Below are 94,286 nucleotides of genomic sequence, written 5' to 3' on the forward strand. Positions count from 1 at the left end.
GGAGAACACCAGCCGAGAAACTCAACGAACTACTCTCAAACCCACCAGCTGTTGCATCCACCGCTTGAAACCGCCGCGCGAAAAGGCGATCTGTGAGCAGTCTCAGCGTAGCCGAGGCTGTGCAGGCACTCCTCGACCCGCTTCCAGCCGCTACTCGACCTCGCTTCTGGCGTCGCGGTGTTCACCATCTCGAGCAGCAGGTCTCTGAGGGCCCGGTCGCGCTCCGACAGACCACTCGCGTAACGCTTGTCGAGCAGGTACTCGGTCGCAAGTTCGCTCTGTGTCGACGCCGCCCACACCAGGCGGTCGAGGAAGATCTCGAGGATTCGCGCGCCCTTCTCGGACGACTCCGCTCCCATGGAGAGCATGTCGAGGTCCTTGTACTGGGCCCGTTCCAAGCCTTTCGCCGTGAGTGCGAGCGCGGTGCCGGGCTTCGACGACTCCCGATCTCGCGCTCTGGCACGCACTTTCGAGACGGCTTCGGCCATCGCAAGGAAGTTCTTGTCCGTCAGGCTGAACCCGACGAACAACAGGTGGCTCGTCAACAGCAGGGTCTGCACGACGCCTTCGAGCGCCTTTCGTTCGTCGGGGTATCGCTTCAGGTCACCCTCGGTCAGCACGATGGAATCGGGTTGGTCGACGTCACCGTTGATCTTGAGCAGCCAGCGTGATCCGCCGGCCGCGAGTTGACGGGTGAGCACCCGGAATCCCTCACCCGCAGGCGCTTTGAGCGCCGTCTCCATGCATGAGTCGAAGTTGGTGGTCACCATGCGACGCACGTCGATACTCGCGAGCAGTGCATGGCCGACCCCATGGAGCTGCTTGTCCAGGAGTCGTCGGATGGCTTGGTGACGGCCGTCGCCGAGCTTCTCGATGATCGGTTCCGCGGCCCGATAAGGGTCGTCGCCGGCCGGTGCGTCGGCTCCCGCCTCTTTGGCGAGAGTCTTCAACAGCTCCCACCAGTCGGGCAGGCCGACGGGTTTGGACACCCCTGCGCCGAGGAACAGCGAGAGTTCGCCGTGTGCAGCGAGCCGGCCCAATCGGTCTGCGTGACTGCGGAGTTCGTCGGACAGGTCTCGCCAGTCGTCGTCTCTCCTGCGCTCCTGCACGGCAGCGAAGTCACGGCGGTCGGAGCAGACGAGCGCGACGTCGACGTCCAGAGTCGTCGCGCGATGACGCTCCAAAAGAGCGTTGATGACCTCGGCGCGGCGGGTGCGCAACCCACCGTGGCCGGTGCCGGGCAGCGGCAGGCCGATCAACGACGCGGCCCGGCCCTCGCGTGCGGTGATCTGCCCGGCAACGTGCTCGACTGCCGCCCACGTGCGGTCGACCACTTCGTCCGGGGTCGCGTCGCGGTCGATGTCCACGGTGACGAACGCCCACACAGGTCGGCCGTCGACGGAGTGCAGGTCGATGACGCCCTCATTCGGTTTGTCCGGGAGAACCAGCCACCCCGGATCAAGCCGCGAAGCCGGCAGCCCGGCGGGCAGCACGTCACGCCATGCCGCGTTGACGTTGCCGGCCGAATCGCAGGGAACCAAGATGGCATCGCACGCCAATTTCGTGAGGTCACCGTGGGCGACGAAGAGATGGCCCATTCACGTGACTGTAGCGCCGGCCGATTGCCCGCTGAGTGGCTTTCACCAGGTGCGGGTGCATTCGGTGCAGGTCCAGATGTCGTCGGTGACGCAGCAGCCGCGGGGGTCCAACCACGGTGCGATGTCCCGGGTCATCAACATCCCGAACAGCGCACGTTGGGTGCGCCCGGCACCGCAGGCGAGGCACTTCGGGTGCTGGGAGAACCGGAAGTCGAGCAGGTTGGTGTAGCCGCCCTCGCGCATCCGGTCCTGACAGCGGCGGCACAGCACACCGGGCCAGTCCTCGGGCAGCTCCGGGCGCCAGCAGCTGGCGGGGATGGGGCCCTCCAGGTAGCTGCAGGCGTGGCGGTCGTCCATGATCAGCACCTCGGGCGCCTCGCGGGCGGGTTCGTCGACGGTGTGGAAGCGGAAATTGGCGCCGGCGTCGTGGGACACCAGGTCGATGGTGTTATCGCAGCCGGTGCATCGCCCGCGTGAGTGCAGCAGAAGGCGGGCGCGGACCACCGAGGTGTGGCCGAACCGCAATGACGGGTCGTCGCGGTCATGGCACTCCGACAACGCGAGCTCCATGCGGACCGCGTCGTCGCCCTCGAGCCGCCATGCTCGGCGCGGATCCCGCCCGAAGTTGACGACGTGCACCAGCGTGGCGAAGTCGAGGACGTGGGGCTCCACGAAGGTCCAGTCCACGACCGCACGACCGGTGCCCTCGTCGGCGCCGATGCTGCCAAGGGTGGTCAGGATGGACGCCGGTTCGGTGTTCAGGACGATCGCGACGGGGTCGCCGCGCCGAGCCTCACCGAAGCCGTAGCGCCACGGCCGGACCCTTGACCGGGATTCCAGCAGCGCGATCACGCCGAGCAGCCAGTCAGTCGATTCGACGATGTGCAGACGGTCGATGGAAGTTTGCGTCACCTACCCATTATTCCAGCCGGGTACGACAATTCGAGCGGTTGAGCGTTCGCTGTGAGTGGGTGTGGGCCGACGTGCTTACGGCTTCTTGAGCTCGAACCGGACGCGGTACAGCTGCCACTCGCATTTGACGCCGACCTGCTCGGCGTGCAGCAGACGTGCACCCTCGAGGCCTTTCTCCTCGGCCGCCGACTTGAGCGCGCGCATGTACCTCGCGGCTTGCGCGACGATGCGCTCGTCCGGCGCCACCGCTTTCTCGTAATCGGTGAGCCTCAGGTGTTTCGTCGCGTGGTTCAAGAAAGTGCGGCGCATGGAAGTGACCGCTTCGAGAATCGATATCGCCGGCGATATCGCATTCGAAAAGGGACTACGCGGCCGACGCGCTGCGAGACGTGAGCCCTCCCGTGCCTGCAGGGAGAGCACCCAGCTACCGCCTCGGGCTTCGGGGGCTGCCCTGAGGCGCCCTACTCCTCAGCCATCGCGTAGACCCGGCTCCCTCGAGACGGCAGTTCTATGTCGTTCTCGTCGTAGGCGCGCAGGATCTCCCGCCGCAACCGTCGCTGCACCGACCACTGCGCATTCGGGCGCGTCTTGAGGGTCATCCGCAACGTCAGCAGGTCCGGCGACAGCTCCTGCACCCCGAGCATCTCCGGCTTGCCCAGCACCTTCGCGGCCAGCGTGGGGTCTTCGAGGGCCTCCTCGGCGGCCTCGACCGCCACCTTCTCGGCCTGCGCAACATCGGCGGTCAACGCAACAGGCATCTCGATGCGCGCGACGGCGTAGTCCTGGCTCATGTTGCCGACCCGCGCGATCTCTCCGTTGCGGACATACCAGAGCGTGCCGTCGATGTCGCGCACCGTGGTGACCCGCAGACCGACGCTTTCCACCTCACCGACCGCTTCACCGAGGTCGACGGTGTCCCCGACGCCGTACTGGTCTTCGAGCAGCATGAACACGCCGGTCACGAAGTCACGCACCAGATTCTGCGCCCCGAAACCGATCGCGAGGCCGACGACGCCGGCCGAGGCGATGAACGGCGCGATGTTCACACCGAGCACGTTCAGACCGGACAGCACGACCCAGATCAACAGCACAATCGACACCGTCGACTTCAGCACCGAACCGATGGTCTGCGCCCTCTGCTGGCGCCGTTCAGCGCTTTTCGCACCCGTGACCGTCGACGGGGCGCGGTCGCGCAGGTGACGCAGGAGCGGCGGCTTCTTGGACTGCGCCTCCACGGTGCCGCCCCGAGCCTTGCTCCGGCCAGTGGCGGCGCGATCAATCATGCGGTGCAGCACGAACCGGGCAATCAGAGCGACGATGACGTAAGCGACAACCCGGATGGGAACCTCGATGAGCCAGTGCTTGTTTGTGTCCGTCCATTCGAAGGCGAGGTTGTACACATCCATGCCTGGGACCGTACCCAGAACGCCCAACGAGACACACATTGCGACATCGGTCACTGCCTCGGACCGAGCCACTAACACAGATGTCAAATCGATGGATACGCAGCGCTTTTCACCGAAACCACCCGGTGGCGACCAGCGCCCCTCTCTAGACGGTGAAACCGCCGTCGATGTTCAGGTTCGCGCCGGTGATGTATCCGGACTCCGGGCCCGCCAGGAAGCTGACGAAGGCGGCGACGTCGGTCGTGTGCCCGTAGCGACCCTGCGCGGTGACGCGCTTGAGACTTTCGGCGAAGTCGCCGCTGTCGGGGTTCGCGTCGGTGTCGATCGGGCCCGGCTGCACGTTGTTGACGGTGATTCCGCGCGGTCCGAGTTCGCGGGCCAGACCGCGGGTGAACGACGACACCGCCCCCTTGGTCATGCCGTAGACCGACAGTCCCGGCCCGGGAATGCGGTCGGCGTTGATGCTACCGATGTTGATGATGCGCGCGCCGTCGCTGAGGTGTTTGATCGCGCTGCGGGTCGTCCAGAACATGCTGCCGATGTTGATGGCCACCTGGCGGTCGAATTCCTCGCCCGGATATCCGTCGATCGGGGCGATGTGCGCGACGGCGACGTTGTTCACCACGACGTCGAGGCCGCCGAGTTCGGCGACGGCCCTGTCGACGGCGCTCGCCGTCTGGGCGGAATCGGCCGCGTCGGCCTGAATCGCCACCGCCGTGGCACCGTCCGCGGTGACCTCGGCGACGAGTTTCTCCGCATTCGTCCCGGAGGCCGCGTAGGTGAAGGCGACCGCGGCGCCGTCGGCGGTCAGCCGCCGCACGATCTCCGCGCCGATGCCGCGTGACCCGCCGGTGACCAGGGCTCGCCGTCCTGTCAGGGGTGCTGTGCTCATGCTCGATGGCCTCCTCGTAATTACGAACCGGTGTGTTACTTAGTACGCTGAGGTCAAGCCGGTTGCCGTGCGACGGCATTCCCACTGTGACCGGCATCACAAGAAGGGTGGTCCGCGATGACCGTCGGACGCCCGCGGGAGTTCGACCCCGATCAGGTCGAGGACGCGGCGATGCGGCTGTTCTGGGAGCGCGGCTTCGACGGCGTGTCGATCTCCGATGTGACGGCCGCAACGGGGGTCAACCGACGCAGCATCTACGCCGAGTTCGGGTCCAAAGAGAACCTGTTCACACGCGCCTTTCGTCGCTACCTCGCCGGCCCCAGCGCCTACACCGCCGAGGCACTGACCCGGCCGACGGCCCGCGAGGTCGCCGAGGCGATGGTGCATGGGGCCGCAGACACGGTCAGCGGCGACGTCCACGGCTGCCTGACCGTCGGCGAGGCGCCCGGCCTGGCCGAGTGGCGCGGCGAGACGGTGCACCGGCTCGCCGAACGCTTCGCCGCCGCGGCGGCTGCCGGCGAATTGCCCGGCGTCGACACCCTGTTGCTGGCGCGCTGGGTGTCGGCCGTGTGCCAAGGCATCGCGATCCAGGCCCGCAGCGGAGCCGGCCGCGCCGATCTGCACGCCGTCGCAGACCAGGCCCTGAGAGGTTGGCCGTCGGCCTGACTTACGCCTGCGTGCGCCGGAACAACTCGGCCGGACGCCCCCGCGACCCGCTCGTCGTCACGCCCGTCGCGTCCAGCTTGGGCTCCATCGCCCGACGAAAGCTGTCCCGCTGCAACGTCTTTCCGGCCACCGCCTCGTGCGCCAACCGCAGCTCGCGCAGCGTGAACTCCTCCCCCAGCAGGCCGTCGGGGTCGGGCTGGTCGGCGTAACGGGAGCGGATGTGCTCGACGGCCCGCACGATGATGTCGGCGTGGTCGTACGGCAGCCGCCCGGGTTTGGCGACCGGAACCAGCCGCGTCGCAGACGGGAAGCGGGCGTCGAGTTGGTCGATCCGCACCACCTGCACGTGCGCGACGGACAGCACCCAGCCGCGGTCGTCGCGCGCGGGGTCGTCGAACACCTGCAGCTGGCGGGGCACCAGACCCCGGACGTTGGCCTTGACCCGCAGTGACCGGTCGACGGCGTCGGCGAGCCGCTCCCCCTCGTGCAGGAACGTGCCGGGCAGCGCCCAGCCCGGCCCGTTCGCCCGGCGCACCTCCAGGACCACCAGCCCCAGCGTGTCGTCGAGCGTGAGGACCGCGGTGTCCACGGCGACCGACGGGCGCGGATAGTCGGTGAGCGCGCGCCCGCTGCCGTCTCGAAAATCTCGGTCCATGTCGGTGCCTCAGCGTACAGTGAGACTCAATTAGCGCAGAAACGCGCAAATTGAGATCCGAGGGGGATGCCATGACGTCTTTGCACGATCGCATCGAAGGGGTGCTGCTGGCCACGGCGGCGGGGGACGCGCTCGGCGCGCCGTACGAGTTCGGCCCGGCGCGCGGGCCGGAACTTCCCGTCGAGATGGTCGGGGGCGGGGTGTGGGAGCCCGGCGAATGGACCGACGACACCTCGATGGCGATCGCCATCGCCGAGGTCGCCGCGACCGGCGCAGATCTGCGTGACCAGGCGGCGCAGGACACGATCGTCGCGCGCTGGCGTGGATGGTCGTTGCACGCCAAGGACGTCGGCATTCAGACTCGGTCGGTGCTCAGCGCCGCTGCGCGGTCGGGCTCCGTCACGGCGGCGCGCACCCGCGCGGAGTCCGCCGGCCTGCACGAGCGCACCGGCCGCACGGCGGGCAACGGGTCGCTGATGCGGACCGCGCCGGTGGCGCTGGCCTACCTCGACGACGAGGACGCGATGGTCGAGGCCGCCCGCGCCGTCAGCGAGCTCACCCACTTCGATCTCGACGCCGGCGACGGATGCGTGCTGTGGTGCTGCGCGATCCGCCATGCGGTGCTGACCGGACAGCTCGATGCGCGAATCGGGTTGCGCCACATCGACTGGAGCCGCCGCAAGGTGTGGCAGGAGCGGCTGGATACTGCGGAGTCGGGACGGCCGTCGTCGTTCGCGCACAATGGCTGGGTGGTGGCCGCGCTGCAGGCGGCGTGGTCGGCGATCGCCACGACGGCCGTGCCGGTCGATGACCCGGCGCGTGGGGTGTTCCGCGCCGATCATCTGCGGTTGGCGCTCGACGCGGCGGCGCGGGCGGGTGACGACACGGACACGGTGGCCGCGATCGCGGGAGGCCTGTTGGGGGCGGCGTACGGCGCGTCGGCGGTGCCGGTGCAGTGGCGGGCGATGCTGCACGGGTGGCCGGGCATGACGGCGCGGGGCCTGGTCGGACTGGCGTCGGGCATTCAACGGCGGGGCGAGCCGGATTCGTTCGACTTCTCCTATCCCGGTTCGTCGGTGGACGTCGTCGCGCGGCATCCGTATGACGACGGTGTGGTGCTGGGCGGGATCGGGGTGTTGCGGCGGCTGCCGCCGGATGTCGATGCGGTGGTGTCGTTGTGCCGGGTGGCCGACGAGGACGTGCCTGCGGGCATGCCGCACGTCGAGGTGCGGTTGATCGACCGGGTGGATGAGAACCCGCATCTTGATTTCGTCCTGCTCGAGGCGGTGCGTGCCGTCGAGGAACTCCGGCGCGAAGGGCGAACGGTGTTGGTGCACTGCGTCGGTGCGTACAGCCGCACGCCAACGATCGGTGCGTTGTACGGCGCACGGCTGAAGGGTGTGAGCGTTGATCGCGCCCTGGCCGATGTCGGCGAGGTGCTGCCGGGTGCGCACCCGAACCGCGCGTTCCGGGCGGCGTTGCGACGGTTGCACGCAGCACCCAGAGGCTGACTGTCACAACCCATCCCGACAGTGAGGGGTGCGCCTGCTGAGCGTCAAAGCCTACAGGCATTCAAATCGAACGGGAGGGACATGTCAGCGTTCCACACAGATGGGTTCGGGGCCTCTCGAGAAAGGATCAAACGGACTCCAGTCTCCGGCGGGAGGCGTACCGATATCGAGCGGCCCAACTATCGACGCGTTATCTTGGCGGCTTCATCGTGGTACCCCACGGTCGGTGCCCGGCTGCATGAAGAGGCGCTCGTCGCGTTCGTGTCGACGACACGAATCCGCGAATTCCCGCGCTTGTTCTGAGTCACCGCGCAGCGCCTCATACTCCTCGTCGCTGAGCCTGTAATACTCCATATAGTCGATCATCTGGTTGCTAACTGGTATTGCCAGATAATGGAGACCTGATTCAGACTCGATGCCCAGCGAGTAGCGGTCTTCTTTTGAGAGGAAAGCCTTCTCGAACTTCACTGTTGTCACCTTCCATCAATGTCTGTGATCGTGAGATCACCGGGAGGTACGTCCGCACCATCGATCACCGCTTCTGGTATCCCGGTCGGCAGGAATCCGCCCGGAATCCACTGCTCATTCGCACCGGCTTCATTACCTGAGGGTATTCGCAAGTCGAAGTTGCTGGGTTCGGGCACGTCTACGCGCACCACCCCATCGGTTTCGAAGTACCCGTCCGGCAGTCCGAGGGCTTGCTCCAACGCGCGACGGTCGCCGCCGGTGGCCTCCATAAGAGTTTCGAGTTCCCGAGTGGGAAAGACGAACGTTGTCCCGTCCCGGTGCCCAATTCCATAGTCTTCGAGCGCTTCTGCAGTCATGAACCGACTGGCACCATCATCGAAGCGCTCCAGGTGATGTTCGATGAACTCCTGCGGAAGATATTCCGACGGATCAGGACGAGTTCCTTTGTCCATCGCCTGTATCTCGTCGCGCGTTTCCTCTGACAGCACATTCTGATCCCACCGTGGTGGGTCGGGAACACCGTCGTCGCGGAGGTGGGGCTCAGCGCTGTCCGGATGATGACCGCTCCCATCAGACGCTCCTGAGCCGCTGACAGTTGAAGAGTCACTCGACGTCGGCGTCGGGTCGTGAGGCACACTCGGATGGGGTTGCGAGGAAGAAGAAGCCGGCGGCGCCAAGTCCACCCAATTCTCGCCAGTCGCCCCCTGTGAGGCCAGAGGGGCTCGGGGTTCTGGCGCCAAAGCGGCGTGAAGGGAGCCCGCACCGGGCCCGACCCGCTCCTGCAATGACGTCCCACTCGGCGACGGCGCCTCGACCGCCCGCGTCGAGGCGGCAGTTGAGGGTGACACCTGCGGCGAGCCCGGCTCGGCCGAACGCGGCGCTGCGGTGTCTGGCACCGCCTGTGGCGGCACCTCTGCGCGGGAGCCACCTCCTTCAGGACTCGGCTGCGAAGACAGGTCCGCCGGATGCGGCCCACCAGAATCCGGCGTCGAATGCGGGAGTCCGTGCGGCATGGCGGATTCGGGAAGCCGAGACCCCTCCGAGATCCGCGGCACACCCGGCTCGGCCAGCGACGGAGGCAGCGCCGGCCCCTTGGCGCCCGACCCTGCGCCGGACGAAAGGTCGTCGGCCAGGGTGGTGAGGTCTTCGAGCTTGCTGGCGATCTCAGATGCATGCCCAGCAATGGGAGCGGTGGCATCGGCCGCGCCCGCCGCAGCGCGTACCACCGGGCCGGCCTCGCCGGCGTCGGCCGCGGCGCCGGCTCCACGGAGCCCCGTCTTGGCCGCGCCGACACCAGTGACGGCCGACCCCGCTTCGAACAGCACCCCGCCGAGGCCCAGGCCCGGGCGGTCCGCTCGCCAGTCCTCGGCGTGCACGATTCCGCCGAGCATGTCCTTGCCGTGGTCGAGTGCGCCGGACGGATCCATGGCCACGCCGGTGGGAGTGGCGTACTTCAAAGTGTCGAGCACTCCGCCCCATGCCGCCCCCGCCGCCTCGGGATCGGAGGCGAACCTGGCCGGATCGAGCTGCTGGACACCGACAACCGTCTCCAACCCACCTTTGATGATCCCCTCGCCCACATTGGAATGGAACTCGAACGCAGTTGCCAGCGCTCCGCCGACGTCGTCTCCGAGATAGTGGGTGAACTCGCGACGAGCACTCTGCTGCATAGAGACCACCGCGTCGTCGAGAGCCGTGATCAGCGACTCCATCAACGAAATGCGGCCGTCGGCCTGCCGCCCGAAGTTTTCCAAGACCTCCTTGACGTCATCGGCGATCTCCTTGATCTCCTCGAGGGCGTCACCGCTGAACACCGCCTTGATGCCGTCGAAGATCCCGGATGGTGACACCCGATCGCAGAGATCGCGGATGGCGTCTTGAGTCGCTTGCACGTCGTCCGCGAACTCACGGATCTGCGTGGCGAGATTTCCCGCCTCGGTCGCCACCTCGGAAAGCGACCGTGACAATTCCGCCATCGCCGACGTCATCGCGCCGCCTTCCGGAATCTTCTGGCCTGCAATCACTCCCGACGGACCGCTCAGCCCGACGGCGATCCCGTTGATCGCTGATGCGAATGTCTGCCACGCCTCTGCCGAATCGCGCAGCCGAGCGGGATCGCCGTCGGGCCACGTATCCGGGATGAAGGTCTGCAGCACCGACCAGAGGAACGGCGGTGGCACTCCACCGCCCAGGGAGGGCGGGGAAGACGGCGTGGCGAACTCAGTCGGCTTCTCCGGCGCCGTCAACGTCGCGGTACCACCACCTATCGTCGACGCCGCGTTCGCCTGCGAGTAGTTCGTCGCGGACATGCCGACGCCGAATCCGACGTTGCGCGACGCATTGACCAATGCCGCGCCGGCGTCCAGGAGCGCCTGCGCAGACTTCTGATACGCCATCCCGAAGGCCAGTCCTGAGGGATCGAGACCACTGGGTGCGCCCCCGCCCAAGCCCGATGACAGCGCTGCGATGGCTGTCGACAGCTCGTCACCGACGGTGGTGACTGCCTCCCCGGCTCCGGCCAGCGCATCGGGGTCGACGACGATGGGCGCCACGCCGCATCAGCCCCACATGCGTTGATTCGTGGCGGCCGCGTTCGAATAGTTTGAGTGCGCCTGCTCGGCGATGTCGCGCAGTTGCCCCAGCGCCTCACGCAGCTGCTGCGCCCCGGTATCCCATTGCTGCTGGGCGGCTTCCTGGGCCGATGCGGCGTCACCGTGCCACGTGAGGCCAAGCGCCGCCACCGATGACCGCACCGCCGCCAGCGCTTGTTCGAGGTCGGAGTAAAACGCCGACATGCGATCCACACCGTCGAGCAACGCCTCCAGGTCCACGGCGAAACCGGCCATCACATCCCTGCCGAGTCGATCGCTGCCTGGCCGTTGGCATCGATGCTGCCGTAGCTCTGTGCGGCCTGCTCCAACGCTGAGGCCATCGTCTCCAAGCCTTTCATCAAGCTCTGCGCACCCTCGTGCCAGCGGTTCCACACATCGCCGAATGCCGATGCCGCCTCGCCGGTCCACCCGGACCCGAGAAGACTTCCGAGTTCGCCATCTAGACCGTTCAGGCCGGACCGTGTGTTGTCGACGACTGTGCGCAACTCCTGCGCAACTCCGCTCACCACGGATTCGGAAACCTGCAGCTCACTCATGACCACCCCCTGGATGGCATCCATCGTGGCATACCCGGGACGACCGTCAGTGCGGCAATTTCGCCACTTCTACGCCCCTACGGTACGTTCAGCCGCCGCGCCAGGTCCGGTCCACCGACCTCGCGGATGAAATCCGGGTCCCCACAGACGACGAGTTGGTCGCGGGCGCGGGAAAGCCCGACGTAGAGGCGTTCGCGGGAGCGTTCGAACATGCCGGTCTCATTGACCACGAGGACGACACACCGGCGTTCGAGACCCTTGAATCCCAAGACATGGCCGTAGAACACCTGGTCGGTGTCCCAGAACGAGTCCCAGTACGCCTTGTGGCCTTCCTTCTGCCGCTCGGCCTGCTCGGGATGACGGCTACCGGTCGTGAGCAGCGCGAGATCCTCAGGCCGCCAACCCTGTTCGAGCAACAAGTCGATCTGGTCGTCCCCCGCATCCAACGCGTCCTCACGCTTGCACGCCACGAACGTGACCGCCGGCCCCTCGCCGCCCAGATAGCGCATCGGATGGTCGACGAGCGGCTGGAAAGCGTTGGCGATCTGGCGGGTGTTGCGCAGATTGTGGTCGAGGATCAACGGCACCAACGGCACCGGCGGTGAGCCGAAACGGTCGAAGACCCGCTGCCCCTCGTCGGTGAACACATACAAGCCACCGTCGACCGGGTCCTTGAGCGCAGCGAGCAGCGGATCCCACCAGGCGTCGGCGAAATCCTGTGCCTCGTCGACGACGATCGAGTCGAAGCGGTGCCCGGGTTCGAGTTGGGTTGCCAGATCGGCCATTTGGAGTGGGAGGTCGTGTTCCCAGAACCGCACGGTCTCCTCGGTGCGGAGCGCTTCATCCGGCCCCTCCGGGGCACCCCACTGCACGCCGAGCGCATGAAACTCACCCACGTACGCGGGTCGTTGGCGGCGCGGCCAGGTCTCGGCGATGCGCTCAAGGTACGACGCGAGGCCATGCGAGTAACAGACCAGCGCCACCCGTTGACCACGCTGCGCCAGCCTCCGCGCCTGCTCCATCGCCAAGAAGGTTTTGCCGCTGCCGGCCCCGCCGCGCACCTCGACACGGTTCAGTAGCCGGATCGCGTCGAGGATGACCGCCTGGTGATCGGTCAACGCATCGGCAGCGTCCTCGTTGGCCAGCGCCCGGGCGACGACGTCACGCTGCGGCAGGCCACGCCCGGACAGCGCGGTGTTGAGCTGGTCGATGCCCTGCGTGGTGAGCAGCGGCCGGTCCAGTTCCTGGCGGACGAGGACATAGCGCAGCTTGTCGACGAGGTTCGGCAGATCTGTGCGGTCCACGACCTTCCAGCGGGGGCAGTCGGGGAGCCCGAAGTCGTCCGGCAGTTCGGTGTTCGGGAGGACGACCACGTGATCCCAGCGGAGCCGGCCCTGGGTCCAGCGGGGATCCTTCTCGATGAAGTCGCGCAGCGCGTAGCAGGCTTCGCGGGCCTGGCGGACGGGTTCGATGGTGAACTGGCGGCCGCCGCGGATCTGGCGCCATCCGTCGCCGTCGTGCCAGACCTCGCCGCCCTTGACCTCGATGCACACGATGCCGGCGCCCGCGATCGCGACGACGAAGTCGACCTCGTGGTCCTTGAGGTGGTCGGTGACGCGTTGGCCCGGCACCACGAGGTCGTTGGGCTCGAGCTGATTGATCAGCGCCTGGTAGGTGCTGCGCTCGGAACTCTTGAGGCGTGGATGCTCGTCGGGAGTGATGGTCACGGCACCGAACTCCCCTGTTCGAACCTGAGCAGCATGCCGACCTCCCCGTGACGCGCAGTTCCGTTGTGGATGCTAGGTGACTGAAAGGCAATAACGTGGCTGGTGGCGCCGGCGAATGCGCTTGGCAATTTGCCGGGCCGGTGGCCACCGCAGCGGTGTTAGTGTGCGGCTAACAGGGGAAAGGGGGGGACGATATCGCATCCGCATGAGCCGCTGAAAACCGATCCGACAGAGCTACGCATGGCCGCAGACCAACTCGACGGGCAAGCCGGCGGATTCCGCGCAGGGCACCAAGCCGTACAGGCCCGAGCGAGCAAAGCCGCTCTCGGGTCGGGCTCCGCGGCCGCTGCGTTGCCGGGAATGTTGGCGGCGTGGGAAGCCGACGGCGCGAAGTTCGAGGAGCATTTCGCCAGGCACGCGCGAGGACACCGCGAGGCGGCGGACGGCTATGTGCGCACAGATGCCGGCAGCGCCGACAAAATCGACAACGCGGGTTCGGCACCCTGAGTTGGCCGCATGGCGCTGAACCTCAAGGAGCTCAAGGAGTGGTCTCCCGAGATCGCCGACCTGGCCCAATCAGCGCGTGACGCGGCCGCGAACCACACCGACTCCGCCGACTTCTATCGCTCGCTGGTGACGGTGTCCACCTGGGAGGGAGAAGGCGCGCAGGCGGCCAGGTCCGCGTTGGTGGCCACGGCAAGTGACCACGACGCGGTGGCCGACAGCCTCGGCACCGCGGCGAGCCGGATGGAACGTGTCCACCAAGACGCCGAGGAGCTCGCCGAGACGATCAAGCGCATCCTCGATGACGCCGCCGCCCAGCCTGCGGTGTCCATCGACGAGACCACCAACCAGGTGATCCCACCCGGCACCAGTCACATGACCGAGGAGTACGCCGCAGAGGTTGCGGCCAAAGTCACCGAGCTACAGGGGCGTATCGCCGCCGCGCTCGCCGACGGAGAGCGATTGGACGCCGAACTGGCAGGGGCGATCACCGCCGCCGGCGAGATAGCCGCGCCGGCGGTGAAGTCGGCAGGGTCACTCGAAGACCTAATGCTCCCCCAGAGCGGCGAGCAGCGCAGACCAGCACCGAACAGTCTCGACGACGCGCTAAATCAGCTCACCGGGAAATCCGGCGACGGGCCCGCGTCATCGGAGCCGGGCGAATCCGCAGACAGCCCGGCCACCGGACCGCTGCCGATCGACCCCGCGAAGGTTCAGCAGTTCAAAGAGCTTGCCCGGCAGACGATGCTGCGCGACGGCGTGCTGCCAGAGCAGATCGAGCAGCAACTCGACGCGATCGTCGCCGCAGCGCAGAAACCACTGCCCACAGCCAAGCCGCCCGAGAGCGGACCGAAACCGCGCCCCAGCTTCGCCGACGGTTTCGCCGACGGCTGGTTCAACACCGAGGAAGGCATCAAGGACCTCGTCGGCGCCAACGGATGGGAGGACCTCAAAGGCGCCTGGACCGACATGGCCAAGGGCTCGTGGGAACGAGTCACCAACCCCATCGACTCCTTGACCGAGGAAGTCGAGCATTTGACGAGCTATCCCGAGCACTACCTGGGTGAGGTTGCCGGCGGAACAGCCCTCACCGCGCCCGCCGCCGTGTTCGGCGGGGAAGCAGCCCTCGCGGCACGAGGCGCCGGAGCCGCGATCCCCGACGAGCTCATCCACACGCCGAGTGCGCCAAGCACGGTCGAGCATTCGACTCCGCTGCCCGAAGCTCCTGGCCACCACGGCACGCACGTGCCGGTCGCCGATGGGCCACCGCCGCTGCCGCTCCCACCAGATTCACCCTTGTTCGACGGCTACGACCCAACACCCCCGGGCCCGGAGTTCACTAACCCTGATGGCGGGTTGATCTACCCCGACGACAGCTTGCCGAGCAAGCCCTATGCGATTCCAGGCACGGTCATCGACAATGCCGAGTTGCCCGCGGGCACCGAGCTCGGGCGCTTCGGCTACCCAGGCGGTACATACCTGGCTCCAGAGGGAACCCCCTTCGCCGAACTATCACTGCCACCCGAGAGCGCCGCAAAACCGTACTTCAGGTACGTCGTCGACGATCCCACCGCGCTTCCGCCGGGATGGCGCATCGAACAATCACAAGCGGCGCCCTGGTTTCACCAACCCGGAGGCGGAACGCAGTACCGCATCATTGCACCGCCAGGTATAGAGCCTTCAGTAGACTCGCTACGTCAATCGGGCTACCTGAAGAGAATAGGTGGATAGGGTGCCAGATTTCTCACGCCTCTCGAATGACTGGACTCGATGGTCACGCAGAATAGGCATGTCGAACGTCTCGGTCTCTCCAATCGAAGACGGCAGCGCAATCGGGTTCGTTTCGGATGATGAATCGTTCTATCTCAGAAGTGATGGCACCTGGTGGGCGATCGACGTCGTTAACGACCGAGGACGGCGATACAATGACATCGCGCGATTCTCTACATTTGATCTCGCCGAGAAGTTCCTCATCTGGCGGTGGGGGTCCACGATGCGTGATGTACTCGGCGCCAAGATATCCGGCCCTGAGCTGTACAAGTTAGGCCGCAGTGCGGATGTCGTTGTCCTGCCCACCGAAAATGAGTGGCTCTTTGAACTTCAGTCCGAGGCCGGAACTGCGCGTCTCTCAGAGCCACAAGCGACGATCTTCAGTCATCTGATGTTGAAACCGGTCGATGAGATTGAGCAGATGGTCAAACATGGCGTCTCATAGTGACCTCTACGCGCAAAGCAGTCTTCAGAAATCTCATGTGGGTCTGCTGCACGGATAGGTGACATCTGAGTTGGCTTGCCCGTGACGGGTGGGCTGGATGTCCTTGTGCCCAGGTCCTATCCCCGAGAGTTCCGCGACGACGTCATGCGGGTCGCTCGCAATCGAGACGACGGGGTGACGATCGAGCAGAACGCCACCGATTTCGGGGTGCACCCGAAGACCCTGCACAAGTGGATGCGCCAGGCCGACATCGACGAAGGCGCCAAACCCGGTAAGAGCACCAGCGAGTCGGCTGAGCTGCGCGAAGCGCGGCGGCGAATCAAGTTCTTGGAGAGAGCACATCGCCTGTAAGGCTTTACATGGCTGGCCCGGTGCTGGCTGACGGGATCGGTGTCGCCGTCCTGGCCGAGTGTGACTCGTGAATCGCCTGGCCTCTGCGAAGGGTGCTCTTCCCAGGATCTGTCCACCTGGCCGAGGGCGGCGGCGCCGGCCCGGTCTTGCTTCGGTGGCTTGATCAAAAGCCTGTCCGACTCGTTGCCGCGAGTCGCGGCCCGTTACGATGCCCGCCGCGCAGCGACGTGGTGTCGGCAAGACCGATGCCATCGACGCGGTCCGATCGCACGCTCGGTCCTGGCCGTCGACATCACCCGGCTGCCTCGGCCGCGAGCTGCCGGGCAACGGGTTGCGTTGCGGGTTCTGACGACCTCGTGAGGTTCATGCGCACGCGCGCACGTTGCCTGTCTTCTATCCGAGGTATCTACGGCGAGTCGCCAAGGAAGCACGGATATAAGCGGAACGCCTTCGGGTGCGTCAGATGAGTCCTGACGCCTGAGCCAGCATGAGGCCGGGCAGGAACAACGCGAGTGCAGCGGGGGCAGCGATCAGCCCGATCAACATCCCCTGCCCGATTTGGCCCGAGGCGCCCACGCGCGACCTGAGAATCAATGCAATCACCAGGTCGACCAGAAGCAACGGTAGGACGTAGATCGCGAGTACAAACCACGGCAGGAATATCCAAACGGCGAACTCGACGACGAGCGTGTTCACGACCGCCGCCACGAACGTGATGGGTCCGTATGTCAGCTTGAACCGTTGTGCAGAAGCATCTTTCACCATGCGAGGATCCAAAACCCGTATACGAGACCACCTGTGAGGACCACTGCGAAGGATCCTGCCACGCTGAGCGCCACACCCCGCGCGCGCGATGACGCAAGCTTGATCAGCAATGTGAATAGCACTGCACACAAGAGGAAGACGGCCCCGGAGCTGACGACGAACAAGACCACTGGAGCGGTGCCAGGGAACCACCTACCGAGCAGCCATGACGTCACGATGACGAGCGCCAGGACAAGTTGGGTAATGAAGGGCGCTGACCAAGTAGCGGTGGACCAGGTGCGGTAGTCCACGTCGTTGAGTCGCGCGAGTGCTGTCATGTCGCCTGCCTGATCAAACCGGAGTCACGCCCGGGGGCAACGGAATTGATGGAACGTGCGGCGCGCTTTCCGTAGGCCCGAATTCAGTCCAAGGTAGCGGGATTGGCACGTCGTAGTCAGGATTCCACCTACCGGCATCGAACGGCGCGAACGCGCTGCCGCCTGCCCCGACGTCGTGGTGCTGCGGCAGGTTCACCATCGGGCCAGTCGAGTTACCGGCGATCGCCGGGTCGACGAGAACCATCCGAGACGAACCGTCGGGGAGATCTTGGTAGACCTCCATGGAGGGATAGTCGGTACGCGTCCCATCGACTCGAACGCCCTCGGCGGTGGGCGTGAAGACGAGGTCGCCATTCACGGTCCATGGATTGCTCTCCAACGGCCAGGGTGGATTCTGGGCGGTACCAGGAGCGAACGGGTTAGCGGCGTCGTATTGGACGCGAACTGCACCGTCAAAGGTCTGCTGCACCACGGCTTCTGGTATTCCGACTTTGACCTGTCCTGGTCCACCGTCGGGATTGAGCTCGACGGAGGGGTTCTGTCGCATCACGACGAGACCGTTCTCGTAGTCGACGTACGTCGTCACTTTGGTATTCGCCGGATCGAAATCGGGGTCTGCTGGTCTGGTGTTCCCGAAGTCCCGCTTCCACGGTCCACTGATCACGTCGCGCTGCTCGATCCACTGGCCGACGCGAACGACCCCTTGACCGGGCACCGGACGGATCTTCACCACCCTGATCTCGGGCGGTACTCCATCGGTGTCGGGATCGTAGCTGTGCGGATCGAGGGCTGCGGCGGTCTGCCAATCCGTCGCTGACGATGGGCCGCGACCGAAGACCTCGCGGAACGCGTCGATCTGGTTCTGACGCCGGTTGGCCAGGTCTTCGGCTTTCCCAGGGGGCGCCTGTTGGAAGTCAACGGACCGAATCGTCCGATCCCGTTCGTCCGTCTCTTTCCCCGGCGTTGCTTCCCGCCGCCTTGGCCGGCACGGACTCGGCGGCGGCCATCACCCAGTTCCTGATCGCGTCGAGATTCTGCCGTCCGTTCGACACCACATTCGCCGACTCGGTGACTGCGAGCCCAGCCGCTTATCCAGGCCCGCCAGTTGTTCGAGCACGCGCGCGTGCGCAGCATTCCTGACGTTATAGGCAGTCGCGGCCCCGCCCGACCAGGTCAGTCCCGGGTGCTGCGGCCTGAGTTGCCGCTTCGAGCTTCTGCAGGTGGCCGCTCTGGTCGAATGGCTCACCGGTCCGGGGCGCACCTGATCCGAACGTGTCGCGCGCCCCGGACCACGTCACCAGAAAGGCGTTCAGCGTGCTCACATTGACCAGCGTATGGGCTGCGCGCTCCTCTCCCGCGCATTGATCGCGCGCGCAGCGGCAGCTCGGAATCCGTCTAGGAATGTTTGCCTGACGGGGAGGACCGGCAACTTAACACTGGAAGCGCGACCGAATGGCGGCGACACAGACTTGGCGAGCCACGCGAGAGGGCACGATGGCAGACGAAGAGGTCAACACACCATCCGACGGGACGGACAACCTACCCGCGACCTCCGAACCCGCCCCTGGCGAGGTGGTGGTGTCTACGCAGCCCGAAGGGCTCCTGGTCGGCGGCGACCCCGAGGCCGTCGAGTCTTACCTGCAGCGGCTCACCGAGAACGCCGGATACGCCATCCAAGTCGTGGGCCTCGACAAAGCATCGCTGGGCAATGCCACCGGCCTCGCCGCCAGTGCGGCGTCGATCCTCGGGCAATCCGCGAAGTTCGTTCAGCTTCACCCCGACAGCGTCAAGGCGATTCATGCCGAGCGGCTGATCCCCGGGACGCACGGTTTCAACCGGATGATGACGCGCGGCAAAGACGGGAAGTTCCTCAGCCAGCTGCAGTGGCGCGAGACCAACGTCAACCCGGCCAAGCTCATGTCGGCACAGATGCTCGCCGTGCAGATCGCCCTCAAGACGGCGATCAGCGAGGTGGAGGACGCCGTCCAGCGCGTCGAGAGCAAGGTCGAAGAAGTCCTTCGCCTCGCGCAGGCCACCCGCTCGGGTGATGTTCTCGGCGATCGCCTGTCGATCGAGCGCATGGTCAACTACTTGGACAAACACGGATCGTTCTCGGACACCGACTGGGATTGGATCTCGAGCGTCGGACCGGGCCTGAACAGGACGGTCGAGCAGTTGCGACAACACGCTCTCGGCACGCTCAAGACCTTCGACCCCTCACGACCGATCCAGGATCGCGCCGAATTCGTCGTCAACGCCGTCGAGAACCAGCAGCTGGGCGAAACACTCAGCTTGCTCGTCGTCGCCGAGGAGTCGCTGTTCCAGTGGCAGCGGCTGCGCATCGCCCGCGTGGAAGCGACCGAGCCGCAACACCTTCAGAAGGTGCTCGACGACGCACGCGAGTTGCTCGCCCACCAGATGGCCGCCGACGGAGAGCTGTACCGGCGGGCGCAGACCGTCCTCGACGCCGTCGCGAGAACCGAGGCGATCGACGGGTTCCGCTTCTGGTCCGTCCAAGGCCTCACACGAGACCTGCCCAAGCTGCGCGAGGATCTCGACCGCTTCGCCCACGCCCGCAGGGCGCAAGCTCTCGAATGGTCCGAGATCAACGCGCCCACCCCGAAGGAGGCCCTCCAGGCCGCCGCCGACAAGGCCTCCGTCGCAGCCACGCAAGCACTCGGAGCTGCCAACGAGGGTTACACGGCGGTCAGCAACTTCCTGTCGAAGACGACGCGTGAAGGGTCAAAGCTGTTCGGCAAGCGACCATCCCGCGAGCAGTCGGACGAGGAGTAGTAGTTTCACGGCACGCTGCCGTGCCGACACTGCACCGCCATCGGCGGCGCGTCGCCGAGCAGCTTTCCCACTGGCGCAAGCCCATCGTCGTCGCGCAGGGCGACGACCGGCGGTAGCGACAGCCGCACCTCGACGATGGTCGCCCCCTCCCCGGGCGCCGTTCGACACCCGAACGCCACCCGCTCCCCCGTCCCCACACCGAACGCCTCGTCGACGTGCGCCCGAACGGCGGCGAGCGTCAACCGGCCGCCGGCCGCATCGCGCAGCACCGGGTCCAGGACTGTGCGCGCCTCATCGGTCAAGGCGGCCGCATCGCCGAAGTACGTGTCCGGCGCGACGCCCGCACAGGTGCCGTGGGTGTACCACTCGTGATGCACCAGCGATGTGGTGTTGACGGTGGTCGACCCCAGTTGGCTACGAACTCCGTTCGACAGCTGCACCGGCGGCAGCGCGGACTCGCGATCGTGGAACTGTTGCGGCACAACGCAATACTGGCGGTCGCGCGGCTGCGGCCACAGACCGTGCAGGAGAAGTGTCTGACCTGTGCTGGTCACCTCCCCGGACTCACACGCCGCGTTCTCCGGTTCGGCGGTGCAGAAGCTGGGCGCCCAGGTGAGCACCAGCCAACTGGAGGGGGTGCCGTCGGACACCAGCGCGGACGGGTTCGGCGCCTTGTCGAGCGCGGTGACGCTGTAGGTGACGGCGGCGACGACGACCGCGGCCAGCGCCGCGGAAATCGACAATACGGCTACGTCGCCTCGCCGCATGGTGCACCCTTTCACCAGGGAGGGCAGCCGTCAGCGCGCTGCACGGCAACAGCGTCTCACAGCAATGCGCCGGCGTTGCGTGATCGCCGACGAAAGGTGCTGCGGACGTGTGGGCGTGGCCGGGTACCTCGCGGTGAACGACATCGACCGCTGGTTCGAGCGCACCGGCCGCCGCCAGCACCGCACGGTGTCCCTGTACGGCTGCCTGCTGACCGGCGGGATGTTCGAGTACTTCCGATACCGCCTGCGCTACGCGCTGCTCGTCGACGGCGCGACCTTCGTCGTCCACGTCGCCGAGTTCCTGATCATCCTCACCAGCCTCGGCGGACTCGCGGCGTTCACGGTGATGATCCTGCGCGTCGGCAGCCTCATTGTCAGCGGTGCCTGGTGGGGACTGCTCGAGGTGATGCGCGAACGCCTGCGCGGACTCTCGCTGACCCGTGACCGCGACGCCGTCGAGCGCGAGATCAGCAGCTGGCTGGTGCTGTCGCTGATCGTGGCGACGGGTGTGGCGGTCGCCGGCGCGGTGGTCGTGCTGTCACTGCTTCCCTCTGATGGCGATCCGCTCGGGCTGCTGTACGCCTTCCTGGTCGTCGTCGAGCTCGCGCTCCGAATGCCGGTGCGGGTGTTGCATTCCGGCATGTTCGCCACCCGACGGATCTACCGACCGCTGTGGACACTGTTCGCCCCGACCGCGGTGCAGATCGTGGTCATCGGCGCCGGGGTGTTCTTCTACCCCGCCGCCGCAGTGGTCATCGCGATCATCGCCTCCAACGCGCTCTCGATCTGGATCACCATCCACTTCACCCTCCGCCTCTACCGCCTCAACGGCGTCTCACCGAGACCTCGGGCCGCGCGGTCGCTGCGGGATCGGCTGCCGCGCTTCGCTGTCCGGCAGGGTTTCGACGCGACCGCGGCCGGACTGGGCCTGCGGCTCGACGCGATCGCCGTCCTCGCGATCGCCGGGATCTACGGCACCAGCACCCGGTCCTTCGACCTGACCGCCGGGTTCGAGGCCTGGCGCGACATCGACGCCTTCCAGTTCTTCTACCTGGTGCTGCCGCTGCTGCGCGGCGCCTACGAGGCGACGGCGGTCTTCTACTTCGATTTCGTTCGGCTGCGGCGTATTCCGGCGCTGCGCGAGTACCGGGTGTGGTTCTTCCACCGGCTGCTGATCGTCACGCCAGTGGTCACCCTGTACTTCTGGGGGCTCGCCGTGGTGTTGGGACTGTTCGTGTTGCCCGGCATACCGTTCACGTTCCTGCTGGCGCTGCTGCCGTTGTTCATCGTGCGCAGCTTCATCGGCACCTACCAGGTCCGGTTGTTCGCCGAGGGGCAGTTCAGCGCGCTCAACCTCACCATCGCGTTCTCGGCGGTGCTGTTCGCGTTGGTGTGGATCGACGCGAACCCGGCCTCGGATCTCGTCGAGCTCACCGCGGCGATGATCACGCTGCTGATCGTGCACATCAACCTGCAGCACCTGCGCGACCGCACCCCACCATCGCCCACCCAGCTGCCGCTCGGCGACTGGATCCGCGCGCTGGCCGCCGAACCGGGGCCGGTGCGTGCCGGGACGATCACCGTTCCGGAGTGGATCCCGGAGCGGCAGCGGGCCGCCGCGATCGATCTCATGCGGACGACGTTAGCGGACAACGGATGTCTGGCGTTCTTTTCGGCGACGACGCTGATGTTCTACACGCGCGGGGACCTCGCGCTCGAGCCGCATCTCGAGGTGCAGACCGCCACCGGCGGCGCCGCCAATCGTGGCCAGTATTGGCGGGAGCCGGCCCCTGACGGATGTTCGGCGCTGGAGCGCATCATGACCGCGCAGTGGCTCAAAGGCATGGCGGGCATGCCGCGGGAGCCGCAGAGCCCGGAATGCCTCGCGCCGGAGTTCCTCAAGATCTTTCCCGACGGGATGGTGGCGGATCTCGACACCCGCGCGGGCGCGCAGGCCATGCGCACGCTCGACGAGGATCTGGTGCCGGCGATCCTGCCGGCGGCCATGAAGAGCCTCGACGACGACGCGTTGGTGGTGTCGGTGGCCGGGCGCTGGCTCTCGCCGATCTTCCACGAGAACAAGGTGCGGATGATCTTCCTGCTCCCAACAGATCCCGAGCCGGCGCAGTTCCAGCGCTGGCTGCGGACGCTGCGGGCGTGGCGGCTCGGCCAGTGGGAGCGGGAGGTCGCCATCCGTGGCGCTTGAACCGGTCGACATCGACGACTGCTTGGTGGACCCGGCGACCTACGAGTCGACCATCCTGCGGATCTACGCTAAGCGCAACGAACGGGGCATGGGGTTCCACGACGTCGCGGACGGCGTCACGTATTTCGACGCGGCCGCCGATCGAAAGGCGTTGTCCCGCGCCATCGCCGCGAGCATCGCCGACGGCACGTACGAGCCGCAGCCGGTCGATCTGTGGTTCCTGGAGACCAACGGCAAGCGCCGCGCCGCGCACATGCCGGGGTTCGTCGACCACATCGTCGGGTCGGCGTTGTTCAAGCTGTTGTCGCACAACGCCCGCTGCTACGGCCTGCCGGGCGTGTACTCGTATCTGCCGGGGGTGACGAACGTGGGTGCCATGCGGGCGTTCGCGGCGTTCATCCGTGCTCACCGGGAGCGGGTCGGGCCGAGAGGCGGGCCGCTGTACGTGCTGCAGTCCGATTTCGAGAAGTACGGCGACAATCTGCCGGTCGGGCCGGATGCCGCGCTGTGGAAGACCCTGCGAGAGGTGGCGTCGCTCGGCGCTTCTGGCGGTGCAATCAGCAGTCGCGCTTGGGATCTGATCACGGCACTGATCCGGCCGGTGGTGCGCGACGAGGACGGCACCGAATTCACCCGTCTCAACGGGGTCGCGATGGGGACGCCGCTGGTGCCGGTGCTCGGGAATCTGGCGGTGGTGCCGATGGACCGGGCGATCACGGACATCGACGGGGTGTTCTACGCCCGGTACAACGACGACTTCATGGTCGCGCATGTGGATCTAGCGGTGCTGCATGAGGTGGACAGCCGGATCGACGAGTTGGTTACGGAACTAGGTGTGAAGCGGAAGCTGAGCAAGGAGTTGCGGACGGCACTGTCGGTGCACGGTCGGCCGTGCGAGGTTGATCCCGCGTACCGCGGGCGGGACAGGATTGACTGCCTGGGCATGTCGGTGACGGCGGCGGGGACGGTGACGTTGGGCCCACATCGGTTGCGCCGCCTCATGGCTCGGATCGCGGCGCGGATCGACGCCGTGGCACCGACGTTGTCGGGGATGACGGTGCGGGAGCGCGCCGGTCACCTCGTCGCGGCGACGAATGTGATGTTGGATGTCACCAGTCCGTTCGCGGTGGCAGGCTTGTCGGCGGTGCTCGACACGGTGACCGATCGGGGGTCGCTCAAGGATCTGGACTACCGGATCGCGCGGAAGATCGCCCAGGCGGCGACGGGGACGCCGCGGGTGCGGGGGTTCCGGCAGCTGCCGCCGGAGGTGCTGTATCGGGAGATGGGGCTGGTGTCGTTGGTGGCGCTGCGGAATGCGCGGTGATCTTGTGTACTTGTCCGTGCGCGGTTAGGTTGAGTCAGGCGCGGAACCCGCACGAGTGCGGTCACTGCGAGAGACCACAGAGGTTGCGGCTTTCGGTCTCTCTTTTTCGGCGTTTTTCCCCGCGCCTCTTACTTTGGTGTGCGGTGGGCTTCGCCGCACCAGTGACGATCGGTCGGGACTGCCTCAAATTCCACCTCGGGATTATGAAGACTGCTTCGGCACACCGCAATACTGCTGTTCGCGGCTTCGGCCACAGACCCCGCGCAAGAAACGTCTGCCTCGTCCCGGGTGACCTCGTCAGACCTGCATTGGGCGGTGAAGAAGATCGGCGCACGGTCTCAACGTGATAGCTCGACGATCTCACCCTTGATCGCCCACTGCGAATCGACCGGTTCGGCGATGATCACCTCGCCGGCAACACAGAGATGATCCGCGGGATCCCATTTGACGCCGCTGCGGTACGGAGACGCGAGCCGTGGTACGACGCCGAGCACGGCTCGGCGTTGATCGAGCAGGCAACGCTCGATCTCGTCCGGCGCTGCTGGTAGATCTTTCACCAGACGAACCACCACCTCCGGCAGCACCGACTCATCGGTGTGGGCCTGGAAGGCGCAGACCACCCCGTCGACAACTCCCTTCACCAATCCGCCCAATACTCGGCGGCGTTCGATGGGCGGCCGAATCTCCACTTTGACGGCGAACGGTGTCCCGGGCGTAGCCGGTGCCTGCACCGCCACTTGGGCGTCAACACCTGCGAGTGCGAACCACACCTCTGCCAAGATCTTTTCACCGACGAAACTGCCTAACTCGGTCCAACCGAAGGACGCCAGCGTCCGCCCCGGCCGCCAATGGTCGAACGGGCCTGACCGCGAGGTGAGCGCGTAGCGGTAGCCGAACGGACGCACGCCAGCGTCGGTGGCACCGTGTTCGAAGCGAATGCCGTTGCGCCCCGCCACCCTGAATGTATCGATGTTGTACAGCAGGAGGTTCTCGATTTCGGCGTTCGCCGGCTTGTCTCCGAAGAACGTCGCGTGCAGAACCTCGTCGGCATTCGGCTTGAGCTGCCCGCAGCGACGGCGGAGCTCATTTCTCAGCTGCTGCTGCCAATCCGGCCGACGCTCGAAGCGAATGTAGTCGTCGGCCCAAGCTTCCACTATGTGGCTACCTTCAGTTGGTCCATGGACCTCGTACCGATCATCTTCCTGCGGAGGCGAACCCGCGGTATCTGGCGATTCGGTCGGCGCAGGAAAACCCGGACCGAGCGGCTCGCCCCCTGGGCGACAGGTACCGCAGGATGGGATTGGCTTACTCAAATGCTCGATCACCCACTGCTCGAGCTCGGACAGGTCGTCTGCGCACACCTTGACGTATGCCCCGGTGCACACATTTTGGCCGCAGTCGGTGGGTAGGGTGCGGCAATCGGCGTGGTGCACGCGCGCATCGCGTGGGCTGTGGCTGCGTGCGATGTTGATGACGTAGCCGTCGGGATGATCGGTCAGCCAGGCCAGATAACCGGCGTCATCGTCGCGGAACTCGCGGGCTCCGTCAGCGGGGGTGGTGTCCGACGGCACGCCCAATCCGAGCCTGCGCAGTTCCTCTTGAATCAGGTGAGCGAAGTGCGCCTGCACCGAGGGCTCCACCTCGGCCGGCGCCTTCCCGAACTGCTTCCCCCAAGCCGCGGCATCCACATCGACAACGGCCTCGATCGATATCTCCATCAGTTCGCCCATCCCCCTGGCGTCGCTCTGAATCGCGCCTGGGTCATCATCTTGCCTTCCGGCACCGACAGAACCTCGGTCAGGGGTTCGGTCTTGCCGTCAGACCTGTGGCGTCATGGACATAACAGCACTGCTCAACGGGATCGCGCGGACGTCGAGCGATACCGGTGTCGGTGGCGGCTGGCAGGATGCGCTTTCCGCGCCGGCGATCGGAGGAGGGGCCGTGATCTGGAAGACGCACTTCATCATGGCGGCCGTCCTCCGCGGGCGCATCGAGGACCATGAGCTCGACGAGGAAGATCGCGAACGAACTGCGGCCATGGCGCGGCGGCTGGCCGATCGGCTCAAGCGACGCCATCCCGGGTTCAGCTACGAGTGGTTCTTCGGCGCGTGTGGGTTGGATCATTGGGGTGAGCTCCCGCCGTCCATCCCATACCTGCGTCAGCGGGTGGAGGCGGAGCCGAACGGTGAGGAGTGAGCCCGACGTCTGAGTCGGTCTCGTCGCTCGTGAACGCGTTGTTTGCTGCTCTTGGCGTTTGGGAACCGGTCATGATGTTGGCCGGGGTGGAGCGGCCTGTTTCCGAAGCCGGGCGCTCAGGAGGGAGAACTCGTGGAGATCAGAGACGCGTTGGCCGCGTACCTTCCGAGGCGCGATGTTTCGCGGGAGAAGCAGGAGCACCAGCGGGCCGGGTTCCTCGAACGGTTCCCGCGCAGCGTATGGCCTGACCTGCCGCTCGACCGTTATGCGCTCAACACGCCGGACTACCGCAACAGCTACTCGTATCTCCTCGAATGGGGCACCCCGGACCTCGGCAGCATTTCCGGTGGCAGCGCCAAGAAGCACGTCATCTTCCGCCGCAACAGCGGCGAGTGGTCATTCCCGCCCGGCTTCGGCAGCGTCGACACGGCATGGGAAGCGCTTCGCTCCGCGTTCATCACAATGTTCGACCTCGCCGATCAGGGCGACTGGACCTCCACATCGGAGATCGACATCCTGAGAGGCGCGAGGGTCGTCCGCCTGAAGTCGCTCCACCTGTACTTCCCGGACGACGTACTCCCGGTGTACAGCCACTCACACTTGACCCACTTCGCCGGCCTCTTCGGACTCGACACGTCGGGCGACGCCATCGACGTCAACCGTCGGCTCCTCCACCATCTGGTCACCCTGTCCGAGCTCAACGGCCAGGACTCGTCGACACTCGCCCGTGTGCTGTACGCGTGGTCACCGCCGCCCGGCGCCCGCGCGAAGAAATACTGGAAGGTCGCACCCGGAGCTCGCGGACGGTTCTGGGACGAATGCCGCGAGGGCAACTACATTTGCGTCGGGTGGGACGAGATCGGCGACCTCTCGTTGTTCGATACTGAAGACGACTTCAAGACGGCTTTCACTGCGGCCTACGCCGACGAGTACAACCGCAACAAGTCCGCGATCACCCAGAAGGCCAAGGAGCTGTGGCGCCTGCGGGAGATGTCCGAGGGCGACAAGATCATTGCCAACCGGGGTACCAAGGAGATCCTCGCGGTGGGCACGGTCACCGCAGCCGGTTATCAATACCGTTCGGAGCGAGACGAATACCACCACACTGTCAATGTCGAGTGGAACCTCGGCGCAGGACGAGTGTTGGACGAGCCAGTCAAGCGGTGGGCCACCACGACGGTGGCGAAGGTACCGGCCACGAATGTCGAACGGCTCCTCAACCCGAATGTCGTCATCACCGAACCAAACGAAGACCCGACGATTACCGCCGAAGACGAACCGCGGTACACCAAGTGGAAGAAGATCCTCGAGCGCAAAGGCCAACTGATCTTCTACGGTCCCCCCGGCACCGGGAAGACACGGGCGGCCAAAGGCTTCGCATCCTGGCTGCTGCGTCAGCACTCGCCGAACGCCACCACGGAGTCACACCTGACCGAGGTGACGTTCCACGCGTCCTACGCCTATGAGGATTTCATCGAAGGCTTCCGTCCGAAAGCCGGCGAAACCGAACTGAAGTTGGAACTGCGCGACGGCATCTTCAAGCGGGTCGCAAGGGAGGCCGCCAGCCATCCTGACGAACTGCGCATCGTCATCATCGACGAGATCAACCGTGCCGACGTGCCTCGCGTCTTCGGCGAGCTGATGACGGTCCTGGAGATCGGCCGCCGTGGTCTGTCGGTGACGCTCCCGACGAGTGGTGAGAGGCTCACCGTCCCCGAGAATGTCGTGGTACTCGGCACGATGAACACTGCTGACCAAAGCATCCGCTCGCTCGATGCCGCGCTGCGTCGACGATTCGGCTTCATCGAACTCATGCCGGATCCTGACCTGTTGGCTGACACCGCCATCGACGAACTACCGCTCGACCAGTTCTTGACCGAGCTGAACCAACGTATTGCCCGAGAGGCTGGGCGCGAGCGACAGATCGGCCACTCGTTCTTCCTCGACAATGGCGCACCCATCGAATCGGCTGAAACCTTCGGTGAGGTGATCCGCAGCGACATCATCCCGCTACTGCAGGAGATCGCCTACGACGACTACAGCCAGCTCAAGAAGCTTCTCGGCAGCGCGGTCATCGACGAAGCCGGCTCACGTCTGACCCCCGTCGTCCTCGACGACGGCCAGCTCATCGCCGCACTGGCCGATGAGTACAACCTCCAGATACAATCGATACCGGAATGATCGAGCTACCGGAGCACCGGGACGTCGACCACCGGACGGCGACCATCTCGCTCGAAGAGCAGCAGATGATGGCCGACCGCTTGGGGAACCGCTTGACGGTCACGTGGCTCTCCGACCACCGGGTCAACATCCGATCGTCGTCGTGGGTGGGCACCATCCGTCTGACCCAGGATCTCGGAGTGCGGGTGGTGCCCAAGCTGGCCGGTGATAGCCTGGGTGTGCTGACAATGCTCGCGATCACCGACGGTAGCCCGCTCGCCGATCTGCCGCAGTACTTTCGGGGGCTGTCCGAAGATCCGAGTGAAGACGCCACCGAGCTGTTGTGCCGGCTGGTGGTCACCCACACCGAGAAGGTCTTAGCGCGCGGTCTCATTCGCAACTATCGCAGCCATAGTGACGATCTGCCGTTCCTGCGCGGACGTCTTGATGCTTACCGTCAGGCCACTGCGCACTTCGGGAAATTCACCGAGTTCGCATGCGACTACAACGAGTTCGATCGCGACACCGCCGACAACCACCTGCTGTTGGCCGGTGCGCGGGCGGCGCGGCGGGCAGCCGCCAACGCGCGGGTCCGTCGACGTGCCGCCGACCTCGAGCGACGCCTAGCCGATGTGGCGCCGACGATTCCAGATCCGCGCGGACTGGTCAGGACCAAATTGGTCTACGGTCGCCGCAACGCGCATTACCAAATCGCACACACATGGTGTCGATCGCTGCTCGACCTCGGCCGGCTCGAAGATCAGGACAGCGCTGCGGATTCGCCGCAAGTCCAGACATTCCTGATCAACATGAACGCCCTGTTCGAGAAGTTCGTCGAATGGTTAATCGAACGTGTTTACCCACGCGGATTCGACGTGCAGACACAGCGGCGCAATCGGTCGCTCATCACCGTGAACGGTCGCCACCGAAAGCCGATCGCGCCGGACATCGTTGTCCTGCAGGGTAGCCGGAGCGCGGCGATCGACGCGAAGTACAAGAAGTACGACGACTGGGATCTGGCACCGCCCGATGTGTATCAGCTGCTGCTGTACGCGCAGTGTTATAGCGGCTTCACTGCCGTGCCGACGTCGTACTTGATCTATCCGTCGTCGCGGCGGCGGTCCTCCCCGATCGCTGTGGAGCTGACGGTGCCGAGCGAACACGGCGCCCGAAAGGTACGGGTGCGTGCGATAGGGATTCCCCTCGCCGAGGTCGTAAACGGGCTTCGAGTCGGCGACGAGGAACCGCTTCGGTGGACCGAAGAGATGCTGCGTGCCGAACTTCCCATGGCAGCTGAAGACGCGGTAGTCGGTTGATCAAGGTGAAGTGGAGTATCGCGCGGAAGAACATGCTGCCGACACGTGACGAATGGGAGATTTGGTGAAAGTCGTTTTCCTGCACGGCATCGGGGACGGTGATCCTGGCCTGGTGTGGCTGGACGGCCTCAATCGCGGACTCGAGCAAGCCGGGCATCCGGCGGTTGACCGGCAGCAGGTGATCGCGCCGGGTTACTCCGACTGCCTGCGAGGTAATGGAGGCGATGGGGCCAAACTGCCGCCAGTGACGTACAGACCGAAAGATGACGGGATCGCTCGCCGCGAGTTCGAACGTCGTCAGGCAAGGGTCCAGCGGTATCTGTCACAGCAGGACGGCGTGCGATCGTTTGGGTTCAAGGCGATGATTCCTGAACCGGTGTGGGCGTTCGCACCTGGTGTGGTCGTGGATCACGTGTCGTTGATGGACCTGGCCCAGGTCAAGCGGTACATCCGTGACGACAAGGTGCGGGCCTGCGTGCTGACGCGGGTGATCGACTACCTGCCGACTCACGGTGACATTGTTCTGATTGCCCACAGCCTCGGATCAGTGGTCGCTATCGACCTGCTCGATCACCTGCCTCCGGATCTTCGCGTGCGCCGATTCATCACCGTGGGTAGTCCTGCCGCTATCAAAGCTCTGCATGAGGGCAGTGAACGGCTACTCAAGAAGTTCCCGTACGGCCGCGTTGACGATTGGTCGAACTTCTTCAGCGGACGGGACATCGTCACAGGTGGGCGGGGCCTGGCGAGCACCTTTCCCGGCGCGCAGGACTTCGAATTGGGCAACGTCAGGGGTCACGGCGCCGATCTGTATCTCAGCGATCCGGCCGTCGTGAAGCTGGTCGCGCACTCGCTGTATCCGACGAAGGACCTCGTTCGCGCCAGCTCAGGTGTCGCGGTGCGGATGAGCGACGGCGAGGCGTCGACGCTGCTGCTCCAGCATTTCGCCAGGGCGGTGGGACGCAATCTCAAGGACGCCGAACGCGCCGAACGCTTCCGCGCGGCTCTGCGGATCTTCCGTGACGACCTCGCCGCTCAGTTGGACCACTACGTCGCCTCGGGGCATCTTCTAGCGCCGGAGATGGAGCAGCTGAGAAACGGTCGGCTCGCTGACCTGCCGCATCGGTGGGAGTTGCACGAGGCGATCGGCGAATTGGTCGTGCTGGCGCTGACCAATTGCGTTGCGCCGTACGAGATCGATCCTGGCGAGGCGCAGATGAAGGCGCTCGAGGACATCGCTGTCGAACTCGGCTTTCGGCGCCGAATCGGAACGGTGGTCGCCGAGTCACTCGAGGAGGTGCGCAGCTGTGTGGCCGGGCGAGGAGGCGTGCCGTGGGGTCGGGTACTGACCGCTGCCGCCGGCGTCGCGTTGCTCGCGGCCGGTCCGGTCGGGCTGGCCGTCGCAGCACCTGCGGGGGTGTTTGGTGCGGCGGCTATCACCGGAGGCCTCGCAGCATTCGGGCCGGGCGGGATGGTAGGTGGCTTGGCGATGCTGAGTGGGCTAGCGGGCGCGGGTGCTGCCACGACGGCAACGGCCGTATCGGGCGGGGGCGGCGCCGGTGCTGCACCGGTCAGCCTGGAGCAGCTCATGATGCAAATCGCCATCGAGTACGCCCGCAAGAAGCTTGACCTGCCCTTTGATTCACAACTGTGGTACCAGGTGACTGACTTCGAAGGTCAACTCTCGGCGGTACTCAATCGGCTTACCGCGTTCAGCGATCCGAAATCGCCGCGGATCGCCCAACTCACCGCGACCCAGGTGGCGGTCAGCGCGCTGCTGCGGTTCATGATCGAGAAGGGCTTGTCACCGAAAGAGCTGACTGATGGTGAGGCGAGGGCTATCGAAGGGTGACACGTTTCCCGCTCGGACGCGGGCACCTAATCAAGGTGACGAAAGCGATCATGAAGACGAGTGGAACTGGGACGCTTTGGAGTCGGCTCGACGGAGGTTGCGGTTCATCGGACATCACCCTGCTTCACCCTCTGACAAAAGCCGAAAAAGACACGTGGCTATAGCGATCGAGTTCGCGCTGCGCGTCTAGAAGCGCGTCTTCAAGCGCTTGCAACTGCGTGACAGCTGCCGCCACTGTCGCGTCGCCAGCGGCCCGCTTACGCCGATAGTCAAGTCTGACCGCTTCCACTTTCGCGGTGATTTCCCGATCCAGCGCGGCGTACTTGGCATTGACGGTTGCCTGAATCTGACGCAGCTGAGGGCCTAAAGCGTCTAGGGCGGCCTGATTCTGCTTCTTTTGGTGCGCGAATTTAGCGTCGAGTGCCTTGAGCTGTTGAGGCGGCAATGCCTGTGGCGCACCGCTCTCGGCAGCGATACGTTGGCGCTGGTGCCAGTAGCTGATGCTTGAGGCTTTGGACGGACCGATACCGTGGATGGTGATCCACTTGTTCGACCCGCTGATCATAAACTGGTTCCCATTCACCGCCGCGATGTCTGCGGCGGAACGTATGCCGTAGACCGAAAGCCTGATCACCATCGTTTCGCCGATGCCGTGGATCATGCCTGGTTCGATTCGACGCGCGGCCATATAGTCACGAATGTGTTGCTCTCGAAGTAGCTTGAGTTGCTGCTGAACTTCCGCCGCCTTAGTAGTGTCCAATCGGTTCAGCGCCGCCTGGAGCGTGGTGGCGCGTTTACTCAACGCCTTGGACTCTCGCTCAATTTCAGCCTTGGATTGCTTCGATAGTTTCGCCCGCTGATTCTCGAGCTCTTGGATCGCACGTCGCTCGTCCGTGTCCAGGCCGTCGCGATCTCTTCGCGCCTTCTCTACCCGCTTCCGCTGCGACGTCAGTTCGCGATTGGCGAGCCTCACGCGCTGACGAGCGTCGGCCTGGCCGACGACGGCGTCGGACCGGCGCCAGAGTGTCCAGGCTCCCGCTGTCACCACGGTTGCCCACGTCACAAGCACCAGTCCGGCGACGAACAGGTTGAACGTTGCACCAACAGCCAGGGCGCCCAACATCGCAAGCGCGGTCAGCGCCATACTCAGCGCCTTCGTCGCCTTGCTCGGGCCGACCACACTGACGGGCGGAAGTGGCGCCTCGTGGCTCCGGAGCCAACTCGCTCCAAGACGCGTTACCGACGCCGCCGCCGCATCACCTGCGTTAATGCCGACCGGATCAGCGTTCGATTGCCGCCACCATTCAGATACCGGGGATGTTTGCGGCTGGTGCTCCACAGGTGTTGGAAGCGAGATTCGTCCATGATCGAATTCAGGGACGCTCGATGGCGAACTCGACGCCTTGAGCATTTCGGCGAGCAGACTTGCCACCTCTGCATGTGGTGATCCGAGCAAACCGAGGCGCTCGATGGCGTCAAGTGGAGGTACGAAGTCTTCCTTTCCGAACAGCAGTTTTTCGTCCCCCTCTTGGCGGAAGGTCCACCAGAGGCCCGGGTGCGCTGCCAGCGAAAGCAGCGACCCGTAGATCAGCCACGCGCTGAAACGGTCCAGGTATGGGCCGAAATCGCTGCTGGTGCGGCCAGGATGCTGGTAGTTGGCGAGGCCGAGCTCGTTTGACCCGAGATGCTGAATGGACGGCACGAACATGCCGTCGTAGTCGATGACGCGCAGCTTGCTATTCGAGTCGATCAGCAGGTTGCCGTGCTGCAGATCTCCGTGGGCAATCCCCTCACCCTGCAAGTCCTCGATACATCGCGCGAACTGCCCTGCAACGTCCAGGATTCGGTCAGGATGGCCGAGATTCGACTCGAGCCAGGGGATCAAAGTCCGGGAGTCCTCAACCCACTCCATGCGGAGAATCGGATACCAACGGCCGTCGACCATAACGCCCTGAGCGATGAACTCGAACCCCACTTGCCACGGCCGTGCCAACGAGGCCAACGCACTGTGGATGGCCTCGTATCGTGCATTCTGGCCCGGAACATCACGAGTGAAACACTTCACGGCATAGCGCTTGCCGGAAGAACATGTGATCGAGAAGACTGATGCGAAATTGCCGGATATAGCTTTCGGCATACCGAGTGAAGTCGTCTGAACAGTACCGGTTTTCAGCTCTTGGTCGTGGAAGCACGCATGAGGGTGTTGCAGGGCTTGAACGTAGTCTCCGTTCGACGGAAGAGAAGTCATCGGCGCTCAGAAACAGGTCACCCGGACCAGGGTGACGTCGTCATTCTTGAGCCGGCCGCTCGAGCGCTCGTCGGTGACCCACTCCTCGAACGAGAGGCAGTCAAGGCTTCCAAAATCTCGCCACACTCGCCATGGCTTATCCGATTCCTCGTGACGTTCCAGGAACCATGCCGCCAGGGCGTCCGTGCATAAGAAGAACAGATCCTCCGGCTCCCAGTCACCGCTTGTCTTACGAAGGCGCCGTTTGAAGCCACTCTCGTGATCGAGGCTGCGAATAAGATGCGGGGAGGTGCTGAAGGCGGCGGAGCGTTTCATCGGGAAGGCGCGCGTACAGCCGTCCCCCCGTACATGGAACAGTGTGGCGTCGCCGACAGCCATAGACCACCAGGATCCCGGCCGACCATCGACTGGGTTGCGAAGCCGCAGGGCCACGAGGGTGGCTTCTGCACCGCGCTCCAGCCCGGGCTCCTCATACCAGGCGATCGGCTTATTTCGGCGCAGTCGCTCCTCCCGATAGGTGCAGAGGTCGGCCGGCCAGTCGTCTATCGCCGACTTGATGGCGTCGTGCCAACGACGGTGTGGAATGTCGTCTGTAGCGACTCGCCGAGACAGAGCTCGCGCCCATCTCCCGGAAAGTAGACTTTCCGTCGCTCCATCCGCCACTGCTACGCGGACGTCGTCGTGCTCTGCGGACAGCCCGACGGTCAGTTCATCGCTCACACTGTTCGCCGAGGCGTCCTCGTACTCCACCTCCGTCGCACCGGCTTTGGGTAGCCAGAACGTGTCGATCTGCCCCCACATTCTTGCTCAGCGCAGATCGCTGGCGCGAGTGCCTATTTCGAGGAATTGCACAATGTCAGCGACGTCAGCGTTGTAGACGAAGCCCTTTGAACCTTCTTCGACACGATGCCCCTGGCTTCCCGCCAACGCCCTCATCTGGGAAGGCAACAAACTCGACATGTCGAAGAGCAGACGCGAAAACTGGTCGGGCAAGGAAGCCTCGGATGACGGGAACGAGATGGGATTCCCACCTCTGTCGCTCACGTGCAGGTTGAATAGGAGAACGTTCCCGTCCGTGGTGAGTTGCGACCGGAGCTTCGCAGCGATCTCGGTCGGATCACCATCGGTACTTTCCCCGTCCGTGAGGTGAAGCACGACTGGTGGGAAGCCGGCCGGGTGCTGGTCCGCCCAGCTCGAGACGAGCCCTTCCGCTCGTGATAGAGCCTGAACCATGGGCGTGCCACCCCCGGCTTGCGCGTCCAGCCAGATAGGGAATTTGACTCGCTGCTCGGCGAGACCTCCAGCGCCATCCGGCACCTTCTTCGTGCGCTCCTCCAGCCGAGCAGGCGACTCGGCGATCTCGCTGATGGGAACAAGATCCCTGCCGCTGAGCGGTCCGGTGAAAGCCGACTTGACCGAGGACCCTCCGTAGCCCAGCACAGCGATGTGGAAGTAGTCGCGAACGCCTTCCTCCTTCGCGCAGCGAAGGGTTAGCTCGAAGAGCAACCGGTTGATCGCGTCGGCGACCACCTGCGATTTCTTCAGCGGCACCTCGCCCCCGATCGCGTCGTCCATGCTCGCGGACTGGTCGACGACGAGCACGAAGCACGTCGGAGTCGCTCGACTGATCTCAGCGGTGTACGCCACGTATGCATCCTTCTCTCTTCGCCGACTTGGTCACGATTGTGCATCAGGGTCCCAGTTTGCGAAGGGCGATTCAGCGGCTTCAGCAGGGTGGTTGCGCCGTCGGTGGTTTCGAGGCGTTGTCGCAACACTTCTCTAGATTCCGGAGGTTGTGTTGACGTCGTCGCGTCGGTTGAAGAAGGGGCCTGGCTGTCGTCCGTTGTCGGCCAAGCGTCAGCGGTTGATGGAGTTGCGGGCTCGAGGGTGGAGCATCCATGCCATGGCGCGTGAAGTCGGCGTCTCACGGTCCTCCGGGACGAGGTGGGCCAGCGGTCATAAGACGTACCGCATCGGTGTCGTGGTGGGGTTCCGCCTTTGGATCCACTTGCAGTGCGTCAGATCGGCACGCGCTACCTGTTTCAGGACGATCGCATCGGGATCGCCGATCTGCGCCGCGCTGGGCTGAGCATGTGCGCCATCGCCGACAGCTCGGGCGCGCGCCTGCTGGCAGTCGACAACGAACTCAACCCACATCCCCGAATGGTCCTCCAGACCGTTGGCTCCACGGATCTATTCGCCAACCTGCTAGCGTCAGGCAGTCCGTCGGCGTGGCGACGTTGACTCGAACCCACCCCGTTGCGACTGGCCGGGTTCTCGACCGTCGTCAGCATTGCCTAATGCGCCCTTCGGTGATGCTGATCTAGACGTCGCCAAACGTATCCCGTATTAGACCGAGCAGCACTTCGGCAGCTCGGCGATCTAGCTGTATTGACTGCGAGACTTTATTCGGGATCTGGCGCTCCGCCGTTCCGTAAGTGTCCAGCTGGAGGATGGGGCTGCCGTCGACGCTAAAGGTTCTCCACCCACAGGTCACCGGGCGGTGCACCACTTCCTTACCAGATGAGATTTCTTCAAATCGATCGATCAACGCCATGACGCCTCCTCGCCCCACAGGCCGCAACTCAACATCAGCCGTACCACACACGCGCAGACGGAAGAAGCAACGCCACGAGAAGCAACGATCGCTATCCGCGGTGACGCCGAAATCAACGTTGCACGCAGCTGACGGCGCCATTGAACCTGATCCACCACCCTCTCGGAGCCCTATTCATTGAAGAAGCGACGAACCCACTCAAAGCACCACACACTATCGGCCTAATCGGGCAAACTATCGGACGAGCGAGGACGCTGCGCCTCCAGCGGGAAGTCCGCGGGCACGGTCCTTGCTACTAGGGGAAGCGCGCCGTACTCGCGGCCGAATACGAGTAGTGGGCAGCGCACGCTGTCCGGGGGAGAAATGACCAAGTCGAGCACGACAGATAACCCTTGGGTTGATTACTTGCGATGGAACGACGCCGTCGCGGAGGTCCTGTACCCCGTCGTTGACGATGCCGTTCCGGCCTACATGGACATGGAGTCCGCGGAGCTGCAGAAGATCGCTGAACATGCTGGCTCCCACAGCGGAGATCCGCGCGAGGCACTCACCAAAGCGGTGCGGGCCGTCACGGTCGATCGATTCGATTACGTCGACTTTGTGCCTCTCGTTCGCCACACGAGCGCATGGACTCGGAAGAAAGATCGCAGGGCGACTCCGCCTCCCTGTCTAGGCGTGTTGGCGGTGACGGCCCTCGCAGCCGAAGACATGGGCAATACGGACGACGACATCGCCGGCAACGCGTACTACGCGCGTCTAGCCAAGCTGCTGAGCCTTCCCGCCGACAGCGCGCGCTTGCGACAGCAATACCAAGCCCACGCAGAGTTTCTCTGGCGGTGCCTCAATAGTTGGCTCGAAGATCTAGATGGTAAGCGCGGCGTTCCGACTGCTTACGCGCTGACCTACCGTTACGTCGGCCTACCGCTGTCGCAGGCGCTGGTGCGTGAGGGGGACCGTCTCAAATTCCCGGCGATGTTCGCTCAACTCGGCCTCAGCCCGGGGATGCACATGGCGCCGGACGACCTAGTCAGCTATCTAGATCATTGGCTTGGCTCGGAGCAGTCGTCTGCGTCTAGCAACTTGCGTCGTCTTTGGGCTCGACCCGCCACACGTGAACGCATCGCGACGGTCGCCGCGGTGGAGTTGGCGAACTGGGACGGCACCATTACGGACGGTTCAGCCGTCTCGGCTGGTGGCACGTCACTCGCCACCCGAGCCATGGTTGTGGCGAACCTTCGCTCCGGATTCATGGGCCAATCACTCAGTCTGTCGTTGGGTCTGCGGCCGTTAAGCAGCGATATGGACGGCGAAATGGAGGTCCGCGCCACCAGCGGCACCTGGATTGACATTGCCTTCTCACCGGGCACAGCTGGACTTTGGCGCACTTCGTACAACCAAGCCGTCGACTTCGGGTCGATGCTAGAGGGGGTAGTACGCATCCGGCACGCCGGCGAACCCGGTGGGGTCGAGTACAAACGATTCCCTCGGACCGTGATTCCCTTGATCTACGACGAACTTCAGTCAGCGTTCGTCGAAGCTGAGCGACTCCAGATCGGAGCCGATTCCGCTCTGCTTGTGCGGACGAGGTCAGCCGAGACGAAGGTCAAGACAAATGCGGTGGACGAGGTTGAGCGAGCGCTCGCATCGTCGGCGCGTCCGGGCTTCCAACGGATGGACTCGATCAAGGGTCTCCCTGAGGGCTGGGTTCTCTTCAGGGACGTTCAACTCTTCGGGGAGCCTAGAACGCACTTGAACGAGTTGATTCCGCTGGCGCGCAACAAGCTCACGATCGCTGGTGGACTTCGTATTCCCTCGAGGATTCGCAAATGGTCGACACTTCGCCCGCCAGAAGTGCGGGCCGCCGTCCAAAGTGAGCCCAATCTTCGTGTGACGCTGTCTGAGTCCACCTCCGACGATGTCCTCTTCGAGTGGACCTCGGATTCTGGCGCACTCGTCGCCCCTCTCGCAGACGCCAAACTCAGCGACGGGGACTACCGCGTATCGCTCTACACCGGCGAGAAGAAGAACCCTATTCAGCAGGCCTCAATACGACTGCGGTCGAGTCGAAACGTCGACACCGCGTGGGAAAGCGCGGTCCGGCTTGTATACGACTTGACCGACCCCTTGGGTGTGCTTTCAGCCACCGAATTGCACGACGAGGGAGGGAACCTCGTTGATGGCGCCACGGCCTCCGGCGATGCTGAGGTGAAGGTGACACGCTCGGCGCCCACCAGGATCACGTGGAATGGGCATCGGCAAGCAGTCCAGCCTTCGACGATTCAGATCGGTACGCCAGATCCAAAGTCTTGTGTCGTCACCGGCGCCCACTACTTCGTGCTACCTACTTACTATGGGAAGACCGACGCGAAATTTGTTGAGGGTGAGTGCAAGTCGTGCGAGATGGTGAAGAGATTCCCCGCGTGGCCACGAAACAGTTGGCAAAAGAAGTCTCACGGGCCAGACATCCTGGTATCAACGCAAGCCCTTGACGAAATCGACGAACAACAGAGTAGACCGGACTGGGACGCTGCGCTGGATGCGCTCATGCACCTCGGAGGCGGATCAATCAACTCGCTCGAGTCAATTGCGCTCCAGCTCGATGGCTCACTCCTCTTCGTTGACAACTTCATTAGGACGCTAGAAGCTCTCGGCCACGTCGGGGTCGAGCGCGACGACCAACTCAAAGCCATACGGTGGGAGATATCTCCAGCATGCCTCGCAGAGACATCGTCAGACGCCCACCGGTTAACAGGCTTCTGGCCACCCGACCAAATCATTGAAGTGGCCTACCACCTTGCCCAATTTGGTAGCGCTCTTCGAACTACCGCCGTAAACGATGGCCCGTCGGTGACAGTTTTCCAGCAGGTCACCGCCGACGGTGTCTCAGCGCTACAAGAACTGGATTTGCCCGTGGCAATCACCAGTGAAACGGGGATGGAAATGCTGCGCGCGCTCCCCCCGCTATCCACCGTCGGACAAGCCCTGCAACGAGTTCCGATGCCGGGCTTCCAGTCCCTGGAGCGCTTCGACTTAAGCACCGCGAGCTGGACGCCGTCGGGTGACCCTCACGCAATAGGGGCTTACAGACTTCGCCGCGGGTTCGAGTCGCTGTACATCTTCCGCTCGGGCGATGACGTCGAAGCCGGAACTGCGGCGATCGCCCCAGTTCATCTCGTCAAGCATCTTGCCTCAAACGCCGATGGCCGCACGTTGCTGGTCTACGCCGAGAAAGCTAAAGCGGTGTTCCTGCCACGTGGATGCGACCTTCCTGGCCTCTACGGACGGGCAGCGATCGCCATGTCAGGCCGCCCACCGACCCAACAGACGATCAAGCAGGGCCGGCCGCGAAAGTGCCTCTTCTACCGCGACTTTCAGCGCGACGCTGCCGACCTTCTTGTCACCCTTCTATCAACATAGGAACTTGCGGACATGCATCAGATCACCCCGGTCTCTCTCGCCCACGGCCTTCGTGACGCATACATCAGATATTTCGACACCGCTTTCTGGCTCAACGACGAGTCCGTCATGAATGAGCGACGGTCGCTACTCGAGCAGAATGAGGCACTCATCGGTCAGATCATGATCGAGCCGGTGATCCCGTACCAGAGTTCGGAACGGCTGCTTGACGTTGCCCGGCGGGCTGGCGTATCCGAAGCCGCAGCGCGCGCGGTGGGCACGGCGCTGCTTCCATTCGCGCCTGTCGATGCGCTCCGGCTCCGGGAGCACCAAGCGCAGTCGGTGCTTCACCATTTTCGGGACGGAACCGAGCATGGCCGAAACGTTGTCGTGACGTCGGGAACCGGCTCAGGCAAGACGGAAGCGTTCCTGTTACCGCTTCTGCTGCGTTTGGCGAACGAGGCCTCAACGTGGCAACCGCAACATAAGGCCCACTGGTGGTGGGAGTCTGAGTCAGGGAATTGGCAGCCGATGCGTCACCCTGAAACGAGGCTGCCGGGCATCCGCGGGCTCATTCTTTACCCAACCAACGCGCTCGTCGAAGATCAGATGACCCGCCTCAGGCGAGCAGTGAACAGCCTCCGCGAGCTGATGCCCGAGCGGCCAATCTGGTTCGGCCGCTATACCGGTAGCAGCATAGGTTCGGGCATGCGACCTAAATCTGCATCGATTAGTCGCGAGGTTGCCGCGCAGCTGCGCTCCTTTGAGAGAGAACACGCAGATCTCAAGGCATCAGTAGCGGCGGGGCACTCCGACATCGACTTGAGCCAGTTCACCGACCCAAGGGCTGGGGAAATGGTTACGCGGTGGGACATGATCGCGCACGCGCCAGACCTGTTGGTTACCAACTACTCGATGCTGAACACAATGATGATGCGGCACTTCGAAGACAACGTTTTCCAGCAGACTGCCGCATGGCTTCATAGTGCGAAGGAAAACGTATTCACGCTCGTCGTTGATGAACTTCACCTTTACCGCGGCACTCAAGGCAGCGAGGTCGCCATGATCGTCCGCGCGCTTCTGCGACGGCTTGGGCTTTCGCCTGATAGTCCACAACTCCGTGTGATATCGACATCAGCGTCCCTCACCGACACACCCAGCGGGCTGGACTACCTCGAACAGTTCTTTGGCGTTGACCGCAAGTCGTTCACTATTCAGCCTGGCCGGCAACTCGAGCTTGCTGCCCCGGGCGACATTGGACCAGACGAAGTGCGTGATGGCACGCTCGGTGCCGAAAGCGCTTCGCACGCCATCGCCGCGGCCTGCGAGGATCCCGCGGAGTCCCGCATTCGCGCGACGTCGATTGACACCATCGCGCAGCGAATTTTTCCGAACGACGAGGATCGCAGGCCCTTGGTGGAGGCACTTCTTCAGCAGATCGCCGATACGAAGCCAACGTCTACATCAATTCCGCTCCGTGGCCATATCTTCGTCCGGAATCCAAGAGGAATCTGGGCGTGCACGAACGCCGAGTGCCCGGACGCAACCCCTGGTGAAACCGATCGGCGTATCGGCCGGCTATACAACACACCGTTAAGCACGTGCGCGTCGTGCGGGTCGCGGGTCCTCGAAGTCTTGTACTGCTATGAATGCGGCGACATCAGCCTCGGCGGTTACATCGTCGAACGACGCGAGAGCGAGGTACTTCTGGCGCCGGCGCCAGTTACCGAAGGACAAAGCGGCAAACTTGTCTTCCTCCGGCCCGCCGTCGAGTTCTTCTGGTACCGGCCTGGTGTCCTCCTTGGCAGCCTCAACTCGTGGACGAAAGATGGGGTGCAACTCGCCTTCGCCCCCACAAAATGGCAAGCCAGTCTCGGTCTCGCCCAGGTCAATGCGTCGGAACCAACCGGCCTGAGTTTGGTGATTGGTGGCGCCACATCGGAGGACCGCATTCCCGCGCTCCCCGACCGCTGTCCCGCATGTGGCTTTGTGTCCAAGCGTCAGTCGAAATACCGAGCCGGCGAGCTTTTTTCGCCGATCCGAGGACACGCCGGTGGTCCGACAGCAGCCATCCAGCTGTATTTATCGCAGCTGATTCGCAGCCTCGGATCCGGCCGCTCCGGCCGCGACGCCATCACCGATGCTAAAACGATCGTCTTCACCGACAGCCGTGATGACGCTGCACGAACCGCGGCAGGGGTTGCACGCAACCACCATCGGGATCTCGTACGGCAGGTCGTCCGCCAAGAGGTCATGGCGCAGCCGGATCCATCGAAGACGCTCGACTCCCTCATTGCGGCCGGCACGTTTAAGGAGCGCGGGTTCGCGGAAGCTGCGATCGCGCGTATGAAGCAGACGAGTGACCTTCCGCTGACGGACTCGGACGAGGCGGCGCTCGGGCAGGCGCTCGAGGAGCTGAAGGAATCGCAGAGCATCGCCTTCAACGAGCTCTGCCAGCGGGTCACCGATGTGTTCGTGGCACTGGGGGCGAATCCGGGCGGTTCGAACCCGTACAACCAGTACCTCGAAGACCGTCTGCAGGGCGAGACTCCTTGGTATCGCGCCTTTAAGCCGCCCAAGCCTGGACTATGGCCCGAACCGCCTCTTCAACAGGGACAGGCGAAGCTACGAGAAGAAATGCGGAAGTCGGTGATCGAGGCGTCCTTCGACCGCGCCCGTCGCGACCTGGAATCTGTCGCCATCGCGCATGTCTCCGTCGACGGCGACATCACCGCCGAAGGACCGCTGAACGAACAACACCAGCTCGAGCTGCTTTCATGCGTCATCCGCATACTCGGCCTTCTTGGCCGGACCGAGAACAGTGACCGCGGGGGCATACACGCGGATGCGATAGCCCCGGTCCCCATCCGAAAGTACGTGGAATCCGTGGCAGCCAAGCGAGGACTCGACGCTGGCAAGCTAAAGGGCCAGCTCGAGGCGATGATGTCGAAGCCAGCAGCGACACGTGCAATCGCAGGCTGGCTATTGAGAACGGGGTCGGCCGACTCCACATTGATCTTCCAACCTGCGGGCAGAACCGTGTGGCGCTGCGCGCGGTGCAATTTCAATCATCTCCAACCGAGTCTCGGTGTCTGCGCCAACCGACAGTGCTACGGCCACGAGCTGTCCGAGATCCCAGCTAATGCGCTAGAGGACCGTGATTACTACGGGTGGCTCGCCCATCAACAACCCAGGCGGTTGGCGGTCGCTGAACTGACCGGGCAAACGAAACCCCTTACGGCCCAACGCGACAGGCAACGGTGGTTCAAGGGCGCCTTCACCCTCTCGGAGAATGAGCTGACCGACGAATTGGACGTCCTTAGTGTGACGACGACCATGGAAGTAGGCGTCGACATTGGATCACTCCGATCCACAATGATGGCCAATATGCCGCCACAGCGGTTCAACTACCAACAGCGCGTCGGCCGCGCGGGCCGATCCGGTCAGGCGCTGAGCTTTGCGGTCACCATGTGCCGGGACCGCACGCACGATGAGTACTACTTCAATCGAACCGACCGAATCACCGGCGATAGCCCCCCGCAGCCGTTTCTCGACCTGACTCGACGCCGCATCATTCAACGAGTGGCTGCAAGTGAGAGTCTGTACGAGGCCTTCTCCAGTGTCGGCAAGGGGCCTGACTGGACGCCGAACAGCAACCACGGAACCTTCGGGCAGATCGACGAGTGGGTGCAGTTCCGTGGCTTCGTCGCGTCGTGGTTGGCGACTTCACCCCGCGTGGACGATATTGTCGACCGCCTTACTGCCCACACGCCTCTCGGCCCCACGGACTCGGCCGAGATCAAGGAATGGCTGCGGAACACGCTCATTATGGACATCGATAAGGTCGTTACACAGGAGAGCGGCTCGACAGAAACGGAGCTGAGCGAGGCGCTCGCACGCAACGGGGTGTTACCCATGTTCGGCTTCCCGACACGGGTTCGTAGCCTCTGGTCGTCAGACGTCAAGAGCCGCACCGCTATGGAAAATGACGTGGTCTCTGATCGTTCGCTCGATCTTGCGATTAGTTCCTTCGCCCCGGGCGCCCAGGTCGTGAAGGACGGCCTCGTCCACAAAGCGGCCGGCTTCGCTGCCTATAAGCCCAAAGGCCGATTCGTTGAGCCCGTCGATCCGCTCGGCACCGCCGTTTCTGTTGGTCGCTGCCCGCGGTGTGGGCGAACAGAACTCGGCACAGGAACTATCTGCGGCGCGTGCCACGACACTCTCGAGCGTGTTTCGCTTTACGAACCTCGCGGCTTCCGAACTGATTACCGTCCAAGGCCCTTCGAGGATGACGTGGATGTGCTGCGGGGCGCCGGTAGCCCTGAGCTCACACTCAACGTGGCCCCAACCGAACACGCGGAAGTCGGCCGAGTCGATCTTGACTTGTATTCGCAGAGTCGACTGGTGTCCATCAACGACAGTATGGGCCGTGGATACAAGTTTACGCACGAACCGAACGGCACGATACTCGCCGAGCCTGGAACGGGTGGAGCACCCACGTTTGAAGTGATTGGTGAAATCCGCGTCACCGATGCGCTTTTGGTAACTCCCAAGCGGCTCGATGTGCAGACCGGCGCGGTCGCTCTTTACGATCAGCTCTCTGGCCGTGCCGCGTATACGTCCTTGGCGGAAGCACTACGCCGAGGGGCCGAGGTCCATCTTGACCTCGATCCCACAGAGCTCACGACCGGTCTGACTCCACTACGATTGCCTCTTTTTGGCGCCGAAGAGCCGGATGCCAAAGCGCAAGTCGCTGCCGCCATCTATCTCGCCGACACCGCCGCGAATGGTGCCGGATATGCGGTCGAGCTCGGGCAAGCGGATCAGTTTGAGCGCATGCTGAAGAGCACCCTCGACGATCTCCGCCTGCAGTGGGACGACGGGGGGCATACGGAGCGTTGTGACACCTCGTGTCCCGACTGCCTTCGCTCGTATGACAACGCCCGCCGCCACGCCCTACTCGACTGGCGCCTAGCTCTCGACATGCTCGAGTTGGCTGCCGGTGTGGACATGACGGTGAGCCGTTCGCTGCCACGTCACGCAATCTGGATGGACGTCGCGGCCAGAGCGCTGGGCGCAGCCAGTGTTGAAGACATCAACGACGTTCCCGTGATCACCCAAGGTGAGAATTGCGTGATGTTGTGCCACCCCCTTTGGCGAACGGATCCGGCATTCTTCACGGATGCGCAGGCAACGGCTTACGACGAAGCTACCGACCGATTTAGACGCGTATGGCTGGAGGACATTCGATCGTTCAGGCGAAATCCTCTGGTGATCTGGCCTCACCTCCAGTGACCTGCGTTTCGCGTCATCCGCGTCCCGAGCCACTCGAATACATCACGCCGACGCAGCTCGGCCAAGCCGAGAAGTGCCCATGGCGATTGACGTACAGCCGGGATTCCGAGGTGTCGCCGCTGAATCGACCTTCGCCGGTGAGCGCGTTAGGCGATGTGGTACACGAAGTGACAGAACGGCTGGGCGAGGCCGCCGATTTCGACTCGGTGTGGGAGGCAGCGGTAGCGAAGGCCACCTCTAGGCTCGCGCGATCCTGGGCACCGGCCCAGCCCCCCTCGCCCGAGACCTGGCCGGGTTGGTCCCTGAAGCGAATCCGCGTGCGGAAGACTTGGGAGCGGGCCGCGGGCACCGTTTCGTTGCCGCGGACCCGCGTCAGTGGCGAACACGCCGCTCGACTCGGAGCCCGACCGCCGTTGCCTTGGCGCGAACGCTGGTTGCAACATCCAACTTGGCCGCTCGCGGGGAAGCCCGACCTCGTCGAGCAGCGCGCAGACGGTATCTGGGTTGTGGATCTCAAGACGGGCCTCAACCAGGCGGAGCCCACGCCAGAGCAACGCCAGCAGCTTCTTTTCTACTGCGCACTGGTCGAGGCCGAGGCCGGCGAACTGCCTAGGTACGCCGCGATAGAGACCACCCAGGGTGCCCGCTTCCCGATCGCCGTCAAGCGCGATGAAGTCGACGATGTTTGCGAGCGGGCGCTAGCACTGTTGGAGCAAGTCAACGGTGTGGACGATCGGGGTTTGACCACTGCGCTAGCCACCCCGTCAGTGGAAGCGTGCGCGTGGTGCGCGTTCCGACCGGCCTGCGCGCCGTTTTTCGACGCGTACGATGAGACGTGGCCCATCCCCCATGCGCTTCTCTTCGAAGTCGTCTCCGTTGACACCTCAGCCCATGGATATTGCGTCGAGACAATCGTGCGACTCCCAAAGTGGCGCGAAGGCGAAAGGGTGCACGTTGTCGGGTTTCCCTTTGACGAGCGGCCTCAGGTTGGCGAATGCTGGGGCAGCACCAACTTCGCCGGGTTGGCGTCATCAGCCATCGCCCAGTGGAACACGGTCATCTTCAAGTGGTCGTGACAGCGGCGATTTCGTTCGAGCCTCATGGCCGCGGCACCGTCACGATGGCGTAAATTTCAGCCGCGACGCGGTCCGGCTCTTCGTGCGCCCAATAGCGCAAGACTGTCCAACCCGCGTCGATGAGCGCGGCGTCGGTGTCATGGTCTCGAGCGCGGTTTCGCTCAACCTTCGCTACCCAATAGCCAGCGTTTGCTGCAGGTTGCCGATGGTGGCTCGGGCAGCCGTGCCAGAAGCACCCGTCGATGAACACCGCAACCCGTCGCCTGGGGAAAACGAGGTCGGCCGTGCGCCGCAGGTGAGGTAGCGGCCGAGCGTTGACTCTGTAGCGCAATCCCATGCCGTGGACGAGCCGCCTCACCGCGAGCTCGGGCGCTGTGTCGCGCGACTTATTACCACGCATCGCGCGGCGTGTGTGATCGCTCGAGGCCCAGGAGTCCGCCATCCCCTGCGACGGTACGTGTGCGCCTCCCCCGACTTGTCGGGGGTAGCCGATACTGTGGCCGACGTGGGAAGCGTGACGTCGATCCGCGCCGGCAAGGCGAAGAGCAAGCCTAAGTTCATTGAATTTTTTGCTGGGATCGGCCTTGCCCGGATGGGTCTGGAAAATGCTGGGTTCGCTGCGAGCTGGGCGAATGATTACGAGGCCGACAAGAAGCGGATGTACGCCGCGCACTTCGGCGACGAAGGAGGTCACTCATTCGCCCTCGGAGACATTGCACACGTCGACGCCAGCTCGCTCCCCACTGACGCCTCACTCGCTTGGGCATCATCGCCCTGCACTGATCTCTCGCTGGCGGGGGCACGTGCGGGCCTCGCCGGCAAGGAATCAGGGACGTTCTGGCACTTCATCCGTTTGCTGAAGGACCTTGGTGATTCTCGCCCACCTGTAGTGGTGCTCGAAAACGTCACCGGTTTGGCCACTTCTCATGGCGGCGACGATCTCGCCGCTGCAATCGCGGCCTTTAATAGCCTCGGTTACTCGGTGGATGCGCTCGCCCTCGACGCGCGCCGCTTCTTGCCGCAATCGCGTCCGCGGATGTTCGTCGTCGGAGCGCTGAACCCGCCCGTCGACGCCGCTGACTCGAACCTAGATCTGCGTCCCGAGTATCTGCAGTGGGTCTATGGAGACCCAAAACTTCGGACCCATCGTGCGGCGTTGCCGGCACCCCCAGCACCACTTACGAGCGGCTTGTCGACTCTCATCGAGGAAATGGCTCATGATGATGTTCGGTGGTGGGATGAACGACGAACCGCGGCGTTCGTGGCGTCTCTGTCGCCAATGCAATCCGGCAGGCTAGAGACGTTGAAGCGATTACCTAACGCCGTGTACCGCACCGCCTATCGTCGGACGCGCAATGGCGTGCCTATGTGGGAGGTCCGGGCGGACGATATCTCCGGGTGCCTCCGGACAGCACGCGGAGGGTCTTCGAAGCAGGCCGTTGTTCGGGTGGGCGATGGCAGCATGTCCGTCCGGTGGATGACGCCTTCTGAATACGCCCGCCTCATGGGTGCTCCGAACTATAACTTGAGTGGCGCTAGGACCAATCAGTCGTTATTCGGCTTCGGTGACGCCGTGGCTGTGCCAGTTGTTGAGTGGCTCGGTAATCACTACTTGATGCCGCTGGTACGAGGTGAGTTTCCGCAACTGGCCGCCGAAAGTTCGCTCGTCGCGAATGTCTAGCAAATCCACCGCGTCTTCCAACCCCATACCGAAGAAGCCGACCAAGTCGTCGCTGCCCGCCGACGATGTGCGCCAGTTCCGGGCTGCCTTGAAGTCCTTCCTAAATGAAAAGGATGACGAAGGACGCAAATGGGCTGACGCTCAGTGGGGCGTGTATGCCTTTTACGACTACGACGGCGAGCCGATCTACGTGGGGCAGACCAACGAGCAGCTACGCGTTCGTATCCAACGTCACCTTACGAATCAACGAAGCGACGCCGTCGCGATGCGCATCCTCGACGTCTTCGAGGTTGCGGAGGTAGAGGTTTGGCCTCTGTGGAGCCTGGACGTATCGGACGAGCCGAACTGGAAAAAGAAGCGCACCCTAGATGCGTGCGAGTACACCGCGTACATTAACGCGATCGACGAATCACGTTTCAAAGCCATACTGAACGAGAAAATCCCGCCCCGCTCAGACCGCGTCGAACTTCCGTCGTCGCTGCGGCGCCCACTTATCGACGATGAGACAAGAGCGGATCGGGGACATCTTGACATCCGAATTGCCCGGCGCGCCGAGACTATTGGCCGCCTCGCCGCAGTGGCACGTGAGCGCGGGGAGGTATCCGAAGGGTTACGTCGGGTCCTCGTCGTCCAGGCAGTGCGCTTGGCATTCCTCGCTGCCGAGCGCCTAGCCTACGTCGAAGCTCGACCCGCCCCTGACGCCGGCGCAATTGACATCGAGAAGCTGGTGGGGAGTGTCCTATACGAACGCTCCGACCCAAAGGGTGAATCCCGCGACCCAAACGACGCAACCATCTGATTGGCACGCTCAACCCCACTACTATCGCTTCGTAGCGCATGGTCGTGCAGAGATGCGCCGGAATTGTCCGAGGTTTACATCGTTCCATCAGGCAGACGCTTCGCAAAATGAAAAGTAATACGGCCGCTTCGCGCGTCGGCGGCCTGCGCCGTCGGTGCGGCCCTCCGCCCGTCGGAACTCGTTGCACATCGACGTCGACCCCGCCCTGGTGATCGCGCTACGTATCCGACTCGCCCGCGGAGTTAGCAGACCCAAAGTCCTTCACTATTGCGGAGAATCAGTAACTGGCAGCAGGGAGGCAACGACCCCGCAGAGGTGCTGAACCTCGGCGGCTGAGGGCTGTAGCTCGAACGCATGCACGTGACACGCACTGCTCAGCCGGCTCCAGGCGATCGCCGCGGAATCGGCGGCCTCCTCAGCATCCAAAGAGCGCAGCGCGGCCAGCTTGGTGCGCATGCTCGCCCATGCTGCTGGTGCACCCAGATCGGTACATCGTTCGTCCACAATCAGTTCCAGCGCCTGGCGTGCCAGAAAAGCGGCGATTCTGGATGAGAGACCATCACGTCGGGGTTCGTTGATGACGCGTTGCGCCTGCCCTAACAGTGCCACCGCGCTCATCGGGGACCCACTAGATCCTCGACCGTTCGTTCGAGGTCGCGCACGTCTTCCGTCGACAGCTTTCCGATCTGCCCATGAGCGCCGGCATTTCCGATCTGTAGGACGTTCAACCGTCGCTTGTGTGCCCCTAGCCAATCGGTCACGTCCGCCTTCTCGTCACCCAGAACGGCAAGCGCCAGACGTTGCCGTGTGGTCTTCGCCGACTGCCATTGCTCCTCGGCGACCGAACGTGCCGTTCCGGCAATCGACTGCCGCGCGTAATGCGACTGGCGGGCAGCAGCTTCCAGCGCCATCCGGAACAGGTTCGGCGCAACCCGGCCCTTCACCTCGTCGGCGAGATTCTTGTCCTGGATCATCGCAAACACATCGTCGATGAGCCGTCGGGCCGGGTCGATATTGAGGCGTGTCTTGACCTTGGATCCCAAGTCGCGAACCACTTCGATGAGGCGGGCATCCACGCCGGTCTCCCGGATGACGGACGCCAATCGGTCATCATGCGAGAAAACGACGATCTGGTGCGTGCGCGCGATCTCGGTCAGCACACGGACGAACCCGTCGATCTTCGACGGGTCCATGGCCTGGATCGGGTCATCGAGCACCACGAACCGGAAGGGGCTCTTCACCGATGTCGCGCGAGGGAGGAACAGCGCCAGCGCGACAGCGTTCTGCTCACCCTGGCTCATCACGGACAACGCTTGGGTGGGTTTCCCATCCACGGAGCCGCTGAGCACCGCCTTCCGTTTCGTCGCAGTCCCGGTGAGCGTGATGTCCCCGAGGTCGACGTTGCTCTCCTGGCGTAGTTCACCCCAGATGTGACGTGCTTGCGCTGCGATCGGTTTGAGTCTCAGGTTCCGAAAATTGGTGCCCTGCTCCGTGGCCCAGCTCCGGGCGGCATTGATCGCTTTGTACTGAGCGTCTAACTGCTGCGCCCGCCGCTCCTGCGGAATCCACGCCGCGACTTGTGTCGCTAACGGGCTCCAGGCGTCCTCGCGTGCGGCCACCGCTGCGCCCGCTTCCCCGCGCAGCGCCTCCGCGACTCCGATCGCGTCGAGGACGGCGTTTTCAAGGTGGTCAACGCGGGCGTTGTGCTCAGCAGGCATCGCGCGGGCGCGCTTCACGGCCGTGTTGTAAGCACCAAGCGAGGGTAGCTCGACACCGGCCACTGCGGGTATCGAGTGCAGATCCACAGCCAAAGCCTCGGCCTCGGCGCGCGCCGAGTTCAGTTCGGCGGAGGCGGCGCGGTATTCGGCGACCGACGCCTCCCCTTCGACGACGCTAGCACGTGCTCTTTCCGCCCATGCGGAATCGAGACGCCCCTCCCCGCACACCGGACAGTCGGCGTCGTTTGACCGTGCGTGATACGCCAATGCACTGTGCAGCAGGTCAATCCGTTCTGAGGTCAGCGCCACCATGCCTAGTTCGTTGCGCCGTGCGGCGTCGGCCGCCGAACGCAACCTTGACGCGCAGGCTTCAATATCGGCAACGGACGGCAGCTTCAGCTCACTGATCGCGGCGAGTGCACGGACCGCGTCCTGACCGTCGCCTCCGGCACCGGTCACCACCGCTTGGATCTCATCGACAGGCCGCACGTGCTTTTTCAGCAGCTTCACCAGCCCGACGGCACGCTCATCGGTTGAGGCTGTCAACGCCGCGATCGCCTGCTTTCGCGCGTTATCGGCGGCATCACGTACCACCTTGACATTCCGCAGATCAGCGGCGAGCTTCTTTTCTATCGCGGAAAGAACCTCCAGTCCAAGCAGTTTGGCGAGAGCGTCGTACAGGGCCGACGGTCCACCGTCGAAGAGCCGGCCGAGCTCCTCATAAGTCAGCACGGGCCGATGCAGCTCGAGCGGCTTCGCCCAACCCAGACTATCGATGCCGTTGCTGGGCTTCTCCCCCAGCCGCTGCGTCCAGAGGGTGCGATCGGCCAACTCGGCGTCGGCGTCCCAATCCACGCCGACTTTGACTGTCCCCTGGCGCTCCTGTGTAAATTCCACGCGGAGCGCGCATGGATTCGGCTTGTGCAAGTTGCGCCACGATCCCGACCACAGCGCTTGCTTGTCCCGCCAACGGTAGCTGGTGCCAGTCAGCGCCAGTTCGATCGCCTCAGCGAAGCTGGATTTCCCGGAACCGTTGCGACCGCTGACCACTGTCAGTCCCGGGGCGGGGTGCAAGTCGAGTTTAGCGGTCGAACCGATGCCGCGGAAGCCGGACACTGTGATGTTGGTCAGGTACGTGGGCGACCAGTCGGTTCCCGCGTCGTCGTCGGACTCATCCACGACAGCGACGAGGGCGCCCAACACCAGCTCTCGGGCCGCCTCATCCAATCCGCTGTCGGCATCGAGCAACTGCAAGATCGCGTCCTGAACGGACTGATCGGCGCTGTTTACATCCCCGTGTTCGGTCTCCTCCACGAGTTGATTGAACTACGGAACACCGACGTCCGGGTTCGGATCAGTTGGGCCGCGGCGAATACCGAAGGTCCTCCATCACTGAGCGCAACGACACCAATTCCATTGTCATGGCAAGCCGGCCTTCAGAGTGCGGCTGTTATCCCCTGCTGACATGATCCGATGACGGAACTGTTACTACGTGCCGACGGGTTATGAAGGACACCACGACACGAACTCGCCAAAGTCGGCCGATTCGGAATGGTTGAGGGACGGTTAGAATTTAGCCCTGTACCGGACGGGGCGCCAATGAAGCGCCGCGGCCGCTAGCCATGAGTGGTCGAGCGCACCCGTCAATGTTGCCACCCGCTGGCTCGGTGCGGTCAGAGACTGCGACCGATAGGCCACCGAAAGAGATGCCAGTTGATCGGAACCGGTAAGGATCGCCCTGGTCAGAGATTCCACACCAAAGGCCAGCGTTAGAAGTTCCCTTCGGCGGGATCCGACGTGGTGGTGTGGTCGGTACTCATCTCACGCCGGCCCTCCTCTCGGGATGGACTGCGCCGCATTGACGAAAGCGTTGAGGGTGGAGATGAGCCGCATATCCTCGACCGTGCGGGCGCGGGTGTCCAGCAGGGCGTCGGTGCAGACGAGATAAGCCAAGCAGCGGGCGCGGCTGACGGCGACGTTGAGTCGGCTGCGGGAGAACAGGAAGTCCACTCCCCGGGTGATGTCCTCCCCGCTCGACGCACCCATGCTGAAGAACACCACCGCCGCTTCGCGGCCCTGGAACTTGTCGACAGTGCCTACCGGGACGTCCCGCAAAGACGGGTCCTCAGCAAGTCGCGCACGAATGGTATTGACCTGCAGGTTGTACGGTGCGACGACCATGAAGTCGCCGGGTTGTAGCGGCTGTGCCTCACCCTTGTGGTTCGTCCACGGTGTGCCGATCAGCCGAGAGAGTTCCGCAGCGACCGCATCGGCTTCCTGCACCGAGAACGTGCGGTTGCCTTCGTGATCCACCCGCAGCCAGCGCAGCCCAGTCCCAGCGACGGTCGATTGGCGTCTGCAGTCCGAGAAGCTGTGCAGGCGACCGTCGTAAATCTGCGCGGAGACAAACTCACATACATCCGGATGCATACGTCGGGTTTCGTGGAGGAAGACGCCTCGGTCCGGTGCCAGCAGCACGTCCTCACCCACGACATGGTCCAACACGCTGTGACCGGAGATGCCGGGATGTTTGGCTTGCACGACTTGCGGCAGCTGGAGAGGATCCCCGAGCAGAACGAGACTCCTAGCGGCCCCGGAGGCCGCTAACGCATCGGCGAGCGCCAACTGCCCAGCCTCATCGACCAGCAGTACGTCTACGGGAGCGTCGCGCATCAGCGCGTTGGCGAACAGCCAGGTAGTGCCGGCAACCACGTTGAACCCGTCACGGGCGCACTTGCTGTTGTCCCCGTAGGTGACTCCTCGAATTCGCTGCACCGAGCTTGAGCCCGCATTGCATACCGCGCGCAACAGCTCGAGTTCTCCGCTTTCGGTGAACGCTTCGACCACGCCCTCGAGCACGTTGGCGATTGCATGGTGGCTGAGCGCGGTGATCCCCACGCGCTGTCCGCTGTGGACTAAGGCTCGCACCAATCTCGCAGCGCGGTAGGTCTTGCCGGTGCCGGGAGGTCCCTGTACCGCGACGACGCTGTGGTCTAGTCGGGTAACCCACTCCGCCATGTCATCGAGATCGTCAACGAACGTTGCGCGGGGCCGGTCAGTGAATCGCGGTAGGTCGCGACGCAACAGAGCGAGTGTCACCGGATTGGCACCTCGGGACTCCAACACGGCTTCGGCGAAGGCTTGCAGAGCCGCAGGCTTCGGCTTCGCCGGCACCCAGTCATGAAGCACGACCACGCGCGGTTGACAGCCGGTCTCTTGTAGGTCCTTGTTCCACACCACGTCGAGTGTCATGGCCTCGCGGTTGATGCTGTGGATCTCCGCGGACCGCCATTCTCCCGTGAGAACGGCGACCATCACGTTCCCGCGGCTGCTCGGAAACCGGTCGATGTTCTGTGCGGGGAAGGTGAAGCGCATCGCAGGCCTGATCGGCGTGCCCTTGGCACCTAGGCGCTCAAGCAGCCCCACGCTGTTCAGGTCGGCGATGACCTCGGCATCGTCGAGCAGGTCGTGCGGATCCGCGGCCAGCTTCACCTTCTTCGGCGCCAGGTATGCGAACCATTCGTCGCGCCAATAACGCAGCAGGTCACCGAGGTTGTGTTCGTCGGTTTCGACGGGAAACTCGTGGAGGCGGGCGACGAGTTCGTCGAGTTCTGGTTGGCCCGGATCGGGCTCGATGACGGCGGGCCGCCAGAGAAGCCCGGGCGGGCGGTGGTCGACCAGCCAGTCGCGCAACGCGAGGGTGGCTCGAACGTCGTCCTCGTTGTAGGCGGCGATGGCGTCGAGATCGTCCTGGTTGCGCTGCGCCATGTAGTGCTCGTACTGGACGACTGCTCCGGCACCTTGGTCGATCTCATGGCTGCGTTCGAAGTCGGTGAGGCGTTCCAGGTGCTTCAACCCGTAGGACTCAGTGCCTACTTGAATACTGTTGCGCGCTACCAGAAGCAAGTCCACGAACGCGCCGGTGTCGATCAGCTCGGCGAGCGCGAGCTCTGCGACACCGTGCGTCTCGGCCATCCGCTGCAGGGCGGAGCGCTCGGTGTGGTTGTAGTGGTAGACGTGCATGTCGGGGAACTGCTTACGGCGCCGCGCGAGATAGTCGACGAGGTCGCCGACCGCCGTGGCTTCCTGCGACGGGTCGTGTGCCCACCAGCAGCGGTACTGCCACCGGCCGTCCGACTTTTCGATAAGCCCGAATAGGAAGAACAGGCCGGTGTCGGCGCGCCAGAACGGATGGCCTTCGAAGTCCAGAAAGACATCGCCGTCGTCGGGTTCGGGCATTGTCTGGAAGCCGTGCCCCCAGGGCTCATCGCCAGGTGCGATCAGTTCGAATGGCGGCCGTGCGTCGGTCTGTTCCCGTGCCGCCAGTTGCAGCGCCGCCTGCCCCCGTAGGCGGATTAGGCGGCCGGGAGCCAGCCCGTCTACCGAGCCGTCGCTCGTGACCAGGGCGGTCAGAGTTCCGATATTCGCTTCGCCCAAGACGGTCCTGTCGGGCTTGCGGATGCCCGCCACATAGATCAGCGAGTCACCTTCACGCCACTGGTTTTCACACGTGGGCTGGAACTCGCAGAACTCACAGTGCGGGCACGGCTCGGCGACTGTGTTCTCGGCGGGCCCGCCGGCCAGCGCTCTCGCGAGCTGGGCTTGTAATCGCCGCCAGTACGACTGGAAGTCGCTGACACGCAGCGTCTCCATGCGCCCAGAACCCAGCCAAATGTGCATATTCTCTGGACGCCTGCCGGTCAGTGCTTCAATGGCATCGGCGTAGAAGCACAGCTGCAACACATGGCCCGGCTTGGCGTCGACGCGGGTGAGCTTGGCGTCGACCGGTTCGTAGCTCACCTCCCCGGTATCCGGATCCTGCACCCGCACCACGAAGTCGGCGACTCCTCGAATGCCGTTGTGGATGAACGGCATCTGGTAGACGACGTCGTGCTCGCCGTTCAGCAGGTTGCCTGTGTCGGCCACCCATGACGCGAACGTCTGTCCCTTGGCTTTCTCCGGCACTTCCAGAACGCGTCGCTCCTGGCGGCGGTACTCGGCCAAACACTCCTGCTCGTGCGCGAGCCCCTTCTTCACCAGGAGATCCGCGAAGGATCCGAAGTGCAGTTCGGGTCGCGGCATGGCGCCGTCCTCGACCCGGGCCGACAGGGACAGATAGTGCGGGCAGTCCAGCCAGGCCGTCACCTTCGACGGCGTCAGCAGACGCTCCTGTGGGGATGGGCACGTCACGCGCGCAGCTTCCGCCTGGTCGCCATTCCGCTCGCCGACTCCACCCCGCCTTCGGCAACGAGCGTCCGGCGCGGCGTCGTGGCAATAACGATGATCACGTCGGTATCCCCCGTCAGTCGATTCCGATGGTAGCGAGGCCCGCCGACATGCGAGCCCGAACGCACACCAGCAGCGTTAGGAGGATATGGCGGCGAGCCCGACGTTTGCCACTGCTCGTCAGGGCAATCACCTAGGGTGAAGAGCTTCCGGGGAGCGAACAGAACAATCTTGACTCGAGAACACTCAGAACTGGCGTCGTTTGGACCTTGGCGACCGAGGATGACGAGCTGCCACAGATCGGCGGCGACGTCATGACACCTGCAAGGCTGGAAGAACTGCGCACCGCGTTGGCAGCGCTGGCAAAGACACCGCTGGTGACGCCGGAAGCCCACACCAAGATCAGTGATCAGGGACGCCGCGACGGTATTTCGCTTGGCGCTCACAGCCCCCTCGCCAAGAGCTTGACCAATCTAGTTGCTGATGCGGCAACGACCGCGCAGTCAGCGTCAAAGGTCGCGGCCAGTGGTGAGGTGCTCTACCGCATGGTGGTGCCGGCCAAGGTGGCCGCACAAGTCGGTGGTGGGCTTGTCCGCCCGACGGCGTCGAGGGCGGTGGCCGGTGGCGTGCGCGGTGCGTTGGTGAACGGCAAGAACATTGTCGGTCAGGCGATCCTTGTTCCTGTAGCTGGCGCCGTCGGTGCGGGTGCCCTAACTCTTGCTGCGCCGCTGGTGCTGATGGCCGTGGCAGCCGGCTACAGCGCGTATACCGACCACAAGCGTGACAAGGCGCTCGAGCGCATCACAGGTTTGCTCGAGAAACTCCACGAAGACAAGCTGGACGAGGAACGGAGCCGCCTCGAGGGGTGCAAGGACTCCATCGAGAAGGCCACTGCAGTCCTCCTAGACAGAGGGGAGCCCGGAGTCAGCCTGGGCCTGGATACAAGTGTGCACGAGATCAACGTAGCGATTGAGCGTGCGCATCGGCGGCTGCACTCGTGGCAGGAAGCGCTCGCGAAGATCAGGGGACCGGTCGAAGTTGGCGTCCTCGAGAAGTCCTTCCCGGGTGTCACAAGCAAGGACGGCGGAGAATTCCGCGCGCACCTGGAACACGCGAAGCTCGCCATAGCGCTGAAGCGGCGGGTGCTCGTCCTGCAGGCGGTCGAGCACGCCCAACTCGAGGGTGCCGATCATCCGTTCCGAGCGTTCATCGAAACCCTCAAAGAGACCGAGCGACGGGTGAACGACTTGGAAGCCGGTGTCGTCGCCGTCCTTCGTGGCCTCGCGACGCTCGAGGTGAAGCGGTACGGCGGCATCCGCAGCATCTACTTCTCACAGGGCGAGGCCGGTCGACGATCGCCTCAACGCGGCGTACCGGTTACGGGCTATCAGCGAGGAGGTCGCCGCCCACGAGCAGCAGGCCGATGTCGCAATCGACATCGAACGCATGGTGGACGGCTCGATCATTGTGTTCCCAGCGCTGTCCGCCTAGCTCCACACCAGTGCTTCGTTCTCTGGATACGAGCTCTGTGCGGCCGGGGGCCGCACGATGCCGTTTGCCAACATCGCCAGACAATGTCGGCGATCGTAGCCATAATGCCGACGGGCGATTCTCCTGCCGTTCGCGATCAAGGGGAACCGCTTGGGGGCCTACGAATGGCGACACTGCGCCACCCAAGGCCTCCGCGATCAGCCGATCCGACAGTGGAGCCTAATGACGACGCCCGAGTCACCCTTCTTCGCCGTTCCGCAGAGCGAGTGGATCGCTGCGAATCGATCTGCCTTCGCCATCTGGGACGGCTACCCTGTGACGCCGGGACACGCGTTGGTTGTCTCGCGGCGTCAGATCAGTGACTGGTGGGAGGCGGCTCCGGGCGAGCGCAATGACATCTTGGAACTCGTTGACGTAGTGCGGCACAAGATCATCGAGCTGCACAATCCCGACGGCTTTAACGTCGGTTTCAACGCGGGCGAGGCGGCCGGTCAGACGATCGACCACCTCCATGTCCACGTCATCCCCCGGACTCACGGCGACGTCGAGGATCCTCGGGGCGGCGTACGGAACGTCATCGCCGCGCGCGGCAACTACCTTCAGGATGGCAACGACGCCACCGGCCACGACTCCAGCACTGGTCTTGACGTCACGGCGCCAGTCCTCGTCGACGGCCAGGTCCGGATGCTGTTGCCGGAGCTCATCGATCATCTTCAGCGGGTGGAGTTCGACCGCATCGACATCGTGGTCAGTTTTATAAAGATGTCCGGTCTCACCCTGTTGCTCGACCCGTTGGAAGACGCTCTCGAGCGCGGTGCCCATGTGCGAATACTGACGACGGATTACCTAGGTCTGACAGAGCCGGGAGCGCTTGCGCGCCTTCACGACCTCATGGAAGACAACCCCGAAACCATGGCCGTCAGACTCTTTCACGATCCGGAGTTGAGCTTCCACCCGAAGGCTTACCTCTTCTACTCGGAGGCGGGCCGCAGCCAGGCGGCGTTCGTCGGCAGCAGCAACCTCAGCGGGTCTGGTCTCAGTGGCGGAATTGAATGGAACCTCCTGGTTGGGGCCGCAGACGACTTGAGGGAGCGGTTCCTGGTGCTGTGGCTTGACCGCCGCAGCTTGGTGCTCACCGACGAACTGATTGCCTCTTACGAGTCCGCGGCCGCTAATACCCCCGAGGCCGTTGAGATCATAGAGACTCCCGAACCACCCCCGGAACCGCGCCCGATCCAGCAGGAGGCGCTGCGCGCGCTCGCGCAGACGCGGACCGACGGCTTCCGTGCGGGGATGGTCACGATGGCGACAGGCTTGGGCAAGACATGGCTGGCGGCGTTCGATGCCGCTCAGGCGGGCGCTGTGCGTGTGCTCTTCGTGGCCCATCGCGAGGAGATACTCAAGCAGAGCCGCGATGTCTTCCGCCGCGTACACCCGCGGGCCACCATGGGGTTGTACTTCGGTGGTGAGAAGCGACCTGACGCAGACTTCGTATTCGCGACGGTGCAGACGCTCGCCGGTCGACTCGACAGCTTCGTAGCTGACGCCTTCGACTATGTCGTAGTCGACGAATTTCATCACGCCGCAGCAGCGACGTATCGAACAGTGCTCGACCACTTCACCCCGCGTTTTCTGCTGGGGCTGACTGCCACGCCGGACCGGATGGACGGCGCCGACCTGCTGTCACTCTGCGCCGACAACCTGGTGTTCCAATGTGATCTCGTCGAAGGAATCCGCCGTCACGAACTCGTGCCCTTTCACTATTGGGGCGTTCCGGACCCGGTCGACTTCGAACCAATTCCCTGGCGCAACGGCAGATTCGACGCAGAACTACTCGAAGCGGCGATCGAGACGCAGGAACGAGCACAGGCGTCCTTCGACGAATGGCGAAGCCGGCGCGGGTCGCGAACGCTCGCATTCTGCGCCTCCAAGCACCACTCAGACTTTACGAGCGAATTCTTCGCGGCTCGCGGCGTGCGGTGCGCCTCGGTGCACAGTGGCCCGTCGAGCTCACCGCGGCATGAGTCGCTCAACGCCCTGCGAAGTGGTGACCTCGAGGTGATCTTCACCGTGGACCTCTTCAACGAAGGTCTCGACGTCCCGGACATCGACACGGTGCTGATGCTTCGACCGACCGAGTCTCCGATCATCTTCTTGCAGCAGCTCGGTAGGGGCCTGCGCATCCAGGAAGGCAAGGAAGCTCTGACGGTCATCGACTTCATCGGTAATCACCGGTCGTTTCTGCTCAAGCCGCGCACTCTGTTGACACTCGGTCGGGCGGAGGCACCGACGACGCTGCAGGTCCTCACGGCCTTGGAGAAAGGCGAGTTCGGTCTGCCCGAGGGATGCTCGGTCGACTACGAGTTGACTGTCGTCGACATGCTGAGGGCGTTGACCCGAACGTCTGCCGGCGATGCCGTCGAGGAGTATTGCCGGGCATACATGGAGGAAGAAGGGTTCAGGCCCACCGCGGCTCAGGCTTTTCGCGCCGGACATGACCCTGCGGTCGTCTCAGCGAAGCACGGCAGTTGGTTCGGGTTCCTCCGGGCTACCGATCTGCTCGGCGATCGCGAGGCGGAGGTGGTCGACGCCTTCGGCGAAACGCTTCGAGCGGTGCAGACCGAGAACATCAACAAGAGCTACAAGCTGGTGACAATCCGCGCTCTCCTGCACGAGGGTGCCCTGCGTTCGGGTGACCACGTCTCCAACAACGCCCGAGTGTCGCGCGAGGTCCTTCTTTCTGATCCGCGACTTGCACGCGATGTGCCCACGAAAGAATTCCCCGAACTCGCCAGCGCGTCCGGGGAGAAGTGGACGAACTATTGGCGTAAGTGGCCGATCGCGCATCTAACAGGCGCCGGGCCAGAGGGATCCCGCGCTGAAAGGCTCTTCCGACTGGAAGACGATCGAATCGTTCCGACGTTCACCGTCGACGACATCCTCGGTGACGTCTTCGACGCCCTGGTGGCAGAGATTGTCGAGTATCGGCTCGCGAATTACGTACTGCAGAAGGAGAAAGCGGTAACGCGGACATGGGCGTGTCGACTCGCGTACGCCGACGGGCACCCGATCATTCGACTGGACCGTCGGCAATCTGCGGATCTGCCCGACGGCAACGTCGACTTCATCGCTGACGGAGTGGAATACAACGCCTCGTTTGCGAAGGGGGCCGTCTCGGTGGCCACACGAACAGACACAGCGGGGAACGCGCTGCCGGGCTTACTGCGGGGCTGGTTCGGTCCGTCGGCGGGGCATCCGGGAACGTCACACGTGGTGAGGATCGAGCAGGTAGACGGAACGCTATTGGTCCAGCCAGATCGCTCAATCGAAACAAGCTCGCAGATCGACTACGTGCCGCTGTTCGGTGACTACTCCGTGGCATGCGGACCGGGCGCAAAAGCGTCGTGGAGCGATCATGCGGCAACGGAGATTCCGGTGAAGCGATCGACCCCGCAACCGCTGTCACCGTCGAATCACTTCGTGTGCTTCGCGAAGGGCGACTCGATGGATGGCGGCCCTGACCCAATCAAGCACGGTGACCCCCTGTTGTTTGAATGGATCAGCGGAGGATCGGCCCGCGACTACGTCAACCAACCGGTGCTGGTCGAGACGTCAGGCGGTTCCGGTACCGCTGGAACGCTGAAAGTGCTGAGGCGGTCCGAACGGGGTTACCTGTTGGAGTCAAACAACCCCAAGGTCGCACCAATCGAGGGACGGGCGGATATGAAGCCGGTGGCGCGACTGATCCGCAAGCTCGACCAAGAGGCGATCAACCCGCTAACGTCGAAAATCGGTGAGCAGTACAAGCGACAAGACATTCCAAATCTCTATGGTCACGAGTACAACCACGGCAAGTGGGGATCGCCTGGCCACGTGTCAGTGCCGGGCCACGCCATCCTTCTCGCGACGCTTAAGAAGGGTGCCTCGGTGACGCAGTACGCAAATCGTTTCGAAACGACGGAGATAATGATCTGGAGTTCGCAGAGCGAGACTGCGCCTGACAGCAAAAAAGGACGAGAAATCTCGGAAGCACTGAGCACTGGCACGTCCATCGAGCTGTGGGTTCGGCGACGCAAAACCGACGTCGCTTTTACCTACTTGGGCCGAGTGGTGCCGATCACACACGACGGGTCTAAGCCGATGCTCGTAACGTTCCGCTTGTTGACGGCGTTGAGCGCTGAGCTTCAGACCCGGCTGGACGTCGACCTATCGGCAGACCCAGCGCCGCTCTGACCGCAGCAAGTGCAATGCGAGGGGCCTTAATTGATTCGCCGTTGCAGTCGAGCGCTTCGGGCATGCGTCGTTATCGGCAGCACGCCACAAGTCTTCCGAATTAAAGAATCCAGCAACATTGGGTGCTGGAGCGACCTCACGTACGTCACTTGCGCGCTGTGCGGCTCTAGGTTCTTGCGGCTGCGACGGCATTTGACCTTTAACCTCCCGATAGGGCCGCCCCGTAGTGGTACTGATTGGAATCGAATTGGTCTATCTGGGTCGGCTGGACGGCTGCGAGTATTCGACGGAGGCGTTGAGGCATACGATCATTCGCCTGAGCTCGATCGGAGTGAGCCCGTGCGCGCGAGAAATTCTCGGTAGCCACGACCTGTGCGAGGCGCCGAGTGCGGCTAAGGGCACCCTTCAGACGGTTGTGGGAGACCAAGAAGTGCCGCGCCGCGAATCGAGTCCACTGTGCACGACGTCACCATGTTATCGAACACAACAGCGGATTCACGCCCTTGGATCTAGTCGACGGTGCCGGCGTGCATGTCACTGGCCGGTCGTCGGTTCCGAGTCGCTCGCGACGTAGGCGCACCTGATCGTTGTGTGGCCCGACGACCGTGAAGTCGCCTGGAATAAGTTGCGACGGTGGTGCTCGGGACACCCCTGCCAGAAGCGCCCTATCAACAAAGACGGCCACCGGAAGTCGCTCGAAGATCACATCAGCCGTGCGTCGCAGCGACGGTAGCGGACGAGCGTTAACCCGATAGCGCAGACCCATCGCATGTAAGCGCCGCCTCACAGCAATCTCAAGTGTTGTGTGGCACGAACTATCGCCACGCACCGCCCTTCGCGCGTGCTCGCTCGACGGCTACGAGTTCGTCACTCACCTGAGGATGTACCTCGACCGCGATTCCTCCATGCCGTCCGCCGCGTAGGCGAATCGGCGCGCCGCATGCCAAAGTTGTCGGAGCGGCCGAGTACCTTCCCAACATGAACCTTTCCGTTGTCGACCTGTTCAGTGGCTGCGGGGGCTTGAGCGCTGGGTTTCGGGAGGCTGGCTTCAGCATCGTCGCCGGAGCCGAGATCTTGCCTAAACCGCTCGAGGTATTCGCGGAAAATTTCCCGGATGCAGTCGCGATCGGCGAAGACCTTCGTCGCGTCGAACCCATCTGGTTACGTGAGCGTCTGAAGATGGCGCCCGGTCAACTTGACGTACTAATCGGTGGCCCTCCTTGCCAAGGCTGGAGCAAGAACACTCCCGCGAGTAAGCGCCGACTCGACGATGAACGCAACAGCCTAATGCTCCGTTACCTTGATTTCGCACGGGCTTTCATGCCGAAGGCGCTACTTATTGAGAATGTAGCTGAAACGATCAAAGCTTATGAGTCGTCAGCGTCCGAGCTGATGATTGAACAGTTGGAGAACCTCGGGTACACCGCGAACTTGTGCCGGGAAATCGCGACCGACTATGGGGTGCCTCAGCGGAGAAGGCGGGCCATTATTGTGGCTAGCCTGGGCGGCCTGCCGCCGATGCCACGCATTGGTCTGCCAGCGAAGGCGGATGGAGCAGAAACCACCGTGTGGGAGGCGATTAGTGACCTACCGCCCCTGGCGATTGGCGAAGAGTCGAACACATACGCGGCCGCACCCGAGAACGCTTATCAGAAGTGGTGCCGAGAGGGTTCGCCGCCCCTTACCGCCCACTTCGCCCGGAAACTAACCGAAAACCAGATGCGGCGTGTTCGGCACCTACCTCCCGGTTCGGGCGCCGCCTTGAAGGACTTGCCCGCCGACGTTCGCCCGAAGATGGGATATAGCGGCGCATACGGGAGGCTATGGGCTGATCAGCCCGCGCGGACGATTACCAAGTGGGTCTTTCATCCAGGCAGTGGCCGATTCCTGCATCCTTACGATGACCGTGTTATCACTATTCGCGAAGCAGCACGTTTGCAGGGTTTCCCGGACTGGTTCAAATTCTCTGGAACCTATATACAGCAGGCCCACATGGTGGGTGAGGCGGTACCGCCTCTGATGGCATACGCCTGGGCGCTTGGATTCCGGGAAGCTCTTACTGAGAAGGCAATAGCTTAAAGCTATTCTTCACGCTCAAACCATTCGGCGAGGTTGTCCACAGTCCAGTCAACGTCAAAGGTGACCGCTTCATTCGGAAGGGTGAGAATTTCGAAAAGTTGAGTGCCAGAAGGATGCCATCTGGCGACCGGCTGCTCCCCGCGAAAGGCGGTTAACCCCACATGCTCTCGGCCGCGCAAATCCGGAGCGCTCCACCGCCACTCCAAGTCGTTCGCATCCCACTCAGGATACGTTGCCTCGACGTAGGTGAACCGCTTTCGCGATGGAGCCTTTATGAGAACGGCGATGTGGGGTTGCGTTACAGCTTGTTTCGCACTATCCGCACGATGCTTGCGATTCCAATGTTCCACGAGCGCATCACCAAGCGCGTCCGTGGGACTGTTAGTAGTAAGCCCACCCCGGAAGCCGAGCTCCACTCCTTTGCTGTAAATATCGGCTCGTTGGACAACATACTCAACGCGAGACCCAGGTCTATAAGAACTGCTTTCAATGGTCTTGAGCGACCAACCGCGTCCGTCCCCCGCAGATACGACGTCGAACAATTTCTTCGACGCCCGCTCAAACGGAATGCCGAGGCCGTACGCAAAGATCGACTCCCACACAAACCCCATGACATCGCCGACTATTGGCGCTTCGAGACTGCGCCGGATCCCTCGAGCGAATCGCTCGATGACAGCATCTGGAGGCTGAGTGAAGTGACCATACACTTACAGCAACCTATGGCTTGGGACGAACTCCCACAGGGCGAGACACGGGTCGCTACTTATAGTCTGTGTACTTATAGTCTTCACGCCACGAACATCGCTTAGTGCGCAGCAGTGACGAACGGGCCCTCCTTCGAGCCTTTGGCAGCCGACTGCGTGCGATCCGTGAGGCCCGAGGAGTGTCACAGGAACGCCTTGCGGAGGCCGCAGGCCTCCATCGGACCTACATCGGCTCAGTGGAGCGAGGCGAACGAAACGTATCCTTAATCAACATCGTGGCTCTGAGCAGAGCTCTAAAGGTTTGCCCCACCCAGCTGCTGGATGTGTCTGACTGTCGAACTTGACAGCGTCCACCTCAGTGCTTAGCCGATGTCGAAACGTTCCTCGATGAGCCGTTCGTGCGCCCGCCCATCGGTGAGCTCGCCACGATCGTCGGCGTGTTGCCAGTAGTGCCGCACCATCCAGTACAACCCCACTCCACGGGGCACGTAGAGGTCGGCGCCCTCGATGATGGTTTCACCTCCATCCTTCAATGCCAGCACGATCGCCCTGCGGCTTCGCTTCTTCTCCGCTCGATCCAAGACATCGGCGACGTCGTCCCACTTATGGGACTTGCTGTGGAGCAGATCGGTGTTCTCGATACCGACGGGGGTCAATCGGACGTACCCCCAGCCGTTCCCGCGCCGCCAGCCGGTGACCACCTGCCACACGACGAGTATGACCACGACGTCGAAGGCGTAAGGTGATGCCCGCTGCGGCAGACTCGACGTGGACATGTCCAGTGTCCCGGTGAAATACAGGACGTTGTACAGCACAGCTGCCGTGGTGAAGGCCAGCAGCATGACGAGGCCGAGGATGCCCACCCAACGGTCCGGCAGCACTGTGGTTCCGGATGCGTCCTGCTGGACGCGGTAGGGCACCAGACCATATGACGCTCTTGCCAATGCGACGGCGACAGGCAGCGGGACAGCGGCCAGTAGCACGAAGAACACCGCCGTCGGGTAGCTGCCGCGGACCGCCGCCGATATGGCGTACTGAGACGCGATGCCGATGAAGACGAAGCCGACGGCACAGAGCCATCGGAGCCGTCGCCGGGCGCGCTGCCACGCCGCGGGCTCGGGCAGGTTCAGTACGGGCACAACACGTTCCCCACGGCTTCGCCCAGGTCGGCCCCTTTCCAGCCCCCGAGCAAGGATCCGCCGAACACGAACAGCGGAACAGTGCCAACTGCGAAGGGGCCGGTCGCCGCACCGAAGACCGCCCCAGCGGCCGCGCCCGCCTCAGCACCCGCCCAGCCGCCACCTGCTCCACCGATACCGCCGAACGCCGCGATGCACGCATCCCGCCCCGACTCGGCCATCACCATGTCGAACACGGTGGTCGCCAGACCCAGCGCCGGCCCTCCGAACTTCGCCGCCTCGCCGATGTCATCGACGGACTGGGCGGTGAGCATCGGCAGACGGCCACCGTGCTTCTCCATGCCCGAAAGTACTGACCCCGCACCCAAGGACATGTTGTCGATCAACTCCACCGGCACCGCCTGATGCCGGCCGCCCGCCGTGGTGAATCCGGCATTGCGGTATCCGGTCGGGTCCATCGACATCGTGAAGTTCGATCCGTCGGGCCACGTGACCGACGTGTAGTCGCAGTCGTTGCCGAGGTCGTGCCACGAACTCGACCGCGAGACCTCCTCACCGGTCTTGTCGAACTGCTCGACGGTGATGAAGTCCTGCCGGTCCGGCCAGTCGAACGGGTCCCGCTTGGTGATCACCTGCCTGCTGCCGTCCTGCATGAACACCGTCGTCACCTCCTCGCCGTACGCATTCTCCGACTCGACGACCTCTCGCACGGTGATCGACATGTCGCCATCGCGCAACGCCTGCTGCTGCAGCATACCGATCGGATCCTGGGGGTCCGGCACGTGATCCTGGGGCCGCTGCGGTGTCAAGGGAATGACGAAGGGATCACTCGACGGACCGGATTCGACGAATCCGAATTGCCCACCGGCTGCGGTCACCGCTGTGGCCAAGTCATCGTCCGCGTCCCCCACGGCGGTGAGCAGGTCGTTGATCTCCCCCTGCTCCGCGGCCGCGAGTTTCTCCAAGTCGGCCAAGTCCTCCTCCGACATCCGCACTGGGTCGATCAGCACCACCCACTGATCTGTCACGCTCAACGGTCCCGCGTCGACCTGATCCGCTTTGTTCAGCAGCGCGTTGCGCGCCGCACCGATCGCGGAGCTGCCGTTCCGCAGCGCCGACGCGACGGCATGTGCGTACTCCGACAGCTCCGTAGCGTCGGTGTTCGCCCGCCCGAACATCGCGCTGGCGGCCTCGTGGGAGCGCCCCTCCCACGCCCGCGCCTCCGGCATCCGACCGCACGCACTGTCGATGCCCTTCACCGCGGCAGAAACCGTATCCGCCGCAGCACCAACGGCGTCCGCCGACGCGGATAGGGCATCGGGGTTCCAGCTCCGCAACGTCGTCCGTGACGGCAGCATCAGAACAACCCGTCGAACTGGCCCGCCAACGCGTCGTCGGCCACCTCGAACACCTCACCCGCGCCGCGCACCGCTGTCCCCATCTTCGTCACGTTCTGCGACAGCGTCGTCGCCATCCGGCTGAAGTGCTCCCCCACCGCCTGCACCGCCCACTGCGTCGTCGACCCGGGCAGGGCATCGCCCGCGGAGGACGTCTTTCCGCCCACGTCCGTTGCGCCGATATCCGCCGCTGCGATATGCACTTGACCGGCAAACGCCCGCAGAATCTCCGGGTCGACCCGCACCGCCACCTCCTGCACCCGCTTCCATGATGTTCCGATTCTGCGGCACCACGGACACCCTCGGCGCCGCTAATTTTCCGCGAGGGTGTTACACTGCGGCGCTCAGTGTCGGCCGCGCCCCGCTCGCTGCGGCAGTTGCGCAGGGTGAGCGCCTCGCGGTGGTCTTGCGGCCGGACGGCCGCATCGAACTCCTCTGAGCGTCTCACTGAGGGACCGGCTGGGGGATGTGCGAAATCCCCACCGCCGCCCACCTCCGCCCCGTTACATTCAGCTAGCGAGGTGACACCCATGAACAGTCTGATGCGGCATCCGGTCCGCGTTCCCCGCGTCGAGAAGCCGCGCGCCGAAGGACGCTTCTACCTGCCCTGCGGCCGTCGCCTCGGCTACGCCGAATTCGGCGATCCCTCCGGCGATCCGGTCCTGTGGTTCCACGGCACCCCCGGCGGACGCCGCCAGCTCCCGCTGCTGGGCCGTCGCGCCGCCGAGAAACTCGGCCTGCGCGTCGTGCTGATCGGACGGCCCGGCACCGGCCTGTCCGATCCGCACCCCTACGAACAGATCGCCGACTGGGCCACCGACGTCGCGCACGTCGCCGACGCCCTCGGCGCCGAACGCCTCGGCGTGGTCGGCCTCTCCGGGGGCGGCCCCTACGCCCTGGCCTGCGCCGCCGTGCCACCCCTGGCCGGCCGCGTCGCCGCCGTCGCGGTCCTCGGCGGTGTCGTCCCCTCCGTCGGCCCCGACGCGCTGGCCACCGGCGCCGTCGACCTCGCCCGCCGCTTCGCCCCCGTCCTGAGCGAATTGCGCCGTCCCCTCGCCGGCATCGTCTCCGCCATCATCACCCCGGTGATCCCCCTGGCGCACTACGCGTGCCAGGCCTACGCGGCCACCACCCCCGAGGGCGACCGGCGGGTCCTCCACGACCCCGAGATGGAGGGCATGTTCATCGACGACCTCGTCCTCGTCGCCCGCGGCCGCTTCCAGGCCATCGTCGACGACGCCCGACTCTTCGGGCGCGACTGGGGTTTCCGGCTCGCCGACGTGTCCGCCCCGGTGCGGTGGTGGCACGGCGACGCCGACCACATCGTCCCGCTGCGCGACGCGAAGGCCGCCGTCGACCTTCTCCCCAAGGCCGAACTCATCATGCGCTCGGAGGAAAGCCATCTCGGCGGCTTCGCCACCGCCGACGAGGTTCTCCACTTCGTCCGGTCACACCTCTGAAATCCGCCTCGCCCGGCACGTCGCTGCGTTAACGTCGTATTCAGCGACGGCCGACGCGGGTGGCACACATGGTTGATGCGTGGGAACTGATCCTCCACCACACCTACACCGGCACGCCCGGAGTCGTCTTCGACCACTCCCCGCGACGCGGAAGTCACGGCACCGCAGTCAATCTCGCCGACGCCGACTTCCACACCGACGGACGCACCCACGGCTCCGGGGCCGTCTCCTTTCATCCCGACGCAAAGGTCGTCGTCCCCGCCGAGGCCGGCTGGAATCCCCTGAGCGGTGTGCGCGGCGAAGTCACCTGCCGGTTCGACACCGCCACGGGCATCGACGTGCTCATCGACGCGAAGTCGTTCTACTTCTACCGGCGCAGCGGGGAGTTGGGCTGCTGGTTCGACGAGTCACCGCACCAATACACCGACATCACAACAGGTCTCAACGGCCTCGGCCCTCCGGTCTCCATCCCGGTCGGCCAGTGGGTCCGGCTCGGCTTTCTGCACGACGGCGTCTCGACCGCCGAGCTCTACGTCGACGACGTCCCGGTCGCCCGCATCGTCCGGCCGCTGTGGACGGTCAAGCCCACCACCGTCGTCGCCATCGGCGACTTCGTCACCGCCCCTCCCGCCTCCACCTCCGGCGTGTCGGGACGCATCGACGACGTCCGCGTGTGGCGCCTCGACCCCGACCGGATCGCGCGCGAATTCATCGGCCGCCCGATGGACCCCGCCACCGCCGAGTGCTGGGCCGACTGGTTCGACCAGCTGGCCGCGGCGTTCGAGGCACTGCGCCAGGCCAACCCCGACTGCCCGAAGCGCATCCTCGACCTCGTCGGCGAGGCGATCCACAGCGGTCTGGCCGACGCGCTGACCCGCACCCCGCAGAGCCGGTCGACGTGGCTGCAGGCGGCAGCGGACTGCCAACAGAAGTGGACCGCCGGCGACCTCGCCGGCATCGCAACGACACTGGCCGGGCTCACCACCTGGCTACAGTTCGAAGGCGTTGACCTGACACAGATTCCGGCGCTGCAGGAACTGCTCAACGACCCGTGCTGGAAACAACTGATCGCACTGGCGCCGCCCATGAACTGCGATCCCGCCTTCACCGACCTCCTCAGCGGCGGAGCCGGAGCATGGTAGGCCGCAACCCCCTCACCGACGGCAACAGCACCGGTAATGCGTTGTCGTACAACACCGGATCAATCGCACCCACCGCGAAGGCGCTCATCCTGGCCTTCGTGGTGAGCTTCCGTCCCCCGCTGCAGGGCACGCCCGCGCCGCCCACCCTGTCCGGCAACGGCCTGCAGTGGCAGCAGGTGCGCACCGTGCTCGGCGGCACACAGGGCAACCGTCGGCTGACCTGCTACCGGGCGATGGGTGACGCCCCGACGCCCGGTCCGGTCGCCATCGACTTCGGCGACCAGACCCAAGACCTCTGCGCCTGGTCGCTGTTCGAGTTCACCGGCGTCGACACCGGCGGCACGGCGGGCGCCGGCGCGATCGCGCAGAGCCAGGTGGGGACATCCCCCGGCTCCGCGGCGACGCTTCCCCTGCAACCGTCGGCAGACCCCACCCGCAACGCGACGGCCGGTGGCGTCATGGTCGAACTGACCAACGTGGCCCGCCCGGTGACGCCGGGCGCCGGCTTCACCGAGATCCACGAGGTGATGCCCCGCCAGACCCTGCAGGGCGCGACGCTGCAGACGCAGGCGGCGGCCACCGGCGTCACGACCACCGAATGGAGTTGGGCGGGGAACGAAGACGCCGCGGCGATCGTCGTCGAGATCAAGGCGCCGCCGCTCACCCAGACCCCGCCCACCACAGCGGATCCCCGGGAGGTCCTCGCCCGGCGCTTTGAACCGGTGCTGTTCTTCCACCCCGACGAGGCGTTCTACCCCTCCGACGCCAAACGGTTCGTCGAAGCCGCGCAATTGTGGACGGCGACGGCGCCGTTCGACAGCCCGGGCCGCTGGGGCGGGCCTCCCGGCACCCCGTTCCCGCGCCAGCCCGAGGTCCCGGCCGGCCAACTCCGCGGTCTGCCGACCGAGGGGGGCACGTTCCTGGGCGGTCCCGGCCTGCTCACTGCCGGCCCGAACGACGAGCGGTTCCTCGCCCTCGGCGGCTGGAAGGACAAGGACGAGGTGCACCACACCGGCGTCTTCCTGGGCAAGGTCAACGTGTACGCCGACCGCGGTGAGACCGCCGACCGGTACTCGACGGACCTCGAGCCGAGCCGGTATTGGTACCACACCGAGTTCTTCGACACCACCCGGTTGACCCGGCTCGCCGCCGGTGTCACCGCCCCCAACCTGAGCAGAATCGTTGCGCGGCTGACCAATCCGGCCCTGCTGTGCTACTACCTGTTCTTCCCCGCCCACGAGGAGTCCGTCGGCGACGGCGCCTGCCCGAACATCGAAGCCAAGGAGGTCGGCGGCCACGCCGGGGACTGGCAGTGCGTGGCACTACTCCTCGAGGGCGACGCCGCCGGGACCCCGGAGAGCTTCACGCCGAGATTCTTCGGGCACACGGGGTTGCGCCCGAAGGCGCCGCGCCCCCACGCGTTCGACGGAGAACAGCGCACGGTGATGAAGGTGGAAGCCTGGCGGGCCGGTTCACCGTCCGCGCCGATCCAGCCGGAGGTCGTCGGCGACCACCCCCGCTTCTACGTCGCCCGCGGATCGCACAGCCTGTACACCACCCCGGGGCAACACGACGTCTCGCCGTACCCGCATTCGGAGCCGAGTCAGTGTGGCCGTTTCGACGGCCTGCAGCCGCTGCCTGTGCCGGACAACTACAGGACACCCGAATGGGTCCTGCTGACGAAGTTGGTGGTGGGCACCCTTGTCGGGGCGCTCGTCCCGGCGGTCATGGTCGCCATGTTCGAAGGTATCGCCACCGCCGGGAGCGGCGTCCTGCCGACCGAAGGGCCCGGCGACCCCGCCGATCCGGACCAGGCCCCCGCGGCCGCCGGGGACGGCCGCACCGTCCGGCCCGCGACCGTCTTGGTGCCCGACGCCGGCGCCGACGTCCAGGACTGGCGCGCACAAGAAGGCCTGGCGCTCAACGGGAGAACGTACGGCTTCCTGGTCGACCGCGCGACACAGGTCTGGTGGCCGTCGGACGATCTGCAGAACGGCTTCCGGGGACGCTGGGGCCAACGCGTGGCCGACGACCCGGTGCCGCGGCGCTGCGGCCCCACGTTCCCCGAGTACTGGAAGATGTTCCTCACCGCGGTAGCAGACGGCGACAACACGGGCATGCTCACGCTGTAGTTCGACGACGCGGCGGCGGCCCGTGCGCTAAGACAGACCCATGCCGGAGCAGCCGACCGCCTTCCGCTACCCGCCCACCGGCCGCCGCGCCCGGCTCTACGGCACCGTCCGCAGGCTCGGCGTCGACCTGCTGCCGGACGACGCGACCGCACAGAGGTTCGTCGACGGCCTCACCGAGGGCGACCCCACCGCCGAACGCTTCGTCGCCGAGACCTACCACGGCGAGCTCGGGGCCCGGAAAGCCCGCGACCTCGTCGAGCAGGCACAACGCGACGGCATCGACACCGTCCCCGAGGCCCCAGACTCCATGCGCGCGCTCTTCGACGAGTTCGAGCGACGCCCCGACTGGCTCGACCCCGACCTCCTCGAACAGGGCGCCGCGGTCTGGCGTCGCTGGGCCTACGCACTCGGCGCCCTCGGCAACGCCGGCACCAACGACACCTACACCGAAGGCTGGCTCGCCGTCCCGCTGTCCCTGTCCGGCGGGTACGCCGGCGACCGGGCCCTGCACCGCTACCTCGAGACCTCGCGCTGGTGGATCGAGGTGTGCCGCCCCGGCGCGCTGCTCACCCCGAACTCGGCCGCGCGCAACATCTCTCTGCACGTGCGGATCATGCACGTCAGTGTCCGCGACCGCGTCGCACGGCACCCCGAGTGGGATGCCGGCCGCTGGGGCCTGCCGATCAGCCAGTCCGCGATGCTGCTCACCCTTCTCGGCGGCAGCGTCGCCCCGGCGCTCGGGCTGTCCGCGCTCGGCCACCTCACCTCACCGCACGAGATGCGCGCCGTGCTGCACTTCAACCGCTACTGCGGTCACCTCGTCGGCGTCCGCTGCGACGGCTACTTTCCCAAGACCGTCGCCGACGCGTGGCGCATCCTGTTCATGGCCGACGCCGCCCGCAGCTACGACAGCGGCGACAACGGCGTCGAACTGGTGGAGTCCTTCGTCCCGGCGTTCGAACCCACACCAGCACACCGCGGACTGCAACGGCTCCGCGCCGAGTACCACTACCGCGTCCAGGCCGGCTACCTCGGTCTCTACATGCTGCCGTGGAACCGCCGCCGCTATCGGCTGCCGTCGGCACTGCCCGGCATCGCGCTGCTCCTGGCGAAGGCCCCGCTCATCGCCACCCTCGAACTCGCGCGCCGGCTCAGCCCCCGGGTGGACCGGAGCTGGCAGCAAGCCAACATGAAGCGCTGGGAGCGCTGGCTCGAATGGCAGTCCGCCGGCAAAGCGGCGACGTTCGAAGCCGCCGCACCGCTGCGCCGCTGAGCGCTCAAACCCGCCCCTGCGAGGGCCGTGAGTCCTACCGTGGAGACATGCCCGAACAGGCCATCGACGTCGCCCACCCACCGCAGGCGCTGCTCAACGTCATCAACCCCGGGCTGCGCCTCGCCCTCAAGACTCCGCTGGGCTCCGCGCTCAAACAGTTCATGGTCGTCAGCTTCACCGGACGCAAGACCGGCCGCCGGTTCTCGGTGCCGGTCAGCGCCCACCACCTCGACGGTGACCTCTACGTCATCCTCGAAGCGAAGTGGAAGCACAACTTCCGCGACGGCGCCACCGCCGACGTCACCCACAACGGCAGAACCACCCGGATGAACGGCCACCTCATCACCGAGCCCAACGCCGTCGCCGACATCGTCCACCGCGTGGCGGACGGGTACGGCGCCAAGAAGGCGCAGCAGACCATGGGCCTGAAGTTTCGCGGCGACACTGTGCCCTCAATAGACGAATTCCGCGACGCCGCACGGCAAATCGGTATCGCTGCCATCCGGCTGACGCCCGCGACGTGACCGAGATCGACCTCGACGCACTGTCGACCGCCGACCACGGGTACACGGTTCGCGACGATGACGACGACGACCCCGTCCTGTTCGACCGCGACGGCAACTCGATCCAGACCTGGCGCGAGCGCTACCCCTACGACGAACGATTGCCGCGCGCCGAGTACGAGTTCTTGAAGCGCAAGCTGCAGATCGAGCTGCTGAAGTTGCAGCGGTGGAGCAAGCGCACCGGTGCCCGCCACATCATCGTCTTCGAGGGTCGCGACGCCGCCGGCAAGGGCGGCACCATCCAGCGCTTCATGGAACACCTCGACCCCCGCCACGCCCGCACGGTCGCGCTGGAGAAACCCACCGACCAGGAGAAGTCGCAGTGGTACTTCCAGCGCTACGTGCGGCACTTCCCGACCGCCGGTGAGATGGTGCTGTTCGACCGGTCCTGGTACAACCGCGCCGGTGTCGAGAAGGTGATGGGTTTCGCCACCGAAGAGCAGCAGGACGAGTTCATGCGCCAGGCACCGGTTTTCGAGAAGATGCTCGTCGACGAGGGTCTGCACCTGACCAAGTTCTGGTTCTCCGTGTCGCCGGCCGAGCAGCGCACCCGCTTCGCGATCCGGCTGGTCGACCCGCTGCGGCACTGGAAGTTCTCCGACATGGACATCGAAGCGTCGCGGCGGTGGGACGACTACACCCGCGCCAAAGAAGAGATGTTCGTCGCCACCGACACCGACCACGCACCGTGGATCGTCGTCAAGACCAACGACAAGAAGCGTGGCCGCCTCAACGCCATGCGCTTCTTCCTCTCGAAGTTCGACTACGACGACAAAGACCGCGACGTCGTCGGTGAACCGGACCCGCTGATCGTCGGCCGCGCGCTGGAGGATTAACCCCGCACCGCGAACAACGGCCATCGGTTCGGCACACCCTTGAGCTCATGGCGGCCGCGGTCGGTGAACTCGAACCGGGACCCGAGGACCAGCGGCGGCACCACCCCGGACACCAACACCTCGCCGGGCGCCGCGAGCGCCATGATCCGCGCGGCGATGTGGACCGCGATGCCGTGGACGTCACCGTCGGTCACCTCGACCTCACCGGTGTGCAGTCCGGTGCGGATCGTCAGACCCAAATCCGCGACGCCCTCGCGGATCGCCCTCGCGCAGTTGATCGCCCGCGCCGGACCGTCGAAAGTCGCGAGCGCCCCGTCGCCGGTGAACTTCACGACCGCGCCGCGCGCTCCGCTTACCTGGCGTTCGACGATCCGGTCGTGTGCGGCGAGCAGCGCCGTCCACTCGTCGTCCCCGAGCGCCGCGGCCAGTTCGGTCGAACCCACGATGTCGGTGAACAGCACCGTGGACAGCACCCGATTGGACTGCGGGACCGCGCGACCGCCGGTGACGAACGACTCGATTTCGTCGAGGACGCGCTCCGCGTTGCCCGCGAACCACGCGTTGTCGTCGCCGTCGAGTTCGACGCGACGCGCGTGCGGGATCCGCCGGGCCATATCCGCCGCGTGCTCCCCACGGACGTGGCGGTCGCCGCGCCGGTGGATCAGCAGCGTCGGCGCCTGAATGCTGGCCAACGTGGGCCGCACATCGGTGCGCAGGAACAGGTCCAGGATCGCCCGGAAGTGCGCGGGACCGCCGGCCAACCTCTCACCGCGGGCCCACCACCGGCGCTTCGCCGCATCCCCCGACCAGCTCGGTGCCAGCTGGTCCACCAGCACACCGCTCCCTACCGCGCGTTCGGCTGCCTGGAGGTACTTCGTCAGCGCGGGCTCCGGCATCCCGAACGGCTGATCCGGTCCGCGGATATACCGCGCGAACGGGTTCGTCAGCACGACGGACCGCACCCGGTGCGGGTGGCTGGCCGCCAGCAACAGCACGGAAAGCCCCGACTCGGACATTCCGAACAGTGACGCCGAGTCGCTTCCCACCGCGTCGAGCACCGTCAGCAGGCCGTCGGCCCAGGACTGCATCGCCGGCCGGTCGCGGATCGGCACCGCATCCGAACTGCCGGTCCCGAGCAGATCGGTCACAATCAGCCGGCTGAACGACGCGAGGTGACGCAGGTGCGCGGCGACGGTCGGCTCATCCCACAGCAGATCGATCGGGAACGTCGCCGTCGGGACGAAGAGCAAGTCGGGCCCGGAATCGCCGACGACCTGGTACGCGAGATGGGCATCGCCATCCCGCGCATACAGCGTCTCCGGCACCGACGCCATGGCACGAGCATGGCACGAGGGACGGGCAGCTGTGAACCGTCCGGCGCTCAACACCCGCGGCCGCAGACACCGACCCTTCGTAAGTGCTTGCCGCGCCGACTGTTCGACCGGTCGATCGGGTCAGCGGTGACGCCTCAGACCATCGCCGGGCGCCCGGCGAGCATCTTCTGGGCGAGCCGGAGATACGTGGAGCTCACCACCGGCCACGCCATCGTCGGCGCGAGCCGGCGGCCCTCACCCGCCAGCGCGCCGGCCAGCCGCGGCTCGGTGAGCACCCGCCGCAAGGCCGTCGCGAGGGCCGTCGGATCGTCATGGTCGACGACGATTCCCGCGCCGGTGCCGAGCAATTCGACGGCGTGCGGGAAGGCGGTCGCCACCACGGGCCTGCCACTGGCGACCGCCTGGGCCAACACCCCGGAGGCGGCCTGGTCGGTCGAGTCGTAGGGCAGCACCACCGCGGCCGCCGAGCGCGCCATCGTCGTCAAAGCCGTCTGACTGCGGTAGCAGTCGTCGAAACTCACCGAGGCCGCCACACCGAGCCGCTGCGCGCGGTCGACACAGGACTGCCGGTAGGCCTTGCCGTCCTCGGCGGATATGCGTCGATCCGACTGTCCGACAACGAGATACTGCGGTCGACCCGGCACGTCGCCGAGCGAGGGCATCGCGTCGATGACCCGCTCGATGCCCTTACCCGGACCGATCAGCCCCCAGGTGAGCAGCGTCGGCCGCCCCGCGCGTTTCGGCGCGGCGCCGCGCGGCAAGGTGACCCCGTGCGGGATGGTGCTGATCTTCGCGGGATCCACGCTGTAGCCCTGACGCAGCCGGCTGTGCGCGGCGTCGGAGATCACCACGACGTGGCCGGCCTTGGCGACGATCGCCTCGAGCACCTTCCGCTGCTCGGCGGTCGGGTCGTTCGGGATCGTGTGCGCCAGGACGATCGCGGGCACGCACAGCGCGTCGAGGACGCCGAGCACGTCTGCACCGGCCGCACCGCCGTACATGCCGTACTGGTACTGGATGAACGCCACGTCGTAGCGGTTGAGCAGTGCCGCACACCGCTCCATCGAGCCGTCGGCCACCTCTCCGACCACCCGAGGGTCCGTCGACGGTTCGCCGTCGGCGACCCGCACCACGCCGACCTCGGCGCCGAGTTCGCTCAGCCCTTCGCAGAGAGGTCCGCTGAACGCCGCGACCCCACACGGAGTCGGCGCGTACGTACTGAGCACACCGAAGCTGGGGACACGCGAAACACGTTGCGAGGAAAGGTCAGATGAAACAGCCAAGGTGGTCCCGACTCACGGTTGCTTCCGGCACAGACGACGTGAGCGGTTTGCTCGATGCGATCAGCAGCGGACGGCTGACCCGGTCCAACTGGCTGGGCTCCCAACTCCTTCGACGCTACACCCTGCCGCACCCCCGGTCGACAGTCGTTCACCCCGCTGACCACCGATGCGGCGTAGGGTCGGTATATCGGGACCATTCGGGCCCCCGATGCAAAGGGCCGACAATGTCTGACAAGTCACCCAGATCGACCATGACGAAGAAGTCCGGCAAGAGCCTCAAGGAGAAGCGCGCCGCCAAGCACGCCAAGGCCTCCGCCAAGCGCTCGTCCACCGACGTCCTCTTCCATGGCAAGAAGCGCTGACACAGAATCACTTCCCTGGCGTCCCGCCGGTCACGAAGCTGACCCGGCGCGCCGCGGCGCGCTCACCTGTCGGCCACCCCCGGGTCGCGAACGGTCCGTAGGCCATTGCTGAAGTCCCACCCGCAGGGAGAATTCGCACTAACTTATCGCCCCGCGGAAAGGGCGCTGTTAGCTCCCCCGAAGGGGGTCAGGGGCCCGTTCCACCCACGATTGGCATTCCTGAGAAGTGCCAGACATAGTGACGATATAGCGCGTTGATCAACTGACGGCAGGCGTAGTCTCGGCACCGTGTCGAGCAGAAGGCACCGAGCGATCAGGCCCGAATAAGCGATCTCACCAGGACGGACAGTGGCAGATACATCGAGTGCATCACCCAAGGCGGAGTCCCAGTGGCTGTCGAAGTCCGCTTCGCAGACCCGCGGCTCGGACAAGGGCGAAGTCCAGTTCCACTACGACATCTCCAACGAATTCTTCAAGCTGTGGCAGGACCCGAACCAGGTCTACAGCTGCGCCTACTTCGAGAAGGACGACTACACGCTCGAACAGGCCCAGATGGCCAAGATCGACCTGTCACTGGGCAAGCTCGGCCTTCAGCCCGGGATGACGCTGCTGGACATCGGCTGCGGCTGGGGCGCCACGATCATGCGGGCGGTCGAGAAGTACGACGTCAACGTCATCGGCCTGACGCTCTCGGAGAACCAGAAGCGCCACATCGAGGAGCACTGGTTCGCCAACGCACAGACCGACCGCACCATGGAGGTCCGCCTGCAGCCGTGGGAGGACTTCAGCGGCCAGGTCGACCGGATCGTGTCGATCGGCGCGTTCGAGCACTTCGGCTTCAACAAGTACGACGACTACTTCAAGAAGACGTTCGACTGGATGCCCGACGACGGCGTGCAGATGCTGCACACGATCATCATCCCGGAGGATGACGAGATCAAGGCCAAGGGGCTGCCGCTGACGATGTCGCGGGTGCGGTTCATCAAGTTCATCATGGACGAGATCTACCCCGGTGGCCGTCTGCCGCTGGCCTCGATGGTCAAGGAGCACGCCGTCAAGGCCGGCTACACCGTGACCCGCGAGCAGCACCTGCAGGAGCACTACGTCAAGACCCTCGACACCTGGGCGCGCAACCTCGAGGCGCACAAGGACGAGGCCATCGAGATCACCGACGAGGTGATCTACGAGCGCTTCCTCAAGTACCTCGACGGCTGTGCCGACCTGTTCCGCCAGGGTTACACCGACGTCGCCCAGTTCACGCTCGAGAAGGCTCCCGCTTAGCAGAGCTAGGCAATCTGCGTATAAGGTTCAAGATCGATTTTCACGGAAAACGGAGGACGACGCAGATGACGGACAGCGGGTCGGGGGGCTCGACAGGGACTTCGACGAAGATGAAGGTGGCCTACGAGGACGTCCAGGCCCACTACGACATCTCCAACGAGTTCTTCGGGCTCTGGCAGGACCCGACGCGGACGTACAGCTCCGCCTACTTCGAGCGTGACAACATGACGCTCGAAGAGGCGCAGCTGGCCAAGATCGACCTGGCACTCGGCAAGCTCGACCTCCACCCCGGCATGACGTTGCTCGACGTGGGCTGCGGCTGGGGCGCGATGATGAAGCGCGCCGTCGAGAAGCACGACGTGAACGTCATCGGCCTCACCCTGAGCAAGAATCAGCAGTCGCTCAGTCAGCAGATCCTCGACGGCATCGACACCTCCCGGTCGCGCCAGGTCATGCTGCGTGGCTGGGAGGAGTTCGAACAGCCCGTCGACCGCATCGTCAGCATCGAGGCGTTCGAGGCGTTCCCCAAGGACCGCTACAAGGCGTTCTTCGATCTGTGCCACCGGATCATGCCCGACGACGGGAGGATGGTGCTGCAGACGATCATGGGTCACCCGCTCAAGCGCTGGCCCGAGTTGGGCGTCCCGATCACCATGACCGACCTGCGGTTCATGCGCTTCATCGCCAAGGAGATCTTCCCCGGCGGCTCCGTGCCCTGCGACGAGGACGTCATCGAATACTCCACGGCGGCAGGCTTTTCCGTCGCCGAACGCGACGACCTCACCGCCAGTTACGTCCGCACGCTCAACACCTGGGCGCAGAGCCTCGAGGCGCATCGCGAACAGGCGATCGCGGTGACCAGCGAAGAGGTCTACGACCGGTACATGAAGTACCTGCTGGGCTGCGCGGACTTCTTCAACCGCAACGTCAGCTACGTCGCGCAGTTCACGCTGGTCAAGTAATCCGCTTCGCCTCGACGCGGATGCGGGCGCCGCGGGCCGGCACCATGATCACGGCCTTGACCCGCTGGCGTTCCCCCGGTGCGGTCGTGGTGCCCAACACGACACGGCGCAGGATCTCGCGCAGCACGACACGCATCTCCACCATCGCGAAGGTCGCGCCGAGGCAGCGGCGGTTGCCACCACCGAACGGCAACCACGTCGTCGGTGTGAGCGTCGCCCCGACCATCCGATCCGGGTCGAAGCGCTCCGGGTCCGGGTAGACGCCGGGGTCCTCGTGCACGAGCCCGATTCCCGGCGCCACCATCACGCCCGCCGGTAACCGGTAGCCGGCGACGTCGGTGGGTTCGGTCAGCACGCGACCCACGTCGAAGACCACCGGCCGGATCCGCAGCACCTCTTTGACGACGGCATCGAGATACTCGTCGCCGGCCGGGTCGCCCGCCGCGCTGCGATCCGCCGCCCGCACCGCGGCCGCGAGGATCGCGGGATGCCGGGTCAACCGCTCCAGTGCCCACGACAGTCCGGTGGCGGTGGTGTCGTGGCCGGCCACCAACAGCGTCATCAGCTGATCGCGCAACTCACGATCGCTCATCGCGCGGCCACCCTCGTCGGCGCTGCGCACGAGCATCGCCAGCACGTCGGTGCGCCGCGTCAGGTCGGGGTCAGCGCGGCGCTCGGCGATCTCGGCGTACAACAGCCGGTCCGCCTCCTCGATGCGGTGCCTCAGCGACCGCCACAGCGGCAGCCGCTGCAGGCTGGGGTCGGCCAACGCCGGTGTCATCCAGGGGGTCACCGTCAGCAGCTTCGGCATGATCGCGCGCAACGCGGCCAGCCGGGCGGGGTCGCTCGCGCCGATCACCGTCCGCAGGATCACCTCCAGCGTGATCTCCGACATCCTCGGCGCCACCGCGAACGGGGTGCCGACCGGCCAGCACGCGATGTTGTCGGCGGCGATCGTGCGCATCACCTCGACCTGCCGGGCGACCGCGTCACGGTGGAACGGCGCCATCATCAACCGCCGACGGTCGCGGTGCACGTCGTCGTCGATCACGAGGACCGACGTGTCACCGAGCACTCCGCGCAACATCGCATTCGCCTCACCGGCGTGGTAGCGCCGCGGGTCGCCGGCGAACACCGTCTTGATGTCGGCCGGGTCGGCGAGGTACACCATCGTGCCGAGCGACGACACCCGCAGCGCGAACACCGGACCGTAGCGGCGCCGGCAGGCCGAGACGAACCTCGGCCAGTACCGCATCAGCAGTGCCGCCTGCACCGATGCGGGCAGGCGGGGGCCGGGCGGGAAGGTCGGGCGCGCCCGGGTTGTCGGAAGGGTCATGTCGTCACCTCCGATCCCCATTCTCGGCGACGGCCAGCGTGATGCGGTAGCGCCCCTTCGGGACGTCGACCACCGCGCCGGCGGGCCTACCGTCGAGTTCCACCGTCGTACCCGGTGGCAGGGCGGCGAGCCGGACCCGCACCGGGTGGTCGGTGGCCACCGCGATCGTCGACCGGGCCAGCGGCGCCAGACCGGCCCGCACGACGTCCACCGCGCATCCGGCGACGCCGCTGAGGTCGAGCGTCAGCAGCGGCAGCGGGTCGACCTCGTCGCCCAGCTCCCACGTCATCTCGGTGAACAGGCCGGGTGTGGGGTCGAAGTCCGGGATCACGCCGCGCCGGCGCCTGATGGTGCGTGTTCGGTCGGGCCGGGCGTAGGACCGCGCGTCGACCGTGGCGACCTTGCCGCGCACCGCCTTGACCTCGTCGGCCGCCCTCAGTTCCGACACCCACCACACCCGGTGTGGTCCGATGCCGAGATCCTCGCGCACCAGTTGCGGGTACCACGAGAACGTGATGTGCCCCGGATCCGCTTGCCGCAGGTCGGTTTTCATGTGCGCGATCGGATCGTCGAAGTCGTCCTTGAGCAGGAACGCGACGTGATCCTCGACCGGGTACGCGGCGAAGCGGTAGCGGTAACCGAGCCGGTCGATCTCGAACACCTGCTGCACGATGCCCGGGAACGGCACGAACTGGTCGAGTCCGCCGTGGGCGATGACGAACGGCAGCCACCGGGCGTTCGCGAGCAGCGGCCAGGTGTCCCCCTCTCGCGCGCAGCGCGACGTCGGGTCGAAGTCGGCGGGCGCCTGCACGCCGCGCACCAGCCGCACCCCGCACGTCGGGGGTCCGGCGAGCACAACCGCCTGGGCGAACACCTCCGGATAGCTCAACCCCAGCTTGTAGGTGCCGTACCCGCCCATCGAGTACCCCGAGATCACCGTGCGGTTCGGATCGGCGCCCAGTTGTTCGACGACCCGGGCGAACACCTCCCACACGTCGAGTTCGCCTTCGTCGAAGTACCAGCACGCCGGACCGCGGGCCAGCGGCGTCACGACGATCGAGTTGCGTCCGTCGCACACCTCGTGCAGCAGCTTCGGGTCGAACGCCGCGTACTGGTTCTGGCCCAGCGCCAGCGAGTGCAGCATCAGCGTCAGCGGCTGCTTCCGTCCCGGCGCGTACGTCGCGGGCAGGCACACCGAGTACGGCTGCACCCGGCCGAGGAACTGCGGCTCGGTGTCGAGGATGTTGCCCGGTCCGACCCCCTGTCCCAGCTCGACCGACGACACGTACCAGCGGGTGGACGTGCCGGTCACCACCGGCTCCGGGTCGGTCCGCCGGTCGGCGAGCTGATCCCACGGCACCGCCAACGAGAACTGCGACACGTCGCCGTCGTCGAGAGCGTCCGCCTGGGCCTGATCCGACCAGAAGTTCAGCTGCACCTTCTCCTGTTCGCGGGTGCGGAACGCCAGGTTGTAGACGTTGGGTTGCCCGGGACCGGCGCCGCGGACGAACGGCACCTCCGCGAAGCCGTCACCCGCCTCGGTCGCCAGCCCGGCCGCCAACCGCACCGTCCACGTGCCGGTGGGTGCGACGAGCGCCCGCGGCACCGTCGCCAGGAACGACCGCGACTCCATGTCGACGCGGTGCTCGACCGCGGTCCGCGTGCCGGTGGTCAGGTCGATGAGCCAGGCCCCGGCCCCGGAGACCAGCAGGGCCAGGTCGATGCCGGTGGAGCGGACCCCGGCGTTGGCCGGCCACTCGTTGCTGGCCGCGGACCCGCGGTCGGTGTCGAAGGTGAACAGGCCGATCGGAACCGACCTGTCCAGCAACGTGTTCCAGTCGATGCGCCACCAGGTGTGGGTGGTGGTGAGCCCGATGCCCACCCGGAATATGTCCGCTCCGTTGCGGGCCGCGGGTCCGTCGGGATAGATGTAGGTGCCGCGCGGCGGCGCGCCGCCGGTGGGCACGCTGACGGGGACACCGGAGGCGCCGTGGTCGTCGTAGAGGAAGTCGGTCCACAACAGCGCGCCACCGGCGAAGCGGCCCGTCCCGCAGGTGCGGGGGAATTCCTCGCCGAACGGCCACCCCGCGGGGACGGGCAGGTCCGGTTCCCGCTGCAGCGCCGCAGGCGGGACCCCTTCGGGCATCCCGTCGATCACGACGAGGTCCGGTGGGGGCGGCGACGCGGGAGCCACCGCGTTCCTGACGGCCCCGGCGACGCGGCGGGCGATCCGGAGCGGGAGCAGCGCGGCGGAGATCAACGACACCGTCCCGACGTTAAGCCGAAAGCGGGCTTATGGCGGGCGGTTCGGGGTCAGTAGGCGCCGAAGACCAACGCGATGTTGTGCCCCCCGAGGCCGAACGAGTTGCTGACCGCGTACCGGTGGTCCCCGCGACGGGGTTCGCCGCTGACGACGTCGAGGTCGATGTCGGCGTCGAGGTGGCGCACGTTGAGCGTCGGCGGCACGACCCCGTCGCGCAACGCCTGGACCGTGAGCACCGCCTCGACGGCCCCGGCCGCCCCCAGCGAATGTCCCAGCGCCGCTTTCGGTGCGTACACCGCGGGGTGGTGCTCGCCCATCGCGTGCCGGATGGCGCGCCCCTCGGCCACGTCACCGAACGCGGTGCCGGTCGCGTGGGCGTTGACGAGGTCGATGTCCGACGGCGCCAGACCGGCCAGGTCGACCGCATGCCGGATCGCGTCACCGGCGGGCACCCCGCTGGGATCGGGTTCGACGATGTCGTAGCCGTCGGAGGTCATCGCCGCGCCCATGATCCGCCCGAGGATCGTCGCGCCGCGGGCCTTGGCGTTCTCCTCGGTCTCGATGAGCAGCAGTGCCCCGCCCTCGCCGAACACCATGCCGTCGCGGTCCTTGTCGAACGGGCGGCAGGCGCCGGTCGGATCGTCGTTGTTGGTGGACAGCACGCCCATGCGGGTGAAGGCGCCCACCGGGACCGCCTCGATCTGCGTCTCCACACCTCCGCAGATCGCCATCTCCACCTCGCCGAGGACGATCTGCCGCCACGCCTGGGCGATGGCGGCCGCCCCTGAGGCGTCGGCCATCACCGGAGAGATGATCCCGCCCTTGGCCTGCCGGTCCAGCCCGACCGCGGCGGCCGGGGCGTTGGGCATGTACATCTGCACGGCCAGCGGCGACACCGCGCGCAGCCCCTTCTGCCGCCAGTTGTCGTACTGCGCCGGGATCTCCTCGGTGGAGCCGAGCGCGAGCCCGATCGACACCATCAGCCGCCGTGCGTCGATGTCGGGCGTGCCCGCGGCCTCCCACAGGCGGCGGCCCAGCACCGTCGACATCTTCTGCATGTAGGACAACCGGCGCAGTTCGACACGGTTGAGGTGGGCGTCGAAATCCTCGCGGAGTTGACCGCCGATGCGCACCGGCGAGTCGAGTTGCTCGACGAACCACGAATCCAGCGCGCGGATGCCGCTGTGTCCGGCCAGCAGCTGCTGCCAGGTATCCTCGGCGTCGGGCGCCAGCGCGGTGGTGGAGGCGACCGCGGTCACCACCACGTCGGCGAATCCGCTGCCGGTTCTCAACTTGGCCATGCCTGCGCATCCCCTATTGCTCGCTTGACGACGTTGAGTCTTTCAAGACAGGTTACGCTGTGCCGCCGCGACTTTCGCGTGCCGGCACGCGGGTCAGCGCACCGCGCCGTTGATCACCGGATCGGCGATCATGCCCTTCTCGACGCCCCACATCGTGGCGATCGTGCGGTATTCGCCGGTGGCCATCACGTGCTCGAGCGCCTGGCGCAGCGACTCCGCGAGCTCGGACCCCTTGGCCACCGGCCACCCGTAGGGCGCCGAGTCGAACACCTCACCCGCGGGCTCCAGTGCGCCGCCGGAGGTTTTGATCGCGAACCCGGTGACCGGTGAGTCCGCCGACATCGCGTCCACCTCGCCGGCGAGCAGCGCCGCGGTGACGTCGTCCTGTTCGGTGAACACGACCTTCTCGATCGGTTCGTCACCCGCCGCCACGCACGCCTCGCTCTTGGCGGGCAGCTCATCGGTCTCCTGAATCACGCTGTACGCCACGCCCACCCGCAACCCACAGGCGTTCGACGGATCGACCTGCGCGGAGCCGGCCCGCTGCGCCCACAGCGTGCCCGCCTCCAGATACGTGACGAAGTCGACGGTCTTCTCGCGTTCGACGGTGTCGGTGATCGAGGACATGCCCAGCGTGAACGCCCCGGACTGCACCGACGGAATCACGCTTTCGAACGCCGTCTCGCGGAACTCCGGCGTCAGGCCCAGTGTGCGCGCGACGGCCTTCATCAGGTCGACGTCGAACCCGACGATCTCGCCGTAGGCGTCGCGGAACTCGTTCGGCGCGTACGGCACGTTCACCCCGACGATCAGCCGGCCCGACTCGCGGATGCCCGCGGGCACGGTGGCCGCGATCGACGGCACCTCACCCGGTGTCGGCACCGGCGTCGGCGTCGCGGTGTCCTCGGCGACCACCACCTGCCTCGGGGCCCGGGTCCGCTCGGGCCACCCACTCCACTGCCACGTCACCACACCCGAGATCGCCACCACCACCAGCGCGACCCCCGCCACCGTGGCGGCCCGCCTGGTCAGCCTGCGGCGCACCGGGATCCGGGCGGACCGGGCGGAATGCCTGCCCGACCGGCTCGACCAGCGCATCGGCGAGGTCAACGCGCGCCGCGCCGCCGCGGCCAGCTCCGCCGCCGACTGGTAGCGCCGCTCGGGCTTCTTCGCCATACCCCGCTCGATCACCGCGTCGAAGGCGGCGAGCCGTGGATCGACCGTCGACGGTTTCGGCACCGGCCGCACGATGTGCCCGGCGATCTGTTCCTCGAGGCTGTCCGCCGGGTACGGCCGCACCCCCGTCAGGCACTCGTAGAGCACGCAGGTGAGCGCGTAGATGTCCGAGCGCGGGTCGATCCTGCCGCCGTTGAACCGCTCCGGCGCCATGTAGGCCAGCGTGCCGAGCGTGCTGCCCGCGGTCGTCATCCCCGGCTCGCCGGCGCTGCGGGCCAGGCCGAAGTCGATCAGGTACACGAAGTCGCGGTCGGTGATGAGGATGTTCGACGGTTTGACGTCTCGGTGGATCAGCCCGGCGGCATGCGCGGCGTCGAGCGCCGTGGCCACCTGCTCGACGACCTTCACGGCAAAGGACGGCAGCAGCGGCTTGTCGGCCTCGGCCAGGATGGCGCCGAGGTTGCGGCCTTCGATCAGCCGCATGTCCAGATACAGCCGGCCGTCGATCTCGCCGTAACTGTGGATCGGCACCACGTGCGGGTCCTGCACGCCCGCGGCCGCCTGCGATTCGCGCCGGAACCGCCGCTGGAACGTCGCGTCCTGGGCGAGGTGGGGCGGCAACACCTTCAAGGCCACGACCCGGTCGGTCCGGGTGTCGTAGGCCTTGTAGACCTCACCCATCCCGCCCCGGCCGATCAGCTTCTGCAGCTGGTAGTGCCCGAATGGTGTCGCGTCCACCGTTGTACTCCTCGGCAGCGGCCAGTCGGTGTGTCGAGGAGAAATTACCGCACCTTTGCCGAAGTTGTCGCAACTCATTCGACGCTGCCGTCAAACGTGCCGCAAAACCGAACTTATGGCAAATTGGATGAAGGGTAGGGAAACCCCCGATTCCTCGCCCCATCCCTGCGTCCGACACTTGGCGGCAACGAACCGCCGTGGGGGACGGCCGGTCGTCCGCAGGGAGCCCGGAGGGGGAAGAAAGTGTTACAGCAGGTCGCGGACCGACAAACCAGTATCGATCAGCGCGCGGACGGGGGACACCGCCGCGCCGGCACCAGGGGAACCTTCCAAGTGACAGCGACGGGGCGAACCCCGAGTGACATGCCAGGTCTGGACATCGCAGAGTTGAAGTCCTGGCAGAACTACCTGGACGCCGCATTGCGGCTGCAGGCCAAGCTCAACCACGACCTCAACGAGGCCTGCCGGCTCACCCTCGAGGACGTCCGGCTCCTGCACGAGCTCGCCAAGTCCGCCACCGGGTCGGTGCGGATGGGCGCACTCGCGCAGACGCTGGTGTCCACTCCGAGCCGGGTCAGCCGCCGAGTCGACCGGCTCGAGGCCCGCAACCTGGCGCACCGCGCCTCCAGCGACCGGGACGGCCGCTACGTCCTGGCGACCATCACCGACGAGGGCCGCTCGCTGCTCGATAAGGCGATGGCCGTCTACGGCCAGACCGTCCGGACCCACTATCTCGATCCGCTGAGCCGGCCGCAGACCGCGGCGATGGCGGAGAACTGCCGCCGCATCAACGCCGCGCTGTCCCCGGATCTGCGGGCCGCGAACTGAATCCACCGACGGGCCGTTACTGACGCGGCAGATAGTTTGCAGGCATTGATCTTGCGGATGCAACAAGAAGGTGGCGGATATAGCGGCTGACCACCGTCGCTGCGACGTTTCATACCGAGGGTCGGTTTCGCGATCGCTTTGCTGTTTGCAATCATGAAGCGATGGACGTGGCCCGGGACGCGTCAGCCGGACGCGAAGCCGTCGCGGAGTTCCTGGCTGCGGTCACCGAAGGCCCGGCCGGACTTCTCGTGGAGGGCGAGGCCGGGATCGGCAAGACCCGGCTCTGGCTGACCGCCGTCGAGGAGGCCCGTCAGCGGGGCTACCGCGTGTTGTCAGCTCGCGCGGGTCAGGCCGAGACGTCACTGGCCTACGCCGTCGTCGCCGATCTCCTCGAGGACGTCGACCCGGAGCTCACCCGGGGCCTCCCCGAAGTGCAGCGGCTGGCTCTGGACCGGCTGATGCTGCGCGGCGACGCCGACGGTCCCGATACCGACCACCGGGTCGCCGCAGCCGCCGTACTGAGCACTCTCGAGATCCTCTGCAGCGAGGCGCCCATGATCGTGGCCGTCGACGACGTGCAGTGGCTCGACGTGTGCAGCCGGGAAGTGATCGGCTTCGTGGCGCGCCGGCTGAACTGCCCGGTGGGGCTCCTGCTGACCGAACGTTCCGAGGAACGAGGGCCCCACCACACCGAGTGGCTGCAACTGGGGCATCCCGACCGGCTGCGCCGCCACCGCGTCGCGCCGCTCACCCTGGGCGGCCTGCACGCGATGCTCTCCGAACGGCTCGGGCGCTCGTTCCCACGGCCCACACTGATCCGGATCGCGGAGACCTCCGGCGGAAACCCGCTCTACGCCCTCGAACTCGCCCGCGCCATCTCCGAACAGACCGCCGCCGGTGAACCCGCCCTGCCTGCGTCACTGGCCGACGTCGTGCGCAGGCGCATCCAGGGCATCGACGAGGTGGTGCGCGACGTCCTGCTGGCCGCGGCCTGCGTCGCCGCCCCGACCGTCGACCTCGTCGCCAGCGCCACCGAGAAGACTCCCGAGGAGGTGCTGGAGCTCCTCGAAGCCGCCGAGGAACAGGGGCTGGTCGAGATCGACGGTCTGACAATTCGTTTCGCCCATCCCCTGCTGGCGCGGGGCGTGTACTCCGAGGCGGGGCCCGCCCGCCGCCGCCACATGCATAGGCGGCTGGCGGGCGTGATCGCCCAACCCGAACAGAAGGCTCGCCACCTCGCCCTCGCGGCGACCCGACAGGACGACGACACGCTCGCCGCCCTGGACGCGGCGGCCGATGCGGCCCGCGCACGCGGCGCCCCGGCCGCGGCGGCCGAACTCCTCGAATTCGCCATGCGACTCGGCGGGGACACCGATCTGCGCCGCCTGCAGGCCGCGGCGCACTTCTTCACCGCGGGCGACGGTGCGCGCGCCGGAAAACTGCTCACCGCCACGCTGCCCCGGATGCCCCACGGGCCGCTGCGGGCTATGGCGTCGATGCATCTCGCCGGAATCCGCTTTGACCGGAACGACTTTCAGCAAGGTCTCCAACTTCTCGACGAAGCGCTCGCCGACAGCGAGTCCGATCCCACTCTGCAGGTGTACTGCCTGATGACGCTCGGCATGGCCCAGACGAGTTCCGGTGATCACGAGGTTGCTCTGCGCAATGCCGAGCGCGCGGTCGAGATCGCCGAACAGACCGGCCAGCGCCAGCTGATCGGACAGGCCCTGACCGTACGGGTGTTCACGCGCTTCATCTTCGGGTTCGGCCTCGACGACCGGGACATGCAGCGCGCACTCGACTACGAGGATCCGGATGCGGAGGTGCCGTTGCCTTTTCGGGCTCGCGCGGTGGCGGGCCTGATCAACTCGTGGACCGGGCGCCTCGACGAGGCCTACGCCACACTGCAGGACCTGCGGCGCCGCAACCTGGATCGCGGCGCCGACCGTGACCTGCTGGCACTGTCGGTGAGCGGCACCATGATCGAGCTCTGGCGCGGCCGGCTCGATGAGGCCGCGACCTACGCCGACGACGCCGTCGAGCGCGCCGAACAGCTCGGCGGCGACAACTCGCGAATGGTGGCACTGGGCATGCGCGCGATCACCGGCGCCTACGCGGGCCGGGTGCGCGCGGCCCGCGCCGATGCCGAAGCAGCGCTGGAGATGGCACGCCGCAGCGGGATCGCGCGGATGACGTGGTGGCCGCTCGGTGTGCTGGGCTTCATCGAGGTGTCACTGGGCAACTACTCCCAGGCCCTCACCACGCTCGAGCCGCTGCTGGACGATTACCTGGCCACCCCCGGCAACGAGATCTTCGAATCCTTCTTCGTCCCAGACGCCGTCGAGGCGCTGGTGGCAGTGGGGCGCAGCGCCGAGGCGCAGCCCCTCATCGACAGATTCGCACACGACGGCCGACACCTCGACCGCCCGTGGATGTCGGCGGTCGCGGAACGCGGTCGCGGTCTGCAGCTGGCCGCGGGCGGCGACGTGGACGGGGCGATCGCCGCGGTGACCGAGGCGATGGCCCACCACGAGCGCCTGCCGATGCCGTTCGAACGTGCGCGCACCGCACTGCTTCTCGGACAGCTGCAGCGCCGGCAGCGACGCAAGGAAGCGGCCGCCGCGACACTGCGCGAGGCACTGGAGACCTTCGAGAACATCGGCGCCGTGCTGTGGGCGCAGCGCGCGCGGGAAGAACTGACCCGGGTCAACGTGCGTCCCACCCGCGATCAGAACCTCACGCCGTCAGAGCGGCGCGTGGCCGAATTGGCCGCGGCCGGAATGAGCAACCGCGACATCGCCGCAACGCTGTTCATCAGCATCAAGACCGTCGAGGCCAATCTCGGCCGCGTCTACCGCAAGCTCGGCGTGCGGGGCCGCGTCGCGCTCGCCCGCCGACTCGAGGAGTGAGCGGATCACACCACCTGCTGCAGGTTCGCCCCCGCGGTGACGTAATAGGCCGTGTAGGTCGTCGCCTCTCCCGGAACCCGGATCGTGTGCGTCGCCGCGCCGTCGTCGGACCACCCGTCGAAGGTCAGCTGCCTGCCGTTGACCGTCTGGGTCGTGGGCGCACTGAGGACGTAATCCACGCCCACGACGGCGCGTTCGGTGTACGAACCCGTGTAGGGCAACCCGTCGATGGTGAACCGCGCGCCGGGATCGCTCGCGGCGATCGTCAGGTCGACCAGGTTGGGCCTGATGTCCTCGTAGGTCGAGGTGGACAGACCGCTGCTGTCGGTGACCGTCAGGTGCACGCGATACCAGGTGCCGTCGATCTGATCGCGTGACCGCGGGATGGTGATGGTGGCCGTGTCCCCGACGATGTTGTCGGCGAACGGATGGGTGTGCTCGTTGTGATGGAACACGACCGTCCACTTGTATGCGGTGGACGGGAGCGGCGCACCGTCCGGGCGGTCCTGCGCATCGGTGCCCGAACCCCTGAACGTGATGGTGTCGCCGGCGTTGTACGACGCCGGGAAACTCACGATCTGCGCGACCGGCGGCGTGCTGCCCACCGTCACCTTCTGCGTGGTCGTGTTCGTCTTCTCACCGTCGCTGACCGTGAGCGTGACCGTGTAGGTGCTGTAGGACCCGGTGGTCGTGAACTCGTTGACGGGGGTCGCCGAGGTCGACGTGTTGCCGTCGCCGAAATCCCACCGGTAGGTGAGATCGTCGTCGTCGTCGGGGTCGTACGAGCGCAGACCGGAGAAGTTGACGATCAGCGTCTTCTCCGCCGTCGTGGTCGGCGAGGCGTCGATGACGGCGGTGGGCGCCCGGTTGCCGCCGGACGGTGAGATCATCGACAGCTCACCGGGATAGATCGTCAGCTGGTAGAGATTGTCGTCCGGTCCCTGTGCCAGGTTGACCGTCGCACCGGCGTTGCCCCAGAACGTCTTCGCGCTGATCAAGCTGCTGTACTGCTCGTCGAACTCGAGCACCCGGATCCAGCCCAGGCTGTAATCGGCGATGTACACCCGGTTGCGGTATCTCTCAGGGAAACCGGCGCCGTCGAAGACCGTCACTGACGTGATCGCACCGCCGCTGACCGGCGGTGCCGAATGTTCGTACGCGTAGATGGGATTGATCGACGCGCAGCCGGTGCAGTTGCCCTCAGCCTGCGGCCAGCCGTAGTTGCCGCCCTTCACCACGAGGTTGAGTTCTTCCCATTTGGACTCGCCCACGTCGGCGACGAGCAGCTTCCCGTTCGGGGTGAAGGTCAGCCGGAACGGGTTGCGGAACCCGTAGGCGTAGATGTAGTCGGCGGGGCTCGCCGTTGTGGTGTCGGCGTCGACGAACGGATTGTCCTCGGGCACCGAGCCGTCGGGGTTGAGCCGCAGCACTTTGCCGTGGATGTTGCGCAGGCTCTGCGAGTTCACGACCCCCTCGGTGTTGTCGCCGACCACCCAGTAGAGGTGCTTGCCCTCGTTGTCGAATGCGAGGTCGCCGCCGTGGTGAAAGGTGTTGGCGTTCTCAGTCGACTGGATGAGGATCTCGGAGCTCTCGACCCTGGTCATGTCCTCGGACAAAACCAGACGTGACAGGGTGTCCCTGTTGGTGTCGCCGGCCGTGTAGGCGACATAGATTGAGCGGTAGCCGAATTCGTCTTCGTGCCAGAAGTCCGGGTGGATCTCGATACCGGTGAGGCCGCGCTCGCCGCCGGTGGTCGTGGAGATCACCGTCAGCGTGGTGACCGCCCGGGTGTCCGGGTTGTAGACCTTGATCGAACCGCCCTTCTCGGCGATGAATATCCGGTCGACGCCGCTCTCGTGATGCTTGTCGAGGATCTTGAAATCGGTCGGCTCGGTGAGCCCGGAGACCAGCACCGCGCGGTCGAGTTCCTCGGGCAGGTCCGCGCTCGGCCCGCATTGTCCGAGGAATTGGACTACAGCCGCACTCAGCGCGCGGCCCTCCGGGGAGCCACCGAAGTCGAAGACGGCTCTTTCGAACATCCGGATCGGAGTGGCCAGCGGCGACGCGAGGAAGCCGTCGATCGCCTGGGTCGTCTGTCGCCGGACCCAGGCCGCGACCGCCCACAGTGCCGGCGACGGCCCGGGTGCCGCGGGACCGGGGCCCGCCGCTCCCGCACCCGCTCCCCCGGTCACGCCGCCGAGCATCGGCTTGAGAACGTTGTCGAGGAAGTTGGTCACCGTGTTGATGACGCCGCACAGGCAGGTGACCACGGGCGCGGGGATGCTCGCGATGAACTGTTCGGGCGTCGGCAGATTCAGCCGCAGCGGCGGCAGACCGGCGAGCCGGGTCCGCGCTGATGTCAGCAGCGCCGAGTCGTCGGTCAGCGAAAGCGACTGCCCAGCAAGGGTGTTCGTCGACCCGAGGCTCGCTGGGTCCACGTCGAGGCCGGTGTCGTCGAGCTCCGATGGAGCGACGTCAGCCGGGGGCGGGGAATCGCCCGTGTCGACGGGATCGGCGGCCTCACTGTCTGCGGGCGGTTCGTATGACTCCGGCGCGGGGGCGCCGGCGCCTGGCGGTGTCTCGACGACCGGCTCGCGGACGTCGGGTTGCCCGACCGCTTCGGCCGGCGGCCGCTCGAGTTCCTCAGGGTCTTCGTCGCCGTCGGCGCCTTCGAGGTCCTCATCGAGATCGTCGAGATCCCCGTCTTGATCCCCGTCGAGCTCTCCGTCGAGCTCTCCGTCGAGTTCTTCGGTCACCTCTGGGTCGCCGGCATCTTCGTCGTCGGCGTCCTCGGTGACGTCTGACGCCTCCTCATCTGCGGCGGCGCCGTCGTCCGTGGTGGGCGTCGTCTGCGCCCCTTGCGAGGCGGCCGGTTCGGCCGTCGACGGCGGGGAGTCGTCAGCCCAGGCAACCCCCGGTGTCGTTGCCACGGCTCCCCCCACGCCGAGCGCGATCGCCAGCGCGCCGACGCGTCCGATGTATGCGGCGTAGGTCGATGCCACCTTGTGGTCGTTAGCTGTCATTGCTCGAGCGCCCCCTCGAATCCCCGTGCGAACGCCTCCGCAGGGCGTGCGGACATCACTATCGCACCGCGCCCGAGGGAAATTTGTCCTTTCCGTAAGTCACGTTTCTTTCGTTTGCCCGGCCATCCCTGGGTACTGCGCCCGAAGGTGCAGCCAACCCGGTCGTCAGTTATTTCCCCGGACCTGTCCGTCGGCGAGTAAGCGGACCTTGAAATCGCAAGTTAGCTACGCCCAGGCCACGCGCATCGACGGGCAACACGCATGTCAACCGCTTGTCCTTGAAACCGATAGCGAATTTTCGCCGAAGCGTCGACCTGGTCGCGGTTAGCCGCCGAGGCTACCTCCAGCTATTTTGCTCCGCGAAAGACGTATCGATCGAAAAGACCTCCGGCCGCGCAGACGCGTGTTCTCGCGTTTGCAAACAATTACTGATCTTGTACTGGCGTACCGCTCGCCGCACGGTTGGGAAAGAGTAGGGAATTCCCCAATTCGTCCGGGGCCGATGCGCTCTACCGTGTGGGCATGCTCACAGTCGACGCTCAGACGTCGGGATGTCTGGCCGAGTGGTATCTGCCGGACCTCTCCGAAGAGCTGATCGACGCCTTCGTCGCGCGCATTGAGTCGGTCGCGGCGCAGATGCGTGCCGAGGGGACCGACATCCACCTCGTCCTGACGCTCGCCGTGCCCTCCGACGAGGTGCTCTACGGCGTATTCGACGGCTGCGAACCAGGTCTCGTGTCGCGCACATGTGAGCAGGCCGGGCTGGCGCCACAACGGTTGAGCAGCAAGGTCGGGACCCGGATCCTGCACTCATATGAGCAACGTAGGGAAAACCCCGATTCCTGAGGGGTCGGGCACTTGGTTTATTTGACAAGGACTCGGGGCGCTCTGCAAGGGGGCGGGCACGAGCCGCACCGAGTCCACGTGCGTCGCCCGGGGGATGCGACGTCACAATTGCTTGTCTACCTGCCGTCGGGGCGGCAGGTAGACAAGCTTTTGTCGTTCTGGGGATCAGCCACCCTTTCGCGCATATGCCGACCGTGAGCCCGTGCGCGATGATTCGCCCTTGGGTTCAAGGCGTCTATGCAACAGCGGGTGGATTGAGTGGGTCGCACAGTAGCGCGTCGAGTGTTTCGGCGGGTGTTTTCCAGCCGAGGGTCTTGCGGGGTCGGTTGTTGAGCTTGGTTGCGACGTAGTCGAGGTAGTCGGCCGGAAATATCGAGAGATCAGTGCCTTTGGCAAAGTACTGACGCAGCAGTCCATTGGTGTTTTCGTTGGTGCCGCGTTGCCACGGGG

General features: G+C 65.3%; 71 protein-coding genes. 35 read left to right on the forward strand and 36 right to left on the reverse strand.

Annotation, left to right across the window (positions count from 1 at the left end):
- Positions 1-35 precede the first annotated feature (35 nt).
- The 5 genes from AU195_RS09410 to AU195_RS09430 all read right to left on the reverse strand — a co-directional run bounded on the left by AU195_RS09410 (position 36) and on the right by AU195_RS09430 (position 4,808).
- Complete coding sequence (locus AU195_RS09410; RefSeq protein WP_059158807.1) at positions 36-1,598, reverse strand: SIR2 family protein; 1,563 nt, start codon at positions 1,596-1,598, stop codon at positions 36-38.
- A 42-nt stretch (positions 1,599-1,640) separates the two neighbouring features.
- Positions 1,641-2,510 (reverse strand): hypothetical protein, encoded by an 870-nt coding sequence (locus tag AU195_RS09415; protein WP_059158808.1) that lies wholly within the window; start codon positions 2,508-2,510, stop codon positions 1,641-1,643.
- A gap of 75 nt (positions 2,511-2,585) precedes the next feature.
- Positions 2,586-2,819, reverse strand: a complete 234-nt coding sequence (locus AU195_RS09420) for a hypothetical protein (RefSeq protein ID WP_059158809.1) — start codon at positions 2,817-2,819, stop codon at positions 2,586-2,588.
- A gap of 152 nt (positions 2,820-2,971) precedes the next feature.
- Complete coding sequence (locus AU195_RS09425; protein WP_059158810.1) at positions 2,972-3,916, reverse strand: mechanosensitive ion channel family protein; 945 nt, start codon at positions 3,914-3,916, stop codon at positions 2,972-2,974.
- A 145-nt stretch (positions 3,917-4,061) separates the two neighbouring features.
- A complete protein-coding gene (locus AU195_RS09430; RefSeq protein ID WP_059158811.1) occupies positions 4,062-4,808 on the reverse strand; it encodes an SDR family oxidoreductase in 747 nt (248 codons plus the stop codon).
- A 117-nt stretch (positions 4,809-4,925) separates the two neighbouring features.
- Between AU195_RS09430 and AU195_RS09435 the strand changes: the two genes are divergently transcribed.
- A complete protein-coding gene (locus AU195_RS09435) occupies positions 4,926-5,474 on the forward strand; it encodes a TetR/AcrR family transcriptional regulator (protein ID WP_059158812.1) in 549 nt (182 codons plus the stop codon).
- 1 nt (position 5,475) lies between these two features.
- Here the strand turns inward: AU195_RS09435 and AU195_RS09440 are convergent, their stop codons facing one another.
- Positions 5,476-6,129, reverse strand: coding sequence for an NUDIX hydrolase (locus AU195_RS09440; RefSeq protein ID WP_059158813.1), 654 nt, complete (start codon positions 6,127-6,129; stop codon positions 5,476-5,478).
- A gap of 71 nt (positions 6,130-6,200) precedes the next feature.
- Between AU195_RS09440 and AU195_RS09445 the strand changes: the two genes are divergently transcribed.
- Positions 6,201-7,640, forward strand: coding sequence for an ADP-ribosylglycohydrolase family protein (locus AU195_RS09445; protein WP_059158814.1), 1,440 nt, complete (start codon positions 6,201-6,203; stop codon positions 7,638-7,640).
- A gap of 204 nt (positions 7,641-7,844) precedes the next feature.
- Here the strand turns inward: AU195_RS09445 and AU195_RS09450 are convergent, their stop codons facing one another.
- From AU195_RS09450 to AU195_RS09470, 5 genes are all read right to left on the reverse strand, one after another.
- The gene (locus AU195_RS09450; protein WP_059158815.1) at positions 7,845-8,108 is read right to left on the reverse strand and encodes a hypothetical protein; all 264 of its coding nucleotides are present in this window, start codon (positions 8,106-8,108) and stop codon (positions 7,845-7,847) included.
- Between the two features lie 5 nt (positions 8,109-8,113).
- Positions 8,114-10,660 (reverse strand): WXG100-like domain-containing protein, encoded by a 2,547-nt coding sequence (locus tag AU195_RS09455; RefSeq protein WP_059158816.1) that lies wholly within the window; start codon positions 10,658-10,660, stop codon positions 8,114-8,116.
- A 6-nt stretch (positions 10,661-10,666) separates the two neighbouring features.
- Positions 10,667-10,954, reverse strand: a complete 288-nt coding sequence (locus tag AU195_RS09460) for a WXG100 family type VII secretion target (RefSeq protein ID WP_059158817.1) — start codon at positions 10,952-10,954, stop codon at positions 10,667-10,669.
- The gene (locus AU195_RS09465; RefSeq protein WP_172800529.1) at positions 10,954-11,256 is read right to left on the reverse strand and encodes a WXG100 family type VII secretion target; all 303 of its coding nucleotides are present in this window, start codon (positions 11,254-11,256) and stop codon (positions 10,954-10,956) included. Before AU195_RS09465 ends, AU195_RS09460 begins: the two co-directional genes overlap by 1 nt.
- Positions 11,257-11,333: 77 nt before the next feature.
- A complete protein-coding gene (locus AU195_RS09470; RefSeq protein WP_059158819.1) occupies positions 11,334-12,983 on the reverse strand; it encodes a nuclease-related domain-containing DEAD/DEAH box helicase in 1,650 nt (549 codons plus the stop codon).
- Between the two features lie 240 nt (positions 12,984-13,223).
- On the opposite strand from AU195_RS09470, the gene AU195_RS26150 reads away from it, so the two are divergent.
- From AU195_RS26150 to AU195_RS09485, 4 genes are all read left to right on the forward strand, one after another.
- Complete coding sequence (locus tag AU195_RS26150) at positions 13,224-13,490, forward strand: ESX-1 secretion-associated protein (protein WP_286149178.1); 267 nt, start codon at positions 13,224-13,226, stop codon at positions 13,488-13,490.
- Positions 13,491-13,499: 9 nt separating this feature from the next.
- Positions 13,500-15,218, forward strand: a complete 1,719-nt coding sequence (locus AU195_RS09475) for a glycohydrolase toxin TNT-related protein (protein WP_059158820.1) — start codon at positions 13,500-13,502, stop codon at positions 15,216-15,218.
- 58 nt (positions 15,219-15,276) lie between these two features.
- Positions 15,277-15,702, forward strand: coding sequence for a hypothetical protein (locus AU195_RS09480; protein WP_059158821.1), 426 nt, complete (start codon positions 15,277-15,279; stop codon positions 15,700-15,702).
- 81 nt (positions 15,703-15,783) lie between these two features.
- Positions 15,784-16,053 (forward strand): transposase, encoded by a 270-nt coding sequence (locus tag AU195_RS09485; RefSeq protein WP_216636383.1) that lies wholly within the window; start codon positions 15,784-15,786, stop codon positions 16,051-16,053.
- A 459-nt stretch (positions 16,054-16,512) separates the two neighbouring features.
- Here AU195_RS09485 and AU195_RS09490 read toward each other — a convergent pair whose 3' ends face one another.
- From AU195_RS09490 to AU195_RS26360, 3 genes are all read right to left on the reverse strand, one after another.
- Positions 16,513-16,818 (reverse strand): hypothetical protein, encoded by a 306-nt coding sequence (locus tag AU195_RS09490; protein WP_157531091.1) that lies wholly within the window; start codon positions 16,816-16,818, stop codon positions 16,513-16,515.
- 330 nt (positions 16,819-17,148) lie between these two features.
- Entirely contained in the window at positions 17,149-17,865 is a 717-nt protein-coding gene (locus tag AU195_RS25670; RefSeq protein ID WP_157531092.1) for a hypothetical protein, read from the reverse strand.
- A gap of 276 nt (positions 17,866-18,141) precedes the next feature.
- Complete coding sequence (locus tag AU195_RS26360; RefSeq protein ID WP_353612154.1) at positions 18,142-18,396, reverse strand: EspA/EspE family type VII secretion system effector; 255 nt, start codon at positions 18,394-18,396, stop codon at positions 18,142-18,144.
- A gap of 233 nt (positions 18,397-18,629) precedes the next feature.
- Here AU195_RS26360 and AU195_RS09505 point away from each other — a divergent pair, with 233 nt between their 5' ends.
- Positions 18,630-19,928 carry a hypothetical protein gene (locus tag AU195_RS09505; protein ID WP_082703007.1) on the forward strand — a complete coding sequence of 433 codons (1,299 nt, stop codon included), beginning with the start codon at positions 18,630-18,632 and terminating at the stop codon, positions 19,926-19,928.
- A gap of 5 nt (positions 19,929-19,933) precedes the next feature.
- Here AU195_RS09505 and AU195_RS09510 read toward each other — a convergent pair whose 3' ends face one another.
- On the reverse strand, positions 19,934-20,671 hold the full coding sequence (locus tag AU195_RS09510; RefSeq protein ID WP_286149181.1) for a ribonuclease T2 family protein: 738 nt from the start codon (positions 20,669-20,671) through the stop codon (positions 19,934-19,936).
- Positions 20,672-20,810: 139 nt separating this feature from the next.
- Here AU195_RS09510 and AU195_RS09515 point away from each other — a divergent pair, with 139 nt between their 5' ends.
- Positions 20,811-22,901 (forward strand): hypothetical protein, encoded by a 2,091-nt coding sequence (locus tag AU195_RS09515; RefSeq protein WP_286149182.1) that lies wholly within the window; start codon positions 20,811-20,813, stop codon positions 22,899-22,901.
- The gene (locus AU195_RS09520; protein ID WP_059158826.1) at positions 22,891-24,225 is read left to right on the forward strand and encodes a reverse transcriptase family protein; all 1,335 of its coding nucleotides are present in this window, start codon (positions 22,891-22,893) and stop codon (positions 24,223-24,225) included. Before AU195_RS09515 ends, AU195_RS09520 begins: the two co-directional genes overlap by 11 nt.
- Before the next feature lie 338 nt (positions 24,226-24,563).
- Here AU195_RS09520 and AU195_RS09525 read toward each other — a convergent pair whose 3' ends face one another.
- A complete protein-coding gene (locus AU195_RS09525; RefSeq protein ID WP_059158827.1) occupies positions 24,564-25,955 on the reverse strand; it encodes a hypothetical protein in 1,392 nt (463 codons plus the stop codon).
- Positions 25,956-26,058: 103 nt separating this feature from the next.
- On the opposite strand from AU195_RS09525, the gene AU195_RS09530 reads away from it, so the two are divergent.
- The 4 genes from AU195_RS09530 to AU195_RS09545 all read left to right on the forward strand — a co-directional run bounded on the left by AU195_RS09530 (position 26,059) and on the right by AU195_RS09545 (position 31,749).
- Complete coding sequence (locus tag AU195_RS09530) at positions 26,059-26,421, forward strand: hypothetical protein (protein ID WP_059158828.1); 363 nt, start codon at positions 26,059-26,061, stop codon at positions 26,419-26,421.
- A 150-nt stretch (positions 26,422-26,571) separates the two neighbouring features.
- A complete protein-coding gene (locus AU195_RS09535) occupies positions 26,572-28,602 on the forward strand; it encodes an McrB family protein (protein ID WP_216636384.1) in 2,031 nt (676 codons plus the stop codon).
- Positions 28,599-29,897 (forward strand): McrC family protein, encoded by a 1,299-nt coding sequence (locus AU195_RS09540; RefSeq protein ID WP_059158830.1) that lies wholly within the window; start codon positions 28,599-28,601, stop codon positions 29,895-29,897. Before AU195_RS09535 ends, AU195_RS09540 begins: the two co-directional genes overlap by 4 nt.
- Before the next feature lie 64 nt (positions 29,898-29,961).
- Positions 29,962-31,749 carry a lipase family protein gene (locus tag AU195_RS09545; protein ID WP_059158865.1) on the forward strand — a complete coding sequence of 596 codons (1,788 nt, stop codon included), beginning with the start codon at positions 29,962-29,964 and terminating at the stop codon, positions 31,747-31,749.
- 124 nt (positions 31,750-31,873) lie between these two features.
- Here AU195_RS09545 and AU195_RS09550 read toward each other — a convergent pair whose 3' ends face one another.
- The 3 genes from AU195_RS09550 to AU195_RS09560 are packed head-to-tail and all read right to left on the reverse strand — an operon-like array spanning position 31,874 to position 35,644.
- Positions 31,874-33,997 (reverse strand): protein kinase family protein, encoded by a 2,124-nt coding sequence (locus tag AU195_RS09550; RefSeq protein WP_157531093.1) that lies wholly within the window; start codon positions 33,995-33,997, stop codon positions 31,874-31,876.
- 6 nt (positions 33,998-34,003) lie between these two features.
- Positions 34,004-34,798, reverse strand: a complete 795-nt coding sequence (locus AU195_RS09555) for a protein phosphatase 2C domain-containing protein (protein WP_059158832.1) — start codon at positions 34,796-34,798, stop codon at positions 34,004-34,006.
- A gap of 6 nt (positions 34,799-34,804) precedes the next feature.
- Entirely contained in the window at positions 34,805-35,644 is an 840-nt protein-coding gene (locus AU195_RS09560) for a vWA domain-containing protein (protein WP_059158833.1), read from the reverse strand.
- Positions 35,645-35,864: 220 nt separating this feature from the next.
- On the opposite strand from AU195_RS09560, the gene AU195_RS26155 reads away from it, so the two are divergent.
- Positions 35,865-36,086, forward strand: a complete 222-nt coding sequence (locus AU195_RS26155; protein ID WP_502687330.1) for a hypothetical protein — start codon at positions 35,865-35,867, stop codon at positions 36,084-36,086.
- Positions 36,011-36,241, forward strand: coding sequence for a hypothetical protein (locus tag AU195_RS26455; RefSeq protein ID WP_059158834.1), 231 nt, complete (start codon positions 36,011-36,013; stop codon positions 36,239-36,241). The genes AU195_RS26155 and AU195_RS26455 overlap by 76 nt, the downstream gene beginning before the upstream one ends.
- 79 nt (positions 36,242-36,320) lie before the next feature.
- On the opposite strand, the gene AU195_RS25130 is transcribed toward AU195_RS26455, so the two are convergent.
- Positions 36,321-36,554 (reverse strand): hypothetical protein, encoded by a 234-nt coding sequence (locus AU195_RS25130; RefSeq protein WP_082703008.1) that lies wholly within the window; start codon positions 36,552-36,554, stop codon positions 36,321-36,323.
- 363 nt (positions 36,555-36,917) lie between these two features.
- Here AU195_RS25130 and AU195_RS09570 point away from each other — a divergent pair, with 363 nt between their 5' ends.
- Genes AU195_RS09570 through AU195_RS25135 form a run of 3 tightly spaced genes read left to right on the forward strand, consistent with a single transcriptional unit; the run spans position 36,918 to position 46,321 of the window.
- Positions 36,918-39,971 carry a hypothetical protein gene (locus tag AU195_RS09570; protein ID WP_059158835.1) on the forward strand — a complete coding sequence of 1,018 codons (3,054 nt, stop codon included), beginning with the start codon at positions 36,918-36,920 and terminating at the stop codon, positions 39,969-39,971.
- A 12-nt stretch (positions 39,972-39,983) separates the two neighbouring features.
- Complete coding sequence (locus AU195_RS09575) at positions 39,984-45,245, forward strand: DEAD/DEAH box helicase family protein (RefSeq protein ID WP_059158836.1); 5,262 nt, start codon at positions 39,984-39,986, stop codon at positions 45,243-45,245.
- The gene (locus AU195_RS25135) at positions 45,182-46,321 is read left to right on the forward strand and encodes a RecB family exonuclease (RefSeq protein ID WP_082703015.1); all 1,140 of its coding nucleotides are present in this window, start codon (positions 45,182-45,184) and stop codon (positions 46,319-46,321) included. Before AU195_RS09575 ends, AU195_RS25135 begins: the two co-directional genes overlap by 64 nt.
- Before the next feature lie 22 nt (positions 46,322-46,343).
- Here the strand turns inward: AU195_RS25135 and AU195_RS25140 are convergent, their stop codons facing one another.
- Positions 46,344-46,763: a very short patch repair endonuclease gene (locus AU195_RS25140; protein ID WP_082703009.1), complete on the reverse strand. Its 420-nt coding sequence runs from the start codon at positions 46,761-46,763 to the stop codon at positions 46,344-46,346.
- A 63-nt stretch (positions 46,764-46,826) separates the two neighbouring features.
- On the opposite strand from AU195_RS25140, the gene AU195_RS25145 reads away from it, so the two are divergent.
- Positions 46,827-48,002 carry a DNA cytosine methyltransferase gene (locus AU195_RS25145; RefSeq protein ID WP_082703016.1) on the forward strand — a complete coding sequence of 392 codons (1,176 nt, stop codon included), beginning with the start codon at positions 46,827-46,829 and terminating at the stop codon, positions 48,000-48,002.
- Positions 47,995-48,801, forward strand: a complete 807-nt coding sequence (locus tag AU195_RS09585; RefSeq protein WP_059158838.1) for a GIY-YIG nuclease family protein — start codon at positions 47,995-47,997, stop codon at positions 48,799-48,801. The genes AU195_RS25145 and AU195_RS09585 overlap by 8 nt, the downstream gene beginning before the upstream one ends.
- Before the next feature lie 264 nt (positions 48,802-49,065).
- Here the strand turns inward: AU195_RS09585 and AU195_RS09590 are convergent, their stop codons facing one another.
- The 3 genes from AU195_RS09590 to AU195_RS09600 form a co-directional block, all read right to left on the reverse strand.
- Positions 49,066-49,419 carry a hypothetical protein gene (locus AU195_RS09590; RefSeq protein WP_059158839.1) on the reverse strand — a complete coding sequence of 118 codons (354 nt, stop codon included), beginning with the start codon at positions 49,417-49,419 and terminating at the stop codon, positions 49,066-49,068.
- Positions 49,416-51,833, reverse strand: coding sequence for an AAA family ATPase (locus AU195_RS09595; protein WP_286149186.1), 2,418 nt, complete (start codon positions 51,831-51,833; stop codon positions 49,416-49,418). The genes AU195_RS09590 and AU195_RS09595 overlap by 4 nt, the downstream gene beginning before the upstream one ends.
- A 507-nt stretch (positions 51,834-52,340) precedes the next feature.
- The gene (locus tag AU195_RS09600; RefSeq protein ID WP_059158840.1) at positions 52,341-55,709 is read right to left on the reverse strand and encodes a TM0106 family RecB-like putative nuclease; all 3,369 of its coding nucleotides are present in this window, start codon (positions 55,707-55,709) and stop codon (positions 52,341-52,343) included.
- Between the two features lie 305 nt (positions 55,710-56,014).
- Between AU195_RS09600 and AU195_RS25150 the strand changes: the two genes are divergently transcribed.
- The 3 genes from AU195_RS25150 (at position 56,015) to AU195_RS25160 (ending at position 63,548) form a co-directional block, all read left to right on the forward strand.
- Positions 56,015-57,598 (forward strand): hypothetical protein, encoded by a 1,584-nt coding sequence (locus AU195_RS25150; protein ID WP_286149187.1) that lies wholly within the window; start codon positions 56,015-56,017, stop codon positions 57,596-57,598.
- Positions 57,507-61,469, forward strand: a complete 3,963-nt coding sequence (locus AU195_RS09610) for a DUF3427 domain-containing protein (protein ID WP_286149196.1) — start codon at positions 57,507-57,509, stop codon at positions 61,467-61,469. Before AU195_RS25150 ends, AU195_RS09610 begins: the two co-directional genes overlap by 92 nt.
- Before the next feature lie 978 nt (positions 61,470-62,447).
- A complete protein-coding gene (locus AU195_RS25160) occupies positions 62,448-63,548 on the forward strand; it encodes a DNA cytosine methyltransferase (RefSeq protein WP_082703010.1) in 1,101 nt (366 codons plus the stop codon).
- 2 nt (positions 63,549-63,550) lie between these two features.
- On the opposite strand, the gene AU195_RS25675 is transcribed toward AU195_RS25160, so the two are convergent.
- Positions 63,551-64,255, reverse strand: coding sequence for a hypothetical protein (locus AU195_RS25675; protein ID WP_157531094.1), 705 nt, complete (start codon positions 64,253-64,255; stop codon positions 63,551-63,553).
- Between the two features lie 101 nt (positions 64,256-64,356).
- Here AU195_RS25675 and AU195_RS25165 point away from each other — a divergent pair, with 101 nt between their 5' ends.
- Positions 64,357-64,596 (forward strand): helix-turn-helix domain-containing protein, encoded by a 240-nt coding sequence (locus AU195_RS25165; protein WP_082703011.1) that lies wholly within the window; start codon positions 64,357-64,359, stop codon positions 64,594-64,596.
- Positions 64,597-64,614: 18 nt separating this feature from the next.
- Here AU195_RS25165 and AU195_RS09615 read toward each other — a convergent pair whose 3' ends face one another.
- From AU195_RS09615 to AU195_RS09625, 3 genes are all read right to left on the reverse strand, one after another.
- Positions 64,615-65,391 (reverse strand): hypothetical protein, encoded by a 777-nt coding sequence (locus AU195_RS09615; RefSeq protein ID WP_059158843.1) that lies wholly within the window; start codon positions 65,389-65,391, stop codon positions 64,615-64,617.
- Positions 65,379-66,650: a hypothetical protein gene (locus AU195_RS09620; RefSeq protein WP_286149191.1), complete on the reverse strand. Its 1,272-nt coding sequence runs from the start codon at positions 66,648-66,650 to the stop codon at positions 65,379-65,381. Before AU195_RS09620 ends, AU195_RS09615 begins: the two co-directional genes overlap by 13 nt.
- 98 nt (positions 66,651-66,748) lie before the next feature.
- The gene (locus AU195_RS09625; protein WP_172800530.1) at positions 66,749-67,033 is read right to left on the reverse strand and encodes a type VII secretion target; all 285 of its coding nucleotides are present in this window, start codon (positions 67,031-67,033) and stop codon (positions 66,749-66,751) included.
- Between the two features lie 285 nt (positions 67,034-67,318).
- Here AU195_RS09625 and AU195_RS09630 point away from each other — a divergent pair, with 285 nt between their 5' ends.
- From AU195_RS09630 to ppk2, 6 genes are all read left to right on the forward strand, one after another.
- A complete protein-coding gene (locus AU195_RS09630) occupies positions 67,319-68,248 on the forward strand; it encodes an alpha/beta fold hydrolase (RefSeq protein WP_059158846.1) in 930 nt (309 codons plus the stop codon).
- Positions 68,249-68,316: 68 nt separating this feature from the next.
- On the forward strand, positions 68,317-69,390 hold the full coding sequence (locus AU195_RS09635) for a LamG-like jellyroll fold domain-containing protein (protein ID WP_059158847.1): 1,074 nt from the start codon (positions 68,317-68,319) through the stop codon (positions 69,388-69,390).
- Positions 69,384-71,522 carry a hypothetical protein gene (locus AU195_RS09640; protein ID WP_059158848.1) on the forward strand — a complete coding sequence of 713 codons (2,139 nt, stop codon included), beginning with the start codon at positions 69,384-69,386 and terminating at the stop codon, positions 71,520-71,522. Before AU195_RS09635 ends, AU195_RS09640 begins: the two co-directional genes overlap by 7 nt.
- Positions 71,523-71,562: 40 nt before the next feature.
- Complete coding sequence (locus AU195_RS09645; protein ID WP_059158849.1) at positions 71,563-72,795, forward strand: oxygenase MpaB family protein; 1,233 nt, start codon at positions 71,563-71,565, stop codon at positions 72,793-72,795.
- 47 nt (positions 72,796-72,842) lie between these two features.
- Positions 72,843-73,319: a hypothetical protein gene (locus AU195_RS09650; RefSeq protein ID WP_059158850.1), complete on the forward strand. Its 477-nt coding sequence runs from the start codon at positions 72,843-72,845 to the stop codon at positions 73,317-73,319.
- Positions 73,316-74,194, forward strand: coding sequence for a polyphosphate kinase 2 (ppk2, locus tag AU195_RS09655; RefSeq protein ID WP_059158851.1), 879 nt, complete (start codon positions 73,316-73,318; stop codon positions 74,192-74,194). Before AU195_RS09650 ends, ppk2 begins: the two co-directional genes overlap by 4 nt.
- On the opposite strand, the gene AU195_RS09660 is transcribed toward ppk2, so the two are convergent.
- Complete coding sequence (locus AU195_RS09660; RefSeq protein WP_059158852.1) at positions 74,191-75,528, reverse strand: adenylate/guanylate cyclase domain-containing protein; 1,338 nt, start codon at positions 75,526-75,528, stop codon at positions 74,191-74,193. The two genes, ppk2 and AU195_RS09660, sit on opposite strands and share 4 nt — an antisense overlap.
- Positions 75,529-75,662: 134 nt before the next feature.
- The gene (locus tag AU195_RS09665) at positions 75,663-76,754 is read right to left on the reverse strand and encodes a glycosyltransferase (protein WP_502687329.1); all 1,092 of its coding nucleotides are present in this window, start codon (positions 76,752-76,754) and stop codon (positions 75,663-75,665) included.
- A gap of 767 nt (positions 76,755-77,521) precedes the next feature.
- Between AU195_RS09665 and AU195_RS09670 the strand changes: the two genes are divergently transcribed.
- Together AU195_RS09670 and AU195_RS09675 are read left to right on the forward strand one after the other, a co-directional pair.
- The gene (locus tag AU195_RS09670) at positions 77,522-78,454 is read left to right on the forward strand and encodes a cyclopropane mycolic acid synthase family methyltransferase (RefSeq protein WP_059158854.1); all 933 of its coding nucleotides are present in this window, start codon (positions 77,522-77,524) and stop codon (positions 78,452-78,454) included.
- Positions 78,455-78,519: 65 nt separating this feature from the next.
- Positions 78,520-79,416, forward strand: coding sequence for a cyclopropane mycolic acid synthase family methyltransferase (locus tag AU195_RS09675; protein ID WP_082703012.1), 897 nt, complete (start codon positions 78,520-78,522; stop codon positions 79,414-79,416).
- Here the strand turns inward: AU195_RS09675 and AU195_RS09680 are convergent.
- From AU195_RS09680 to stpK7, 4 genes are all read right to left on the reverse strand, one after another.
- A complete protein-coding gene (locus AU195_RS09680; protein WP_059158867.1) occupies positions 79,409-80,752 on the reverse strand; it encodes a cytochrome P450 in 1,344 nt (447 codons plus the stop codon). The genes AU195_RS09675 and AU195_RS09680 overlap by 8 nt on opposite strands.
- A 4-nt stretch (positions 80,753-80,756) precedes the next feature.
- Complete coding sequence (locus tag AU195_RS09685; RefSeq protein WP_059158856.1) at positions 80,757-83,018, reverse strand: alpha/beta hydrolase family protein; 2,262 nt, start codon at positions 83,016-83,018, stop codon at positions 80,757-80,759.
- Between the two features lie 47 nt (positions 83,019-83,065).
- Positions 83,066-84,316, reverse strand: a complete 1,251-nt coding sequence (locus tag AU195_RS09690; RefSeq protein WP_059158857.1) for a KasA/KasB family beta-ketoacyl-ACP synthase — start codon at positions 84,314-84,316, stop codon at positions 83,066-83,068.
- Positions 84,317-84,409: 93 nt separating this feature from the next.
- On the reverse strand, positions 84,410-86,230 hold the full coding sequence (gene stpK7, locus AU195_RS09695; protein WP_059158858.1) for a serine/threonine protein kinase StpK7: 1,821 nt from the start codon (positions 86,228-86,230) through the stop codon (positions 84,410-84,412).
- Between the two features lie 243 nt (positions 86,231-86,473).
- Here stpK7 and AU195_RS09700 point away from each other — a divergent pair, with 243 nt between their 5' ends.
- Positions 86,474-87,058: a MarR family winged helix-turn-helix transcriptional regulator gene (locus tag AU195_RS09700; RefSeq protein ID WP_082703013.1), complete on the forward strand. Its 585-nt coding sequence runs from the start codon at positions 86,474-86,476 to the stop codon at positions 87,056-87,058.
- A gap of 161 nt (positions 87,059-87,219) precedes the next feature.
- Entirely contained in the window at positions 87,220-89,967 is a 2,748-nt protein-coding gene (locus tag AU195_RS09705; RefSeq protein ID WP_059158860.1) for a helix-turn-helix transcriptional regulator, read from the forward strand.
- A gap of 5 nt (positions 89,968-89,972) precedes the next feature.
- Here AU195_RS09705 and AU195_RS09710 read toward each other — a convergent pair whose 3' ends face one another.
- Positions 89,973-92,990 carry a PQQ-dependent sugar dehydrogenase gene (locus tag AU195_RS09710; RefSeq protein WP_059158861.1) on the reverse strand — a complete coding sequence of 1,006 codons (3,018 nt, stop codon included), beginning with the start codon at positions 92,988-92,990 and terminating at the stop codon, positions 89,973-89,975.
- A 522-nt stretch (positions 92,991-93,512) separates the two neighbouring features.
- Here AU195_RS09710 and AU195_RS09715 point away from each other — a divergent pair.
- A complete protein-coding gene (locus tag AU195_RS09715) occupies positions 93,513-93,836 on the forward strand; it encodes a hypothetical protein (protein ID WP_286149195.1) in 324 nt (107 codons plus the stop codon).
- A 235-nt stretch (positions 93,837-94,071) separates the two neighbouring features.
- On the opposite strand, the gene AU195_RS25170 is transcribed toward AU195_RS09715, so the two are convergent.
- Positions 94,072-94,286, reverse strand: a 215-nt coding sequence (locus AU195_RS25170) for an IS30 family transposase (protein ID WP_172800464.1), incomplete at its 5' end; no start/stop codon positions are given.

It is taken from the genome of Mycobacterium sp. IS-1496 (assembly GCF_001499995.1).
Lineage (GTDB): Bacteria > Actinomycetota > Actinomycetes > Mycobacteriales > Mycobacteriaceae > Mycobacterium.

Excerpts from the sequence above, each read along its gene's own strand:
- AU195_RS09410 (WP_059158807.1), bottom strand. The coding sequence starts at position 1,598 with ATGGGCCATCTCTTCGTCGCCCACGGTGACCTCACGAAATTGGCGTGC.
- AU195_RS09420 (WP_059158809.1), bottom strand. The coding sequence starts at position 2,819 with ATGCGCCGCACTTTCTTGAACCACGCGACGAAACACCTGAGGCTCACC.
- AU195_RS09425 (WP_059158810.1), bottom strand. The coding sequence starts at position 3,916 with ATGGATGTGTACAACCTCGCCTTCGAATGGACGGACACAAACAAGCAC.
- AU195_RS09430 (WP_059158811.1), bottom strand. The coding sequence starts at position 4,808 with ATGAGCACAGCACCCCTGACAGGACGGCGAGCCCTGGTCACCGGCGGG.
- AU195_RS09435 (WP_059158812.1), top strand. The coding sequence starts at position 4,926 with ATGACCGTCGGACGCCCGCGGGAGTTCGACCCCGATCAGGTCGAGGAC.
- AU195_RS09440 (WP_059158813.1), bottom strand. The coding sequence starts at position 6,129 with ATGGACCGAGATTTTCGAGACGGCAGCGGGCGCGCGCTCACCGACTAT.
- AU195_RS09445 (WP_059158814.1), top strand. The coding sequence starts at position 6,201 with ATGACGTCTTTGCACGATCGCATCGAAGGGGTGCTGCTGGCCACGGCG.
- AU195_RS09460 (WP_059158817.1), bottom strand. The coding sequence starts at position 10,954 with ATGGCCGGTTTCGCCGTGGACCTGGAGGCGTTGCTCGACGGTGTGGAT.
- AU195_RS09465 (WP_172800529.1), bottom strand. The coding sequence starts at position 11,256 with ATGAGTGAGCTGCAGGTTTCCGAATCCGTGGTGAGCGGAGTTGCGCAG.
- AU195_RS26150 (WP_286149178.1), top strand. The coding sequence starts at position 13,224 with ATGGCCGCAGACCAACTCGACGGGCAAGCCGGCGGATTCCGCGCAGGG.
- AU195_RS09475 (WP_059158820.1), top strand. The coding sequence starts at position 13,500 with ATGGCGCTGAACCTCAAGGAGCTCAAGGAGTGGTCTCCCGAGATCGCC.
- AU195_RS09480 (WP_059158821.1), top strand. The coding sequence starts at position 15,277 with ATGTCGAACGTCTCGGTCTCTCCAATCGAAGACGGCAGCGCAATCGGG.
- AU195_RS09490 (WP_157531091.1), bottom strand. The coding sequence starts at position 16,818 with ATGGTGAAAGATGCTTCTGCACAACGGTTCAAGCTGACATACGGACCC.
- AU195_RS09505 (WP_082703007.1), top strand. The coding sequence starts at position 18,630 with ATGGCAGACGAAGAGGTCAACACACCATCCGACGGGACGGACAACCTA.
- AU195_RS09525 (WP_059158827.1), bottom strand. The coding sequence starts at position 25,955 with ATGGGCGAACTGATGGAGATATCGATCGAGGCCGTTGTCGATGTGGAT.
- AU195_RS09530 (WP_059158828.1), top strand. The coding sequence starts at position 26,059 with ATGGACATAACAGCACTGCTCAACGGGATCGCGCGGACGTCGAGCGAT.
- AU195_RS09540 (WP_059158830.1), top strand. The coding sequence starts at position 28,599 with ATGATCGAGCTACCGGAGCACCGGGACGTCGACCACCGGACGGCGACC.
- AU195_RS09550 (WP_157531093.1), bottom strand. The coding sequence starts at position 33,997 with ATGACTTCTCTTCCGTCGAACGGAGACTACGTTCAAGCCCTGCAACAC.
- AU195_RS09555 (WP_059158832.1), bottom strand. The coding sequence starts at position 34,798 with ATGTGGGGGCAGATCGACACGTTCTGGCTACCCAAAGCCGGTGCGACG.
- AU195_RS26155 (WP_502687330.1), top strand. The coding sequence starts at position 35,865 with ATGGAGTTGCGGGCTCGAGGGTGGAGCATCCATGCCATGGCGCGTGAA.
- AU195_RS25130 (WP_082703008.1), bottom strand. The coding sequence starts at position 36,554 with ATGGCGTTGATCGATCGATTTGAAGAAATCTCATCTGGTAAGGAAGTG.
- AU195_RS09570 (WP_059158835.1), top strand. The coding sequence starts at position 36,918 with ATGACCAAGTCGAGCACGACAGATAACCCTTGGGTTGATTACTTGCGA.
- AU195_RS09575 (WP_059158836.1), top strand. The coding sequence starts at position 39,984 with ATGCATCAGATCACCCCGGTCTCTCTCGCCCACGGCCTTCGTGACGCA.
- AU195_RS25135 (WP_082703015.1), top strand. The coding sequence starts at position 45,182 with ATGGCTGGAGGACATTCGATCGTTCAGGCGAAATCCTCTGGTGATCTG.
- AU195_RS25140 (WP_082703009.1), bottom strand. The coding sequence starts at position 46,763 with ATGGCGGACTCCTGGGCCTCGAGCGATCACACACGCCGCGCGATGCGT.
- AU195_RS09585 (WP_059158838.1), top strand. The coding sequence starts at position 47,995 with ATGTCTAGCAAATCCACCGCGTCTTCCAACCCCATACCGAAGAAGCCG.
- AU195_RS09590 (WP_059158839.1), bottom strand. The coding sequence starts at position 49,419 with ATGAGCGCGGTGGCACTGTTAGGGCAGGCGCAACGCGTCATCAACGAA.
- AU195_RS25160 (WP_082703010.1), top strand. The coding sequence starts at position 62,448 with ATGAACCTTTCCGTTGTCGACCTGTTCAGTGGCTGCGGGGGCTTGAGC.
- AU195_RS09630 (WP_059158846.1), top strand. The coding sequence starts at position 67,319 with ATGAACAGTCTGATGCGGCATCCGGTCCGCGTTCCCCGCGTCGAGAAG.
- AU195_RS09635 (WP_059158847.1), top strand. The coding sequence starts at position 68,317 with ATGGTTGATGCGTGGGAACTGATCCTCCACCACACCTACACCGGCACG.
- AU195_RS09640 (WP_059158848.1), top strand. The coding sequence starts at position 69,384 with ATGGTAGGCCGCAACCCCCTCACCGACGGCAACAGCACCGGTAATGCG.
- AU195_RS09645 (WP_059158849.1), top strand. The coding sequence starts at position 71,563 with ATGCCGGAGCAGCCGACCGCCTTCCGCTACCCGCCCACCGGCCGCCGC.
- AU195_RS09650 (WP_059158850.1), top strand. The coding sequence starts at position 72,843 with ATGCCCGAACAGGCCATCGACGTCGCCCACCCACCGCAGGCGCTGCTC.
- AU195_RS09660 (WP_059158852.1), bottom strand. The coding sequence starts at position 75,528 with ATGGCGTCGGTGCCGGAGACGCTGTATGCGCGGGATGGCGATGCCCAT.
- AU195_RS09675 (WP_082703012.1), top strand. The coding sequence starts at position 78,520 with ATGACGGACAGCGGGTCGGGGGGCTCGACAGGGACTTCGACGAAGATG.
- AU195_RS09680 (WP_059158867.1), bottom strand. The coding sequence starts at position 80,752 with ATGACCCTTCCGACAACCCGGGCGCGCCCGACCTTCCCGCCCGGCCCC.
- AU195_RS09690 (WP_059158857.1), bottom strand. The coding sequence starts at position 84,316 with ATGGCCAAGTTGAGAACCGGCAGCGGATTCGCCGACGTGGTGGTGACC.
- AU195_RS09705 (WP_059158860.1), top strand. The coding sequence starts at position 87,220 with ATGGACGTGGCCCGGGACGCGTCAGCCGGACGCGAAGCCGTCGCGGAG.
- AU195_RS09710 (WP_059158861.1), bottom strand. The coding sequence starts at position 92,990 with ATGACAGCTAACGACCACAAGGTGGCATCGACCTACGCCGCATACATC.
- AU195_RS09715 (WP_286149195.1), top strand. The coding sequence starts at position 93,513 with ATGCTCACAGTCGACGCTCAGACGTCGGGATGTCTGGCCGAGTGGTAT.